Genomic DNA, 114266 nt, shown 5'->3' with positions numbered 1-114266 from the left:
AGAAAGAAGCCGTGATCGGCAGATGCGCGCCTTGGAACGCAAGGCACGCAAACTTGGATTGCAGCTGGTTAAAGCGGCTTAAATTTTAAGAGCAAAAACAATGAGTTATTTTTTGTTTGATAAGAGCTGGCTTGCCTGCGATGGCGGCCTCTGGGCTGACCATGCGGTGTGGTTGGAATGAGTACATATCCATTTCTGCGGTAACGGCTACTTAGGGTTTCGCCCTTACGGCGAGTCACTTTTGGAAGAGCGCCAAAAGTAACCCAAAACGCTTCGCCCCACCACTCGGCACCTCGCTTAAGCTCGGTGTGCCAGAACGAAGGCTTGAATCCGTGGGCCGCCGCAATGGGCCATCCTTGGCCCAGTGCGGCTAACCCGGCGTCCTGCCGGGTTACCCACGGACTCAAGCCTGCGTTCGGCCAGCGTGGTTGATGGGGCGCCTGAGATCAAAATCAAAAACAGATCAAAAGCCAGAGCAACCGCTGCTCAGCCGAGCTCGGGCATCGGGCGGAAAGTTGTGTAGATACCTATGCCCATCGCAGGCAAGCCAGCTCCCACCTTGAACGGTTAACGCGGTCAAAATGTGAGAGCTGGCTTGCCTGCGATGGGGCCAGGTCAGTCAACGCAAATCAAACAGCCAGCAACCGCTCACGCAACTTGCCAATCTCATCGCGCATCTGCGCCGCCGCTTCAAACTCCAAGTCCCGCGCCAACTGGTACATCTTCTCTTCCAATTGCCGAATGCGCTTGGTGATTTCACTCGGCGAGCGCAGTTCGTTCTCGTACTTGGCGCTTTCCTCGGCAGCCTTGGCCATGCCCTTGCGCTTCTTGCTGCGCGAGCCCGGTACCACGGCGCCTTCCATGATGTCGGCAACGTCCTTGAACACACCCTTGGGCGTGATGCCATGTTCCAGGTTAAAGGCAATCTGTTTGTCGCGGCGGCGCTCGGTCTCGCCAATCGCCCGCTCCATGGAGCCGGTAATGCGGTCCGCGTAGAGAATCGCCCGCCCATTGAGGTTACGTGCCGCGCGGCCGATGGTCTGGATCAGCGAGCGTTCGGAACGCAGGAAACCCTCCTTGTCCGCATCGAGGATCGCCACCAGCGACACTTCCGGCATGTCCAGACCTTCACGCAGCAGGTTGATCCCCACCAGCACATCAAAGGTGCCCAGGCGAAGGTCGCGGATGATCTCCACGCGCTCTACCGTATCGATGTCCGAGTGCAGGTAGCGCACGCGCACGCCGTGGTCGGCGAGATAGTCAGTCAGGTCTTCAGACATGCGCTTGGTCAGCGTGGTGACCAGCACCCGCTCTTCCAGGGCCACGCGTTTGCCGATCTCCGAGAGCAAGTCATCGACCTGGGTCAACGCGGGCCGGATTTCGATTTGCGGGTCGACGAGACCCGTCGGGCGCACCAACTGCTCAACCACACGGCCCGCATGCTCGGCTTCGTAATTACCCGGCGTGGCCGAGACAAAAATCGTCTGCGGGCTGATGCTTTCAAACTCGTCAAAACGCATTGGCCGGTTGTCCAGCGCCGACGGCAGACGGAAACCGTATTCCACCAACGTCTCTTTACGCGAGCGGTCACCTTTGTACATCGCGCCGACCTGCGGCACGCTGACGTGGGACTCGTCGATCACCAACAGCGCGTCGTCCGGCAAGTAATCAAATAGTGTAGGCGGCGCCTGCCCGGAATCACGACCCGAGAGATAGCGCGAGTAGTTTTCGATACCGTTGCAGTAGCCCAGCTCCAGGATCATCTCCAGGTCGAAGCGGGTGCGCTGCTCCAGGCGCTGGGCTTCCACCAGTTTGTTGTTGGACCGCAGGTACTCCAGGCGCTCGGCCAACTCGGTCTTGATGCCCTCGATGGCGCCCATGAGGGTTTCGCGCGGGGTCACGTAGTGGCTTTTCGGATAGAACGTGAAGCGCGGCAGCTTGCGGATTACCTCGCCGGTCAACGGGTCGAAGGCCGACAGGCTCTCGACTTCATCGTCAAACAGTTCGATGCGGATCGCTTCCAGATCGGATTCCGCCGGGTAAATATCGATGACATCGCCGCGCACGCGGAAGGTCGCGCGGGCAAAGTCCATGTCATTGCGGGTGTATTGCAGGCTCGTCAGGCGGCGCAGCAACTCGCGCTGGTCGAGTTTGTCGCCGCGATCAACGTGCAGCACCATTTTCAAATAGGTTTCCGGGCTGCCCAGGCCGTAGATGCACGACACCGTGGTGACGATGATAGCGTCCTTGCGCTCGAGCAGCGCCTTGGTCGCCGACAGCCGCATCTGCTCGATGTGGTCGTTGATCGACGCGTCCTTCTCGATAAAGGTATCGGAGGACGGCACATAGGCTTCGGGCTGGTAGTAGTCGTAGTAGGAAACGAAGTATTCCACCGCGTTATTCGGGAAGAACGCCTTGAACTCGCCATACAACTGCGCGGCCAGGGTCTTGTTGGGCGCCAGCACCAGCGTGGGCCGGTTGATCTGCGCGATCACGTTGGCGATGCTGAAGGTCTTGCCCGAACCGGTCACCCCGAGCAGCGTCTGATGGGCCAGGCCGGCTTCGATGCCCTCGACCATCTGGCGAATGGCTTCTGGCTGATCGCCAGCGGGTTCAAAGCGGGTGACGAGTTGGAAATCCGACATAAGTACCTCGTGTAGTCACCCCAGACTGTAAACCCGTCGAGGACGAAATAGACCACAACCCGCGAAGATTCAGAGCGGACGGTAGGAAAAAACCATGATAGCCATAGAAGTGGTGGCGAATGTGTCGGGTTTCAAGGCAATACTCCTACGCGAGCTTTCCGATCACGGTTGCAATAAGACTAACGGCCAGCAAATAAACCTAAAAACTTGGCCGAAAAGCCGTTTCGGCTGTCGCCCTCAGCCGTGATGGCCTCTATACTAGCTCCCCGTTTGTGCACCGCTCTAGTGCATTCGGCTGGAGCGCGACACGTCCCTCCCTTCCCCCATAGAGCTGCCGCAAAATGAGCCTGTTCTCCGCTGTCGAAATGGCACCACGCGATCCTATCCTGGGCCTCAACGAAGCATTCAACGCCGATACACGAACCACCAAGGTCAACCTTGGCGTGGGCGTTTACTGCAACGAAGAGGGGAAGATTCCACTCTTGCGTGCCGTTGCCGAAGCGGAAGCCATTCGCGTGGCGCAACACGCAGCCCGAGGCTACCTGCCGATCGACGGCATCGCGGCGTATGACAAGGCCGTGCAAACGCTGCTGTTCGGTGCTGAGTCGCCACTGCTGGCCGCGAGTCGCGTCGTGACCGTCCAGGCCGTTGGCGGAACCGGCGCCCTGAAAATCGGTGCCGACTTCCTCAAGCAACTGCTGCCAGACGCCGTTGTCGCCATCAGCGACCCAAGCTGGGAAAACCACCGCGCCCTGTTCGAAACCGCGGGTTTCCCGGTGCAGAACTACCGCTACTACGACGCCGCCACCCACGACGTAAACCGTGCAGGCCTGCTCGAAGACCTCAACGCCCTGCCGCCACAGTCCATCGTGGTGCTGCACGCCTGCTGCCACAACCCGACCGGCGTCGACCTGAGCCCGGCCGACTGGCAGAATGTGCTGGATGTGGTCAAGGCCAAGAACCTGGTGCCGTTCCTCGACATGGCCTACCAGGGCTTTGGCGACGGCATCCACGAAGACGCCGCTGCCGTACGTCTTTTCGCTGAGTCGGGCCTGACCTTCTTTGTGTCCAGTTCGTTCTCCAAGTCGTTCTCGCTGTACGGCGAACGTGTGGGCGCGCTGTCCATCGTTAGCGACTCCAAGGAAGAAAGCGCGCGCATCCTGTCCCAGGTCAAGCGTGTGATCCGCACCAACTACTCCAACCCGCCGACCCACGGCGCGGCAATTGTTGCAGCGGTGTTGAACAACCCTGAGCTGCGCGCCCAATGGGAAGCCGAACTGGCTGAAATGCGCCTGCGCATCCGTGGCATGCGCGAGCAGATGGTCGCCGAACTGGCCAAGGCTGCTCCGGGCAAGGACTTCAGCTTTGTCGGCCGCCAGCGCGGGATGTTCTCCTACTCAGGCCTGACCGTTGAGCAAGTCACCCGCTTGCGCACCGAGTTTGGGATCTATGCACTGGATACCGGGCGTATCTGTGTGGCGGCGCTGAACCAGTCGAACATTGATGCGGTCACAAAGGCGATTGTTCAGGTTCTCTAACTTGGCGGCGCCGCCAGAAGGGAAGCCACGGCTTCCCTTTTTAATGCCTGTCAGAAAATGCCCTGCTCCCCTAGACTGAACCCTGATTGCCCCTTCGCTGTGAGAGCCTTATGAGAAACGATGACCTGGACCTGCGTGCCGACCGCGACGAGCTGGACCACTTCACCCCACGCGCGCCGCAAGCCAAGCGCCAGAAGAGCTTGGTGTTGCAGGTAGCGCTCGGCGTGTTCCTCGGAGGCTTGGCACTGTGGCTGGTGCAATTGGGTGCCACCGCGTTAATGGCAAAGCTGGCGATGGGCACCCTGCAATTCGGCGGCTGATAGAGATCAAAATGTGGCTGGCTTGCCTGCGATGCCAGCACCTCGGCGTATCAGGCAAAACGGGTTGATGCTATCGCAGGCAAGCCATATACAACATTCGATCTACTGGGTTACCAGAGCGCGTTCCTCCAGCAACTTCACAAAACTGTTCAAACTCTGCGAGACAGTGCCCCGCCGCCAGATCAGCCAAGTGTGCAATATCCGGAAATTTTCCGTCAGCGGCCACACACTCACCGCCGCAAACCCCGGCATGCTTTCCAGCATGCTGCGCGGCATCAGTGCCACCCCGGCCCCGGCGCTGACGCAGGCAAGCATGCCGTGATAGGACTCGATCTCGAAGATCTTGCCCGGTACCGCGCCGTCCTGTGAGAACCAGCGCTCAAAGTGATGCCGGTACGAGCAGTTCGAGCGAAAGGTGTAGATGTTCTCGCCGTTCACCTCTTGCCCTCGTGTGATCGGCGCGTGATGCAGCGGCGCAATCACCACCATCTCTTCTTCAAATACCGCTACGCCCTCAAGGGTGCTGTGCAGCACCGGGCCATCAACAAACGCCGCCGTCAGTCGACCCGACAGCACGCCTTCAATCATCGTGCCCGATGGCCCAGTGCTCAAGTCCAACTCGACCTTGGTGTGTTTCTGGTTGTAGGCCGCCAGCAATGCGGGTATGCGCACCGCCGCGGTGCTTTCCAGCGAGCCCAGGGCAAACGCGCCCTGGGGCTCCTCCCCCGCCACCGTCGCGCGGGCTTCCTGCACCAGGTCGAGGATGCGCCGCGCATAGCCGAGGAAATTCCACCCGGCCGGCGACAGGCGCAGGCGGCTTTTCTCTCGGATAAACAGTTCCACGCCCAGATCCTGCTCCAGTTGCTTGATGCGCGTGGTCAGGTTCGACGGCACCCGATGAATCAACTGCGCGGCGGCGCTGATGCTGCCCTGCTCGGCAACGGCCTTGAAGATTTCCAGCTGCACCAAATCCACGTCATTCTCCAATCGTGAACGTATTGCTTAATATTATTCAGTTTCCAGAAAAGAGATAGCCCCTTAGGCTGAACTCAACGTATTCATTCAGCAGGACGGCGCCATGAACGCAACCACCCATGCCCTCTCGATTAACCCGGTCAACGGCGAAACCGTCGCCAGCTATCCCTACGAAACCCATCAGCAACTGGACGCCGCCCTCGATCGCGCCACCCGCGCGTTCCGCACCTGGCGCCGCCAGCCAGTGAGCCAGCGCGCCGAGTTGCTGCTGAACCTGGCCAGCGCCCTGCGTGACCAAGCCGAAGAAATGGCCCAGACCATCATCCTGGAAATGGGCAAACCCATCGCCCAAGCCCGTGCCGAAATCGAAAAATGCGCGCAACTCAGCGAATGGTACGCCGCCCACGGTCCGGCCATGCTCGCCCCGGAACCGACCCTGGTGGACAACGGCAGCGCCCAGATCGAATACCGCCCGCTCGGCCCTATCCTGGCGGTAATGCCGTGGAACTTCCCAGTATGGCAAGTGCTGCGCGGCGCCGTGCCGACCATGCTTGCCGGCAACACCTACGTGCTCAAACACGCACCGAACGTGATGGGCAGTGCCTATCTGATCCAACAAACGTTTAAAAAGGCTGGCTTCGCCGAAGGGCTGTTCGAAGTGATCAACGTGGCCAACGAAGGCGTGACCAAAGCCATCGCCGACCCACGCATCGCCGCCGTTACCCTGACCGGCAGCGTGCGTGCCGGCATCGCCATTGGCTCCCAGGCCGGCGCTGCACTGAAAAAATGCGTGCTGGAACTCGGCGGCTCCGACCCGTTCATCGTACTCAACGACGCCGACCTCGACGCCGCCGTGCAAGCCGCCCTGATCGGCCGCTTCCAGAACAGCGGCCAAGTCTGCGCCGCCGCCAAGCGCCTGATCATCGAGGCCGGTGTGGTGGACGCCTTCACCGCCAAATTCCTCGAAGCCAGCCGCGCCCTGATAATGGGCGACCCGACTTGCGCCGCCACCTACATCGGCCCGATGGCGCGCTTCGACCTGCGCGACGAACTGCACGACCAGGTCCAGGCCACCCTGGAAGAAGGCGCAACCCTATTGCTGGGCGGCAACAAAGTACCCGGCGCCGGCAACTTCTACGCACCGACCGTACTGGCAAACGTCACCGACCAGATGACCTCATTCAAGCAGGAACTGTTCGGCCCCGTGGCCTCGATCATCACCGCCCGCGACGCCGACCACGCCGTGGCCCTGGCGAATGATAGCGAGTTCGGCCTCACCGCCAGCATCTTCACCACCGACCCGGCGAAGGCACGCGATATCGCCAACCAGTTGGAAACCGGCGGGATCTTCGTCAACGCCTTCAGCGTTTCCGACCCTCGGGTGGCGTTTGGCGGCGTGAAAAAAAGTGGGTTCGGCCGCGAGTTGTCGCACTTCGGCGTACGCGAATTCTGCAACGCGCAAACGGTGTGGCTGGATCGCAAATAAGTCGAGCATTACCTGTGGTGCGGGCGCTCGCTCCCGTGGGGCTGCGCAGTAGAGCTAAAGCGGCCTCAACACCGAATATGCCTGCGTACGCACTGCACCAGCCCGTCCAGTGCCTGGGACTTCACCGGCGCCAGCACGCACACCGTGTGCTCGCGCTGGCCCTCTGTCACGGTCAGGGTGTAATGCACCTGGCCTGGCTTGCCGGGCTCCGGGACGGTGCTCTGCGGCAACTGAAAAAAGTCTGAAGCCGCGATCAGTTGCCGCAACTCCTGCTGATCCTGCTCAGGCAGCGCGTCCAGCTTCACCGTACGGGGCTGGGCCAAACCGGGGAAAAATGCCGGTCCGCCGTTTTCCTTGATCGAAATCTGCATGGTTGCTCCTCACGTCAAACCGAAATGCCGACCGCTTTCCAACCTTCCTTGACCGCCTTCTGCTCATCCTTGTTCGCGCCGTAGAGTCGACCGGCACTATCGTAGGTGATGCGCGCAAAGCGCAGAAACCCCGAGTTGGGCCGCAGCCGCGCATCGCGCAACGCGTCATACCAGATACGCCCGGCGTGCTCCCAGGCGAACCCGCCCAACTTCGTCGCCACTTGGTAGAACGCATGGTTGGGGATGCCGGAATTGATATGCACCCCTCCATTGTCCTCGTAGGTCTGGACAAAATCATCCATGTGCCCAGGCTGAGGGTCCTTGCCCAGCAGTTCGTCGTCAAACGCGGTGCCGGGGGCTTTCATCGAACGCAGGGCGGTGCCTTTGATCTTTGGCGTAAACAGCCCCTTGCCGATCAGCCAGTCGGCGTCTTGCGCCGATTGCTGCAGTGCATATTGCTTGATCAGTGAGCCGAACACGTCCGACAGCGACTCGTTCAACGCGCCGGACTGGTTGAAGTACATCAGCTTGGCCTCATCCTCGGTGACGCCATGGGCCAGCTCATGGCCAATCACGTCGAGCGCCACTGTGAAGCGATTGAACAACTGCTCATCGCCATCGCCAAACACCATCTGGGAAGAGTTCCAGAACGCATTGTTGTAGTTCTGGCCAAAATGAACGGTCGCATCCAATGCCATGCCGGCATCATCGATGGAGTTGCGGTCGAAGACCTGCTCGAAAAAATCAAAGGTGGCGCCCAAGCCGTCATAGGCCTCGTCCACCGCCGCATCACCGCTGGCGGGCTGCCCTTCGCCACGGACCAGCGTTCCCGGCAGGCTGTCGGTGCCCTCGGCGCTGTAGATCGAGCGCCGCTTGCCTGCGGCCATGGCCAGTGCCATGTGAGCGGGCCCTTTGGCGGGCACCGCGACCATGCGCAACGAACGGAACGTGCTGTCTTTAGCGCGGGTGCGCAACGCGATTTCCCGCTGCGCTTTATCACCGTTGCGGGCGATCTGGTCGAGCATGTAGGGCGGGATCAGGCAGAAAATCGGATTGCGATGCTGCTGGCGAACACACATTGGCTGGCTCCATTTGGCATGTGACAACGTCCGGGTATCGATTCAGGATAGCTCCATGGGGTTAACGCGTGTCATCAATTGTCATTAACCTATGTTGCAGTCGTGCTTATCCAAGGAGGACTGACCGATGCCCGCACGCAAAACCAAAATCGACCTTTCGTACCGCCCACGGCTCGCCGACCTGCGCCCGCTGCTCGCGCCCAGCCCCACTCTGCTTGAGGCCAAGGCGGCGACGCCACGCGTCACTGCGGCCAAGGACTTCAAGGACCGGAGCGGCTACGCCGAGGATTTTCTCGGCAGCTTCGTGGTGCCCTGGCCCACCGTTGAGGGCGCGATTGCGGATGATGTACAGACGCTGAAAGAGGGCGGCGACCGCCTGGACTACACGCACTTCTCGGTGACGATGTCACGCTCAAGGCGCCTCGCGCTGTACGTGGGCGCCAATATCGACGGGGGGCTGCATGTGGACGTTGCCCGCAGAAACGACATTTGGGCCTACGATGGCCGCCTGCCCATCGACGCGCAGGTGGGCGAAGACCTCTACGCCAGCAATGGCCTTGATCGCGGCCACCTGGTACGCCGACAGGACCCCAATTGGGGCGACGAGGCGAAAATCGCCAACGTCGACACATTCCACTTCACCAACTGCTCGCCGCAGATGAGTGGGTTCAACCAGAAGACCTGGCTGGAACTCGAAGACTATATTCTCGATAACACACAACGTTGGAAAGCCCGCGCCACCGTGTTTACCGGGCCGGTGTTTGCCGACGACGACCGTGTGTACCGGGGCGTTAAAATCCCCAAGGCCTTCTGGAAAGTCGTCGCCTACCTCGGCGACGACGGCAAGCCTTGCGCGAGCGCCTACATGATTGACCAGAGCCGCGAGTTGGGCCGGCTCGAGCTGGTGTTCGGCCAGCTCAGGACCTACCAACGCAGTGTGATCCAGATAGAACGGCTGACCGGCATCCGTTTTGCCAACCTTGCCGACTACGACGGCTTCAGCAACGAAGAACGCGCCACCGGCACGCGGATTGAAGCGTTGATACAAGGTCCGGAAGACATTCGTCTCTGACCGACGCTTCAAATGCACCACGTGTGGGAGCACAGGTATCTACACATTTTTGATGTGATAACGCGTAGCAGAGTGCTCGCTCAAGATGTGGAGATACTTATGGCTATCGCAGCAGCTCGACAAGCCAGCTCCCACATTTTGATCTGTGGTGATTGGCCGAATCAGTCGAGCTTCGGCCTTCACGCTGAACAACCGCGCCAGTCCACCCAGACGGTTCAAGGTGCGAGCGATCATTGCGCATTGATGTAATGAAAATGCGCCCGGGTCTTCTCAACGGCCGCACGCACTTTGTCGGCCCCCGCCAGAGCTACCACCATCTTCATGCCCCGCGTCTTTGGAGCTCCCGCTGACGCGCCTGATCGACTACCATACCGCGCCGGTTCCCAAACGGGACTAATAGGGAATCCGAAGCGCGCTACACCCGCGCCAATCGGAACTGCCCCCGCAACTGTAGGTGCTGAGCCTGCTCCTTAATGCCACTGGATCACGTCCGGGAAGGCTGGAGCGTGGCGACGACGCATCAGTCAGGAGACCTGCCGGCTTAAGCTCAATCACTAACCGGCGGGGTGTCCGGGAGGACACGCTTGCCTGTCTCCACCACAGTGCTCAAGGGTGTGTTTCCGAACCGTACCTCCCCAGTTCGACGTACGGTTCACTCGGAGATTGCCCCATGCTGCCACGCGTTACCGCCCTGCTCGCCGGCGTCAGCTTCTGTGCCCTGGCCCAAGCCGCACCCACCCACTACCCACTGACCGTGGAAAACTGCGGCAGCCGCCTGACCTTCCAACAGGCTCCCGCGCGCAGCGTGACGATTGGCCAGGCGGCTACCGAGATGCTTTACGCGCTGGGCGTGGGCGATAAAGTGGTTGGCACTTCGTTGTGGTTCAACAGCGTATTGCCGCAGTTCAAGGCGCAAAACGACAGCATCGAGCGCCTGGCCAACAACGAGCCGAGCTTCGAAGCGGTGATCGCCAAGCGCCCGCAACTGGTGGCCGCCGAGCTGGAATGGGTGGTCGGGCCACAAGGCGTGGTCGGCACCCGCGAGCAATTCCATGAGCTGAAGATCCCCACCTACCTGCTGCCCTCCGACTGCGAAGGCAAAGACAACCTGGTGGGCGCCGATGGCACGCGGCTGGAGCCTTTCCGCATCGCGACGATCTACAAAAGCATCAGCCAGTTGGCGCAAATTTTCGACGTACAGGATCGCGGCGAACAATTGAACGACGAACTCAAGGCGCGCCTGGCCAAGTCGGTCGCCACCGTGCAAAGCAAAGGCCTCAAGCACGCCAGCGCGTTGGTGTGGTTCTCCAGTTCCGAGATGGCCAGCGAGCCGTACGTGGCCGGCCACAAAGGCATTCCCGAATTCATGCTGCAAACCCTCGGCCTTTCCAACGTGGTGCAGTCCGATGAAGAATGGCCCGCCGTCGGCTGGGAAACCATCGCCAAGGCCAACCCGACCTTTTTGATCATCGCACGCATGGACCGGCGCCGTTACCCGGCTGACGACCATGAAAAGAAACTGGCCTTTTTGCGCAGCGACCCGGTCACGCGCAACATGGACGCGGTGAAAAACAACCGCATCATCATCATCGATGCCATGGCGCTGCAGGCCAGCATTCGTACGTTCGACGGCCTTGAACAACTGGCGGCCGCCATCGACGGCTACGACCTGCACAAATGACTGCCAGCCTGATCCGGACCCTACTGGCCCTGGCCTTGCTACTGATCGCCGTGCTCGCCGGCGTGGCCATCGGTGAAACCGCCATCTCGCCGCACGTCGTGCTCCAGGTACTCGCCAATAAACTGTGGGCGGCCGGCTATGCGCTGGACCCGATCGATGAGGGCGTGGTGTGGAACTACCGCCTCACACGTGCCCTGGTAGCCGCCGCGTGCGGTGCGGGACTGGCGACGTGCGGGGTGATTCTGCAGTCGTTATTGCGTAACCCGTTGGCCGATCCGTACCTGCTGGGCATCAGCGCCGGCGCCTCGACTGGCGCGGTGCTGGTGGCGCTGATGGGCGTGGGTGGCGGGCTGATCTCGTTGTCGGCCGGTGCGTTTGTCGGCGCGGTGGCGGCGTTTGCCTTGGTGATTCTGCTGGCGCGCGCCAGCGGTTCGTCGAGCGGCACCGGCCAGATCATCCTCGCCGGCATTGCCGGATCGCAGCTGTTCAATGCGCTTACCGCGTTCCTGATCACCAAGTCGGCCAGCTCCGAACAGGCGCGCGGCATCATGTTCTGGCTGTTGGGCAACCTCAGCGGCGTGCGCTGGCCGTCGGTGTGGCTGGCGGTGCCGGTGGCGGTTGTGGGCTTGGCCGTGTGCCTGTGGCATCGTCGGGCGCTGGATGCGTTCACCTTTGGCAGTGACTCGGCGGCGTCCCTTGGTATCCCCGTGCGCCGCGTGCAATTTGTGTTGGTGGGCTGCGCGGCACTGGTGACGGCCGTGATGGTGTCGATTGTCGGCGCCATCGGCTTTGTCGGGCTGGTGATCCCCCACGCCGTGCGTCTGTTGCTCGGCACCGGGCACTCACGCTTGCTGCCGGCCAGCGCACTCGGCGGCGCGCTGTTTTTGATTGCAGCGGATGTGCTGTCGCGCACGCTGATCAAGGGCCAGGTGATTCCGGTCGGCGTGGTCACGGCGCTGGTCGGTGCGCCGGTGTTCGCGCTGATCCTCATTGGCCGGAGGAACGCGCGATGACGGTTTTAAGCTGCACGGGGTTGGGCTTCAAGGTGCGTGAGGCTGAGTTATTACGCGATATTAACCTGGACGTGCAGTTGGGTGAAACCTTGGGAATTGTCGGGCCAAACGGTTCCGGTAAATCCACCTTGCTCAAACTGCTGGCAGGCTTGCGCGCGCCGGCATCTGGCGCAGTGTTGTTGGGCGGCCAGCCTTTGGGTGACCTGTCTCGCCGCGCCATCGCGCAGCAACTGGCCGTGGTGGAGCAACAGGCTGACACGGACGATGCCATCCGCGTGTTCGACGCCGTGGCGCTGGGCCGTACGCCGTGGTTGTCGGCGCTGAGCCCGTGGTCCAGCGAAGACGATGCCATCGTGAACCAGGCCTTGCATGACGTCGACGCCACTCACCTGAGCAAACGCGCTTGGCGCAGCCTCTCGGGCGGTGAACGCCAACGCGTGCACATCGCCCGCGCATTGGCGCAACGGCCACAGATATTGCTACTGGATGAGCCGACCAATCATTTGGATATCCAGCATCAGCTGGCGATCTTGAAGGGTGTGCAAGGGCTGCCGGTGACCACATTGATTGCGCTGCATGACCTGAATCAAGCGCTGACCTGTGATCGGCTGGCGGTACTGGATCGTGGACGGCTGGTGGCGCTGGGCGAGCCGATGGAAGTGCTGACGCCGCAGCGCTTGCAGGAGACGTTTGGGGTGCAGGCGCACTACCTGACAGACCCGTTTGATGGCGCGCAGATACTGCGGTTGCGCCCGAACTGAGTAACGCCGGTTACGACAACACCAGAAATCCAATGCTGGCTTCGGCTCTACAGCACAGGAATACAGCCGTGACCGCCTGAATCCGTCGGTTTTCGCTCATACAACCTCAATCTGCGTAATGCCCACCACCTGCGCCTGCTCCAGAATTTCCTCCGGCGTCGCATCCGCAGGGGGCAGGATCAAGCCATTCTCGGCATCGCCAAAATGCAATTGCAGCAAGTGCAACGCCGCCTCATGCACCGGCAATTCGGGCTGCTTGAATTCGAACACATGGGTGCGCAATTCTTCGTTGAAGCGGTAGTTGAGCGTGTATTGGCGCATCGTGGAGTCCTCATGATGAGAGAAGAGCAGCTGATTAACCTGACTCTTTGATCAAGTTTTTAGTTCAATGGATCAGCCTTTCAACGGCCTCAAATCACAGGTACCACTCACTGGCGCAACTCACAGACTGCACTGCCCTTCATCCCCGACGCATGCACGCTCACGTGGCGTACGGTAAACCCTGGTTTCTCGACAAGCTTCTTCTCTTCCCAGACGCCGCCGTTTTCGACTTGATAACCGACAGTGCCATCTGCTTGCCAGGTCAGCCGTAGGGTGTACACGCCGTTATGGTCGGGAGCTCGATGGAAGAAGGTATCGATGATTGGCTTTGCCTTGTTGAAAGTGCGCAGCTGGAATAGCCGCACGTCGCTGTCGGCGGGCGTATAGCTGGACAGGAACAGCGTATCGTCTTGCGCAGCATCCTCGGCGGCCGCAAGAATGACCGAAGGCACCCACTTTGCGCCACGGTCCTGGGTGTCGGTGGCGACCTTGCAGGTCAACTGGCCTTTGCCCGTGACGTCTTGGCGCAAGGCCGTCTCGTAATAGCCGTAGGGCACGTCGAAGCGCAGTGTCTTCTCGGTGACTTGCTCACAGCCGGCCAGCAAATAAAGCGCCGATAACCCGATGAGTCCTTGAAGAACCTTCACGTGCTTTCCTTGGCTTGAATGGGGGAGCGAAAGGTTATCCGGACGAAGGCAGATTGAGTACTCCCCCGCCCATTCTTTGACTGATCCACTGGCGGCTATAGGCAAGTACACCCTGCGCCATCACCAACGGAAAATGGATAAAACCATGGGCCGACTCCGGTAACAGATGCGCCTCAGCCCCGGGCCACTGCTCAGCAATCAACAAGGTGTCATCTTTCAACGGGTCTAACTCCCCGACAAACATCAACGCTGGCGGCAACCCGCCGAAGTCGCCATACAGCGGTGACAACGGCGCCTGCCGACGCTCGCCCTCACTCAACCCTGGCGTCAACATGCGCAGCGCTTCGACCATGCCAGGCCCGTCCAGCAGCAAGGTTTCGGGCCCCGCCGCGCGCACGCTGGGGGTGCCGGTCAAATCGTAAACGCCGTAGTACAACACCGCCCCGCTTACCCGTTTGAGCAAATCAGGCCACTGTTTCAACGCTAGCAGTGTCGCCGCCGCCAGATGCCCGCCCGCCGATTCGCCGACGACGAACACCGGCAACTCGGCAAACTCATCCGTGGTCAGCAACCAACGCGCGGCCGCGAGGCAGTCGTCCATCAGCCCTTCGACCGGCGTGTCGACCGCCAGCCGATAATCCACCGACACCACCGCCACGTCGCACGCGTTGACCATGCCCAGATTGAGGTCGTCGTCCATCTGCGCATTGCCAATCACCCAGCCACCACCGTGGATATCCAGTACCACGCCTTTGGGTTTGCCGCTCGGCCGCAGGATGCGCACAGGCACTGAGTCGACCACCTTGCACTCCGCATCCGGCCCTTTCCTGACCTTTTGGCTGACGCGCAACAGCGCCTGAATCAGACGCGGTGTAACCCGATTGCGGATTTTAAAGCGCGGCATCCACGCGAGCTTTTGATTGAAGCGGCGCATCTCGGCCAGTTCAGGTTCACTGGCGGGCCAGAGCTTGTGGGTCATCAGCGGTTATTCCGCAGGATCGAGAAATTCAACGCCGCCGCGACACACAGCCACGCCAGGTAGGGGAACAGGATCAAGCCGGTGATCAGGTCCAGGCGCACGGCGAGCACTACCATCGCGGCCACGGTGACCCACAGCAACGCGATAATCACCATGCTGGCGAAAATCCGATGGGCGCCGAAGAACACCGGGGTCCACAGCGTGTTAAGCGCAATCTGCGCCGCCCACAACGCCAGCACGATTTCGCTGCCCGGGATCAGGCTCAAGCGGTAGCCGGCCCAGGCCAGCAGCAGATAGATAATCGTCCAGGCCACGGGAAACAGCCAGTTTGGCGGGGTGAAGCTGGGCTTTACGAGGGATTCGTACCAGGCGCCTGGTTTGAAAATGATGCCGGTGCTGGCAGCCGCCGCGCAGGCCAGCAGGAAAATAAAAAAGGTCATCGTCTGTCCTTGCTGTCGTCAGTGTTAGTGATGGGAAGGCTTTCTGCGTGCATCCTTCAATGACTCAAATGCCCGCGCAAAAATTCCATCACGCGTTGCAATTGGCGTAAACAGAGGCCTCTTCTTCACGTCATCAAAATTCGCTAAGGTGGCACAACACCTCATGAGACCTCGCCCCTTGGCCCACTCCTGTGCTGATCATCCCGGCAGCCCCTGGTCGGTATTCCTGATCTTCCTGCGCCTGGGCCTCACCTCGTTCGGCGGCCCGATTGCGCACCTGGGTTATTTTCGCGAGGAGTTCGTCACACGGCGACGCTGGCTGAGCGAGCGCAGTTACGCGGAATTGGTTGCGTTGTGCCAATTCCTTCCTGGCCCGGCCAGCAGCCAGGTCGGCATCGCGCTGGGCCTGTCCCGCGCCGGTTACGCTGGCGCCGCTGCTGCCTGGGCCGGGTTTACACTGCCGTCAGCCATCGCGCTGATTCTGTTCGCCCTGGGCCTTTCCCACTATGGCAGCGCCCTCCCCGACGGCGCGCTGCATGGCCTCAAAGTCGTCGCCGTGGCCGTGGTCGCCCAAGCCGTCTGGGGCATGGCGCGCGCCCTGTGCCAAGGCCTGGCGCGTGTGATGCTGATGCTGATTGCGGCGTGTATGGTGCTGCTGGAACCGTCCGCCTGGGCCCAGGTCGGGGTGATTTGCGCCGCAGGCGTGGCCGGTCTGCTGCTGTTCAAACATGAGCCGAGCGCCGAGCCTGACACGCTGCCGGTCGCCATCAGCCGCCGCGCGGGTGCCCTGTGGCTGGGGCTGTTCCTCGTGTTGCTGGCGGGCCTGCCGATGCTGGCCGGCTGGCTGCCCAATCCCACGCTGGCCTTGGTAGATGCCTTTTACCGCACCGGCTCGCTGGTGTTCGGCGGCGGCCATGTGGTGCTGCCGTTGCTGCAAGCCGAAGTGGTGCCACCGCACTGGGTGAACAATGACGTATTCCTCGCGGGCTACGGCGCCACGCAAGCCGTGCCCGGCCCGCTGTTCACCTTTGCCGCGTTCCTTGGCGCCTCGATGAACCATGCCCCGAACGGCTGGATGGGAGGTGTGATCGCCCTGCTGGCGATCTTTGCCCCGTCATTTTTGCTGGTGATGGGTGCACTGCCGTTCTGGGCAACCCTGCGCCGCAGCCCACGCACCCAGGCTGCGCTGGCCGGCGTGAACGCGGCAGTGGTGGGGTTATTGCTGGCGGCGCTGTATCAGCCGGTGTGGACCAGTGCGATCTTCACTGCGCTGGACTTCAGCTTGGCACTGGTCGCGTTGGTGGCGCTGATGTTCTGGAAGCTGCCGCCCTGGTTGGTGGTGGCCGCCAGCGCCGTGCTGGGAGGGTTACTGGGCTGAACCCGGCGCCACAATCTTCAGCCACGGCCAACGCGCTTGATAACGCTTGGCCTTGTGCATGAACAACGCCGGCTCCGCATGCAGCGGGTTGATGCGCAGCACGCCGTGTTCCACGTCATCCAACCCATAGGGCGCGTACACCTCACCCGTCGCGATATCCAAGCCGATGCACGTACCTGCCACCAGGTAACGATCCACGCCCTGCTTGGCCGAGTGCAACTGCGGATAGGGCCGACCAAACCGCTCGCCGTACCAAAGGTGCACCCGCGCCTGGTTCTTCACCTCCACATTCACGCCCAGGTCCTGGAACAGCGCCTCGGCAGAACGAATCACCGCATCTTCCGCCTCGTAGGACACGTCTGTGTCGAAGTAAAAAACGTCGTAGTCTTTCACGCCCTGAGCGGCGGGAAGATTCACTTGATGGTTCCACACTGCCTGGAACAGACAGCCGGCGGTGAGCATGCATTGGTCCACGCCGAGGTCGGGCAGGCGTGCGGTGATTTCGGCGTTGATGGGGTTGGCCATGGCCAGTTGGAGTAGGGTCTCGACCGTCAATGTCATGCTCAATCCTTCGTTGTGAGGCCAGTTCCAGGAGGCAATTCTATAGCGTATTGGATGGCGGTCTGCTCGCCAAAAGCGACAAGACTTACAGCCTCACCGACCCTGGCCGCGCTGCTTACGTGGAACAAGCACCTGGCTTTTGTTACTCACAAGGCTATGAAACCGCCAAAATCGAGGGCATCTCCCCCAACACCGGCCCAATGGGCGCCGCCGTGGATAAATCCTGGATCGTGACGGTGGACATCCGCCAGAAACCCATCGCCGCCTGGGCCAAAATCCCAGCGATAGAAGAACTGGCGCGCAACCCGGAAAACTTCTCCGACGTGCCGAAGACCTGCCACGTGACCGTGGGCCGGGGTGGCCGTCTCTAAGGTTGCCTGGTCGCCGACTTCTCGGGGATCGGGTTTAGTGGCCTGAGTTGGGTATTGAAAGTGCATGAGCTTCATCAGTCAGACATTGCGTCTGAGCTTGATGGTGGCTGTGCGTAGGGCGCCTTCGGGCGCGCCGGCTTTGATATCCACCGGTCTACTAACCTGCGTACAGCTGCCACCTTTTTGTTTAGTCGCGACGAGGTGATGGCCTTAATCTGGATATCGTCATGTCTCAAGCAAAACCTGAGACATCCGCCCTATTCAGCGTCGCCCTGGCTATCCACCAACTGAGCGAACTGGGCGTGTTGCTCACGTCCAAACTCCTTGACCGCGAAGCACCCTACCCCGGCTAATTGTTAGCCCTTCAACTCCCCCGCCCGATTACTCGCCGCGTCGTCGTAGGCCACATACAACGACTCGGCGATTTGGCTCTTGATGGTTTTGGTGGACTCAAGCCCCAACACAAATCCCTCAGCCTTACCGCCGGCGCGGTTGAGTTCTTCATGGGTTGAAGCGCCGGTGATGGCTTCGAGGAGCTTGATGGCGTGAGGGCCTAAGCCTTTGGGAAGGGAGATTTGGTCGATGGACATTGCGGTACCTTTTAAGAATGGGGTCGGTAGCGCGTTAACCACTGCCGGGGGTTGGCATGGTAGACCGGTTGTGAAAGAAAGGGGGCGCTTTCGGCCGAAATAGCCATTGGAACATACCAATTACGGTTTCCCCGCGTTGCCCGGCGAGGGCAGTTTGAAGATAGCCACGGCGCAGTACCACACTTCGTCAACGCCCGAGACACTCGACCGCACAGTCTCGCCTGCGCAAGAGCGCGAGATATACGAACAACAGGTGCAGGGCCGTCTCTGCGGGGTGACGGCCAAGGTGGTCAAGTCGGCGGTGTGCGCCTACACCGTGACGCCGGACCACCATTTCATCATCGACCAGCCCCCCACGTTGCAGCACACCCTGGTGGTGTCGCCGTGTTCGGGGCATGGCTTCAAGCATTCGGCGGCGCTGGGGGAGGCGTTTGCGCAGTGGTGCATCCGGGGGGCGAGCGAGCTGGATTTATCGTCGTTTTCGTTGAGGCGTTTCGAAGGTCAATAACTGCAAAGAATGGGGGCAAAGCTGCCCCCCTAAGCCACGTTATTTCGCGAACGCGTACTCCCCGCCCTGCTCCACCGCTTTGCGATACGCAGGCCGCGCCTGGAATTTTTCCACCCACGCGGCCAGGTTCGGGTAGGCCTGCAATTTGCCTTGGGCGCCGGCGACTTCACCGATAAAGCTCATCTGGATATCCGCGCTGCTCAATTCATCGCCGACCAGGTAAGGCGTCTGCCCCAGTACATCGTTCAAGTAACCCAAATAATTGGCCACCTCCGATTCGATACGCGGGTGCAACGGCGCGCCTGCGTCGCCGAGGCGGCCGACATAGAGGTTGAGCATCAACGGCAGCATGGCCGAGCCTTCGGCGAAATGCAGCCATTGCACGTAGCTGTCGTAGGTGGCGCTGGCGGGATCAGGCTGCAGACGGCCCTGGCCGTGGCGGCGGATCAGGTAGTCAATGATGGCGGCAGATTCGATCAACACCTGGCCACCGTCTTCGATTACCGGAGATTTGCCCAGTGGGTGGATGGCCTTGAGTTCAGGCGGCGCGAGGTTGGTTTTTGGGTCGCGCTGGTAACGCTTGATTTCGTAGGGCAGGCCGAGTTCTTCGAGCAGCCACAGGATGCGTTGCGAGCGTGAGTTGTTGAGGTGGTGGACGATGATCATTGAATGCTCCGCTGGGCGACAGGGGTGTCTTGCAAACAGACTACGCCAGCGCCCAGGAGTGCAGACAATTAAATTTCTACCGATTGTGGAGGCGTTTGGCTGATTTGAACACTACGTGGCCTGATCTGCCAGCGCAGCAAAAAAAGTAGCACGCTACGCTGTCGTATTGGCCTTGAACAATTCGCTCATGAGGTCCGTCGCCGCGCCGTGTCCGAACACATGGGCAGAATCCTGCTGTGTCGGGGACAGTGTTCCCTTGTTTCTGATGCTTTGTCCCGTGTACACCAGCGTACCTTCGAGCACCTCGACCGCACTGTGATAACCCAACCCCACTAAGAAGGCACTTGCACCCGCGGCACGGGCATAGCGCTGTTCTTGCTGCGCTGACATCAAACCTGGCGACTCCCCGCCCTCTGGACGAATCGGGTGACCGCGCAGTGCTCCCACGTACTGGTCTTTCGCTTTGACACCACGCAACATATCCCAGGTTTGAAGTATCTCGGCCGGAGAAGCCGACATGTGCCCGACAAAGGGTTCGGTGGTTTCTTTGATACGAGGCGTACTGATATCGAAGACTGCCCAGCGATTGGCGGGGATACGTTTGGCTGCATCGATATTCAGCAATTCGTCGGCAACCGAGCCCGTATTGTGTACTCCGGCGCGGAAGGGAATGTGTTTTGGTGACTCAAAGGAGCGGACTTTCCGCTCCGCCCTTTTGTCCGGGCCAACAGCAGTAGAACCGCCCGTGTCCCGCATAGCCTGTACGGATGCCGGGGACGGTATCTGCACGCCATGTGCCTCCAACTGATCATTCAGCGCCGTCATCATCTCCACACTTGCATTGGCAGGGGTGGTGTAAAAACCGCCGATATCACCCATCAGTGCAATCACCACAGCCCTGTCCGTAGCACTTACCTCCACGCCAGCCGGCAAAAGCTCAGGCGCGCTGACTCGTTGTAACGCTGCCAGCAAATCGGCGGTTGTTCCCCCCTCCAATAATCTGCCCTCGCCTAATAAATGAGCACCGAGCGTTTTCTGGTGCTCGGGACTGAGATTCGAGACAACCTTATGCAGTAGCTTGGCAGCAGCCCCCAATTCCTTAATCAGGACGTCTGCGGGGTGATAAAGCACACCTCGGGCGGATGCCGTTTGCTTCAATGCCAACGTTTTAGTTTGCGCACGAGTGGTTAACCCGGCCGGATCGGTATGGGTTATTTTTTGATGGGCGTGATCTTTGACCTGTAGTGCATGGCTGAACGTGGCGGCATCATTGGCGGCTTTCTCCAAAGCGCCGTAGTTCATGAAAATTTTGGTGCCCACCTTGTCGAATCCATCTCGACCTCCAAACGCTTCTTGCAGTTTTTCTCGCGCACTCCCCTGCTTCAGCGCATAGGCGATTTCATCCATTGAGTGCCCGCCATCAATATAGATAAATAACAGGGCTTGAATAGCCAGGTAAGTTTCTATGTCATCAGCACTCGCCTGTGCATGGGCATCTTTGCACGCGCGTAAAGCGCCATGCTCGATCAAAATAGAGCCCGAAGGACCATTGACATAGGTCCCTGTACCTTTTCCAAAAAAGTCTTTTAAATAAGAGCCAGGCTTGAATGCATCCGGATGATTGGGATCTTGCATTTCAAGCCTGTCCGGGCAGCGCGTACTGGCGCTGGCTAATAACTGATTTTTGTAATCGCTTTCGTATTTAATATAATGAGGTTCATTAAGCCGCAAGTCCCTGGGCGTGGCGTCAATGTTCCTCATAATCCCAACATTGAAACTGTCTGCCTGCCTGAACAAGTTACCCTCTTTGGCGTTGAGTTCCACGCGCCCTTTACCAGGCGCCTTGATCGGATCAAACACGCCGTCCCAATGCCCCACTGGAAGTTTCGCTTCGGCCTCGGGCTCATTCTTCAGCGCATAACTCATGTAACGATGTTTGTAGATATCGAATATTGCCTGCTGCGCCGACGGTGTCACCTCCAGCGTTTCGAGGGTTTTCTTGGCACGCGTATAGAAGCCTTGCAACTGATCCAAACCGACAATGGCGGTGTCAAAACTTTCATTGCGCCAGGCAGCTTCATACTTTTCGACTAAGGCGGCAGGGATGAGATGTTGTTTAAGATAATCAACTTGGCGAGTGGAGATATCTGAAAATTTCTGGTACTTCTCTGGGCTACTGAAATAATCTTGCAAGGCGTGCTTAGCGTAATAGCTCTCGAACGCCCGCCTGACCGGATCGTTGACCATGGTAAGCCTCATCGCCCCCTCCACACTGTGAGTGCCTTGGTCGTTGACGAGTTTGGAAAGCTCAGCCATGCGGGCCTCCGGGTCCTTGATATGCTGGAGTCCCGCCAGGATTTTTTGGGTTTCCGTTTGAGTGGGGCTCGTAATCCTGAACCGATTCAACCCCAGACTCAACGCGCCATCCTTGATGGATGCCTTGCCCGGCACGACATTGTCTTGAGAGTATTTTTCAACAATTTCACTGTCAATCACAGCATTGTAGACGGCACCATTTCTGACTTGCGCAACATACGCACCATCATCAAGAAAATGAACCGGCTGTTCTTTGCCTCCGTTTTTCATGGTCAACGTAGGCAGTGTGTTGGAGGAAACCTCAATAGCCTTATTCTTGATGTAATCAAAGTTTTTGACAAATTCCGTCTTTCTCAGGCCATTATCCTCAACCCGCTGCCCCATAGGCGTCTGCTGCACGGGTGCAGTGCCAGTTTCAATTACCATTATTTATCTCTCATAAAAAAGTGGAGTGCGGGTGAGTATTCAATTGAGTGTGTTATTGATTGATACCATCAGACGGTAAAACCCATCCAATGCTCCCTGCATTTTTTCAGGCGATACAATGCAATCTACCGCTAACAACGCTTTGATTTCGTAGCCCGCTCGTCCCTTGCCAAAGACCGCCTGCCCCGTCACGACCCAGGGCAATGCGTGTTGCAGTAGAACAAGTAACTTCTGTGCATGAACATCAACATTGAAGTGACTGTTCAACCGACTCCACATCCACACCCTGTCATTTTCAACAGTAAAAATAATCGGACTGATCGTTTTGAAGTTAATCTCAATAGACGAATGAAGATCGAAAGCGCCAATGTGCTCCTTGGAAATTCCGATAGTTAGCAGAGTCGCACGCAAAGTACTCGAGATATCAAAGTTCATACCTGTAATCCCGTGAGATCGAAGGGCGTTGTTGTTGGCCGTGTTCCTTGGGGACCTGGATGCTGGCGTCACTTATCGGGTGCGCCAGGGTTCGGACAATAAGTGGTCAGTCGCGACGAAAGGGTTCCGCTCGCCAGCCTCGGCACTTACGCCAATCGAAACCGTGCAGTGTTGTCACTCAGTGCCTGGCTGCCCTTGCTCAGCGTGTCGGCCGCCTGGTTCACCGCGCGCGCGCCGTCGAGCAGGCGCCCGGCGGCCTGGTCGACCTGCTGGATATTGCCGCTCACTTCATCCGCCGTCGTGGCCTGTTCCTCCACTGCCGTGGCGATTTGCGCCAAGGTGTCGGTAACGTTCTGCACCGCGCCGGCGATCTCGCCCAATCGAACGCCAAGCCCGGTGACCGATTGCGCATCCGTCAGTGCTTGTTCGCAGGCGGCGCCCATCAGGGTAACTGCCTGACTGACCGTCGCGCGCAGGCTGTCCACAGTGTCGGCGATCTGTGCGGTCGAGGCCTGTGTGCGTTGTGACAGACTGCGCACTTCATCAGCGACCACGGCAAACCCCCGGCCCTGCTCGCCGGCGCGGGCGGCTTCGATGGCGGCGTTGAGTGCCAGCAGATTGGTCTGTTCGGCGATGCCCCGAATGGTATCGACCACCGATTGAATCTGCTGGCCCTGCTGGTTGACTTGCTCCAGCGCATTGGCGGTGTCAGTCAGGCGTTGATTGAGCTGCTGGATGCTGGCCGTGGTGCGCTGGCTGTCGCGACTACTGTCCTCGGCAATGCGCCGGGTTTGTTGGGCGCTGCTCGAGGCTTGTTCGCAACTGCGGGCAACGCCCATGGAGGTGGCGGCCAATTGGGTAGCAGCGGCGGCAATCTGGCTGATCTGGTGTTGCTGGTCTTCGACCTCGTTGAGGGTACTGCCCGATTGCGAGTTGAGGGTCTGTACCGCTGAGCCAAGCTGCTGGGTTTCGTGATTGACACCTAACAGACTGGTGCGCAATTGCACCACTGCGACGTTCAAGGCAGCGCTGATCGCGGCGAGCTCGTCGCGCCCCTCAACGGCCACTTCCACACACAGATTGCCGTCTCGCAAGGATTCGGCCAAGGTGGTGATACCGCTGGCGCTGCGCCGGATCGAGGCTTGCAGGCAAATGAACAGATACAACGCTGCCAACGCCAGCAGGCTGAACGTCGCCGCCAACGGGACAAATTGCTGCATGGAACGCGTGTGGTAATAGCTCAAGCGCGCATCCAGCGACGTCAGCGACTGGTTACGCAGTGCGGCCAAACCGTCGAGCATGCCGTCGACACTGGTTTCGAAGGCCGCCGTATCGAGCTTGATGGTGCCGCCGAACACGCCCTCGTCGAGCACTTTGAGTTCGTTGTCCAGCCGTTGCAGGCTGTTGTCGTACTGCGTGGTCCAGGGACCTAGCCCCACGTATTGCTTGGCTCTAAGGGGGGCAGCGGCCTTAACCAACTGGTCCCGTGCATCGCCAATGCGGCTGCGCAGGTCACGCATCTGCAAACGGCTTTGCAGGGTGAACTGCCCCGAGGCGATGGATGACTGACCCACACTGGCCATGCGGCCGATCCGCTCAATCAGGTCAGGCGTTTGCTGGGTGGAAATCTGCATCAACAGGTAGGTTTCCAACCACGGGTCCAGGATCAAGCCGGTATCCTGGGTGATCTGCTCGCGCAGGGTTTGCATCGCGGTCAGGGCCAAGGTGAAGCGGTCGTAGCCGTCCGGCCACCAGCCCACGGTGCGCAGGGATTGGGAATCCATGCCCTTGACTGTGGCCTGTAACGCTTCGAAGCGGGCCAGGATATCGGCGCTGGCGTTCTGGGACTTTAGTGAATCGCCCAACGCTTGCAGGCTTTGCAGGATCACTGGGAAATTCGCATCCACCTTGTCCATCGCCGCCTTCGCCGCCGGCGTCGGAGCGTGCAGTATATCTGCCGCTTTCCACCGCGCGGCCAGGTTGCGCTGGGCCGTCAATTGGTCATCCAACGCGTCCAAGGCGATTAATTGCCGAACGCCGGACTGCTCGCTCGATATCACGGTTAATTTGTCGCGATAGTCCGAGCCAATCGTCCATAGGCTACCCGCCAGGGGCAGCATGAACAGCAAGAACAGGATCTGGAACTTGCGCGCAAAGCCGAAACGACCCAGCAGGCGGATACCCGGTGATAAAAGGCTGTGCATGTCCGACCACTCTCCAAAAACGACCCACGCGGTGCACCGCTGGGTGAAGCCTTGAAATGACTAACGGCAAAATGCCATGTCATTGATTGAGAAGCCACAAGCAAAAAATGGGCCTATGAAGGAACGCCCCGAAATAGGCGGGCTCGCACCAAATAAACAACGAGAAACGCACGAAAATGGGGCAGAAACACTCACCCCCAGAGCGCCCCTGTAACTAATGGCGCAAACACCCGGCACAACCCCCATCCCTGTGGGGGCTGGAGAATTTGAATGAACGTGTGTCAAGCCAGTAGCGCGGCAATCCACCTGGCCTGCTGGGAAATCTCCTGCCGCGTCTCTTCAGGCACCGCCTGCCGCGCGCGCTCCAGGCTGGCCAGAGTCTTTTGCTTTTGATGCAACATGCGCTGCCACTTGGCCAGGAACGCAGGACTGCGCGCCTGCATCTGCAGCGGGCCGAAGTACAGCTGTTCGGCGCTATAAGCCACCGGCCCAGCGCGCTCGGCGACGATGATTTCGTAGTAGAAGCGGTTCTCCCACAGCAGCTCTTCACTGAGAATGGAATAACCGTTATCCATCAGCCATTGGCGCACGGGTTGCTCGCCGCCGTTGGGTTGCAGGATCAGCCGTTCCTGGCCACTCAAGTAAGACTTGCCGTTTTCGAGAATGTCGCGAATCGTCTCGCCACCCATGCCGCAAACGCTGATCGCGGTGATGCCGTCACGGGGTTCGATGGCGGCCAAGCCATCGGCCAGGCGCACCGTAATCTGCTGCTCCAGGCCATTGGAGCGTACGGTGCGCTGCGCCGCATGGAATGGCGTAGCAGCCACCTCCCCCGCTACCGCCGCCACGATCAAACCACGGCGCATCAAGGCCACCGGCAAATAGCCGTGGTCGGAGCCAATATCCGCCAGGCGCGCGCCAGTCGGTACGTTCGCCCCCACGCGCTCCAGGCGCATGGATAAAGTGTGTTCGTTCAACGGCCCTGCTCCCCCGAAAAACGGTCCCGGCTGTTGGTCAGGTGCAGCACCATGGCGGCGCGTGAGGCGTCAGGGTCCTGGCGTTTGATCGCGTTGAAGATCGCCTCGTGCTCCAGGTTCGCCAGTTGCCCCAATTGGGCAAAGTCGGCGCCGCCACGCTCGTCACCCTTGAGCTGGGTGCGCGGAATCATCGCGCTCCCCAGGTGCAGCATGATCTCGGTAAAAAACGTGTTGCCGGTGGCCTCGGCGATCAGTTGGTGAAAGCGTTTGTCTTCTTCCACACAAGTGTCGTTGTTGGCCAGGGACGCCTGGTAATCGTCGAGCGCCTGGCGCATGTGGGCCAGTTGAACGTCGGTTCGACGCACCGCTGCCAGCGCTACGGCCTGTACCTCCAGGCCCAGACGCAACTCGAGCATATTGCGCACGCTGGCCACCGTGTCCACATGCAGGCGCAAACCCTGCTGGGCGTGCAGCGCCAATACAAAGGTGCCGATGCCGTGACGGGTTTCCACCAGGCCAGACGCCTGCAGTTTCGAGAGCGCTTCGCGCACGACGGTTCGGCTCACGCCATGCTCAAGCACGATGGTGGATTCCGATGGCAATTTCTCACCGGGCTTCAACTGGCCAAGCAGGATGCGCTGGGTCAGCGCATCGACCACGCCTTGGGCAAGGTTGGTGGAGCGTCTGCGCAGGGGGGTTCCACTTTCAATGGGCATTGCTACAAGTCCACGGGGCTGAGCTGGAGGGAGCTTAACACCCCGCCCGGCGACGGGCCCGGCTTGATTAAAAAAACCATCAACTTGTATGACAACTAACCATACCGCTCACGTTTTTCACTCGAACCATTGCGACTCTCCCAAACAATCAGACCATTCAAAACCTGCATAAAACCAAGTAAAACCTATAACAAAAACCAAAAAACCTGATCTACACAGGGCGTTATAAGCACAAAAACACGCACCATTGCATTGCGATCTCACGAAACCTACTTGTATGATGTCTATCAACAAAACACGCAAACCCGCATAAAAATAATCAGGGGGAGTTTTGAATTGTGAACAATTCAAGCCATGCATCTGCCGCACCAGAAAGCGATTCGGTCCTCGCACGCGCCGTGAGCAAAGTGAAGGGCCATGTGCTCCCACTGTTCGTGATCATGTTCATCCTCAACTACATCGACCGGGTCAATATCGGCTTTGTGCGCACGCACATGGAGCATGACCTGGGCATTGGCGCCGCCGCCTATGGATTCGGCGCCGGACTGTTCTTCATCGGCTACGCCCTGTTCGAAGTGCCCTCCAATATGCTGCTGCAGAAGGTCGGGGCGCGAATCTGGCTGACCCGCATCATGTTCACCTGGGGCATCGTCGCGACGATGATGGCGTTCATCCAGAACGAAACCCACTTCTACATCCTGCGCTTCCTGCTGGGCGTGGCCGAAGCCGGCTTCTTCCCTGGGGTGATCTACTACTTCACCCGCTGGCTGCCCGGCGTGGAGCGTGGTAAAGCCATCGCGATTTTCCTCAGCGGCTCGGCGGTCGCCTCACTGATTTCCGGTCCTCTCTCAGGCGCACTGTTGCAGATCGAAGGGTTTGGCTTCCACGGCTGGCAGTGGATGTTTGCCATTGAAGGCCTGGCCTCGGTGGCGCTGGGGTTCTTTGTGTGGTTCTGGCTGGACTCCAAACCCCACGACGCCAAATGGATGACCCGCGAAGAACAAGACGCATTGGTCAATGCCATCGACCAGGAACAGCTCGAACGTGAAGCCCTCACCACCGTCAAACCGACCCTCGGCACGTTGCTGAAAGACCGCCAGATCCTGCTGTTTTGCGCGCTGTATTTCTGCATCCAACTGACGATCTACGCGGCGACATTCTGGCTGCCGAGCATCATCAAAAAGATGGGCGACTTGAGTGATATACAGGTCGGCCTCTTCAACTCGATTCCATGGCTGATCTCGATCATCGCCATGTACACCTTCGCCTCGCTGTCGGGCAAGTTCAAGTTCCAGCAGGCCTGGGTGGCGGCGGCGCTGTTGATTGCCGCCGCAGGCATGTTCATGTCCACCATCGGCGGGCCGATCTTTGCCTTTGTGGCGATCTGCTTTGCGGCCATCGGCTTCAAGTCGGCGTCGTCGCTGTTCTGGCCGATTCCCCAGGGTTACCTGGATGCGCGCATTGCCGCCGCGGTGATCGCGCTGATCAACTCGATCGGTAACCTGGGCGGTTTCGTTGCACCGACCACCTTTGGCTTTCTGGAACAGACCACCGGTTCGATCCAGGGCGGCCTCTATGGCCTGGCCGGCACCTCGGTGCTCGCTGCGATCCTGGTATTTTTTGCCAAGACGTCGCCCTCCGCCGTGCTGGCGCCAACTGTGCCTACGGGCGCCGCCCTCAGCAAACCTCTTTGAGCCCATTTAGGAACTTGCCATGAACACTCCCGTCGTTACCCACTTCCAGGTCATCCCCGTCGCCGGCCACGACAGCATGCTGCTCAACCTCAGCGGCGCCCATGGGCCTTACTTCACGCGCAATATCGTCATTCTCAAAGACAGCGCCGGCAATACCGGCGTGGGCGAAGTACCCGGTGGCGAGCGCATCCGCGAGACCCTGGAAGACGCCCGCAGCCTGGTGATCGGCCAGCCCATTGGTCAGTACCAGCGCGTGCTCAACCAGATGCGCAGCACCTTTGCTTGCCGCGACGCGGCCGGGCGCGGCCTGCAGACGTTTGACCTGCGCATTACGATCCACGCCGTCACCGCCATGGAAGCCGCCCTGCTCGACCTGCTGGGTCAATTCCTCGACGTCCCGGTGGCCGCCTTGCTCGGCGAAGGGCAGCAGCGCGATGCCGTGAAGATGCTCGGTTACCTGTTCTACGTCGGCGACCGCAGCGCTACCAACCTCGCTTACCGCGACGAGGCCGACAGCGACGATGAATGGTTCCGCCTGCGCCACGAAAAAGCCCTGACGGCCGACGCCGTGGTGCGCCTCGCTGAGGCTGCCAAAGCCAAATACGGCTTCAACGACTTCAAGCTCAAAGGCGGCGTGCTCAGTGGCGATGCCGAAATCGAAGCCGTCACGGCCTTGGCCGAACGTTTCCCGGATGCCCGCATCACCCTAGACCCGAATGGCGCCTGGTCATTGAAAGAAGCCATCCGCCTGTGCCGAGACCAGCACCACGTACTGGCCTATGCCGAAGACCCCTGCGGTGCCGAAAACGGCTACTCAGGCCGCGAAGTCATGGCCGAATTCCGCCGCGCCACGGGGCTGAAAACCGCCACTAACATGATCGCCACCGACTGGCGCGAAATGGGCCACGCCATCCAGCTGCAATCCGTCGATATTCCTCTTGCCGACCCACACTTCTGGACGATGCAGGGCTCGGTGCGCGTCGCACAGATGTGCCATGAATGGGGCCTGACTTGGGGCTCGCACTCCAACAACCACTTCGATATTTCCCTGGCGATGTTCACCCAGGTAGCCGCCGCCGCGCCGGGCGACATTACCGCCATCGACACCCATTGGATCTGGCAGGACGGTCAACGCCTGACCAAGGCGCCACTGAAAATCGAAGGCGGCTACGTGAAAGTGCCGAGCAAGCCAGGCCTGGGTGTAGAGATCGATATGAACGCCGTGGCCAAGGCCCATGAAGTGTACAAAGGCATGGGCCTCGGGGCGCGGGATGACAGCGTGGCGATGCAATTCCTGATTCCGGGATGGCGCTTCAACAACAAGCAGCCGTGCCTGGTGCGGTAAGGCCAAAAACACGCAAATAAATATGGGAGCTGGCTTGCCTGCTCCCAGACTCGAACTGCTTCGTGCTGAAGTGCGCGTTTTCGTATTAAGGTTTTCGGACGACTGCCGGTGTTTTTTGGATCGCAATCGGCTGCACAGTCAGCTCAACCCCTAACGCCATCATCAGCTTCTGGATCGTCTCATAGCGCGTTTTTGATCCGCCTTTCAGCGTTTTGTAAAGACTCTCGCGATTAACCCCCGCCGCCTCGGCCACCTTGTTCACGCCCTGGGCTTTGGTGACCTCCGCAAGTGCCTTCATCAGTACCTGTGGGTCTTGAGACCTCATGCTTTGCGCCAGATACGCACTGATGGTGTCCGGGCTGTCGAGGAAGCGCGAAGCTTCATAGACGCGGGTACCGGACGTATCAAGATCGAGGATCGGCATATCCTCGGGTTTGAATTTCGATTCGCTCATTTCATCTACCTCTCAGGGCATCAAGAATCTCTTTCGCCCGCTTGATTCCTCTCTTCTGGTCGGTTTTATCGCTTCCCCACAGCATCAGGTAAGCGGTGATACCCGTACGCACGAAATAAATCCTGTAACCGGGCCCGACAAACACACGCATTTCACTCAAGCCGTCGCCTACCGATTCACAATCTCCAAAATTGTTTTCTCCAGCTCGGTCCAGGCGGGTCAGCACCGCCGCTTTCCCCCAAATATCCCTCATACCGTCGAGCCATGTATCAAACTCCGGCGTCCTGCCGACTAAATTGGTCACAGCATCACTTGTAGCCTACTGGCTACTTCTTGCCGATACCAGTGGAATTTTGTTTCCGGTGAGCTCCGGAAGAAAAATCCTAGTCCAGCACCTGCACAAACATCCGGTGGATACTATGAGCGCACATTTCCTCTGCGTTTAAAGCACCCGATCAAACAACGGCGCCACGTCATACCGCTGCTTCAACATCTGCGCATCCACCAGGAATTCCGGCGTGGCCTGGGCCTCGCTGACAATCGTTGGCGAGATCGGCAGCACTTTGATCGCATCGCGCTTGAACCACACTTTGGCGATTTCCGGCGCCGATTGGTTGGCCTTGCACCACGCCTCGGCGTACTCATCGACGTGCATGCTGCTCCACGCCCGAGCACGGGTGAGGCGCGCAATGAAGTCTGCGATGATCGCGCTTTTTTGCGCCAGGGCCGGCTCGTACGCCACGATGCAGGTCGGCGCGTTCATCAGGCCCATGGCGTTGCGGATCAAGGTGCTGCCCTCTTTTTCCTGCAGCGACACATAGCGTTCCCAGGTACCGAAGGCCATCATCACGCACGCTTCGGCAGCTTCCAGTTCGGACGCACGAAGTGGCAGGTATACCCATTCGGTATCCGCTCCAGATAATCCTGATGCTCAAGCTCCGCCTCCCAAAATGGCCCCGCCGGCTCAATTTCAGTTACCACACGCCCCGGCCATAACTTAGAAGCATCAACGTCTGCTGCTGTATCTTCGGCAATGCCCCTCTGCGCTTCGCTGAGGTAATAAATTGCCGAACGATAGCTGGGCCCAAGGTCATTCCCCTGCCGATTAGGCGTGCTCGGGTCATGTATCTGGAAAAAGAACTCGAGAATCTTCCGATACGTAATCACAGCCGGGTCAAAAACGATCTCAATCGCTTCGGCATGGTTACCGTGGTTGCGATAAGTAGCATTCGGCACATCGCCGCCGGTGTAGCCGACGCGCGTATGTAGCACGCCGGGATAGCGTCGGAGCAGGTCTTGCATGCCCCAGAAGCAGCCGCCGGCGAGGATGGCGGTTTCGGTTTGGTTGGTCATGGTCTGCCCCTTAAGCTCAATGGATACAGGGGTAGTTATGGGGTTGTGTTGGCCAATACCAAGGTTGAGCGGCAGATTATCCCGGTTTTAAAACCACTGCTCTCGAAGGTCACGCACTATTGGCAGGCCCAGCGGCTTCACATACTTCTCACTGAGATCAGTGTCGGGTGGATCGGTACGACGCATCTCTCACGTGCGTCACCCACTCATCAAGATCTACAGGGCTAGTCATAGGCTTCCAGGCAAGGCCCCTGCCGTAGCTCACGCGCATCCCGCGCAGGCCAAATGCGGCCATCTGTCGCATCCCGCCAACCTCCCCTCCTGCCCTCCCCCCTCCCGCCGATAACCTTATTAACCGCATGCCAATACCCTGCGCCCCCTCCCGATTGAGCCCCCACCATGAACCCACTCGCCCTTCTCAAAAAAGCCCGGCCCGACCGTCAAGGCACCACCACGCTCACCTGCACCGCCAACGAACTGGAGCCGTCTTTAGCCACCCTGCGCATCAGCCCGACGCTTATCACCGGCTTCATCTCCCCGCATCTGGACATCGACCAAATAGCCGCCAAGCTCAAGCGGCGCTTTCCCCAAAGCACCATCAGCCTGTGCACCACTGCCGGCGAGTTGTGCAACGCAGCCAAGACGCTTTACTGCGCCACTGGCGAACGCTGGGACCGGATTGTGCTGCAGTTGTTCGACGACAGCGTGATCGCTGCCGCCGAGGTGGTGATGGTGCCGTTGGAGTGTGAGGACATTCGCAGTGGCGGCAAGCGCCTGGGGATGCAGGAGCGGATTGCCAAGCTGGTAAGCAATATCAAAGGGGTGCAGGTGCATACGCAGATCGATCATCGCGATACGTTGGCCTATGTCGTGTTTGACGGGTTGTCGGCGTCGGAGTCGTTTTTCATGGAGGCGCTGTATGAGTCCGGGCGTTTTCCGTGTTTATTCGTGGGCGGGTCGGCCGGGGGCAAGTCGGACTTCCAGAAGACGCTGATTCACGACGGCCAGCGCAGTTATCAGAACCATGCGCAGATTGTGTTCCTGAAGACGGCAGCCCAAGTGCGCTTTGGCGTGTTCAAGAGCCAGAATTTCAAGCCGGCGGATTTGACCTTCAGTGTGCTGACCGCGTCGGTAGAGGACCGCACGATTGACCAGGTGATCGACAGCAGCGGCAACATCAAGAGCATGGTGCAAGCGCTGTGCGATGCGTTCAACTGCACGCCCCAGGCGCTGGAATCGAAGCTGGCGGACTACTCGTTTGCCATCCGCGTGGGCAGTGAGTTGTTCGTGCGCTCCATCGCGCGTATCGACTATGAGCAGCAGATCGTGCAGCTGTTTTGCGACGTGGCACCCGGTGAAGAGTTGGTGATGGTGCGGCGTACGCCGTTGCGTGAGGCAACGCGTTTGGACTACGAGCAATTTTTGCGCGGCAAGGGTGGCCAGCCGGTGGCGGGTATTCTAAATGACTGCATTTTGCGCCGGCTGAACAACGGCGCCGAACTGGGCAGCATGGCCGGCACGTTTGGGGATGTGCCGCTGGCGGGGTTTTCGACCTTTGGTGAAATCCTGGGGCTGAACCTGAACCAGACGCTGACCGCGATTTTCTTCTTTCGGGTGGCCAAAGGCGTCAGTTTCAATGACGAGTACGTCGACAATTTCATCGCCCATTATGGCGAGTTCAAGGCGTTTTTCCTGCGCCGGCAGGTGAAGAAACTGGCGGGCTTGAACCATGTGGTGGTCAAGCAAATTAACGCGTTCAAGAACAAAGACTTCACCGACACCCTGAATACCCGTGGGCTGGACCGCAATATCCTGCCGGTGTTCGAAGGCCTGGCAGACTTGGGCCAAGTGTTGGCGCAAGCCGAGCGGCAGCAGGAGGACATTGCTTCGCAGCTCAAGCATTACTCGGGTGAGTTGCATGCGTCGATGGATGATCTGGTGGGCACCATTGACCGGCAGAACAGCGTGTCTGCCCAGGCTGGAGCGACGGTGGAGGGGCTGTCGAGCCAGGCAGATGTCGCAGTGGAAGGTGCACGCACCCTGGCGGGTTCAAGTTTGCGTATCCAGTCGATTGTGCAAGTGATCCAGCAAATCGCCGGGCAGACCAACCTGCTGGCGCTCAACGCCGCCATCGAGGCGGCGCGCGCGGGCGACCTCGGCCGGGGCTTTGCAGTGGTGGCGGACGAAGTGCGCAAACTGGCAGAGATCACGCGTAAGAATGCGGCGGAGATTGGTGTGGATATCGACCTGCTGTCGAGCGAGATCCAGCGTGTTGCCCAGCAGATTGAGGACCAGTCCACCGGGGTGGGCGCGCTGCGCGAAATGCTCGACGCACTGGAGGCGTCAAGCCGTGCGACTGAGGGGACAGCGCAACGCACGAAGACCCTTGCGGATACGTTGACGGGGCTTACGCACGCGTAGGCCTTAAGCGGAAGGCGCGGGGGTCTGAGTCGGCTGGGCTGCAATGCGCATCAGCAAAATGCGCTTGCAGTGGCTGGTGGACAGTGGCGCTTCAGGGTTTGAAGTTTTTCATCAGTTTGAACAGATGGCCGGGCCAGATCCAACGTGTTGTTGGCTGCTCGCGGGTGTCTGCCAGGGCGTCGAGCAAGGTGTTGTTGGGCGCTTCGCCAGCAGGAATATTCAAGGGCGAGCGCTGTTGCACTTGATCGCTTAGAGGATCAGTGGGCTTGTACAGCCTACCGGTGGACTTATCCATCAAATAGCCAGCGGTCTTGCCGTGTTCGGTGAGGTGCCAGACACCATTCACGGTTTCGGTAAGTGCCTTGAAGGGCGCGAGCCTTATGTTCTTGTCCGTGGTTTGAACGACATGGTCCTCGCGCTTGGCTCTTTTGAAGGTGGCGAACTCGCTGCCCAGTGGAGGTTGATCAGCGCCTTCACTGGAGAATTTTTTTACCATCCGCTCCAGGAAGGGTATGCCCCCAATATTGGAGAACGTTCCCTGGCTCGGACTCAGGATGTATCGTAAAAAGCCCTGGTCGAGACGGGTGCTGTTGATCGCCGAGCCCTCCAGGATTCTTGACGCGTTTGCGGCGTCCTCTGGCTTGTAGTCGAACGTCACCTGGAACCCGTCCCAGTCATAGCGAACGTTGCTCCCCCCAAGTTGAAGGCCGTCACTGTAATGACGGTAGGTGCCGAGTTCTATGGCCACTCGATCTACGAAATACAGGTCCGCACCTTCCGCTTTTGCATAGGCGTACATATCCGAGATCAAGGCACGGTCATCACGGTTGAGGAAATCGGCGTGGTTTTGAGTGCCGTTGTAGACAGTGGCCGGTGGCTTGGCAACGGGGGGTTCATTGCCGTTGTACAAGCGCGAAATCATGAGGTCGCGGCCGTTAACGGAAGCTGGGGCCGACTGGGTGGCGACCTTGGGCGCCGTTGATGCCAGCGCTTCCCACGCTGCACGTCGTTCATTGACGGTGAAGGAGCCACCGTCATCCCCGACAATCAGGCTGAGCTGATTGCGCGCGAGTTCTTTAAACGGGTTGCTGTCCGTACCGTTGACGAAACCAGTGGCGTGCCGCGCCCGTGCCAGGAGCTCCGGGTTTTCGGTGCTGGGGGTTTCCGTATCGTGCTGGGCTTTATTGGCGAGGTAATGGTCACCCGTAATCGAATGGAGTGGGTTGGCGCTCATCTGGCCGGCCCGGGTTTCAGCCCGTGTTGCGGCTTCGCTCAGCTGACGAGCCAGGATTGAGACGGTGCTGCTAGTAACGTCACGGATCGTAGCTGACGCCACAGCCGTCTGATCGTTAGCGTGTGGAACCGTAGACAACGGAACGGCACTGACGGAACTACTTGTTGTCATGCGCCCGTAGGATGCGGATGCCTGAGGTTGAACAGTGATCATGGATGTTCTCCCAGCCCAGGAGCAAACCGAAGCTACCCGGCATTAGATATACGTTGGTTATCTATTTAAAAATAAACTCGAAGCAACTTAATCCCCAGCAGCTTCCACTGAGTTAGTACCTGTATTTAAATACCACTGAGTCTGCACCCGCAGGCCGAGTATAGCGGGGCGTCCCCCCGTATACATCATGATAGATTCTGACACGCGAGCCATTACCGAACGACTGAACATTGAAGTCCGACAGTGTTCCGGAAGAGTTTGGAAGAATTTTCCTGCAGTCCTCTTGAGAACTGAAGGGGCGCGAGTAGCACAACTTCACATCCTCCATGATACTTTCAGGATAGTAAGTCGTATTCCATTGCACTTCCACTAACTGTTTGGGGTCAACGAGAGTCCCCGGTGGAAAATCAGAGCTCACAATACTGAAACTTGCGAACCCTACACCGGGACTGGTATCGGAATTAGATAACACGAGCACGGGGCCGGGCGCCTCAGACTTAGGAATAGACCTTTCCTGCGCCTGCACGACTTCGTTAATGAAAATCACCAAAGCAGCAACCAATGCGAGCAGATATTTGCTTGGGCCTGAACTACGAACAAACACAATCAAGCTTTTCATAATTATCACCATAGAGTCAGGAGTTAACACGTAAGGTTCAAATCAATCCAACTGTAAGATTCACACCCGCACCATTGCACGATTAATTAACCGAATAAAGCCACCCACTTCCTAAAATAACGAAGGACAACGCCGTCATACTTAAAAGTAGGAATACGTCAGCAACTTCCTAATCCCGCCTCACCTCTATTAAAACTCCTTGTTTCAAGGCATGATGCGGCCCTCACATCAAGGACGATAAAAACTGTGAAAACCACCCTCACCGCACTGCTGCTGATTATCCTGGCAGCGCCTGTATTCGCCGAAACCACACCTATCGGCTTCAAAAACGTCACCGTCCCTGATACGCAGCGCCCATTGCAAATGGTCGTCTGGTACCCCACCGCCGCCGCCACTACACCCGAGCTGATCCGTGACGACGCAGTGTTCTTCGGCGCCCTCGCGGTGCCCGACGCGCCTGCGCAAAGCGGCGAACACCCGCTGGTGGTGCTCTCCCATGGTTACGGCGGTAACTGGGGCAACCAGGTGTGGCTGGCCAGCGCCTTGGCCCATCAGGGTTACATCGTGGCGGCGGTCAACCATCCCGGCACCACCAGCAAGGACCGCAGCCCGCAGGCTGCCGCACAGTTATGGCAACGGACCAAAGACCTGAGCCGGGCCATCGATGCGGTGATCGCTCAGCCTAAGCAGTTCGGCGCGGTGGCGAAAAACCGGATCGCCGTGGTGGGTCACTCTATTGGGGGATGGACTGCCATGGAAATTGCCGGTGCACGCTTCGACCCGGACCTCTTCGCCCGCGACTGCAATGCACACCCGAAGTTGGGCGGCTGCATCGGCTACCAGCAGATCAAACCGGCCGAGACACCGGCTGCGAAGGCCCAACTGGCCGCGACCCTGCGCGACCCACGCGTCGGCGCCGTGGTGACATTGGACCTGGGCCTGTCGCGCGGCTTCACCGACGCCAGCCTGGCCGCACTGCCGGTGCCGGCACTGGTAATTGCGGGGGGCGTGCCAACGGAGGATATGGACCCCAACCTGGAGTCCACCGATATGGTCAAGCGGTTGCCTGAAGCATCAACACACTACGTAGAGATCGCAGACGCCACTCACTTCAGCTTTATGTCGACCTGCAAGCCGGGCGGTATGGCGTTGATCGAAGAGGACTCGCCAGGCGATGGCATGATTTGCCGCGATGGTGAAGGGGCCCGACCCAGAGTAGAGATCCAACAACAGGTGGTAGGACTGATTACTACGTTTCTGCGGCAATCGTTCAGCAAATAATTAAAATTCGAACCCTTACTCACCCACGGAGTGCAACATGCAAGAGAGCAAAGAGTTGAGAGGGTTAGGAGGCTGGCTCGTGCTCGTTGGAATAGGCCTGTTTATATCGGTTATCCGCCTGAGCTATAACGTTCTCGCCGTGTATTACCCCATCTTCGCAAATGGCACTTTTACTGCTGTGACCACGCAGGGATCGTCCTTGTATAACCCGCTATGGGCGCCGATTCTGATTTCAGAAACAGTCGTCAACGTACTACTGGCTGCTACCTATGCTTATTTGGTCTACCTGTTCCTCAGGAAGCATTACGTGTTCCCCAAGGTTTATATCGCCACGGTCGTTTTTTCGGTGATTTTCATTCCGCTCGATGCCTGGATCTGCTCGTTTGTCCTGGTGAATCAGCCGCTGTTCGATGGCAACACACTAAAAGAAATGGTCCGGGCATTGTTTGGCTTGTTTATCTGGGTGCCTTACATGCTGGTATCCAAGCGGGTACAGGCAACGTTTGTAGAGCATAAGCCTGAGAGCGCTGACACTCGCACCGTCGTCAACCTTTAACAGAGCACGCTGCCCCTTGCTCCCTGCAATGGCGAGTCATGCGGCGCAAAGGGTTATGGATACACCTAAAGACGCCCCGTTCGCCTATCAAGCGGTGTACCGCTACCTCGTCGAGTTGATTGAGGCAAGCCCTTCGCAAGGCGACCACAAGTTGCCGTCGCTGCGCCAGTTGGCGCAGCGCCTCGGCGTATCGGTGTCGACCACCAAGTACGCCTACGCGCTCCTTGAGGATGAAGGACGGGTATACGCCAGGCCCAAGTTCGGTTACTTCACCCGTCTGCAGCCGACGGCTGTCTCAACTGAGCGCGCACCCAGCCTGCTCGATCAGGTCTTTGCCAATGCCCGCCAGCCGGGCATGCTGGCCCTGAGCAGCGACGCACCGGCCATGCTGATGTCGCTGGAAAACCCACTGCTGATGATTGAGCGGGAGATTGCCCGCCAATACCCGCGCTCACTGACACCGTTGTACCTGCCCTTTGGCGAACCGGAGCTGCGCGCTGCATTGGCCGAGCGCTACACCTGCTCCACTGACAACTACTGGCAGGCCGATCAGGTCTATGTCGGCGCGGACCTGCATAGCGTGCTGGCGTTGTCGCTGAACGCCCTGGGCTTGGCGGGCACAGTGGCGTTGGTGGAGTCTCCGTGCTCGTGGGCGATCCTGCGCCAGCTTAAAGCCGCGAACATCCGCGTAATCGAACTGCACCTTGACGCCGACGGGCGCTTCGACCTGCCTGCGCTTAATCAACTGCTCAAGCACGCGCCCATTCGCCTGGCGGTGCTGTCATCCACCGTGAACATTCCCCACGGCAGCCGCATGCCGGCTGAGGATAAACAGCAGATCTGCCAATGGCTGGCGCAGCGGGATATCTGGTTGTTCGAAAACGACACCTACGGCGAGTTGTATTTCGCGCCCCGGCCGGCCCGCTATCGCGACGTTGCCGACCCGCAGAAACTGCTGGTGTTTTCGACCTTAGACAAGGTGATCGGCTCGGAGGCACCCTACGGCTATGTGCTGTGCCGTGGGTGTGGGGCGCAGTTGCAGCAGGCGTTCCTGGCGCGGGCATTTCGTCTGTCGCCGATCCGCCAGAAGGCGATTGCCAAGCTATTCACTTCCAAGCGCATCGACCCGCATCTGCACACGCTGCGGGCCTTGTTGCAGGACTGTATGACCCGGCTGAAAGGCCTGCTGGACGAACACGGCAAGGGTGCCTTTGAAGTGCAGATCCCGCAGGGTGGCGCGTGTTTTTGGCTGGAAGCCACGCGTCTGGTCGACATGCAGAGCGTGTTCGATTGCCTGCTGGCGGAACGCATCGTCATCGCCCCCGGCGAACTGTTCAGCCAGCAAGGTGCCTGGAAACAGCATGTGCGCCTGAGCTTTACCCTCGATTGGAGCAAAGACATCGCCCAGGCCGTGGAGCAACTGGCCCGGGCAATTCGTCAAAGTCCGTAGCAGTGCCGCGCCTCAGGGAAACGACCGTGACGCACGTCTTCGGCAAACCGTTCGCAGGCATCGCGGATCACCGCGCCCACGTCCGCGTATTGTTTGACGAAACGCGGCATCTGCTCGCCGCCCAGGCCCAGCACATCCTCAGTCACCAGCACCTGGCCGTCGCAGGCCGGTGAAGCGCCGATGCCGATGGTGGGCATTGCCGAGTCGAGGGTGATCTGCCGGGCCACGCCCTCTGCCACCCCTTCGAGCAACAGGCTGAACGCACCCGCCTGCAGATTGGCCCGTGCATCCTTGGCAATTCGCGCGCCGGTTTCGGCGGTGAGCCCCTGAGCCTTGAAGCCGCCCATCACGTTGACGAACTGCGGCATCAGCCCCACATGCGCCATCACCGGAACACCGCGCGCCACCAGAAACTCGACGGTGCCGGCTAACGCCTGGTTGGCTTCCAGCTTGACGGCGTCGCAGCCGGTGCGCGCCAGCACCTGGGCGCAATTGCGGAAGGCCTGTTCATTGGATTCCTGATAACTGCCAAACGGCATGTCGGCAATCACACAGGCCAAGCGCGTGCTATCGACCACGGCCCGGGTGTGGCCGATGATTTCTTCAAGTTGCATGCTCAAGGTCGAGGGGCGGCCGTACCCGACCATGGCCGTGGAATCACCGACCAGGATGAAATCGACCAAAGGATCGATCAGCTTGGCGATGGCGCTGGAGTAAGCCGTCAGGGAGACGATTTTCTGCTGGCCCTTCATGGCGACCAGTTGCGGGACGGTCATGCGTTTGGTGCGGGTGTGGATGCTCATCAGTGTCGTCCGTTGTGCGCTGGAGGACCCGATTATTGGCAAAAGGGAGGGCGATTCAATACACAGATTGGCGCTAAAAAGCGACTCAGGGAATGGCGTCGGTTTTTAAGCTGGTATCATCCCGAGCCTGTACAGCCTGGGTAGAAAGACATGAACCGCCAGAAAAAACTCAAGCAGCTCTTCAAGGCCAAGGCCAAAAAGGCCAGCGCCAAATTGGCGCCGAAGAAAAAAGATACGTACGTCAGCAAGGCAGACCGGGAAAAGCTGGCGGCTGAAGCGGTTCAAGCGTTGGAGCAAGATTGAAAAACCTGCTATTCATCTGCAGCCGCAACAAATGGCGCAGCCCGACGGCAGAAGTGATTTGGCGCCGTCGCCCCGGCTTCAATGTGCGCTCGGCAGGCACCAGCCCAAACGCACGCAAAACCGTCGGCCCGGCGGACATCCAGTGGGCCGACGTGATCTTCGTCATGGAGCGCAAACACCAGCAGCGCCTACAGGCCGACTACGCCCGTCTGCTGGAGCATAAGCCGTTGCACTGCCTGGATATTCCCGACGATTTTCGCTACATGGACCTGGAACTAGTGAGTCTGCTGGAAGATGTGGTGGAGCCTTACCTCGCGACATGACAAGGAAGATCAATGAACGACAGTTACCAGCAAATCATCACTTGGCGCCGACTGACTGATACCGCGGCAGTGCGGTATGTGTGCTTTATGAACCTTAAAACAGCCCTGTACACGGTGCAGAGTACGGATTTCTTTCGCCTGCCCATGACGACCGCCAACCAAGCTTTCTTTGATAAACAACTGATACAACTGCTGATTGAGATGTCACCCAGTGAACGTAGCCAATCGTACGCAAGCCTGATAGAAGCAATGGACGCTCACGATGAGTTGTTCGGAGCGCCTGAAGACAACTGCGATGCCTTCAAGTCTTAGCAACTGCTCAACGCCACCTGCTAACGCTCACCTACGAAGAAAAGCGGCCGCAACCGCACCCCACGCTGTTGCCGATTAACGCCACCACCGACCATACCCAGCCATACAGGCTGCCCAAGACGATGCCGCTGGAAGTAACAGCCGTAGGCCAGGCGCGAACCGTAGCCGAGCAGCAGGCCGCCGATCCCTTTGCGAGAGTGTTGGGTCCAGGCGAAAAAATATGTCGGCATTACCTCCGCCTTCGCAGCCTCGCTGGGGCTCGACAGCTCCCACATTTGAGCTTTATCGCTGCTGAAATTGCGCTCGTAGCCAAGGCCGGAATTCAACCAACACCGCCGATCCCTGTGGGAGCTGTCGAGCTTTAGCGAGGCTGCGAAAGCGGTGGGTCAGGTGCTGAAAATGCTGGCAGTGCCGCCGCCTTGGCAACCTCGCTAGGGCTCGACAGCTCCCACATTTGATCTTCGTCGCTGCTGAAATTGCGCTCGTAGCCAAGGCCGGAATTCAACCAACACCGCCGATCCCTGTGGGAGCTGTCGAGCTTTAGCGAGGCTGCGATAGCGGTGGGTCAGGTGCTGAAAATGCTGGCAGTGCCGCCGCCTTGGCAACCTCGCTAGGGCTCGACAGCTCCCACATTTGAGCTTTATCGCTGCTGAAATTGCGCTCGTAGCCAAGGCCGGAATTCAGCTAACACAGCAAATCCCCTATGGGAGCTGTCGAGCTTTAGCGAGGCTGCGATAGCGGTGGGTCAGGTGCTGAAAATGCTGGCAGTACCGCCGCCTTCGCAGCCTCGCTGGGGCTCGACAGCTCCCACATTTGATCTTCGTCGCTGCTGAAATTGCGCTCGTAGCCAAGGCCGGAATCCAACCAACACAGCAGATTCCCTGTGGGAGCTGTCGAGCTTTAGCGAGGCTGCGATAGCGGTGGGTCAGGTGGTGAAAATGCTGGCAATACCGCCGCCTTCGCAGCCTCGCCGGGGCTCGACAGCTCCCACATTTGATCTTTATCGCTGCTGAAATTGCGCTCGTAGCCAAGACCGGAATCCAACCAACACAGCAGCTCCCACACTTGATCTTTATCACTGCTGGAATTGCGCCCGCCGCCACAACCGAAATTCAGCTAACACAGCAAATCCCCTATGGGAGCTGTCGAGCTTTAGCGAGGCTGCGATAGCGGTGGGTCAGGTGCTGAAAATGCTGGCAGTACCGCCGCCTTCGCAGCCTCGCTGGGGCTCGACAGCTCCCACATTTGATCTTTGTCACTGCTGAAATTGCGCTCGTAGCCAAGACCGGAATTCAACCAACACAGCAAATCCCCTGTGGGAGCTGTCGAGCTTTAGCGAGGCTACGAAAGCGGTGGGTCAGGCGATGAAAATGCTGGCAGTGCCGCCGCCTTCGCAGCCTCGCTGGGGCTCGACAGCTCCCACATTTGAGCTTTATCGCTGCTGAAATTGCGCCTGCAGCCAAGACCAAAATCCAATCAACACAGCAGCTCCGACACTTGATCTTTATCACTGCTGGAATTGCGCCCGCCGCCACAACCGAAATTCAGCTAACACAGCAAATCCCCTGTGGGAGCTGTCGAGCTTTAGCAAGGCTGCGATAGCGGTGGGTCAGGCGATGGAGATGTTTGCAGTACCGCCGCCTTCGCAGCCTCGCTGGGGCTCGACAGCTCCCACATTTGATCTTTATCGCTGCTGAAATTGCGCCCGCAGCCAAGACCGGAATTCAGCCAACACAGCAAATCCCCTGTGGGAGCTGTCGAGCTTTAGCGAGGCTACGAAAGCGGTGGGTCAGGCGATGAAAATGCTGGCAGTGCCGCCGCCTTCGCAGCCTCGCAGGGGCTCGACAGCTCCCACATTTGAGCTTTATCGCTGCTGAAATTGCGTCCGCTGCCAAGACCGGAATCCAACCAACACAGCAAATCTCCTGTGGGAGCTGTCGAGCTTTAGCGAGGCTGCGAAAGCGGTGGATCAGGTGATGAAAATGCTGGCATTACCGCCGCCTTCGCAGCCTCGCCAGGGCTCGACAGCTCCCACCTTTGGTCTCTGTTGCGGTTGGGTGCTGCGCCCGCCGTGCCAGAGGCGTCGGTCAACCCCGCCCCACCGACCCCGACACCGGAAGATTCCCCAGCAACTTGAGGCCGGTGCTCTTCACAAAGCTGTCGTAGTCCATCGGCTTCTGGAGGCGCGTCTTAGCGTTGGGTAGCACATACGCCCAGGCTCGCTTGCTTGAGGCGTCGTACACCAATTTAAACAGCCGCGTCGGCACCCAGACGTGGTTGTCGCCGATGGTGCCGTGGCCCGGGTCGAACAGCGGACCGGTGAATACATACACATCACCGCCAGCACGCTTGGCAAACTTACGCACGTCGGCCTCGACCTTGCTCCAGATCTTGCGGTTGTTGGTGGGGTCTTGCGGCACCATGTTCGACAGTGCGAAGGATTGGGCCATCGCGTGGGCATCCGGTGCGTCGGCGGCCGGGGCCTGGTGGCCGCGGTCCACAGCCGGGTGCTGGCTGCGGTAGTCACTCAACTCAGCACGCCCAGCCTTGGGGATGCGTGGGTCGGGGTAGAACTGGTTGGTACGCTCCTCGCCTTTCGCCTCTTTCAACTGCGCCGCATTCAGGCGTTCGACCACCACCAGCGGCGTCTTGCTGGTTTGCGAGTACAGCACTGCAAACGTGTCGGAACACAGCGCCAGAGGTGTCATTGACGCAGGGATGGTGGCGGTTTTGATCGGCGTATTGGCAGGGAAAAGATCAGCGCAACCCTCAAATGAAGCGCGTTGCTCGGTGGGGGTGTAGGGGTTTGCCAGGTTGCGGGCTTCTACTGCGGTAGAGAGCAAAACAAGGGCAGACAGCCCGACTGCAATGTTGCGTAGGTACATGCTTTAGATCTTATGCTGAGGGTAAAACGGACGACAGGTTCCGACGCTCGGAACCTACAGGCGCACGACCACAGACAATCGTGCGGGATGTATGGACCCTCCTAAATCAGTTTGGTGCCGCGCGTTCGCCCCGTTCCGCCGTCAGGGGCAGCACCACCACAAATTCGCTGCCCTTGCCATGCCCATCACTCTTGCCCGAGACCGTGCCGCCGTGGGCTTCGACCAGTTCGCGCACGACGGTCAAGCCAATGCCCAGGCCGGCGCTGTTGAAACCGATGGCGTGGGCGTCTTGCACATAAGGATCAAAAATGAACGGCAGGGCCTTGGCGGTCACGCCGATGCCATTATCGGAAATGCAGATCCTCAGTTGCTCGGCCTCCACGGTGACCACCATCGAGATTCTGCCACCGGCCTGGGTGTACTTGGCCGCGTTGCCCAGCAAGTTGTGCAGGATCTGCGCGAGCCGCACGGGGTCACCGCTCATGATCAGGCTAGCGTCGGGAAACGCCACGTCGAACTGCTGATTTCGCGCGATCATCACCGGGCTGCACGCGTCGACCGCGGCATTCAAGATGCGCAGCATGTCCACCTCGCGACACTGGATGCGCAGCTTACCGGTGCTGGCGCGTGAGACATCCAGCAGGTCGTCGACCAGTTGTGAAGTATGCTGGACCTGGCCTTCGATCAACTCACGCATGCGCGGCAGTTGGTCGCTGGGCAGCCTGACCATGCGCTCGGCAATCAGGCTGATAGGCGTCAGCGGGTTACGCAGTTCATGGGCGACCATCGCCAGGATGCTTTTCTGCTGGCCCAGTGCAAGCTCGACCGTGGCCTGAAGGTCCTGGGCGCTGAGCGCGGCGATCACCAATTGCGCATTCGCCTCGCGCAGCTCCTGGAACAGCAGCAGCTCCTCGACCTGAGGCGCCGCGATTGCGTCGGATTGCGTCAGGAGTATTGCCAGTACCAGTTGCTGATTGGCTTCGATCAGTTGCTCGACGTGCTGGGCGTCTTCCAGACGATTATTCGCGTCACTCAGTTGATCCTGCAGCGCAGCCAATACCGCACGGGCTTCAACGATTTTGCGGCCGAGCAGGAAGAGTTCGTGGGCAGCATTGGCTACCTTACGTTCCCCCTCTCCAGCGCGGTCACTCATGAGTCAGCTCAAACATTGTCACGCCCTGTATGCCGGGTCTTCGGGCACCCGCCGAGCAGCCCCTCCTGATCGGGAAGCATCTCGCCGATCTGCAGGCCATCGTCAGTGATGTGGTATTGGCGCAACTCATCGCAGTGGGCACTGGCACGCACTTTGACCACGGCCATGATGCGCAACAGGCGGCTACGGACTTCAATGTAGCGCTGCACGATGATCGCATCGGTCAGGAACGCCGTGCCGTAGGGGCTGAAGCGCAGGTCGGTGTAGCGGTCTTCCAGTTCCGAAGTCATCAACACGCTGACGCCGACGCGGGTCAACGCCGTGACCATGCGCGACAACGACTCACGAAAGTCCGCACGGAAGGTCGGCGCCAAGGCCAACTCGAAGCCCGACAACGAATCGATAACCACCCGCGTGGCGTTCATGCGCCTGATTTCACCGAGCAACTGCTGGACGATTTCGTCAATCGACAGGTCCGGCGCCCGGCTGTCCACCAGACTGACTTTGCCACAGTTGATCAGGTCGATCAGTGTGGCGTTTTGCGAGCGGTTGGGCCGTTGCTCGAACACCGCAATAACACCGGTTTCGCCATTGCGCGCACCCTCGGCCAGAAACGTCGCCGCCAGAATGCTTTTGCCCGACCCCGAAGGCCCCGCAACCAACAGTGAGTAGCCCCGGGGCAGGCCGCCTCCGAGCATCTCGTCAAGACGTGGCACGCCCATTTTGAGGCGTTGGATAGGCAGCGCCATCGGTGTCCCGACCGGGTCGATAGCAGCGGGCGCGAAGACCTTGATGCCGGAGGTGGCGATACGGAAGGTGTGCAGCCCCGGCAAGGTCGGTTGGCCGCGCATCTTCATGATTTCCATCTTGCGCACCATCGAATTGCGCTCGACGCTCTGACGCAACCAGATCAGCCCATCGGCCACGGTGAAGATCGGGTTGGTGTCGGTTTCGGTGAAATATTCGCCAATCAGGAAGGTGGTCGCCTGCCAGGTCGTCATCAACATGCCCAACTGCTGAACGAACTGCGGGAGGTTGTTGTTGGGGTTGGTCTGAGTCTGGCTGGCCAGCACCACCGAACGGAAGGAATCGACAAACACCAGCGACGGCGAATGTGCCTCCACTTCGCTGACAATGCGCCGCAGCACTTCATCCAGATTACCGGCCAGGGTGTCATCGGCCAGGTTGATATAGCGGATCGACTGGTTGATCACATCATTGTCGAAAAAGTCGAACTGCTGCTGATAACGCAGCATCTTCAGCGGCGGCTCGCCCAGCACGGTAAAAAACAGCGCGGGGCGTTCAGGGGTCGCGAGGGCAAACATCATTTGATGCGCCAGCGTGGTCTTGCCGCAGCCAGGTGGGCCGGCGATCAGGTTGAACGAAAATTCCGGCAATCCTCCGCCCAGCACCTCGTCCAGCCCTGGCACACCGGTAGCCAGGCGGTTGATAGTTACTTTGGAGCTCATGGCGAATTTTCCTGCAAAGGGGTGTCGCTCAAAGAAGGTTCCCACACGTTGCGCAGTAACTGGGCGGTCAGCGAGGGCCCGATCAGCGAGGTCAGCAACGTGTAAAAGGTGATCAGCAGCACCTCACCGAAAAACAGCGCATCGGCTTCGCTTTGCTCGATCAATACAGTTTTGAGGCCGATCAGGTCCGGCGTGACCTGTACACGTTCGTACGTGCCGGCCAGCCGAGTGTGCTTCGAGGCGCTGAGGAGCAGGCTGCGGCGCAAGAGCGCCACAACCCCTTGCTGCCCGATGATGGGCGTGAGTGCTGCGTCCATGTCCTGCAATATCGAAATGATCGCCTCGGCGATGCCTGCGATATTAGCGGTGGGACCAACACGGTACGCCAGAGACGCTACGATCTGGCGGCTCTCTTCGCTTAGCGTGGACATGACAGGCTAATATCTGATGAATTGAGGTCCCAGCCTCCACCCTATGCCGGTCGACCGTAGTTTTAATGAGCCATGGCCTCTATATGGGTCCGTCGCCCTGGCTTAAAACCATGATCACGTGCCGCCCACGCGATCACCAGCGCCACGCCGATCAATACCAGCCCCCCACCAGACTGCCGTTTGCCAGCGCCTGCTCGACAATAAATGTGTAGGTCTGAAACAACACCGCCCCATGCGTGTGGCCAGGGTCAAGCCGCCCAGTACATCGTCAGAGCAACTGTAGCCCGCCTCCCCCGCATATTCCTGCGCCTTGCCGTCCACTTGGAATAGCCACGTGATGCGGCGACCATTGCTCGGCAGTTCGTACTGGATGCACTCATTGTTGGGCATAGGTGGTGGGAATGCTGATGCGCAGCAGCGCCCGACGGCACGGATTGGGCACCCATTGCAATGGTCTGCTGGTCCCGGACATCGATTTAGGCGATTGTCCTCACCATTAGCGAGGCGTCCGATGGGTAAGCAATGACTTCCGCTTTCTGCCGAATTCAAACGGCCAATACCGGCCATTTGGTGACCAGAAAAATCGAAGATGAGCCACGAAGACCTGCGGTGACTAAGCCCGATCTATTCGCCCGGAGTAGCAACCCTGCTTGGCATTGTGAACGTGTATGTAACTAACCTCTGGATTGGCAAACATCCGGGTAACGACAGGTTCTATTGCTATTCCATCAGCGACGTCGGCGTCGAGCATCATCCCATCATCAGTGAAAGCGCGAAGTGATAGCAGGCGGATTCGCATAGACTCGGGTACCAGCTGTCAAATTGAGATCATTTTTTGGGAAGTACCACGCGCTGTGACTTTCGGGCTCACCGGGATCAATCTCCGGCAGATCATCACGACGCACCCACTCCCCCAGATCGAACGCCTGATAAAGCTGGAAGCAGGCTGCATGAGCGTCCTTTTCGGCAAAGAAGTGAATCAGGGGCCGTCCACACGGCCCCCCCAAACCCATTCAGCGATAAACCGGATAACGCCGGCACAGTGCGACAACCTGTTCGCGCACGTGGTGGCCGACCTTGTCACTGTCGCCATATTCCAGGGCGTCGAGTACGTCGCACAACCACCCTGCCACTTGCTCGCAGGCCTCGACACCGAAGCCCCGCGTCGTCACCGCCGGGCTGCCGATGCGCAAGCCGGAGGTCACGAAGGGTGAGCGTGGGTCATTCGGCACCGAGTTTTTATTCGCGGTGATGTAGGCGCTGCTCAATGCCGCATCGGCGTCCTTGCCGGTGTAGGGCTTGTCGGACAGGTCGATCAGCATCATGTGGTTGTCGGTTCCGCCCGAGACGATCTTGTAGCCGCGCTTTTGCAGCACCGCCGCCATGGCGCGGGCGTTGATCACCACTTGGGTCTGGTAGACGCGGAACTCGGGCGTCAGCGCTTCCTTGAACGCCACGGCCTTGGCTGCAATCTGGTGCATAAGCGGGCCGCCCTGCACGCCGGGAAACACTGCCGAATCGAGTTTCTTGTAGAAGGCTTCGTCCTGGCCCTTCGACAGAATCAAACCGCCCCGTGGGCCGCGCAGGGTTTTGTGCGTGGTGCTGGTGACCACATGCGCATGGGGCAGCGGGTCCGGGTATTCGCCGGCGGCGACCAGCCCGGCGACGTGGGCCATGTCGACCCAGAATATGGCGCCGACCTTGTCGGCGATGGTGCGCATGCGTGCCCAGTCCTTGTAGCGCGAGTACGCCGAGAAGCCGCCGATCAACATTTTCGGGCGCGTCTGCAGGGCAATTCGTTCCATCTCGTCGTAGTCGAGAAAACCGGTTTTCGGGTCCAGCCCGTTGGGCACGATCTTGTAATGCCGGCCCGAAAAGTTCGCCGGGTTACCGTGGGTCAGGTGGCCGCCCTGGGCCAGGTTCATGCCCATCACCGTGTCACCGGGGTTGATCAACGCGAGGAACACCGCCGCGTTGGCCTGCGCACCCGCGTGAGGCTGCACGTTGGCGTAGTCGCAGTTGAACAGGGTCTTGACCCGCTCAATCGCCAGCCGCTCGGCCACATCAACGTATTCACAACCACTGTAGTAGCGCTTGCCGGGATAGCCCTCGGCGTACTTGTTGGTGAGTACCGTGCTCTGGGTCTGCATGACCAGCGGGCTGGCGTAGTTCTCCGACGCGATCAGCTCAATGTGGTCTTCCTGGCGATGCGCTTCGTTATGAATCGCCTCACGCAGTTCAGGGTCGAAGGCATCCAGGGTGAGCGTTGAGTCGTACATGGTGGGAGCGTCCTTGGTTAACAAATTCAAACAGCGGGCGACAGCAGGCGAATGACACGTGCGGCGATCTCGTCGATCTGTGTGTCATCGCAGATCAGTGCGGGCAACAGGCGCACGGTGGTGCCACGGGTGACGGTGATCAGCAGGCGTTGTTCTTCACGGGCGCGGTCGACCAGCTCGCCGCACGGGCGGTTGAGTTCGACGCCGACCATCAAGCCGATACCACGAATGGCCACCACCTCGGGATGGTTGCCCAGCGCCAGCTTGAGCGCGGCCAGCAGGCGTCGGCCGCTGGCGGCGGCGCGTTGTGGCAGGTGCTCACGCTGCATGATGTCCAGCACCGTGCACCCCACGCGGCAGGCCAGCGGGTTACCGCCAAACGTGGACGCATGGTGACCGGGGGAAAACAGCTCGGCGGCCTTGCCCCGCGCCAGGCATGCGCCTATCGGGTAGCCGTTGCCAAGTGCCTTGGCCAGGGTGATGACATCCGGCTCGATGCCCGCGTGTTGAAAGCCAAACCAGGCGCCGGTGCGGCCCATGCCGGTTTGCACTTCATCAATCATCATCAGCCAGTCGTGTTCATCGCACAGGGCGCGCAACCCTTGCAGGTAGCCCGCGAACGCCGCATGCACCCCACCCTCGCCCTGCACCGGTTCGACCAGCACTGCAACGATGTTGGGTGACCGCGCCGCGACCGCCCGAATCGCCTCGATGTCGTTGTACGGCACGCGCACAAAGCCGGGCATCAACGGTTCGAAACCGACGTGCACCGCCGGGTTGCCGGTGGCCGCCAGCGTGGCGAGGGTGCGCCCGTGGAAGCTGTTGTCCATCACCAGCACCTGCGGCTGGGCCACGCCTCGGGCATGGGCGTGCAACCGCGCCAGTTTCAGCGCGGCTTCATTGGCCTCGGCGCCGGAGTTGCAGAAAAACGCGCGCTCCATGCCGGACAACAGGCACAACCGCTCGCCCAGTTGCTCCTGCCACGGGATGCGAAACATGTTGGTGGTGTGCAGCAACTGCGTGGACTGCTCGGCGATGGCGGCGGCAATTTCCGGGTTGGCGTGCCCCAGGCTCGTCACGGCCACGCCGGCGATGGCATCCAGGTATTCAACGCCGTCGGTGTCCCACAGGCGGGCGCCCAGGCCTCGGCTGAACGAAACCGGCTGACGGGACGAGGTGTGCATCAGGTAAGCGGGTGCAGCGGACATTGCAGGCCTCCTATAAAGATCAATCAACGTTAAGGGGCGAGCGCCGGCAACTCGTCGTCGTTGCGCGGTCTGGCGTCGGCCGTGGGCCAGTAATAGGCATCGGGCATGGCGCGGGCACCGAAGATGGCTTGGCCGACGCGTACCACGGTTGCACCCTCTTCAATGGCAATTTCAAAGTCGCCCGACATGCCCATCGATAACTCCTGCAGCGACACGCCCTCGGGCACCTGTGCGAGCAAGCGGTCGCGCAATTCACGCAAGCGCACGAAGCAGGGGCGTACCCGCACCACGTCGGCGCAAAACAGCGCCAGGGTCATCAGCCCGCGAACCCGCAGCGCCGGGAATGCCGGCAGCGCCGCGATGAACGCCGCCACATCCTCGGGAGCCAGGCCGTACTTGCTGGCTTCACCCGAGGTGTTGACCTGCACGAACACATCCATCTGCCGACCTTCGAGCTGCAGCCGATGGTTCAGCACTTCGGCCACGCGCAGGCTGTCGAGCGCCTGGAATTCGCTGGCAAAACGCGCAACCTGCTTGGCCTTGTTGGTTTGCAGGTGGCCGATGACTGACCATTGCAGGTCGTGCAGGTCGCTCATGGCTTGCGCCTTGCGCTGGGCCTCCTGCACCTTGTTTTCGCCGAGCAGGCGGCAACCGGCGGCATAGGCCAGGCGCAGATGGGCTTCGTCGAAGGTCTTGCTGACCGGCAGCAACCGCACGGTGGCCGGGTCACGCCCGACACGGTGGCAAGCATCGATGATGCGTTGCTGCACAGCGGCAAGGTTGCGACGAAAGTCCTCGACGCTGACCGCCTGCGGATAGCGACCATGGTCGGCGTGGAGCGTGGTGAGGTGTTCGGCTTGCCCAGTCATCAGCGGGTCGCTCCCTTGGTGGTCACCGCAGTGGTTTTTTCACGACGTGGCAGTTGCCCATTGAGTACCGCATACGCCGCGAGGCCGATGAGCAAGCCCCAGAACGCGCCGCCAATGCCAAGCAAGGTGATGTTGGCGGCGCACGCCAGAAAGGTGATCAGCGAGGCTTCACGGGATTTGACGTCCGCCATGGCATTGGCCAGGCTGCCGCCGATGGTGCCGAGCAGCGCCAGCCCGGCCAGGGTGGTAATGAACGTCGCCGGAAAGGCCATGAACACCGCCGCCAGGGTTACGCCAAAAATCCCCACCAGGATGTAGAACCCCCCTGCCGCAACCCCGGCGATCCAGCGTTTGGAAGGGTCTTCGGACGCTTCCTTGCCGGTGCAGATCGCCGCCGTGATTGCCGCGATATTGAACGCATGGGAGCCGAACGGCGCCATCAGCAGCGAACCCAGCCCGGTCACGCTGAGAATCGGGTTGGCGCTGGTCTTGAAGCCGTCATTGCGCAGCACCAGCATGCCCGGCATGTACTGCCCTGTGAGGGTGATCAGAAACAGCGGCAACGCCACGCTCAGCAACGCATTGAGCGAGAACTCGGGCCGCGTGAATACCGGTGTGGCGAACGCCAGCGCCAGTCCGGAAAAATCCACTCGCCCCTGCATCAGCAAAAAGCCCAGCCCCAGCACCAGAATGCCGACCACCGCGTAGCGTGCGCTCAAGCGTTTGAACACGATGTAGGCGCCGATCAGCAGCCCCACCAGCAGCGGGTCGACCGTCATGCTCGCGAATGCACCGATGCCGAACTGCAAGAGAATGCCGCCCAGCAGGCCCGCCGCAACGCCAGGCGGGATCAGGCGCACAGCCCTTTCAAAATAGCCGGATACACCCAGCAGCACGAACGCCGCCGCTGAAATCAAATACGCACCAATCGCCTCGGCGTAGGGCGTGGTCGCCAGGGCAACGATCAAGAACGCCGCCGCCGGGGTCGACCAGGCGGTGATGATCGGCTCGCGGCTCACCCAACTGAGGAACAACCCGGTCACACCGACGCCAATCGACACCGACCAGACCCACGACGCCGTCAGCTCAGGGCTGAGGCCGGCAACCTTGGCGGCCTGGAACACCAGAATAAAGGTGCCGCCGTAATTGACGATCACCGAAATCAGCCCGGCAACCACCGGGTGCAGCACATCCCGCAGACGCAGGGACGACTGGGATTGAGTAGAGGGCATAAGTCTTGGCTCCTTGCTGGACAATGGATCAGGCCGTGGCCAGGCGGTCATTTATAGCCGTTGAATGGTGGGGTTTGCCCCTACGCTTGCGCGCAGCAGACCAGACCACTTTTTCGCGCAGGGGCGGTTACCCATGTGCGCGTGCGAAGTCAGCCATAAAGTCAGTCAGCGCCTCGACTGCGGTTAACGAGACGGCGTTGTAGAGGCTGGCGCGCAGGCCGCCGACACTGGCGTGGCCTTTCAAGCCGTTAAGGCCGGCGTCTTCGGCGCGGCGCAGGAAGGTCTTCTCCAGCGTCGAATCCGCCAGCACGAACGGCACGTTGTTGATCGAGCGGTACGCCGGCTGCACCCGATTGCGGTAGAAACCGCCGCTCTCGTCAATGACGCGATAGAGCCGGCGTGCCTTGGTCTGGTTACGCTCATGCAAGGCCGGCAGACCGCCGTTGTGCTTGATCCACTTGAGCGTCAGGCCGGTGAGGTACCAGGGAAACGTCGCCGGGGTATTGAGCATCGACTGCGCATCGCTGATGTGGGCGTAGTTGAGAATGTCCGGAGTGAAGGCATGGGAGCGTTCCAGTAATGCGGGGTCGACGATGACCACCGTCAACCCGGCCACCCCCATGTTTTTCTGGGCGGCGGCATACACCAGGTCATGCCGGGCGACGTCCATCGGCTTGGACAAAAGGCTTGAACAGGCATCACACACCAGCGGCGCGGCGCTGTTGGGCGGGGCGATGAATTGCACGCCGTGGACCGTCTCATTCTCGGTGTAATGCAGGTAGGCAGCGTCAGGATTGAGGTGCCAGCTCGCTGCGTCAGGCACGCGGTCGAAGCCGGTTGCGCGGGCACTGGCCGCGATTCGCACATCGCAATAACGCCGCGCCGCTTCAATCGCCTTACCCGACCAGAGGCCGGTGTGCAGGTAGTCCGCCGTGCCTTTGTCGCCCAACAGGTTCATCGGCACCTGGGCGAACTGCAGCGAGGCGCCGCCTTGCAAAAACAGCACTTTGTACGCGTCCGGCACGCCGAGAATGTCACGCAGATCTTGCTCCGCCTGGCGGGCCACGTCCATGAACACGCGGGAGCGATGGCTGATCTCCATCACCGACATACCGGTGCCGGCAAAATCAAAAAATTCTTCGTGTGCCTGGGTGAGCACTTCCAGCGGCACCGCCGTGGGGCCGGCGCTGAAGTTGTGGGATCTGGCCATCGTCGCGTAACTCCTGTTCAAGAACACTCGCATCGTGCGGGCTCGCCACGCGCCGGGGCCGGGCTGGCGAGGGCTGGATTCTACGGATAGACTGGCCTGCCATTACAGGCCAATTCCAAAGGACTGAGCAGACCGCATGGCAAAAACCTTTGAGCTCGAAACCCTGAAAATGCGCCTCAACGACGTGGAGTTTCAGCTGCTGGACTTGCACCAGCGCATCCAGCGGGCGTTGCGCGCACTGATCCTCGACGGCGCCCTCGGCCCCGGCCTGAAACTGCCTGCCACACGGGTGTTGGCAAAGTCGCTGGGGTGCGCCCGCGACACCGTCGAGAACGCCTACGTGCAGTTGCATCGGGACGGGTTTATCGTGCGCCGCGAGGGTGCCGGCAGTTACGTCTGCGACACGGTCGGCGTCGAATTGCGCGGCGCCACACGCCGGCGCATCAAGGCCCAGGAAGTGCGCAGCAACGCCGCCGCACCCGGCGCCGAGCTGAGCCAGCGCGGGCGGATGATCTTCGAAACGGGCGGCGTCAGCGACCAGCAAGTCATCAAGGCCTTCGCCACCGGTTTGCCGGAAACCCGCAGTTTCCCCACGGATGTCTGGGAACGTCTGCAACGCCAGGTGATGAAGGACTATCGCGCCAACGTGCTCTTGCACGGCGACCCTCAAGGCGCCGAGCCGCTGCGCAAGGCGATTGCCACCTACCTGAACCTAGAGCGCGGGGCCAAGTGTTCGCCCGATCAGGTGCTGGTGCTGAGCAGCACGCGCCAGGCCTTGTACCTCTGCGCGCAGTTGCTGGTGGATGCCGGCAACCCGATCTTGCTCGAAAACCCTGGCTATTACGGCGCACGCAAAGCCTTCGAGATCGCTGAAGCCAAGGTGCTGCCCATCGATGTCGATGAACGCGGCATCCGCACCGACCTGCTGTACGCCGACCGCAGCGGCGCCAACTGCGTGTACGTCACACCGTCGCACCAATACCCCACCGGCGTGACGCTGCCGCTGGAACGGCGCCTTGAGTTGATCAACTGGGCGGCAGAAAAAGGCAAGTGGCTGATCGAGGACGACTACGACAGCGAGTTCCATTACGACGGACAACCCACCGCCTGCGTGCAGGGGCTGGACAAGTATCAGCGCACGCTCTATATCGGCACGTTCAGCAAGACGCTCTACCCCGGCTTGCGCATGGGCTACATGGTGCTGCCCCACGAACTGGTCAAGCCCTTTGCCTACGCGCGCAGCATGATGGACGGGCATACGCCGCAAGTGCTGCAACTGACCCTGGCGCGGTTTATGGAAGACGGTCATTACAACGCCCACGTGCGGGCCATGCGCAAGCTGTATGCCGGGCGACGCTCGATCATGCATGACGCCATTGGCAAGTACCTGGGCGAGGTCGTCACCGCCCAGTTGCCACCGGGCGGCTTGCAGATTCCGTGTCTGCTGAAAGCGGGCTGGAGCGAAGAAAAAACCATTCGCCAGGCGGCCACCGCCGGCGTGCAATTGTCCGGACTCAGCAAGCTGTACGCAGGCGAACCGCAGCAATACGGCTGGCTGCTGGGCTACTCGTCGTTGACCGCGTATGAAATCGAAGCCGCCATGCTGCGCCTGGCCAATGCGCTGAAAATCTAGAGGCAGCCGCTCAGTAAGGCAGCTTGAAACGCTTGGTCAGTTCGCCGATGCCTTCGCGAATCGAGCGCTCGGTGCGACTGTCGAGGGCGCCGCTGCGCACGCCGCCGAGCATGGCGAGGATCATGTCGCCGATCTCGCGAAATTCGTCCACGCCCATGCCTCGCGACGTGCAGGCCGCGCTGCCGATGCGAATGCCGGAGGTGACACTGGGTTTGACCTCGTCGCCCGGCACGATATTTTTGTTCACGGTAATCCCGATCGCTTCCAGCGCCTGTTCGGCGACATTGCCGACCAGGCCCCACGGCCGCAGGTCAATCACGCCAAGGTGACAGTCGGTGCCGCCCGAGACCACCGACAACCCGCCTTCGGCCAAGCGCCCGCACAAGGCCTGGGCGTTCGCAATCACCGCATGCGCGTAGGTGCTGAACGCCGGTTGCAAGGCTTCGCCGAGCGCCACGGCCTTGGCCGCCAGTGTGTGCATCAGCGGCGCGCCTTGCAGGCCGGGAAACACCGCCGCATTGATTTTCTGCGCAATGCCCGGCTCGTTGCACAGGATCATCCCGCCGCGCGGCCCGCGCAGTGTGGTGTGGGTGCTGATGGTGGTGACGTGGGCGAACGGCACCGGCGACGGGTACGCACCGCCCGCTACCAGTCCGGCGACGTGGGCAATGTCGGCCATCAGGAATGCCCCGACTTCGTCGGCAATTGCGCGAAAGCGCGCGAAGTCCAGCGCCCGTGAATAGGCCGAAGCGCCGACGATGATCAATCGCGGGCGTTCCTGGCGGGCCATCTGCTCGACCTGGTCCATGTCGACCCGATGGGTCAGCGGATCCACGCCATAACTGAGGGCCTGAAACCAGCGCCCGGACATATTGAACGCCGCGCCGTGGGACAGGTGCCCGCCGGACTTGAGGTCCAGGCCGAGGATCTTGTCGCCCGGTGCCAGCAGCGCCAGAAACACCGCCTGATTGGCCTGGCTGCCCGAGTGGGGTTGCAGGTTGGCGTAGGCACAGTTGAACAACCGCCGGGCGCGCTCGTTGGCCAGCTCTTCTATCGCGTCGACGTTGCAGCAGCCGGCGTAATAACGGCGCCCCGGATACCCTTCGGCATGCTTGTTGGTGAGCACCGAGCCCTGGGCTTCAAGCACTGCACGGCTGACAAAATTCTCGGCAGCAATCAGCTCGATTGACTGCATCTGGCGCTGGCGCTCGGCGTCGATGGCACGCCACACATCCCCGTCCGCCTGGGCCAGTGCGACGCCACTGAGCACCGGCAGCGCGTGCCCGTCTCGATAAGCGAAATGCGGCATGGTCACTCCCTGTGAAAACGTCGATTGGCAAACGGCGTCTACCCTAGCGGCCCACGGCCCGCGCCGGTATACCAGTTTGCGCCAGCGTTGCAGACCACTGCGCGGCGCTGCGCCACGGCGCTAGGCCAGTAACGCTGCAAAGTGGTCTGGTGAACCTTTGAACATTGGACTATCCCGCAAGACCAACGCCTCACTAAGCTCTGCGCCGGTTTTGTCACCCCCCATTCCCCAGGTTCTGCCATGACGTCTTTTCGTATCGGACTGCTGCCGCAGGTCGCAGCCGCGCACTTTGTCAGTCATCTGCACATCATGGTGCTGGCGGCGTTGTTTCCCCTCCTCCCGGCTTTTTTCGACGTCGATTACGTGCAGTTGGGCCTGGCCCTGAGCCTGTTCAACATCGTCACCGCGCTGGTGCAGGCGCCGATGGGGTTTGCCGTGGACCGCTTCGGCGCACGCCGCCTGCTGTTAGCCGCGCTGGCAGTGGGCAGTGGCAGTTTCCTGTTGATTGCACTCGTGCCCAGCTACCTTTGCTTGCTGATCGGCATGGCGCTGGCCGGCGTCGCCAACGCGGTTTACCACCCGGCCGACTATGCCCTGCTGTCCCGCCATATTGACCCTGCCCACATTGGCAAAGCGTTCTCCGTGCACACCTTCGCCGGCTTCCTCGGCGCCGCCGTGGCCCCGGTGTTTTTGTTGAGCATCGCCGTGGCGAGCACGCCGGCCATGGCGTTTGCCGCCGCCGCAGGCGTAGGGTTTGTCGCGCTGGCGGTGTTGTCGATACCTGGCGCGGCACGGGCCCAAGTCAATTATGTGTCGCCAGCGGCCGACCCGGCTCCCTTCGACACGCGTCGGCGCTCGTTGCTTTCGCCCTTGGTGCTGAGCCTGACGTTGTTGTTCGTGCTGCTGAACCTGAGCACCGGCGCAATTGAAAAATTCTCGGTCGCGGCCCTTACGCAAGGCCAGGGCGTGGCCTTGACCTGGGCCAACTCGGCACTCACCGCGTTCCTGTTTGCCAGCGCCTTTGGCGTGCTGGCAGGCGGTGCACTGGCCGACCGCACCCGCCGCCATGGCGTGGTGGCCGCCAGCGCGTTTGCCCTGGCCAGCGGGTTGATACTGTTGGTCGCCACGGCGCACTTGAGCGAGCTGGCACTGCTGCTGGTACTCGGTGTAGCGGGTTTCCTGACCGGGGTGATCGCGCCGTCCCGCGACATGCTGGTGCGCGCAGCGTCGCCGAAAGGCGCCGAAGGCAAGACCTTCGGCATTGTCTCCACCGGCTTCAATATCGGCGGCACCCTCGGCCCGGTCGGGTTCGCCTGGCTACTCGACCAAGGCCACCCCAACTCGATTTTCTGGGCCAGTGCTGCCTTTATGGGCCTGACGGTCGCGCTGACCCTGATGCAGGAACGGCACTTGGCAAAAGCTCGGAAAATGCCCGCACCACACCCGCAACTCAGCTGACCTGGAGCAATATCCCCGGCGTTTTTTTGCCGCAGACTTGAAGGGCAACGTCCCGCATTTATTACGCGGCAACCCCCTTGTGGGCCCCGTCATGTTTGCACAGGACTGCGCGGTTAACCCGAACACCAATAGTTGTTTTCCTTGGAGTTAAAACATGGACCGTTTGAATTGTGGTACCGATGACGTGGTAAAAAACATGCTCGCCAAGTTGTCCGGGCTCTGGAAAACTCGCGCTGCCGTGAACAATCCGCAACCGGATTACTGGGGCCTGGCCTTTGACCCCAAGAAGCAGGATTTCAGCCTGTCGCTGCTGCCGTTCCGTCATCACCAGGCCTGGCTCGAAGCGCCCCAGGACCTGCAATCCAAGTGCCTGTCCTACGCGTGGGGCATCTACAACCTCAAGACGATCTACATCGAATGCGACGTGGTGGTGCCCGCCTGCGAGGACATCATCAAGACCCCGCCACACAGCCACAATCGCGCCCTGCTGCAGGACGTGATGTCCCAGGCACTGCTGGACGAAGCCCTGCACACGCGTATGTCGATCATGGCCTGCAACTACATCTACGATATGCGCAAACTGACCCCGCTGGATTTCAGCGCGTTCAACCTAGTGACCTGGCGCGAAGCCCTGCTGGCCAACTGCACGGCCGAATGGGAGCGCCGCCTGACCCGTTTTGGTGTGGCGTGCGCGAGTGAAACGCTGATCACCGATTACCTCAAGACCATGGCCGAAGACATCAGCATCCAGGCGGTGTGCCACGAGGTCACACGCACCCACGCCATCGATGAATGGAGCCATTCCAGCGTGTTCAGTTTTGTCGCCTCCAACATCGTTCATGGCCTGAGTCGCACCGAGCGCGAGTACCTGCGCTCAATCATCCTGCGCACCGTGCAGATGTTCGCCAACAACGAAATGGGCGCATGGGCCAAGGTGTTCTCGATACTGCAGATGCCGCATGCCAGCGAGATCCTGCATGACGTGGGCGACAACAACGAAATCAGCGTATACACCGACTCGCTCCAGGCCCTGATCGACCGTGTCGGCCTGACGGGCAAAGGCCTGAGCAGCGCCGAACACGCCATCGAAACTTTGAGCGAGAAGGCCCGCGCATGAACGCCATGACCCCACTGCAGGCCCGTTGCGAACGCGTGACCATTGAAACCGCTGCGATCAACGTCTTCAGCCTGCGCGCCGTGGGCGCCCACGCCGAGTTCCTCGACCGCCTGGAACCCGGCAAGCACGTGGCGCTGCGCTTTCCGGACGCTACGGGCACGCCGCAGCAACGGCTGTATTCGATCACTCGCAGGCAAGGCCCCGACGGGTTCGAGATTGCGGTCAAGCGCGAAGGCCATGGCGGGGTCTCGGACCAGTTGCACGCTACCTTGCAGGAGGGTTCGCAGGTCGCGGTGGAGTTTGTGGCCGGGGACATCAGCCTGGCGTCGATCATCGGCTGCAAGCACGTCGGCATGCTCGCTGGCGGCATCGGCATCACCTTGCCAATCGCCTTGCTGCGCGGCCTGCTGGAACGCGCACGACGCGGCCTGGCGGTGCCCGAGGTAAGCCTGCTGTTGTGTGTGCCGACGGTGGCCGACATTCCCTTCCTGCATGAGTTGCTGGACCTGGAACTGAACACCCGCTGGTTTTCGCTGCAGGTCTTCATTACCCGCGAAGCTGCACGCAGCAACGGCCATTTCAGGGCCGGCCGCCCCACCGCCGCCGACCTGAACCTGCTGGGTAACCCGGACACGTTGGTGATCTGCGGCAGTCAACGTTTTGCCCAAGGCTTGCGCGACCAAACGCTGGCGCTGTTTCCGGACAGCCAATTGCTGATCGAATCCTTCTCCCCGCCGGTCAGGGCCGCGCAGGCACAACCTGCGACCAGCGATGCGCTGCGCCTGCACATCAGCCACACCGACGAGTTGCTGGAACTGCCCGCCGGCAAGAGCCTGCTGGAGATGCTCGAATCCAGCGGCATTGCAGTGCGCAGCCTGTGCCGCGCCGGGATCTGCGGCCACTGTCGGATCAAATTGTCCGAGGGCGAATACACCCTCGAGCCCGACTTTTGCCTGACCGATAAGGACAAGGGAGAAGGCTTTGCGTTGGCCTGCTGCACCTTCCCGCAATCGGGGACGATCAAGGTCGACCTCAACCCCACTGCATAAACCGTCACGCCCTTATTTCAACCGCTGAGTGTTTCCATGAAAACTGCTATTGCACTGCGCCACATTCATTTTGAAGACGTGGGCACCCTGGATGTGGTGCTGGCCGATGAAGGCTACACCCTGATTTACCTCGACCCCACCGTGGACACCATCTATAGGGAGCAGTTGCTGCAGGCCGACTTGCTGATTGTGCTCGGCGGCCCGATTGGCGCGTATGACGAGGACCTGTACCCGTTTCTGCACGACGAACTGGAGCTGGTGCGCCAGCGCGTGGCGTCCGGCAAACCGTTGTTGGGCATTTGCCTGGGCGCACAGCTGATCGCCCGCGCCATGCACGCCAAGGTCTACCCGTTGGGCGTCAAGGAGATCGGTTTTTCCGCGTTGACCTTGACTCCGGCCGGCCAGGACTCACCGCTCGCCGCGCTGATGGACACGCCCGTGTTGCACTGGCACGGCGACCAGTTCGATGTGCCCGACGGTGCCGTATTGCTGGCCAGCACACCAGTGGGCGCCCACCAGGCGTTTGCCGTGGGCCGCACGATTCTGGGCCTGCAGTTTCATCTCGAAGCCAACACCACCCACATCGAACAGTGGCTGGTTGGCCACGCCAGCGAACTCGCCCACGCCGGCATCGACCTCGTCGCACTGCGCGCCACGGCCGCTGGCCTGGGCGATCGCCTGACCCGTGCTGCTGGCAACGTGATGCGCGCCTGGCTAAACAACCTGGGCCCCCGTTAACCCACTGACGGCGGGCAACCGCCGCGGTTTAAAACCACCTGAAAAAACCGTCAAGGATGAGGAGTCAATCATGATCGTCGTGTTATTCGAATTGCAGGCACTGCCGGGCCAGGGCGAGACCTATGTGGACCTGGTCAATAAGCTGACCCCGTTGCTGGAACCCATGGACGGGTTTATCTCCGTCGAGTGTTTTCAGAGCACGCTGAACCCCAAGAAGGTGATGTCGGTGACCACCTGGCGCGATGAAGAAGCCGTGGTGCAGTGGCGCAACGTCACCGCGCACCTGTCTGCACAACGTGCCGGGCGCGACAAGATCTTCGACGATTACCGCGTTCGCGTGACTTCGGTCATTCGTGATTACGGCCTGCGGGATCGTGAGCAAGCGCCGTATAACGTCGTTGTTGATGGAGCACACGCCACGGCGTAACGCCACGATGGTCGTTCCCACGCGGAGCTTGGGAACGATCATGGGTTGGGCGCTGGAGGGCTGTCGCCGAGAGAGCGCTGCCGTAAGCATCACAACAAATGTTTGCGCCGCTGCTTCCTGTATGACAGGCATTGGAGCACTAAACCGCGGAGAACCCTGCCACCTTCAACCCATCTGCTCGAACCGCCGCCGCTTTAGGAACAACCCCACCCCCACTGCAACGGCAAAGATCGACAGCAACCCCAGGTCAAATCCAAGCAAGCGGATGTGGCTCGCCGCAACGCAGCCGACCGCCCCCATCGCCACCAGCAGTACCCCTAACCACTTGCGAAGCGGGTACGACTTAAGAAACCGATCGAGCAGAAAGAACAGCACCAGCGCAGCGACCAGTTGGGTAATGTCAGACATGGGTTTCTCCCGTCAGGTCTTGATGATCAGTGTCGAGGCGGTACGTTGCGGGCCGATACCGCCGTTCACCTGCGCCTCGATGCTCACCAGTATGTCGCCTGCATGATAGGTGGGCAGGGTTTCATTCACGTACATGCGCACACCGGCGCCGACGGGGGCCCCCACGTAGGGGGAGGCAACGTAAGAGGTGACGCCCGCGAAGGACGAGGCCGCCAAGTTGGCGATTCTGGTGCGCTGGGCGTTGAGCACATCGCCCTGCTGCCGAGTCAGCGGCTTGGAGATGCCGATCATCATCAGGCACGGCAGGTTCTCGGCCAGCATCTTGTCGTACACCTCGACGACCTTGCGGTTGACCTCGTAGTGCGCTCTTCGCCTCACCAAAATGCAGCTCGCGCAGCCGCCCGCGTTCGCTGTCGGTGAGGGTGATCTGCGAGACGTTGAACACGATCCCGTGATTGCCCATGTATTGGAAAGTCCCTTCGAACTTCATCGCACGCATCCTTTCAAGCCAAACGCGGGGGTTGTCTAGAAGGCGGGCGCTGGATTCAAATCATTTCACCTGGCTGGCAAGGTGCACAGCGCGGCGTAAGGTGCTGACGGTCATAATGATTGTCGAATTCACTGCTTTCGACGAAAACGAAGCCATGGCGGGTGTAAAACGGTTCGAGGCACTTTCTTTGAGGGGCCAATCATTTCGTAAAGTATCCTCCATGCTTGGCGGGAGCCCGATATAACTATCGGGCACTCGCTGTAATTTCATTTAACAATGATGCCTTCACAGAATCCTCGAAAACTTTGCTTCGACTACCCTCTAAATTTGGCAACCTGCATTGAAAATATAGGGGTTCGCGTCTTGCTTCACCCCGCTAGAAATAAAATGCAATAACCCCCGCATTCTCGCGCTGCCAATCCACGACTTATCTTTCGCCCTCCTATCAATGGATGCAGGCCGCTAGGCTTCCCCTATCAGGACGATAATCGATGCGCTTGATTCACTGGCACGACCGCGAGCGTTTAGGAATAACCTTCAAACAAATCGAGTCGCCTTTTTTTGCGGCATCCGACGTGAGAAGCGCATTTGAGGGACGGTCATTCTCAACCATCAGCGGGCTTGATGTTCTTACGTTCGGTAGAGCCTGGGGCCAGCAAGAGATCCTGGACGACCTCAAAAACGTCCTACAGGAAATCGAGGCGCTGCATCAGCGGGCGTTCCTCAAGGATGGGCATTTACGATCACCTGAGTTTTTCAGTGAACGCAAACGCCTGCTCGCCCAGCTCGATACCCACCTGACATCCTTTGCGCGTAAAGGCACAGGCCTGCCTGATCATCCGAACCTGAAATCTGCATTAGGCATTCAAGTCGAAGCCTCGTGCATCGCTGGACGCAGGCAGGGACACCTGGGCAGATCCCAGGGTATGCCACCCACATTAAAGGGATATCCAGAGCCGCTAAAGCCATGAAGTATGGCGGCTGGATCGGCATGGCTGTAGGCGCGGGAGCGTCCGCTCTGAAGGTTCAGAATGTCTGTTCGGCTGGTAATAAGGGGGCATGCGAGAAGGTCAAATACACTGAAACAGGCAGTTATATCGGCACGGTTGCCGGAGGCGCCGCAGCGGGAGCGTTTTTAACAGGCTCCGTGGTCAGCGCCTTATGCGTTGCGCTAGGCGTGCCGACTGTGGGAGCCGCGACCTTGGCATGCGGCATTGTGGTGGTGGGAGCCGGATCTTTTGCTGGGGGAACTGTTGTGGGCACCGCAAGTGAGAAATTTGGCGAAGTCATTTATGAGAAGACCAAATGACCGCTACCGAAACCCTTTTTGGATACCTGTCTGGCGGCGTTGTGCTGGGTATTATTGCTTGGATAGGGTTCGCACTGCATATGGCTTATACCCAGATGGATTTAATGCTGAATCACTTGACTAAATGCCCCGCGGTTCTGGCTAGAGCCCCGCTCAAAGATGGCGGCCCCTGGGGCAAACTGCTGCTCGTGGGTGGGCTTTCTGGGATCGTCACCTTTCCAAACGGTCTTCTCAAAAGAGGTCAGTTAAACGCGGAAGATTTGAGAACCTTCCCAGCACCACTTAAGCGAAAGCTGGCAATCCTGCAGTGGAGTGTCATAGGGCTTTTGAGCTTTGCTCTTCTGCTGTGGACCGTTGGCAAAGTAGTGGGTTGGCACGGCTAAAGTCCGGGTTGTGTAGTGATCTAATTTCCCCGGACACCCCGACAGGTGGAAAATGCACCTATTGAGGAGTTCTCCATGACCGGCAAACGCAAAGTATTCGACGACAGCTTCAAGCTGGAAGTTGTAAAGATGATCAAGGACCAAGGCCTGAGTGTTTCACAGGTTTGTCGTGATCTTGATATTGGTGATACGGCCGTTCGACGCCGGGTACAACAGTATGAGGCCGAGAAGTTGGGGCAAGCCGGGATCGGCAAGCCACTGACCTCTGAGCAACAGCGTATTCGCCAGTTGGAGCAAGAAAACCGTCAGCTCAAGATGGATAACGATGTATTAAAAAAAGCCACCGCCTTCTTTGCCCGCGAGCTGAAGTAACGTACCGCTTGGTTCGGCAGCTGCAACAGAAGGCTTATTCGGTGGCGTATGTGTGCCGTTTGTTGGGGGTTAGTCGATCCGCCTTCTACGAGGCCAACAAGCGCGCTGAGGCTCCTGCATCGATCTGCCCCGTTGCTCTGCAACTCAAGGCGTCGTTTGCTGAAAGTGGCGGCGTTATGGCAGTCGCCCATTGCGTAAAGCGTTAAGCGCAAAGGGTATGGAAGTAGGCATTTACAAGATTCGCCGCATGATGCGCGTCAACGGCCTGCGTTCGGCCTGGAAGCGTAAATTTGTGCACACCACCGACAGCAAACATGACCTGCCGATTGCTGAAAATGTATTGAACCGCCAATTTGAACCCGAGGCGGCGAACAAGGCCTGGGTAGCAGACATTACCTACATCCGAACCCGTAGTGGCTGGTTGTATCTGGCTGTGGTGCTGGACTTGTTCTCACGCAAGGTAGTGGGCTGGTCAATGGCGCCGAACATGCCCGCTGAACTGGTGTGCAGTGCAATGCAGCTGGCGGTTGCTCAACGTCAACCGCCACCCGGCTTGATCGCCCACTCGGATCGCGGCAGCCAGTACGCGAGTGCGAGCTACAGAGCGCTACTGGCCAGAAGTGACATGCAGCAAAGCATGAGCCGTAAAGGTAACTGCTGGGATAACGCAGTGATGGAGCGCTTCTTCCTGAGCTTGAAAATGGAGCGGGTATGGCGACGTGATTACGCCAACCATGCCGAGGCGATACGCGACATCACTGAGTACATCGTTGGGTTTTACAACAACGAACGGCTGCACTCGAAACTGGGATATCTGCCACCGACCGTTTACGAACGGGCAATGGCGTCAAAATCACCTATCGAGGTGTCCGGAATTAGGAAGAAATAGGGGTCAGAAGAAATAGGGGTCAGACCACCATTCTCAAGACCACCATTCTCATTTTTTTAAAGAGCAATGTTGCTGACCTTTGTAAAAACGTAGTCTGACCCCGATTTCTCCCACCACCCAATGCTCCGAACGAGCGAGTATGGGCATCAAACAACATCTCGTGACCTTGGCTGGGGTAGGCAACCAGCCAAAATGCACGGCTGGCACAGAGCTTCATGTGGGAGACCTGGATCCGCCTGAACAGCCCGCCGATCAGCAGACCTTCTTCACTCCAGTCGAACTGGAAAGCCTCGCCCAACGCGAACGTCAACGGCACAAAGGCTCGCAAGGATTTTCCTTGCTCGCCGCGCCACGCGCGGATAAAGGCGGTCAGCTGGCTGTAACCGCCGTCGTAGCCCTCGGCTTTGATCTGCTCGAAGAGAGCCTTTGCGGTTCTGCGGTTGTGTTTTGCCCGAAGCGAATCGGCTTTGAGTGCCTGCTCCAGCGTTTCGTGGAAAGGACTGAGCTTGTTGAAAGCGGCTTGCCGCTGGTACACCGGCTGTTTGGCTTCGGGGGCTCTGATCCACTTTCGGATGGTGTTTCTGGATAGCCCGGTACGCTTGGCTATTTGGTGCAGCGAGAGCTTGTCGCGGAAGTACATCCGCCGAATTTTTCCCATCATTTCCATGCTGATCACCTGGTATTCTCCTGCTCGGAAAGTGAGCAGAAGCAATTGAACACCTGGGTCAGTTTTCAGTCGGCAGAACAGCCTTTAATGGGTCAGTTTTCGGTCAGCGGCAACACAGTATCCTTTTCCACTTTCATTTTAATCTTGCATGGGCAGCGTACGGGTCCTGTGCGACCGTACCAATTATATAATTAGAAAAACGCTCAATCATTTTATTCAATTCAACATCAAACTTTAATGGCAGTAAATCCAAGATATCGTCCAACTCACAACAGTCCATAATAATTCCACACAGCTCTGAAGAAATGCCTTTTTCACCCAGCACCCTTACAGTTCTAGGCGAAAACAATAAACGTTCAGCTTCGGCAAGTGTCATGACTTTATCACTAATCGACTTCAACAACCCGATAGATGTGGCAGCTAAAAATCGAGCAGCCTCCTCTGGCTCATATAGCTCTACGACTAAAACTGGATTTTCCATCAATAATTACTCCAACCTGGCTTAAGTTTCACATTAAAAACTTTCCCACTTTCACTTTGAAAGTAATGAATCGACACTTTATTTCCGACCGCATCATAACCGTCCTTGTAAATCTTAGTCCATTTTCCTGCTTCTACCTGCCGAAGATCGCTTAGCAGTTCGCTATTGTTTACCGCATTTTTGGTTGTTGATCCCGCCCGCTCCCTAAAACCTGCGGGAAACTCAGGTGCTTTACGAATGGAATCGTATACGTTCTGAACACCTCGATTCTTCCCGACATCACCAACGATGCCCGTTTTGATCCCAGCTCCAGCAGCTCCAGTTTTACCCGCTGTTGAGGAAAAAAGATCCATCCCCGGGTTTAAAGCGTCCATAACAGACGCAGCGGCATTTCCAACAATATCACCACTCTTAACCCGGATGCTTTCGGCAATATTTATATTGATAGCTTCCTGATTCCTGTCCATCGCTGTCAGGAGTGCTATGGCGCGCCCAGTTACATTGTCTACACCAGACTTTCTCAGCTCCTCCACTAAAGCCCAGTTTGAGGGAGTTTCATTTTTAAGCCGTTCATAAACTTGCTCGCACATCGTCGGATTATCACGACATAAACTTGGAAAGCCTTTATTCCTAGTTGCATCCAAGTCATTGTAATAATCGCGAACTTTTTGACAGGCATCTTCAGTCGCGCACGTATTAAGCTTCCGTTCTTTCTCAACAAGTTCCTCATGAAAAAGATAATTAAATGTAGTGGCCTTTTGAGCGATCACTGAACCAGTGTTGAGGTCTCCCCCGACAGCAGCAGCTCCCACCAGACCAGTGAGCTGGGAAAAAACCAACTGCAGCTGTTCATTTTTACCAGCCGCACCGGCCATGACGTCAATCAAGGCCTCGTTCAATCCCGCAGCAGCTGCACCAGTTTTGAAGTCACTCCCCGTCAGCTCTGCCAATAGGCCACCCATGATGGCGTGGGCAGCAATTTTCTGGACACTTCCGTTTGGAAAGGTGATTTGGTCCCCAACCCAATTGAAGCCGGTGGCCATGGCCATGTTGCCGGCCTCGCCCAGCAGCGCTGCGTTGAAATTGCTACTGAAACTGCCACCACCAATCGCAGTGGATACACCACTGCTGATAACTGCTCGCGTTACTGTACGAGTCGCCGCATCAGTCGCATTGCTCCAACGGAAGATATCTTTGGAAGGGTTAGCTGCGCTTACAGCAGCACCATCGGTGGGTTGAATACCCTGTGTGGCGGACCCTGCACCATCGGCTGCCGTAAACCATTTATCGTCGGCGTAATCAAGAAACCCAGCAGTAAACCCTGCAATCGCAGCGTTCTTCAGGCTACCCGCGCTGAACGTATCTTTAATCGCCAGACCAAGATTGCCCTTGTTATCAATGGTGCTTGTGACTGCAGTAGTGCTCAAGCTGGCCGCGACGGCCAAGTTAGTTCCACTCAACCCAAGACCCGCAGGGCCAAGTATGAAAGACATCAGAATTGCGATGGCAATCTTGGCGCCGGCTCCCAGCCCGGACGATTCATACTTGAAGCTGTCGTGAATTTCTTTTACTTGGCGCCAATCGATATCGCCCCGAGCTTCCGCCTGCTTCATCCAAGCAAGGTTCGGATCAGCTTGAACCATCGCGTCGATGGTTTGGCTAACGCTCTGTTGATCGACCTGTTCAAGAAATAGGGGTCAGACCTCCATTCTCAAGACCACCATTCTCATTTTTTTAAAGAGCAATGTTGCTGACCTTTGTAAAAACGTGGTCTGACCCCGATTTCTCCGATACGAGACTTTTACAGATAAATCAACATCAGCACGACAATACCAATGTGATACTACCTCAAGAACATATCGATATCGTCTAGAGCATCCGCAATTTGCCCTGAGATGATGTTGTCATCTAGATGTTCACGAAGAGCAATGAGTACTTTTTCTTTATCAAGCTGGCGGTGAATCCTTGCTATATGTCCAAGACAAGTTGCTGCAAGCCCTCTAACATCAGGGCTTTCGTTGCTGAGGAATTCTAAGCATTTATTCTGTGCCCATCTCCAATCAGAATCATTTAAAGCAACGGAGACAAGTGCCTCACAAATGCTCTTAACATCCCTCGAAGCAAAAGCTTTTTCTAAAGTTAGCTTATTATAAGATTGGAAATCTTGATAGTTCATTATCGCTTCCCACCAGTAAGAATATTACCTTTACGATCAGCCATACCTGCCTGTTGCAGGGCTTTTTGCATGTCTGGATGCAAATCACTCCAAGAGCGGACATGGCCGTGATAAGTCGTATCTAGCGTTTTGTCAAAAACAACAAAATCTTTAGAATCGTAGTCAATTCCGACTCGGCGAGGGGATGTCGGTTTAACTTGAATCGAAAAATCTAGCGCTTCTTGACCATTAACCGGAGCACGACTCTTAACTGCATTATCGACTTTCCCGTGGTAGGGAGCAGCTTCATAGTCCAATCGGCGCATGGCGCCTGCACTTTCACCGGCAGCTCCTGTCGCTTTTGGACCACTTCCACTTGCCGACCCCACACCCGCCGACGGCTTCGGAGCACCACCACCTCCGAGCGCAGCGTAGGCCGCCATGTTGATACCATCCCCTATCGTTTTTTTCAATGCGGCTTCTAGCCACTCACACTTGCCCCCGCAATTGTCGATGATCTCTGCATAAAATTCGGCAGACTGTTCGTAGGCACCACCGACCATAACGTCGTGGGCCTTGAGCTTCGTGTAAGCGTTTCTGTCGGTTTCAATCTGCTCGCGCATCTTGGCTAGGTGACGCTCAAAACTATAAACATACACCGCACAGCGAAACGGTTGTCGCTGTTACCTACCAACCTCCAGCGCCCCTCCTCTCCAAAGATGAGCAGCAAATGTTGGAGGAAAGCTCCGTAATGCTCCGGGACATGAGTGTTGTCTCATGGGCCACCAAATCATTGGAAGCCAGCGCGGTCGGTAAAGACTTTACCATCAGCCAGGCTGCTGCCTACGCGAAGAGCCTTGACGTCAAACATGCCTTTGCGACGTTGGAGGGGTCGATGTCGCCGCAGTGCGTCATCGCTAATGTGGCGGCTTGTGTCATTCGGTTTTGCAATACCCATGACGACTACTACAAATGGGCCTGGGAAGTGATGTCCAAGGTCGAAGCCATGAAGCCTTCTGAAGGCACGCACCCCGGCTCCAAAATCCCGTGGCATCCCGCTACTCGCCTGATAATTTCACTGCATCACGACCGGCGATCCGACTCACCGCGAGCAGATAGCGCAGAGCGCCTGCTCAACCTCGTCTTGCATCCGCTCGACATCGTGAGCGAATTGGCTCTAGATGCCCTTTTCATGGACAGAGACGAACATCTTCGTTGGTGTGTAGGCTGCTTATCAGTGAATCTCTCCGTCATGCACGAAGGAAAACTCCACAAGCATCAGTGGGACTATTCATCCGATCACAAAGCCCGGCATGGACATCTAGCCAGTGCGATCAAGACGTTTAATAAGCAGACTCTCAGCCCTATGCCCGCGCTACCACTGGCGTGGACCCAAACAGATGCGAAACGACGCGGGCGTGATCCTGAAGATCTCTGGCAACAGCCAAGCATTTTTTTTGAACCTAAAACCGCATCGACTCTACTATCGAAAATGCCGGTTGAGGCGTGGATGACATCGAGCGTGTACCGCCCACTGTTAGAGCCGCTGATATTCGAGTTAGTGACCTGGACCTCTGAAAGGATTACGCCACCGTGGCAGACCGACCACAGAAGGCGCGACAGGGATTCAGACCTGTTTGAATGGAATCGCGCACTCGGAGATTTGCTCGCAAGGACCGCGCCCTTCTTCGCGCTAGATCAGGCACGCGACAAGTTACTCAAGCCGTTCATGAGGAACGACGACAATTCGTTAGCAATCATCGCACGCTTCGCGGACATGGCCGTCCGTAGGCATATCTGTGACAACAAGCAGATACCGGAAAACGCTATTTCACTACTTGATGACTGCGTATCTCGCGTGATAAACGACAAAATCTTTGATCCTGGAAGCTGGCAACCAGGTCAGGTAAATGGCCATGGAATGCCAGAATTGATCAACGCACTTTTATTCGTAAATGTTGAAAAAAACGCGCCCGGTGCGTGTCGATTTGCCAATGGCGACTGGTCTCAAATTGCGACAGTGATGCCGATCATAGACCGGTTGGTCCGGCACGTCGGATGGTCGAGCTACTTGATGGGAAGGTATCTCGAATTGTGTATTCGGGCCGGTGCCGCATTCCCGGTTTCCTATTTCGGCCAACAAGCAACAGCGGCGCTCCGCTGCATCGACAACGCAGAAGAAAGATGGATCGGAACCTCACTCCCCGCTCGGCTGGCCGGGGTTATACAGCGTCAGGCCGATTGGAATTTTCCTTTAAAACAGGACGATGCCCAAGCTCTATTGAACGCGCTTGACGTCCTTATAGACCAAGGTGACAGACGTGCGGCTGCTCTGGAGCAAACTGAAGCGTTCAAGGGTGTGCAGGCATGAGTTGCGCTAGGCGGTACTTCAAGGCTTTGCGCTCCCTCCCCCCGCTGTGGCAAAGGTTGCAGAGTCTTGGATGGTTCCAAGCTTGCGTTCCTGTCTTTTGGAGCGACTGTCAGCTACAAGGACCAGAAGCCTTCACCAAAGAAAACTAACACAGGCGCCTGGGCGCGTAGTCAGATATACGACTGCGATCACACACCCAGCACCAACAATCGGGAGTACTAACGGATACGCAGCCAGAGCCTTGGCAATTGCCCCCGTGATGGTTGGTGGAGAATTGCATTCCACTTGACCACCCGCTTGCATTGCCACTGACCACCCATTTGCATTCGACTTGACCAGTTATCTGCATCGGATCTGACCAGCTCACTGGGTGCGCCTTCACCGGCGTAAACAGACCCCTAGCTCAGGGTGGTGACAGGCAGAAATCGGCCGATTCTGCTGAAAAAGTCGGCCATAGTTTCCGCGGCAGAAAAGTAAGCGCTTGAGATTGAAATCTTTACTTTGTGCAGAGGATTTCGGGCTCAGATTTCGCGTAGCTGCGCGCAAAAAATGCATTTTGAGCAGTCAGTACGCGGGCAGTCTGGAAGTACCGACTTTTTCAACACAATCGGCCAATAGCTGCCTGTCGTAATCGACCCAATGCTATCGTTCTCGGTGGGCAGCTCAAGACCAGCAATAGCCAATCGGAGCGAAACATTCTGGCATACGCGTGGGGCCAGCAGTCCCGCGCTTATATTAGCCTGCTAGGCTCAAAACACCTTTATGCATGTAATCCCGGTTGTTTGCTGACTAACACTAGATCCCGCATCAGGCCACTCACGACTGCTGTGCCTATGTTTTTCAGACATGCTCTTCCACGCGCTCAACCCTTTGCTTTTCTTCGCGCCATTGCATCGCGTCCGCGCAACAGAAGGCGTGTCGCCCGTTGATTTCTAGCGCAGAGGTGAAGAAGAACTGCCCCACGGTTAGCTCACCGACCGCATAAATCTGCCGTGCCGAGCCCGTCCGGCCCTGAATGCGGTAGGTATCCGGGTCGACGCAGATGCCACCCATATGATGACAGGTGGCCGTGCCGTTCTTGATCAGCGAGCCCAGCAAGGTTGACTCAATGAGGTTCGCATCTCGAGGAAAGCCAGTTGCGTATATCACCCGATCATAGACATGCTCCCAGCCAGCCCCGCGAATGCTCAGCCCCGGTACATCAACCGGCTCGGGCGCGGCGAACGCACCGGGGACGAACTCCAGCTGGCCTCTTCGCAGGTAACCGAGGATCTTGCGTGCATTTTCCGCCGGGATGGAGACGCGGTAGGCCATGAAGAAGCTGAAATACTCTCTCATGAACCTGGCTTGTGCAGTGTCGTCCAGTGCCTGCCAAAGGTGTTCGATGAAACCGTTGGTTGCATAGAGGATGGCCTGCCAGATACGCGGAGCTTGCGAGACATTGATCTCGTTCTCGATGAAGCTAATGACGTCGGCCGGCGGTGCTGGCAGAGGGATCACCGCACTCGTCGAGGCCGGGTCGTGGGCGGCCAGTTCCTTGTGAAACAGTGCGACCAGATCACTGATCTGCAACGGCCCGTTTTGCGCGACCAGCGCGCGAACACCCTCGAGGGTCAGGTGCTTGAGCTCGACGCGCTCCTGGGTTCCGCGAACCACGGGGAAGTAGCCGCTACGCGAATGCATGCGAATCAACTCACGATGCCCGCCTTCAATCAGCGCGATCACCGTGTCGATGGCGCTCAACCGCGCACCGATTACGGCCACCCGCTCGTCCGGGGAAATTGTCTTCAGCAGGCGCGCAACCGGATAGGGTGTCGCCAGGACGCGCTCGTCATGCTTGTCAGAATCAATTTTTTTGGCCAACGGCCCGCAGAACAGCAAGACCTTGTGCGTGACGAAACTCAGCCCGCATCGCGTCCGCACGGTCTCCATCCCGTCAATCAGATCGATAGCGCAGACCTCGGCATTCATCAGCACCAATTGGCAGCCGAGCGAGGCGCCACGCAATACGATCTTCTTGATCTGGTTCTGCAGGTAAACGCCGAACAAGGCCCTCGGAGCAAAGCTCTCCGGGGTCGGACGAAACTCGGGAAAGGCATGCTGCCACGCCCCGGGATGGTCCTCCAACCAGCGCTGGAAATGACCAGGGAGATGCGGATAGGGCGTAATGAAACCTGTTTTGGTATTGAGGATGTTGCTCTGCAGATCAGCCTGATAAGCCGCGCCGCGCCCGAAGTCTTCGCGTTTTTCGAAGAGGTAAATGGTCCCGGCCGGTGCGGTGCGTGCAGCGACGCGATCCAGGTGACGCTGCAGGAATGCGATAGCCGTCGCGCCGCAGCCTACGATTGCAAAGGCATTTTTCATCAAGGTATTTCCTTATATTAAACGGTTTCCCTTACGTGTGTTTCGGCCCGGCAGCAGACGTGACTTAGCCAGCCACTCCCAGTACCAGAGGAACGTAGAGCAGCTCGCGGTTAGCCGATTCATGACACTTCAGCGGCGCCAAACCTAGCCCCTGCCAGACCGGTATCACGAAATGGCAGACAGGAACTCTCTCAAGCGCGCGGCCCCGGACCTGACCTGCTCGGCATCGCCGGAGTACGACAATCTCGCATGACCCGGTGCACCAAAAAAGCTGCCGGGAATCAGCGCGACGCCGTATTCCTCCAGCAGCAAGGCGCAAAATGCCTCGTCATCGGCGATCAATCTGCCATGCAGGGATTTGCCCAGGGTCTGGCTGATATCCATGAACAGATAAAACGCCCCCGATGGTGGGCAGAACCTAAGGTGTGGCGCACCCTGCAAGTCAGCAAGCAATGCCTGGCGCTGGCTGTACAAGCGGTCTCTTGCTGCGTAGGAGAATGCCTGGTCACCGCTGAAGGCCACCGCTGCCGCAGCCGCCGGGATCGGTGGGATATTCGAGATCGAGTTAGAATTGAGCGTGGTGACCGCCGCGGCAATCCGCTCAGTGGCCGCCAACAGCCCGACCCGCCAACCCGGCATCCCATAGAGCTTGGATACGCTATCGATCTTGATGATACGGTCACTCAGGTCCGGTGCGACCGAAAGCAGACTGGGGCAGCTATCCATGTCGTAGACGAATCGCTGATATACGTCATCCGAAATGATCCAGATATCCTGTTTACGCAGCACCTCTGCCAACGCAGCGAGTTCCTCGGCGGAATACACGGCGCCGGTAGGGTTGCCCGGCGAGTTCAGCATGACCACCCGCACCTTGTCGGACAAGGCATCTTCAAGGGCTTGCGCCGTCATCTTGAAATCGGTTTGCGCCGAGCAGGTGACGTTGACCACGCCCGCTCCGACTAGATCGGCAATGTCGAAATAGGTCGGCCAGCAAGGGGTAGACACGAGGATCTCGTCGCCGGGGCGGATGATCGCGCGTAGCACACTGAACAACAGGTGCTTGGCGCCGAGGCCAGCCACCAGATTCTGCTCGCGATAGTAGGTGAACCCCTGTTCGTGCAGATAACCCAGATACGCCGCCAGCAGCGCTTCATCTCCGCGGCTCGATCCATACCCCCCGGAGTGTTCGCAGGCAGCCTTGACGGCCGCCTCGACGATATGCGGCGCCGGAAGAAAACCCGGCACACCGACACCGAGATCGATCACTGGATGCAGCGTTTCCCTTACCTTCTGAACGACACCCAGGATCGGGCAAAATCTTGCAAATTCGATATCTGGCGAAAGAGTAGGCATAAAAGTCTCCCCGTTACGCTGAGTCAGGCTGCGCGTTCGGTCACGCGGCCTCGGGCCATGAGCGCGGCCATGTGGGTTGCGGTCGCAGTGATGATGTCGAGGTTGCCGGCGCTTGGATCGAGAAAATCCCCTGCTCCTTCAACGCGTACCATGGTGAACAAACGTCCCTCGCTGTAATGTAGATCGACGATCACCTGATACCCAGGCACAGCAGACTGCACCTGGGTCACGGCACGTTCCACTTCACGGCGGGTGGAGGCCAGATCAGCCGTCTCGATCAGCGCCGAAACCGCGGTCTGCATAAAGACATTCGGCTTGGCCGGATTGATGTTGAGGATCGCCTTGACGTCCTTGCAACCGGTGAAATGGCTCAGCGCATTCTCGGTGGTAGTGATGTAGTTGCTTAGGTTTCGCCGAGTAGCCGGGCCGGCGCTTTCGGCGCTGATCGATGACACCACCTCGATGTAGCGCACGCCTGGATTAGCCCGGGCGATCGCGGCCGCAAGCGGGATGGAAGCCTGACCACCACAGGTGATCATGTTGATATTGCTCGCCTCGGTCAGCTCGACGCCGTTGAGGGATGGCACGCACAACGAGCCCAGAGAGGCCGGGGTCAGGTTGATGATCGCTTTCCCGGCCTCGATAAGGCGCGGTGCGTGGGCTTCATGGTCGGCCGCCGAGGTGGCATCGAACACCAGATCAAATTCGTTTATCCGGGCAAACAGGCCGTCGATGCCGTCCGCGGTGGTGGTGACCCCGCGCTCACGGGCAAACGCAAGGCCGGAGGAGTGCAGGGAGCGACCGGCAACCAGCGTGCAATTCAGATCAGGATGGGCAAGCACCTTACACAAAATGTCGCAGCCGATATTGCCACTGCCGATGATGGCGGTTTTCAAAGTCATTTTTTTAGCTCCAGAATCAGGCGACGAAGGGTTGAGAAAGGCGGCTGGCGACCGAGATGATTAGATCTTCCTGGCCGGCAACGGCGTTGCATCGCGCAAGCTCTTCATAGATTTTTCGCGGCTCGACGCGAAATTCCGCCGCCGCGCGCGCGACGTGCTTCTCGAACCCGCTGCAAACGCCGTAGAGGCCGCTGATCAGATTGGCAGTCTTCACCACCGTGGGAGTCCTGACCGGAGCGAAATCCTCAAGGCTCTCGACAGCGCGGCAAAGGTCAAAGACCTTCACTCCGGTCTCGAACTTGTAGCGCTCAAGCACCGCGCACAGCACTTCCAGCTGAGTATTGCCTGCACCCGCGCCGAATCCGCGCATGCAGCCGTCAATGATGGTCGCCCCGGCCTGGGCGGCAGCCAGCGAGTTGGCTACCGCCAAGCCAAGATTGTTGTGGCCATGGAAGCCCACGGGAATAGCAAGCTCCCTGACAAGCAGGCCGATTTTTTCGCGGGTGCTGTCCGGGTCAAAGTGCCCCGCCGAATCCATCAGAACCAGGGCATTGGCGCCATAGCCCTGCTGCTTCAATGCTTCTTCAAGCAGCGTTTCGGGGCTGGCCATGTGGGTCATCATCAGCACACCCTGGACATACGCGCCCTTGGACCGCGCATGTTCGATGTAGCTCTCAGTCAGGCTGGCCTCGGTACAATGGGACGCGATGCGCAGCACGTCGACGCCGATCTGCAGTGCGGTATCAATGTCGCTCAGCCTGGCAAACCCGGGAATCATGTGGATGCCGAGTCTGGAGTGCGTCAGGTTGGCTCGCGCCGTTTCGAGCATCTCGCTGTCTTTGTAGCGCGCAAGTCCGAGTTGCAGGGAGGACGCACCCAGACCATTTCCGTGGCCGACTTCTACAACGCTGAGGCCGCAGCCATCGACAGCGCGGCAGTAGGAGGCAATATCCTCCAGGCTCAGGGTATGGGAGACAGCATGGTTTCCGTCGCGCAACGTTGGGTCGTGAATAGCAATACTCATAAAGATCAAATCCTTGTCATTCAAGTTTTTTGCATCAATTACTGTTCAGGCTGAGGGTTTTCCTGCAGCAGCCGTTTGGGCAGGAACGCTGGCGAAATATGGATGATCGACATCCGCACCACGTGATTGAGCATCACGAAGGCAGGATCGAGCTTGAGTAGCAAAGCCGCTGCGGTCATCACCTCAACACCGCCAGGAACCCACGACATGAATAGCGAAAGGAACGGCTTGCCTGTCAGCTTGCTGAACGCGAAGGCAACCAGAAGTGTCGTGCAGAACGTCAGGGCGGTGACCATCAGACCGGCGCGGATGTAGCGCACGAAATCCTTGAGCGTGATGTCCTTGAGGCGAATGCCGATCAGGCCGCCTAGCAGGATCAGCGCAACGACCGCCAGCGGATCAGGAACATGCAGATGGACTTGAGGAAAACCGACGTTGACCGTGGCGCTGCAAATCAGCCCGGTCAACATGTAAGGCGCAGGAACATCGAAGCGCTCCAGCAGATAACCGGCGACCACAGCCGCGATCGCCGGAGGGATCACGCCAAGGTAATTATCAAACGAGCCCAGCACCGGCGCCGCGCTTTCGGCGTGCCCACCGGCAATGATCGTCACCACCAGCAACAGCGCGAGCAAACGGACAATGTGCACGAACGCGATGCGCCCGGAGGCCGGGCCATCCTCTCCCGAGACCGTCATCACCGCCGCCATTGCGCCAGGAATGGACCCGAGCAGGCTTTCTATATGCCCCCACCGCTCCATGCGCCGTAGCCAGTTGTAGCCGACGAAAATCTGTGTAGTCATGCAGATGAGCAGACCGACCAGAATGCTGAAATCCGTCAGCTCATGCATCATCGAGGCGGTGACGATGGAGCCGACACTGATCCCGAGCAGCAACTGCACGGTGGCCACGAACGGATACGGCATGCGCATGCGAACGCCCATTTTACTGAGCGCCGTGACCAGACAGATCGCGCCGATCAGTTCACCAAGCGGAAGCCCGGTCATGTAACCGAGAAATGCGCCCAGGGCCGCCACGGGAATCGGGATAAGGCTTTCGAACACAGTCTTCATTGGATATCCACTTTTCTGCAGGCGTGACGATTCCGTCCAGCTCAGGAAGGTCAGCTCAATTAATGTCGAAGGAGTCTGGCGTAAGGTCTATATCGCGGCGGCGATTTCGCTGCCCGACCAGTCGCAACTCTCGTGGAACCAGGCTTCGACCTGATGCAGCTTATTGCGCAACTCGGCCTCATCCTGGCCTGCCACAATGGCGTTGAGGATTTCCGAGTTGGTGAATTCCATACCGCCATAAGAGGTCATCTTCCTGGCGGAAATTCGGTACTCCAGGACACCGTCGAGAGGGCAGGTTTGCGGGACGTCGCGCAGCAGACCGACCCGCGGCGGGATGCTGATATGCCCAACCATCCGCAGCGGCGCGGCCATTGGCTCAGGGCGGTAGAACGGATCATGCAGCGCGCGCAGGAAGCTCATCCGCGGATCAAGGCCCCAGGCGTGGGTCAGCTCCTGATTGAAGAACACCCCACCCAACCGCGAGGCGATTTCGCAAAGGACGATCTCGTCATGTCCATCCACGAATAGTTCGAGATGAAACAGCATGGTCGGGTCGGATTGCAGCACATCTTCGACTAGCGAACGCGCATAGCGAACCAGCCTGTCGCGCATCGGGTTGTCGGCGTCGAGCATGTGCAGGTCATGTGATTTGCCGCCGAGGAAATCCAGCGCCGAAGTCATAACCCGAACCGGTGAAACCAGGATCGGACGGCCATCGATGTACAGGCCATTGACGATGTAATGGCTCCCACGTACATAGCTTTCGATCATTAGGTTGTGGAACGTGCTTGAAGTGCGCCCGGCCAGCCACTCCCGCAACTGCTGCGCGTCGTCAAGCACCTCCACGCCGTTCGAGCCGCGGCCATCGCGAGGTTTGATGACCACCGGGAAACCGAAGCGCTCGCTGAAGTGAACCGCTTCCGTGGCATTGCTGATCGATGCCATTTCGGCGATGGCAAACCCGCAGTCCCTGGCACGTTGCTTCATCAGGAACTTGTCTCGGTAAAACGAAGCGCGATCCTCGGCATCCAGCGTAATCCCGAGCCGATCATTGATGCGCGCCACCCGCAGTACATCGATCTCGGCCAGCGCCACACACAAAGGCGCATGGAGCTCCCGTGCAAGCTCATAAACATCGATCTCGACCAGCGCGCTGTCGTTAAAGTTGTCGAAGAGCTGGAAGCGGACGGTATGGCCCAGATGCGCCGCAATCTCTTCATATCGCGAGGCACAGCTCAACAGCATGCCTCCCTTGCCAAGAGCGGCAGACCAGCTCGCGGCAGAGTGCTGGAGAAGAATTTTCGGCGGGCAAAAAACAATGAGCTGCATACGGCTTTCCTTGCAATCGTCCATAGTTTGTAAATCTCCAACTTCAGGCACATCAAATCCACGCCTGATCCGAAACGTCAGTATCTTGATCAAAACCTGAAGTACGGGCCAATACCGATTCCGTCATTATTGATACTTTCCCAAGCGCTGTTCGGGTCGTTGTCTATCAGCCCAGGTATTGGCCGCACTCACGCATCACCGCAGCCTTGCGCTGCAGGTATTGGCAGAAGACTTCCTGGGCGGCGGACTTGACCACCGCGATGCTCATGACATCAACGAACTCCTCGACCGCTGCAACCGCATGGGCGAAGTGATTACTTTCAGTGCCGCCGGTGTGCACGGTGACCCAGGCAACCGTGGCCCGTACCTGCGCGGGCGGCACGCCCATGTCGCGCTCGAACCATTGCTTGAACAGCGGATGAATGACCTCCACTTCACCGTGGGTGTAGACCTCGTGAACCAGGGTGACCAGCAGCCCCTGTAACAGGTCTCGGTCACGCAGGCGTCGCGCGTCCGTCCAGTCTTTGAAGGCCTGCGCAGACGGCATGCAGCTGTCTTTCAGCAGCCACTGATCGTCACCGCAGATCGGCGTTGCCATGTTGTAAAAAAGCTCGGAATGCAGCGTATTGCTCAGTGCGCCGAGGTCCTCGTCGGTGATCCGTTGCAGGCTGCCGCAGACCCGGTAGAGCCGTTGCGCCGCTTCGCCCCACTGCTCGGAGCGCGCCAGCAGCGTGATGCGGTTGGCCAGGCCGGACACACTGGCGGCCGAGTTGTTGGTTTTCGACCAACTGCCAAAGAACTTGCGCAACTGCGGCACAGCATGGCGACGCGAGGTAAGCGTCTGGAACGTACGTTCGATGTCCAGCAGTTCCGATTCCTGACTGCGAAACGCATCCACCAACGCTTGCTTCAGAACCCCGGCCGGCATCAGTTCCAGCACCGGGTCTATCACGGTCAACAGCTGGCTTTGCAGCGTCAGCAGGTTACTCACGGTCATCTATCTTTTTCCTTGTTGGATGATGATTTCAGGCACATTCAAGGGCGCGGGAGCGCCGAGGATGGCAACGGGGAATACTTCCAGCCACTCCGCACGATCAGCAGCGGCAGCAACTGGAAAACCGCGATCAACGCGATACAGCCAGGCCAGCCCCATCGCTCCCACAGCACGCCAGGCACAAACGCGCCGAAGCTGCCGCCCACGTAGTAGCAGGTTAGATATACGCCCACGGCGCCGGCCTTGTTTTGCCGGGCATGGGCGGTGATAAAGGAGTTGGCCGCAGACTGGGCGAGGAACACGCCGGTGCAACTGAGCGCCAGACCGACAACGATCAGCCACAACGATGACCACAGGGTCAGCACCGAGCCGCTGACGCCCAGCCATGCCGCAACCCTCACCAATTCACTACGAGGCAGGTTCTTGCTCATGCGCCCGGCGATCGGCACCACCACCAGTGCCAGCAGGAACACCGCATAAATTGAACCGAGCGCAGCGCTGCCCAGCGCAAACGGCGCCCGACTCAGGTGTAAGCCGACATATGTAAACATCGCGACTTGGGCGAACAGCACGCAGAACCCCACGGCATAGGTGGTCAGCAATGGTCTGCTTAGCAATTCGCTGCGCATTGCCTCGCGATCGGTAGGCGTTTGTACGGGTGACCGAAGGTTACGCGGCAACAGCAGGAAAACCCCCAAACCTATGATCAGATTCAAAGTGGCCAGCACTGTCAGCGCTAGGCGCCAGTCATCGCACTCGGCCACTAGGCCAGACAAAAAGCGTCCGCTAAAGCCGCCCAGAACCGTACCGGCGATATACAGGCTGGTCATTTCCGTAACGGCCCCGCCGCTCCAGCGCACGCCGATGTAGGCAACGCTGGTGGCAAACACCACCGGAATCAACATGCCTTGCACCGCTCGCCATAGCAGCAGCTCGCTGAAACTGCCCGAGCAGGCCACCATCACCGCAGGCAGTGGCAGCCATATCGCGGCCACGGCGATGACCCGGTGCTGCTCGCCCCACGCTGTCAACCGGCCGACAAAGGGGGCGGTGATTGCCACGGCCAGGGTGGTGACGGTAATGCTCCAGCTCGCTTGCAGGGTGGAAATGTGAAACGTCGCGGCCAACTCGGAGAGCAGCCCTTGAGTGGCATAAAGGTTGATAAAAGCGGCGCACCCAGCCAGAAACAAGGCAACTCGAGGACAACTCACGCGACGATTCCTAAGATTACGTGTGATGATTTCTTACAATTTTATAATGTAGGCTGTCGAAAGGATCCAATACCTATTTCTGACCAATTGATACCTCAAGGATGACGATGATTTACCTCCGCCGCCTGCGCTACTTCCTGATCCTCAGCGACGAGTTGCACTTTGGCCGTGCCGCGGCACGTCTGCACATTGCCCAGCCGCCACTGACGCGGCAGATTTCGGCACTGGAGGCGGAACTGGGCTTTCGCCTGTTTGATCGCAGTACCCGCAACGTCACGCTCACCTCGGAGGGCAGGCACTTTCTACCCTACGCCCGGGCGGTGCTGGAGCAAGTCGATCTGACGGCAAGCATTACCAGCAAGCTGGCGGCGGGTTCCGCTGGTCATCTGGCGGTGGGGTACGCCAGTTCGATTGCGCTGTCGGACATCTTCAGCCAGACCATTCAGGCCTTCGGCTCGGCATATCCGGATGTGCAACTGACCGTGGAAGAAGGTGCGTCCAGCACCCAATGGTCGCAACTTATCGAGGGCCGTCTGGATATTGGCATGAGTCGTATGCAGCCGCCCGCCGAAGATGTTGAGATTCAAGCCATCTGCCTGGACAACGAGCAGTTGATCGCAGCCATTGCCAGTGACAGCCCGCTCGCCCAGCAAGAACAGGTGACACTCACTGAGCTGAGCGCCTACCCATTGATCGCCTTCCCGACCGACTACGGTTCCGGACTGAACGAGATTATCGAGGCGCTATATCGGCGCCACGCACTGAGACCCCTACCCGCGCCGAAGGGAAAGCAGATCACCTCGATCATCGCCTTGGTCGCCGCAGGCCGTGGCGTCGCCTTGGTGCCTCAGTGCACCCAGACCCTGGTCAAGCACGGCGTGACCTACCGGCCCTTGGCCGAACCCGGGGCCACGGCCCCCTTGCTGGTATTGACGCGCAAACTCGAGCGCAGCCCGCTGGTCAAGGCATTTGTCGAAATCATCGAGCAGATCCTACGAGCGAGGTGAATAATTTGAGGGGCTGGATGGGCGGAGTGACAAACAATCACTACCACTGGAGATATGCGCTCACCGGACAAAATTGCCATCTGTAAGATTTAGAAATAAATGCGGCAGCCTTCACTGTGGCCGAGAGCTTGGGAGGCAGTCCTCAACTCGAAGGGTTCAGAGCGTAATCTCTGAGATCTCAGATGATAACTGGCCGACTGCTGCCCTCGTGAGGGGCGCAGACCGCCCAGAGTGTGTAAAAACAGTTCGCCAAAACTTGAATCGCCCCGAGTTTCGTACACACCCGACGGCCGCTTCTGGCCGAGGCTGCGGATTCCACGACATTTGGACACCCAGTCCACGATCATTTGGACACTCGTTCCACGCTCACTTGGACACCTGATCCACGCCCATTTGGACAGGCAGTCGGAGCGCAGCGACGCAGGTTTGCATTGTTATTCTGAAGTCCCTGTTGCCGTCAATTTCGTTGCGCGTCTGCGCATCGATTCGCCCTTTAGTTCGATTCGATAAGCGTTGTGCACCAGCCGGTCGAGGATCGCATCGCCCAAGGTCGGGTCGCCGATCAGCGCATGCCATTTGTCCACCGGCATCTGGCTGGTGAGCAGCGTCGAGCGGTTGCCGTAACGGTCGTCCAGCAGTTCCAACATGTCGCGCCTTTGCGCAGCGGTAAACGGCGCTAGGCCCCAGTCGTCCAAGATCAGCAGGTCGGTCTTGGCATAACCCGCCATCAGTTTCGCGAAGCGGCCGTCTCCGTGGGCCAGGCCCAGCTCTTCCATCAAGCGCGGCAAGCGCAGGTAGCGCACGCTGTAGCCGTCCCGGCAGGCCTTGTGGGCCAGCGCGCAGGCGAGCCAGGTTTTGCCTACACCGGTCGGGCCGCCGATGATCAGATTCAAGCCATCGCGCAGCCACTGGCCGCTTCCCAGTTGCAGGATCATGGACTTGTCCAGGCCACGCGGGCTGCGGTAATCGATGTCTTCCAGGCAAGCGTTGTGGCGCAGTCGTGCCAGTTTCAGGCGGCTGCTCAGACGCGTGTTTTCACGTTCAGTCAGCTCGCGGTCGACCATCAGACCGAGGCGTTCGTCGAAGCTGAGATCGTTGATGTCAGACGTTGCATCTTGTTCGCCAAGCGCCTTGATCATGCCGTGCAGGCGCAGGGTTTGCAGCTTGTCGAGTGTCGGGTTGGGTAGCATTTTGGTGATCCTTTTTCAGGTCAGTGGTAGTAGCCGGGGCCACGCAGGTTGATGTGTTCGTCGGGCAGCAGCGGCAGGTTTTGCTGGGCCAGCGGCAGGCGTTCAAGGCCTTGGCGCAAGATCGATTCCAGGCTTTTGTAACTGCATGCACCCAGTGCCAGCGCATGCTGGCACGCGGCTTCCAGCCGCTCTTCGCTGTACTGTTTGCCCAAGCGCAGGATCCCCAGGCAGGCGCGGAAACCGTGCTGCGGATGGATTCGGCGTTCGAGGATATGAGCGATGACACCAGCGGTGTTCGGCCCGGTCTGCTCAGCCCAGTGGATCAGTCGCTGCGGCGTCCATTCGGCATGTTCGCGGTGACTTTTGGGCATGTGCTCGGTTTGGGTGGTGTGGCGGCCTTTGTGCGGCGAGCGCAGATGGCTGGCCACCCGCTGGTTGGCGTGGAAGCACTCGACGGTCTTAGCGGTTAGCCGCGCTTCGAGTTGGTGCTTCACCAGCTGGTACGGCACCGAGTAGTAATGGCCGTCGACCTCGACGTGGTAGTCGATGTGGACGCGTACTTTTTTCCATTCGGCGTAGACGTACGGATGCTCCGGTAACGGTTGCAGCGCCGGTTGGTCAAGGGTCTCGAAGGCTGACCGGCGTGAGCCGGGCAGCTTCTTGAAGGGCTTTTGATTGAGGCGTTCGAGCAGCAGGCTGATTGCCGTGTTGAGTTCTCCGAGCGAGAAGAACTGGCGGTTGCGCAGCACTGCCAGGATCCAGCGCTCGACCACTTGCACACCCACTTCAACCTTGGCTTTGTCCTTGGGTTTACGCGAACGCGCGGGCAGTACGGCTACGCCGTAATGCTCGGCGAGATCGCGGTAACTGGGGTTGATGTCCGGCTCGTAGCGATGCGCCTTGGTGACGCCACTGCGCAGATTATCGGGCACCAGGATCTGCGATGTGCCGCCGAAAAAAGCAAAACAGCGGGCGTGCGAGCCCAGCCAGTCGGGCAGTTTCTGCGACCAAGTGGCTTCGGCAAAGGTGTAGCTGGACGCGCCTAGGACGGCGACGAAGATCTGGGCCTGACGGATTTCACCGGTCTGTCGGTCGATGATGGGCGCGGTCTGTCCGGAGTAATCGACGAACAGCTTTTCGCCGGCACGGTGCTCCTGGCGCATGACAACATCGACCTTGGCGGCCCAGAGGCGGTAGTGCTCGCAGAACCAGCTGTATTGGAAGCCTTGCGGGTGAGCGAGTCGGTACTCTTGCCAAAGCAGGGCCAGAGTTACGCCGGGGCGGCGCAACTCGGCATGCGCCCAAGCCCAGTCAGGCATCGGACGTTGATCGCTGGGAACTGTTGGTGCTGGAGGGAACAGGCATCGCTCCAGTTCGGAGTCCGATAACAATGTCGGCCAACTCAGCCCGCAAGCGTTAAAGCGGTGCAAGTAGTTGCCCGCACTGCCGCTACTGATGCGCAGGCTGGCGGCGATCTTGCGCACGGACAGGCCGGCGTCGAACTTTAGGCGTAGTACCTCTCGGATTTTACGCATGGATAAGATTTGCATCATTGGTTGCATCCAGTTTGTTGATCACGATGTTCAACACCGGTGTCACTGCACCCAATGCAGCCAAAGGCTCCAGGTCTCGATAGAGCTGGAGCATCCCACGCTGAAACTCTCGAGCCGTCAACATATCGGGCGTGATGGGAGAAATAGCCACTTGAGAACCCAGCAAGGCCATCTCTAGCACGATGGAGCGAGCGCCCTGGGTATCGATCAAAATCAGATCAAAGTCTTGCGCAAAGGCCGGCATTAAATTCTTGAGACGAAGGCGTCCGTCAGCAGCGTGCAGTAACAAATTACTCAATAAATTGAAGGGATCATTTGACTTGATCAGCGACAGATTGGGGATGCAGGTTTGAGAAATGATTTGATCAGGCCGAGTCTCATTACTCGTGATCAACTGATAGGTACCGCCAGGTGCCTCATGCGACAGGTTGTAAAACGAGGACAGTGACGGCTGATTATCAAGGTCAATGAGCAGGGTCCGAACACCTGCATCGGCGCAGAACGCACCTAAATTGGCGCCGACCGTGGTTTTACCCGGCCCGCCTTTGGTTGAAACGACTGCAGCGACTTTCATGGGGCTTCCCTCTGAATCGTAGGATTAGAGACGGCTTCATGCTGGTCACGCTGTGCGCTTTGATCACCTCGGAGAAATCCAAGGCAAAAAAAAGCCTGCATCTCTGCAGGCTTTCTCTATCTGGCTCCACGACCTGGACTCGAACCAGGGACCCAATGATTAACAGTCATTTGCTCTACCAACTGAGCTATCGCGGAATGCGCCGTATGTTACTGATTGAAAAGGAGAAGTCAAGCTTTCTATGGCACTTGCTGAGATTAAAACGGATGGCCGGTTGAGTCTGCGTGCTCGCTGGCCATCTCCAGCCAGGCCAGGGCGGCGGGTGGTAAGTGGGCGCTGGCTCGCCAGGCCAAGGCGATGTGCCAGTCGGTGTGTGGTTCGTCCAAGGGGATCAGGGCGATGCCCGCGTGTTGATGTTTGTGCGCCAGCATGCGCGGCAGGAAAGCCACGCCCAAACCGGCGGCGACCAGGTCGACGATGAAGTCGATCTGGCCGCTGCGCGCCGTCACCTTGGGGGTGACGCCTTTGCGTTCGCACGCGGCGAGAATTTTGGCGTTCAGGGCGAAGCCGGCTTCAAACAGGATGAAGGGTGAATCCGCCAAGTCGGTGAAGTCGATGCGTTTGCGCAGGGCCAATGGGTGGCTGATGGGCAACACCGCGATCAGTGGTTCATTGCGCACGGGTTGGTAATCGAAGCCTTCATCCACCGGCAGCAGCAGCGCCGCCAGGTCGACCTCCCCCGCTTCCAGGCACTCGCGCAGTTTTTTGCTGCCGTATTCGGTGAGTTCGATGTCGATGTCCGGATAGCGACTGCGGTAGGTGGCAAACATCGTCGCGAACAACACGCCGCAGCCCACAGGCGGCAAGCCGATGCGTAGCACGCCACGCTTGAGGCCGCGCAGGTCGTTGATCTCCGCCACCAGGTCGTTGTGCTCGGCGAGCAGCACCAAGGCGCGGCGGTAGGCAATTTCGCCGGCGGCGGTGAGTTCGTTGCGGTGGCCGAGACGGTTGAGCAACGGCGTGCCCAGCTCGTCTTCGAGGGTCTTGACCGCCTTGCTCACGGTGGATTGAGTCAGGGACACCACCTCGGCAGCCTGGGAAAAGCCACCTTGGCGCACCACTTCGACAAAGGTACGCAGTGTTCTCAGGTTCATCGGTATTCCTTTGGCGACTGGCTAGCAGTGATAAAAGTTGTTTTTATCATGCCAGATATTTGCCTATCCTGATCCGCCCTGGCTTGTGGAGACACTGTTCATGATCATCTCGTCTGCCTCCGACTACCGCGCAGCCGCCAAGCGCAAGCTGCCGCGCTTCCTGTTCGACTACATTGACGGCGGCGCCTACGCCGAACACACGATGCGCGCGAACAGTTCGGACCTGGCCGAGATCAGCCTGCGCCAGCGCGTCCTGCGCAATGTGGATAACCTGAGCCTGAAGACCACGGTGTTCGGCCAGACACTGGACATGCCGGTGATCCTCAGCCCGGTGGGCCTGACCGGCATGTATGCGCGACGCGGCGAAGTGCAGGCCGCCAAGGCAGCGGAGAACAAAGGCATCCCGTTCTGCCTGTCGACGGTATCGGTGTGCCCAATTGAAGAGGTGGCGTCGCAAAGTGCGCGGGCGATCTGGTTCCAACTGTATGTGCTCAAGGACCGTGGCTTCATGCGCAACGCACTGGAACGAGCGCAGGCGGCCGGCATCACGACACTGGTATTCACTGTGGATATGCCCACGCCCGGCGCGCGCTACCGCGATGCCCACTCGGGCATGTCCGGGCCCTTCGCAGCACAGCGACGCATGTTGCAAGCTGTCACCAAGCCGCAATGGGCCTTTGATGTGGGGTTGATGGGCCGCCCGCACGACCTTGGCAATATCTCCAAGTACCTAGGCAAACCCACCCACTTGGAAGATTACATCGGCTGGCTGGCCAACAACTTCGACCCGTCGATCAGCTGGAAAGACCTGGAGTGGATCCGCGAATTCTGGAAGGGCCCGATGATCATCAAGGGCATCCTCGACCCACAGGATGCCAAGGACGCGGTGAGTTTCGGCGCCGATGGCATCGTGGTTTCCAACCATGGTGGCCGTCAATTGGATGGCGTGCTGTCCACCGCTAAAGCCTTGCCACCGATTGCCGATGCGGTGGGCGACGACCTTACGGTGCTGGTCGACTCCGGCATCCGTTCCGGGCTGGACGTGGTGCGCATGCTCGCCCTGGGTGCCAAAGCCTGCCTGCTGGGTCGCGCCAGTGCCTACGCGCTGGCCGCCGATGGCCAGCACGGGGTGGAAAACCTGCTGGACATCTTCGCCAAGGAAATGCGCGTGGCCATGACCCTCACGGGGGTGACGTCGATTGACCAGATTGACCAAACCACCTTGGTTCGCCAACACCTTTAAAACGGGTACCCATCGGCCAAATAACCGGCGTCATTATTCAACGACTGTTTCTGCCGATAGGAATAGTCGTTGTTTTATAAGAACATTTAATAATGTTAAACCATTTGGCACGAATATCGCTCTAACCTCTCCAAGCAGGTTAAGCGATGACAAGACGTGCGGTGGTTCCCTGGGGTTATAACCCAGTAAAAAGCGGTCTAGACTGTAACCAATGTTTTACGGAACTGAAGGAACAGTTAGACGCTTGGCGCTCGCCACTCTCATCGAGCCTGTAAGACAGCTAAGAGCTTAGAGGCCGATTGCTCATGAAAACACCTACCCAGACCAACGCAATTGACTTCGACAGTGCCAAATTGCAGCGCCTGGGGTTTGGTCAGCCATCCCTCGTCCCACACCGTCCCACCACTATCAGCCAACTTCGCCAGCAACTGGGCCTGCAACTGCAAACCAGCCTGGAGCCGGAGCGCATCCTCGGTGTTTTCTTCCGAGAGATCCAACGCCTGGTGCCTCTGGACGCCCTGCAATACCGCCATCAAGCCAGCGACCTGCGCCTGGAGTTCGGCCATCGCGGTCACCATACGGTGAGCTATAGCCTGAGCCATGAAGGCGAGCACCTCGGTGAATTAATCTTTCGCCGCAACCAGCGCCTGGTGGAAGAAGAACTGGGCCAGCTCGAATCCCTGCTGGCCACCCTGCTCTACCCGATGCGCAACGCTCTGCTCTACCGTGCCGCCACCCGCAGCGCACTGCGCGACCCGTTGACCGACACCGGCAACCGCATTGCCATGGACCAGACCTTGCAGCGGGAAATCGACATGGCGCGCCGGCACCTGAACCCGCTGTCCTTGCTGATGCTCGACATCGACCACTTCAAGGTCATCAACGATACCCACGGCCACACCGCCGGCGATACCGTGCTGCGCGCCGTCGCCGCAGCGATAAAGAGTCAATTGCGCAACGTGGACATGGTGTTTCGATTTGGCGGGGAAGAGTTTCTGATCCTGCTGTCCAACACCGGCCGAGACGCGGCGGCAATGGTCGGCGAACGCCTGCGCCAAGCGGCACAGACCCAGGATTACCGGGTGGATGGAGAGCGGATCGAATTGACGGTGAGCCTCGGTTGTTCGACCTTGCTGGCGGCAGAATCTGCCGAAAGCCTGCTGCGCCGAGCTGACAGCGCGTTGTACGTGGCCAAGCGCGAAGGCCGCAACCGCTTGGCGATGGCGGGGTAAGCCCTAACCGTTAAAGTTGAATGACATAACTGTGGCGAGGGAGCTTGCTCCCTCGCCACATTACCTACTGCATCAGGCTTCGCTGGCGACCCGCGCCTGGCGCTCACGCACCAAGGCTGGCGCCTTCTCTTTCTCCAGGCGCATGCAACTTTCCAAGAAGAGATACATGTAGTCGTAGCTCTTGCACACGGCTTGGCGCAGCTCTACCTGCAATTGCTGGGTCGGGTTCATGCCGGCCAGGGTGCAGATGATTTCCAGCGCTTCCCACGGGTGGGCGTCATCGTACTGGGCGTGCATCTTCAGCCACTTCATCGCGCGCTTGCGCTCTTCCTCTGGGAACGCCGCTGCGTAGACGCCGGTAGAACACACCACCGCAGACCATTCCCCCGTTGCCCCCTCGATTGCGTAGTTGGTCGCGGCAATCGCCACGATCAGCGAATCGGCAGAGCTAGTGTGCCAGCACCAATGGCTCAGTGCGTGCAGCTCCGGCGGCACATTCTGGGCCTGCAAGTCTTCCAGGCTCACGCCGTGAGCACGGGCCCAATGCATCCAATAGTCGGCATGGTTGAGTTCCACGCGAATATTGCGCATCAGCCAGCGGCGCGCCATGTCCTCCCCCGGATGGCGGGCAAATTTGGTCTTGGTGAGGTTCTGTGCCATGTACAAGGCAAACTGTTCCACCACAGGCCAGCCACCGATCAGGTAGTGGCGCATGGTCTTGGCGCTGAGCGTGTTATCGCGCATGCGCTGGTACAGTTCGTGTTCGACAACGCGACGCTTGCTCTCGCTACAGTCCTGGATCAGTTTTTGTGCCCAGGCGGGATAACTCGAGGCTTCCATAAGCGGGCCGGTTCTGTTGAATGTGTCGATCACTGTTTAAGGCTCCTTTTTAAGTGTGATTGTACAGACCAGCGAATGTTTCAGCGGAATGTGCCAGGCGCCTTGAATAACAGGGGCTGCGGCCGCACAGGTCGACACTGCAAGCTATCAAAGGTAAACAATTGCGGTCGTTCAATCAGGTAGCCCTGAGCGTAATCAACACCAATGTCGAGTAGTGCCTGTTCGATTTGCGGTGTCTCGACAAATTCTGCAATTGTGCGCTTACCCATGACATGGCCGATGTGATTGATCACTTCGACCATTGCACGGTTAATCGGGTCGTCCAGCATATCCTTTACGAAACTTCCATCGATCTTCAGGAAGTCTACAGGTAAATGTTTGAGATAAGCGAATGAGGACATTCCGGCACAAAAGTCATCCAGCGAGAACTGACAACCTAAGGCTTTGAGTTCATTAATAAAGCGGATTGCACTGCCCAGATTAGCGATTGCACTGGTTTCGGTAATTTCAAAACAGATCATGCTGGGCGGAATATTGTAAGTATGAAATTTCTCACGTAAAAATCCGAGGAACTCATCATCACCAATAGTTATACCTGACAGATTGATCGCACACACGGCCATAGGGCGGTTCGGACGCTCCTGCAGGCAACGGGCGATGATCTTGAACACATTCTCCACCACCCAACGGTCCAGGGACGTCATCAGACCGTAACGCTCGGCCGCCGGGATAAAGCTGTCAGGCAAGATGATGCGGCCGGCCTCATCATGCAGGCGCAGCAGGATTTCGATATGCCCATTGCCCGCATCGGTCTGTCCCAGGGGCGAGATTTCCTGGGCGTAGAGGCAAAACCGATTCTCTTCCAAGGCCATGTGCAGGCGCTGCACCCAGGCCATCTCGCCAAAACGCAGGGACAATTCCGAATCATCGGCGTGGTACACCTGCACACGGTTGCGACCTTTCTCCTTGGCCATGTAGCACGCCATGTCGGCGGCGCGCAGCGAGGTTTCCAGGGTGGTCGGGGTTTGCCCAAGGTGCACCAGGCCGACGCTGACAGTGGTCATGAACGGCCGGCCCTTCCACACAAAATGCAGGTTCTGCACAGTATGGCGCAGGCTCTCGGCGATTTTTTCGGCCACGACCGCCGGGCAGTTTTCCAGCAAAATGCCGAACTCATCCCCCCCCAGGCGCGCCAGGGTGTCGCCCTCGCGCAGGTCGGACTGCAGCAACGCGCAAATATGTCGCAACAGTTCATCACCTGCCGCATGACCACAGGTGTCGTTGACCAGCTTGAACTGGTCCAGGTCAAGAAACATCAATGCATGCCGCCCGCCGTCCTGCTGCCCTGCTGGGTGCAGCACCTGTTCCAGGCGGAATTCGAATTCGCGGCGGTTGGCAAGGCCAGTCAGGGCGTCATGGGTTGCCTGCCAGGACAGGTTGGCGATGTATTGGCGCTCTTGGGTCATGTCATGCAACACCAGCACCGCCCCCGTGACCTTGCCGTAGCTGCGGATCGGCGCCCCCACCAGGGTTACCGAGACCGTGCTGCCATCCAGCCGCTGGATGGTCTTTGAATGCTCGCTGCCGCCGCTGAGCTGGCCCTTGACGATATGTTCGATCAAGGTAAACCCGTCGGGCTCGGCATCGTCATCCAACAAGTTGAACAGCGCTGCCAGCGGCAGGCCCTGAGCCTGGGCCGAATGCCAGTGGGTCAGCGCCTCGGCTGCCGGGTTCATATAGGTAATGGCGCCGTCGACGTCGGTGGTGATCACTCCATCGCCAATCGACTCCAACGTGATCTGCGCTCGCTCCTTCTCCTGCTGCAGGGCGTTGGCGAAAGCGTGACGCTGGGCCAGCAACTTATGCGTGCGCAACAGCGCCAGCACAATCAGGACAAGGGCCGTGGCCAGGTTGGTGATCAGCAGCAGCCGCAGGATCATCCGCGAGCCTTCGCCCAATGCATCGCTGAAGGCCTTGGCAGCTGGCGTTACGCCTTCATTGATCGCGATGATATGCGCCTTCCATTGCCGCACATCGTTGGCGTTGACTTGGTCGCGGAGGATTGCGCCGTGCATCTCCTGGGCCAAGCCATCGAGTTGCACCAGGTAGCCATCGCCCACAGTCCACAACTCGATGGCTTTTTCCAGGTAGCTGAAGTGACGAAAATTGAGGTACAGCCAGATCAGGCTCGAGACGTCATCCGGGTGGTTGCCTCCCTTGAGAATGCCCAGCCGCGCAGCCGTAAGATCAGGCGTAGGACGATCGAGGGCGATGCGCAGCTCATGCCCGCCCTGGGGCACGGCTATGGCCTGCTGGTATCTGAGGTACGTGGCTTGGTCACGACTGTCAGCGTAGACCGTGAGGTAGTAGATGGCGTCTTTCTGGCCCTTCGACCACAGGCTCTCGCCGGCCACATAGCCGCGCACAGCTGAAAGCATGAAAAGACTGACACTGCCCAACAATGCCTGAAACAGCACCACGGCGATGAAAGGCCACACAATGCCCAATAGCCTTGGCGTTCCGAGAGTACGCTTTTGCTTCATGAAGTCCCTTGCACATGCACTGCTGGATACGCACGCGAAAAACCGCTTCCGATAGCTCAGCTTAGGCTGAATCAACGTACTTGCTGTAAGTGTCCGTAGAGTTTGGCGTACAAGCCGCCATCGGCAATCAATTGCTGATGATCACCGTCCTCAGCAATGTGACCGCCGTCGAACACTAATACTCGGTCGGCTTGCTTAACCGCCGACAGGCGGTGGGCGATGATCAGTGTAGTACGCCCACTGAGAAACCGCGCCAGCGCCTGGTGCAGGCTGTACTCGGTAGCGGCGTCCAGGGCGGAAGTTGCTTCGTCGAGGATCACCACTTTCGGCTCGGCCAACACCATGCGCGCAATCGCCAGGCGTTGACGCTGCCCGCCGGAAAACCTCACTCCGGAGCGCCCCACCACACTGTCCAAGCCCATCGGCAATGCCTTGACGGTAGCATCTAACTGGGCGATTTCCAGTGCCTGCCAGCAGGCCTGGTCGCTGCGCTCGCGACCCATGGTCAGGTTGGCGCGCACGGTATCGTTGAACAGCGCGGGATGTTGCAGCACCACGGCGACGTTTTCGCGGATGGTTTCCAGCCCGATTTCCTGCTGAGTGGCACCACCAAAGCGGATAGTTCCAGCCTGTGGCGTATACAGCCCGAGCAGCAGTTGTACCAAGGTACTTTTACCGCCGCCGCTGGCGCCGACGATTGCCACTTTCTCGCCCGGCGCAATGACCAGGTTCAACTGATCGAGCACCAGGTCTTCGCCGTAGCCGAAGTCCAGGCCGCGCACTTCAATGCCGACGGTCTCACGCCCGATAAACGGGTCCTCACCCCCCGCATACTGCGGTTCGTCGGCACGTGCCAGCAGTTCGTTGATCCGCGTCAGCGCACCGCCCGCCGCGTAATAGGCATATTGCAAGTTCAACAGTTGCTCCACCGGCCCGATCATGAACCACAAGTAACTGAACACCGCGAGCATCTGGCCAATGGAGAGGTCGGAAAACAACACGGTGAGCATGGCGGCCGCACGGAAAATATCGATACCAAACTGGAACAGCAAACCACTGGCGCGGCTGGAAGCGTCGGTTTTCCACTGTGAATGAATGGCAAAGTCACGCACTTCCCGGGCACGCTGGCCCAGGCGCCCGAGGAAAAAGCCCTGGCGGTTGCCGGCGCGCACTTCCTGGATAGCGTCGAGGGTCTCGGTCAAGGCCTGGGTGAAGCGCGAGGTACTGTCGTTTTCCAGCTTCTTCAAGTGTTTGACGCGTTTGCCCAACTGCACCGTGGCGTAGATCACCAGCGGGTTGAACAACAAGATCAGCAGCGCCAATTGCCAATGCATCCACACCAGGATCGCCGAAGTGCCTACCAGCGTGAGCATGGCCACCAGAAAGCGGCTGAGGGTTTCGCCGACGAATCTATCCAGGGTATCCAGGTCGGTGACCAAGTGCGTGGTGACCGTGCCACTGCCCAGGCTTTCGTACTCGCCCAGGGAAATACGCTTGAGCCGCTCGATCAGGCGCACCCGGATGCGGTACACGATGTCCTTCGCCAGCCGCGCAAACAGCCGCGCCTGCACTACGTTGAACACCAGGGCGCCGCAGCGCAGAAACAGGGTCACCAGCAGCATGAGGCCGATATACCCGGCCGCTTTCTGCCAACCCAGCGGGAGGGCGTGGTTCATCACTTTGAGGGCAGCATCGCCATGGCCCAGCAGCACTTCGTCCACCAACAACGGCAGTAGCAAGGGGATCGGTACACTGCACAGGGTTGCCAGCACGGCGACGCCATTGGCGATCCACAGGGATTTCTTGTGACGCAGGGCCAGGCGGCGAATTTCCGCCCAGGTCAGTCGGTCCACACGTTTGCCGGCATCTTGGTCTGGCTGATCATGCACAGGTCGCTCGCTCCAGCCACCGGCCCAACAACGGCGACAGCTCGGACAAAGGCTGGTAACCGTTGGTCAGCAGGGCCAACTGGCCATTACGCTCGGCCAACAGCGTCGGGAAGCCGGCGATACCCAAGTCCTGCACCCAAGTGAAGTCGGCAGCCGTGGCAGCATGCTGCTCGGCACGGTCAAAAGCACCGGCGAACTCGATACGCGGAATGCCCGCCTGCTCGGCCAGCTCCACCAGCACGCTGGCAAGGGTCACATCGCGGCCCTCGACATAAAAAGCACGCTGGATCAGCCCCAGCAGTTTCCACGCGCAATCCGGCGCCAAGCTGCGGGCAGTAACGATAGCGCGGCACGCGGGCTCCGTATCGTACACAAAACCGTCAGGCAATGCGCCTTCGCGTTTGAACGGCTGGCCGGTGGCGTCGGTGACGGCCTGCCAGTGCTCCAGGATGTAGCGGCGGGTCGTCGGCTCCAACGCCGCGCCACTGCCAGTGCGCAGGCCGCCCACCACCAGGTGCAGTTCCACACCGGCCGACTGGGCCTGCTTCACCAACGCCTCGGCCACCGGGGCAAAGCCCCAGCACCAGGAACACATCGGGTCCATTATATAGAGCAGGCGCGCAGACATGGCTCAAGCCTCGGAAGGTGATTGCTTATAGTTGAAGCCAATCGGGTGCGGCATGTTGCGGGCCTTGGCCAGCTCGATCTGCTTTTGCCGGTCAATCGCGCTGCGACGGGTCTTCTCGGGCAGCGTATCCCAACAATGCGGGCAGCTGATGCCAGCCACGTAGTGCTCGGATGCACGGTCTTCCACACTCACGGGTGTGCGGCAGGCATGACATTGATCGTAGTCGCCTTCGCTCAAGTCGTGGCGCACGGTCACACGATTGTCGAACACAAAGCAGTCACCCTGCCATTTGGTTTCTGCCTGCGGCACCTCTTCGAGGTACTTCAGGATGCCGCCCTTGAGGTGGTAGACCTCGTCGAAGCCTTCGCTGAGCATATAGCTGGAGGCTTTTTCGCAACGAATGCCGCCGGTGCAGAACATGGCGACTTTCTTGTGCTTGGCGGGGTCGAAGTTGGCTTTGATGTAGTCGGGAAATTCACGAAAACTGGTGGTTTTCGGGTCGATCGCGCCTTCAAAGGTACCAATGGACACTTCGTAGTCGTTACGGGTGTCGATCAGCAGCACTTCCGGATCGCTGATCAGCGCGTTCCAGTCCTGCGGGTCGACGTAAGTACCGACCTTTTTGTTCGGGTCTACGCCTTCGACGCCCAGGGTCACGATCTCCTTCTTGAGTTTGACCTTGGTGCGGTAGAACGGCTGATCGTCGCAGTAGGATTCTTTGTGATCGATGTCGACCATGCGCGGGTCTTTTTTCAGCCAGGCCATCAGGCCATCAATGCCTTCGCGGCTGCCGGAAACGGTGCCGTTGATGCCTTCTTCGGCGATCAGCAAGGTGCCTTTGATGCCGTTGTCGACCATCGCCTCCAGCAATGGCTCGCGCAGGGCGACGTAATCTTCGAGGGTGACGAACTTATACAGTGCCGCCACGACAATCGGTTGAGTCACGGGTGTTCTCTCCAGGTGGCTACCCTCGTAAAGGGTGAACCGGATAGGGGCAGTTGCGAGTTTTCAGCTGCAAGCTACAAGTAAAGGCAAAAGCAAAAGCAAAAAAACGCGCCGACTATGCGGCGCGTTGAGGATTCTAACAAGAAGGAGCTATATGCGGTATGCGAGCTTCAATCTTGCAGCTTGCAGCTAAAAACTTGCCGCAGCTTCACTCTCCTCCTGCGCAGGTCGGCGAGGCCGGAGCTGCGTCGATTTTCGCCCATTCTTCAGGCGTGTAGGTATGCAACGCGAGCGCATGAAACTCGCCCATCAGGTCACCCAGGGTGGCGTAGACCTTCTGGTGGCGCTTGACGCGGTTGAGCCCTTCGAACTGCGGGCTGACCAGCACGGCCTTGAAGTGGGTCTGCAGCCCACGGCTGTGCATATGGCTTTCATCCTGCACGCTCAAATAGTCCTGGCCCAGCTCGACGAGCGCCACTTGGATACGCTGTTGCATGGTCATTGCCGGCTCCACTTACTTCTTGGCAGGGGCGGCAGGTTTCTTCGCCGGTGCCAGTTGGTTGGTCATGTCTTCCAACAGCTTGTTCACCACCGGCACGGCGCTTTCCAGCTTGGCCTGGGTCATTTGGGCCGATTGCTGGGTCAGTTGCGGCATTTTTTCCAGCACTTTCTTACCCAGTGGCGACTGGTAGAAGGCAACCAGGTCCTTGAGTTCGGATTCGCTGAAGTTGGTGGTGTAGAGCTTGACCATGTCCGGTTTCAGCTTCGGCCAGCCGATAGCCTGGTCCAGGGCAGCGTTGGCCTTGGCCTGGTAGCTGTCCAATATGGACTGCTTGGCGGCAGGCGCCTTGGTTTGTTCGAAACGCTGGGCGAACATTTGCTGCACTTGCATGTACACCGGGGTACCCAGCTTGTCAGCGTGGGCCAGGGTAAGGAAGGCTTCGGCACTGGCGTTGTGGCTGGCGGTATCGGCAAAAACCTGGCCGCTGGCGCAAACCAGAGCAACCGCGGTACAGATGGCACGAAGACGAGTCATCGAGTTTCCTTTTCTAGCAGGCGAGGTAGGACCCCAAGGGTGCTCATTCTGCGCCTAAAAAACGCCATGGCTCAACCCCACCCCTTGTCGGGCCTGGATTTGCGGGCAATGAATCCGATGAACAACCTTTTATGGAACCCGCTGGGTCGATCAGGGCCTAAACTGCGCAAACGAACCAGAAGGAGTGTGCCCGATGAGCCGTATCGAAACCGACAGCCTGGGAGAAGTCCAAGTCCCGGATGACGCTTACTGGGGCGCTCAGACCCAACGTTCGCTGGTGAATTTTGCCATTGGCGAGCAACGCATGCCCCTGGCGGTACTGCACGCCCTGGCCCTGATCAAAAAGGCCGCGGCACGGGTCAACGATCGAAATGGCGACCTGCCTGCCGACATCGCCCGCCTGATCGAACAGGCCGCCGACGAAGTACTGGCCGGCCAGCATGACGACCAGTTCCCCCTCGTGGTCTGGCAAACCGGCAGCGGCACCCAAAGCAACATGAACGCCAACGAAGTGATCGCCGGCCGCGCCAATGAACTGGCTGGCAACAAGCGCGGCGGCAAGAGCCCGGTGCACCCCAACGATCACGTCAACCGCTCCCAGAGTTCCAATGACTGCTTCCCCACCGCCATGAGCATCGCAGCGGTACAAGCGATACATGAGCGATTATTGCCGTCGATCGCCACGCTTTCCGGTGGTTTGGCCGAACTGGCCGCACGGCATATGAAACTGGTGAAGACCGGGCGCACCCATATGATGGATGCCACGCCGATCACTTTTGGCCAGGAACTCTCGGCATTTATCGCCCAGCTCGATTACGCCGAACGCGCCGTGCGCAGTGCCCTGCCCGCCGTGTGCGAGCTGGCCCAGGGCGGCACTGCCGTGGGCACGGGGCTGAATGCGCCGCATGGTTTTGGCGAAGCGATTGCCGCCGAGCTGGCGGCGCTGTCGGGCTTGCCGTTTGTGACCGCGCCAAACAAATTCGCCGCCCTCTCCGGCCATGAGCCGTTGGTAACCCTGCACGGCGCACTGAAAACCCTGGCCGTGGCCTTGATGAAAATCGCCAACGACCTGCGCCTGCTGGGCTCCGGCCCGCGCGCCGGGTTGGCCGAGGTGAAGTTGCCGGCCAACGAACCGGGCAGTTCGATTATGCCGGGCAAGGTCAACCCCACCCAATGCGAAGCGCTGTCGATGCTGGCCTGCCAGGTCTTGGGCAATGACGTGACCATCGGCATGGCCGCGAGCCAAGGGCACTTGCAGTTAAACGTGTACAAGCCGGTGATCATCCACAACCTGCTGGAGTCGATCCGCCTGCTGGCCGACGGCTGCAACAACTTCCAGGCGCATTGCATTGTCGGTCTCGAGCCCGACGCCGAGCAGATGGGCGCGCACTTGGAGCGTGGGCTGATGCTGGTGACTGCGCTTAATCCGCATATCGGCTACGACAAGTCGGCAGAAATCGCCAAGAAGGCCTACACCGAAGGCCTCACCCTACGGGAAGCTGCACTTGAGCTGGGCTATCTGACGGATGCCGAATTTGATCAGTGGGTTCGCCCGCAAGACATGCTCGGCGCCTAGCAAGCCATGCGCACCCGCCGGGCCTTGAGCCCGGCGAGTAACGACGGCGCCAGCGCAACAGTCGCCGAGCCCAACACCACCACCAACGCCCCGGCATACCCCAGGGCGTTAATCTCTTCGGCCTGCACATACTCAGGCCACAACCACGCCGCCAGGGCGACTGCTACAAAGGTCACCAACGGTGTGAGCGCAAGCGTCGCACTGACCCGCGAGGCTTCCCAATGCGCGAGCGCTTCAGCAAAGGCGCCGTAGGCCACCAGGGTGTTCATGCAGCACGCCAGCAGCAACCAGCCTTGCAGCGGGCTCAGGCCCAACGCCTCCAGCGGGTGCGCCCAAGGCGTGAGTAGCGCGGCGCAGGACAGGTAGATCACCATCATCACTTGCAGCGAATTCCACACTGTGAGCAATTGCTTCTGACCCAGGGCGTAGAACACCCAGATCGACGTAGCGAGCAGAACGGTCAGCACCCCGGCGGTGTAGGTGCCAAGTGACGTCAACAGCTCCAACAGACGTTGGTTGAAGAACAGGCCAAAACCGACCATCAGCACCAACAACCCCAGCACTTGCCCGCGGCTGAAACGCTCCTTGAACACAAACACGCTGGCGACCATCAAGAAGATCGGTCCCATCTGCACCACTAACTGCGCAGTGCCGGGGCTGAGCATTTTCAAACCTACCAAGTACAGCACGTAATTGCCCACCAGGCCGCACACGGCCATCCCCACCAGCCAGCCACCCTTGGGGCCCAGCACCATGCGGCTGGGCAAGCGCCGGGTGAGCGCCAGGTAGACGAACAGGCAACCGCCGGCCACCGTCAGGCGAAACCAGGTGACGGTGATAGGGTCCATCACCTGCAACACCTGCTTGAGTTTGATCGGCAGAATGCCCCAGAGCAGCGCGGTCATCAGGGTCAGTAAAAAACCATAGACCCAGCGGCCGGAAGAGATGTGCATGAATGCCCCAGGAGCCAGAGGAAGTGGTGCAGCATTCTAGGGGTAAGTGAAAGGATTGGGCTACGACGCCGTTCAAATGTGGGATCTGGCAAGCCAGCGCCCACATTCGAGCCGGTTTTTTCAGTGGGGTTTAGCGGACGACTTCGAACAGGCCGGTGGCGCCCATGCCGCCGCCGACGCACATCGTGACAATGCCGTAGCGCAAATTGCGCCGCTGCAGTTCACGCACCAAATGCCCTACCTGCCGCGATCCGGTCATGCCGAACGGGTGCCCGATGGAAATCGAACCACCGTTGACGTTGTACTTCGCGTTATCAATGCCCAGGCGATTACGCGCATACAGGCACTGCGACGCAAACGCTTCGTTCAGCTCCCACAGGTCGATATCCGCCACTTGCAAGCCCTTGGCCTTGAGCAGCTTGGGCACCGAGAACACCGGGCCGATGCCCATCTCGTCCGGCTCGCAGCCAGCCACCGTAAACCCACGGAAAAAGGCCTTGGGCTTGAGGCCCAACGCCAAGGCTTTTTCAAGGCTCATCACCAGGGTCATCGAAGCCCCGTCGGACAATTGCGACGAGTTACCCGCCGTCACCGAACCGTCCTCGGCAAATACCGGCTTCAACCCTTGCAGGCTGGCCAAAGTGGTGTCCGGACGGTTGCAATCATCACGATCAACCACGCCATCGAGCACCTGCACTTCACCGGTGTTCTTGTCCTCGACCTTGTACTTGACGGCCATGGGCACGATTTCATCGTTGAACACGCCGTCAGCCTGAGCCTGGGCGGTACGCTGCTGGCTTTGCAGGGCGTACAGGTCCTGCTCTTCGCGGCTGACAGTGTAGCGACGAGCGACGATTTCAGCGGTCTGGCCCATGGGGAAGTAAATACCCGGCACCTGCTCTTTGAGCAGGGGGTTGATCAGGTTGTCGGTGTTGACGCTTTTCATGGTCAGGCTGATGGACTCGACACCACCGGCGACGATGATGTCGCTGCAACCCGAAGCAATCTGGTTGGCCGCAATCGCTATCGCCTGCAAGCCCGACGAGCAGAAACGATTGAGGGTCATCCCCGCCGTACCGGTGCCCAGTTGCGACAGCACCGCCACATTGCGCCCGATGTTGTAGCCCTGGGCACCCTCGTTGGAACCAGCGCCAACGATGCAATCTTCCACCGTCGCCGGGTCGACGCCGTTGCGGCTGAGCAGCGCATTGACGCAATGGGCCGCCATGTCATCCGGGCGAGTCTGGTTGAACTTGCCGCGAAAGGATTTGGCCAGGCCGGTTCGCACGCTGTCGACGATCACTACTTCACGCATGGGCTACCTCGATCTTGTGGTGGTTGGGAGATGGATTGAGAATAGATCCAGCTCCCATCAACCGCGACGATCATTCACCCTATGGATAGGCCTACTTCTTCTTGCCTTTCTTGCCGTGCTTGTCGGATTGTTCGAATGCCTCCTCCAGCGCCCGGTTGATCGTGCGCAATACCTTGACCCGGGCCCAGCGCTTGTCATTGGCTTCGACCAACGTCCAGGGCGAGACTTCAGTGCTGGTACGGTCGACCATATCGCCGACGGCGGCGCGATAGTCGTCCCATTTGTCGCGGTTGCGCCAATCGTCCTCGGTGATCTTGAAGCGCTTGAAGGGGATCTCCTCGCGAGCCTGGAAACGCTCCAACTGGGTCTGCTTGTCGATGGCCAGCCAGAACTTCACCACGATCACGCCGGCATCGCGCAGTTGCTCTTCGAAGTCATTGATCTCGCCATAGGCGCGCATCCAGTCCGCCGTGGTGCAAAAGCCCTCGATGCGCTCCACGAGTACACGGCCGTACCACGAACGATCAAAGACGGTGAACTTGCCCCGCGCCGGGATTTTCTGCCAGAACCGCCACAAGTACGGCTGGGCGCGTTCGTCTTCGGTGGGCGCGGCAACCGGCACGATATGGTATTGGCGCGGGTCCAGTGCGGCGGCGACACGACGGATCGCCCCGCCCTTGCCCGCCGCATCGTTGCCTTCAAATACCGTGACCAGGGCGTGCTTGCGCATGCGTTTGTCTCGCATCAGGCCGGAGAGGCGCGCCTGCTCAGTAATCAGTTGCTCTTCGTAATCGTCCTTGTCCAGCCGCAGCGTCATGTCGAGGCTATTAAGCAGGCTCATCTGGTCCACCGCCGAGGGTAACGGCGCCGGGTTCATACCACTGGCCTTGCCCTTGGGCAGCTTCAAGGCGTTTTGCAGGCCTTCGAGCAGGATCTTGCCCACGGTCAGCCCACGGTAATGCGCTTCAACGCCTTCGATGACATGCCACGGTGCATAGTCGCGGCTGGTGCGGCGCAGCACACGTTCGCCGAAATGCACGAATTTGTCGTACGTCTCGGACTGCTGCCAATCCAGCGGGCTGATGCGCCAGCTGTGCAGCGGGTCATCGGCCAAGGCCTTGAGCCGCGCCTTCATTTGCTTTTTGGACAGGTGGAACCAGAACTTGAAGATCAGCGCACCTTCATCGCAGAGCATCTTCTCCAGACGCTCGGCGCCGGCGATAGCCTGGTCCAGACGTGCATCCTTGATCTGCCCATGCACGCGGCTTTGCAGCATCTGGCTGTACCAATTGCCGAAAAACACGCCCATGCGGCCTTTGGCTGGCAGTTGACGCCAGTAGCGCCAGGCAGGCGGGCGCGCCAGTTCTTCGTCGGTCTGCTGGTCGAAGGTGCGCACTTCGATCAAGCGCGGGTCCATCCATTCATTGAGCAGTTTGACGGTCTCGCCTTTACCGGCGCCTTCGATGCCATTGATCAGAATGATGACCGGAAAGCGCTTCTGCTGTTGCAGCTCGTACTGCGCTTCCAGCAGGGCTTCACGCAGTGCCGGCACTTCGGCGTCGTAAGTGTCTTTGTCGATGGCGTGGCCGATTTCAGCGGATTCGAACATGGGCAGCTCCGTTTCAAAATGGATCAAGACTAGCGGATTGGGCAGCAGCGCGCGGGAGGAAATTCCATACGCGCTTGCCGTAGGTCAATTCAAAGCTTGTTGATCAGCTAGAATGGCCACCTTGCCTTTGCCTGCTTTTTTATGAGCCGTCCATGACCCCCATCACCCACGCCCAGCTCGACTGGGATGATCAAGGTCGCCCGCACTCGCGGGCGTTTGACGATGTGTACTTTTCCGACAAGTCGGGCCTTGAAGAAACCCGCTATGTATTCCTCGAACAGAACCGTTTGCAGGAACGCTTCGCGGCCCTCCCGGCGGGTGGGCGGCTGGTGATTGGTGAAACCGGCTTCGGCACCGGGTTGAATTTCCTGTGTGCCTGGCAACTGTTCGAACAGCACGCGATTGCCGGCGCGCACCTGCATTTTGTCAGCGCGGAGAAGTATCCGCTGAGCCACGCCGACCTGCAACGCGCCCTCGCCCTCTGGCCCGAACTGCAGCCCTTCGCCGAGCAACTGCTGGCGCAGTACATCGCTGTCCATCAAGGCTTCCAGCGGCTGGTGCTGGATAACGGCCGCGTGACCCTGACCCTGTTGATCGGCGATGCCCTGGAACAATTGCCACAACTGGATGCGCAGATCGACGCGTGGTTTCTCGACGGCTTCGCCCCGGCGAAAAACCCGGACATGTGGACCGCCGAGCTGTTTGCCGAACTGGCGCGCCTGGCGGCACCCGGCTCAACCATCAGTACCTTTACCAGCACCGGCTGGGTGCGACGGTTGATCAACGCGGCCGGGTTCAAGATGAAGCGCACGCCAGGCATCGGCCACAAGTGGGAGATCCTGCGCGGCGAGTACCTTGGCTGGCCCCATGACACGCCGCGCCCAACGTCAGCCAAACCCTGGTTCGCCCGCCCGCCTGCCCTCGACGGTGAACGCCATGCCATGGTCATCGGCGGCGGCCTGGCCGGTTGCGCCACCGCCGCCAGCCTCGCGGCGCGAGGCTGGCGCGTCAGCCTGCTGGAGCGCCACGCGGCGTTGGCGCAGGAAGCGTCGGGCAACCCCCAAGGCGTGCTGTATCTCAAACTGTCCGCACATGGCACGGCCTTGTCGCAGCTGATCCTCAGCGGTTTCGGCCACACCCGACGGCTGTTGGAGCACTTGCAGCGTGGTGTCGACTGGGACGGCTGCGGCGTGCTGCAACTAGCGTTTGATGCCAAGGAAGGCCAGCGCCAGGTGCAACTCGCCGACGCGTTCGCCCCGGATCTGCTGCACCTGCTGGACCGCGATCAGGCCCAACAACGCGCCGGGATCAGCCTGGCCCAGGGCGGCCTGTTTTTCCCCGAAGGCGGTTGGGTGCACCCGCCGGCGCTGTGCCAGTGGCAGGCGGCACATCCGTTGATTGAGGTCCTCACACACAACGAGGCCGCTGAGCTGCACCGGGTCGATGGCCAGTGGCAAGCCCGCAACGGCGATTGCGTACTGGCGAGCGCCTCGGTGGTGGTGCTGGCGGGCGCTGCTGAAATCAAGCGGTTCGCGTTCAGCGCCGACTTGCCGCTCAAGCGGATTCGTGGGCAGATCAGCCGCCTGGCGCAAACCTCGGCCAGTGAGGCGCTGGGCACGGTGGTGTGCGCCGAAGGCTATGTCGCCCCCGCCCGGCTGGGTGAACACACGCTTGGCGCCAGCTTCGACTTCACCAACGACGACCTCACGGCCACCGCTGCCGAACATGCTGGCAACCTGGAAATGCTGCGCGAGATTTCCACAGACCTGCTGCAGCGCCTGGGCGGAGAACAACTGGCCCCGGAACAGCTGGAGGGGCGTGCCGCATTCCGCTGCACCAGCCCTGATTACCTGCCGATTGTCGGACCGCTGGCGGATCGTACGGCGTTTCAAAGCGTGTATGCCGTGCTCGGCAAAGACGCCCGGCAAGTCCCGGATACGCCGTGCCCGTGGCTACCGGGGGTGTACATCAATAGCGGCCACGGTTCACGCGGGCTGATCACGGCGCCACTGTGCGGCGAACTGATCGCTGCCTGGCTGAGTGACGAACCGCTGCCCGTACCGGCCAATGTGGCCGAAGCTTGCCACCCCAACCGATTTGCCTTGCGGGCATTGATTCGAGGCAAAACAAAGACACCGTAATCAGCGCAAACGAGGGCATTAACGCCAGTGCGCCTATTTGCCTTATAACTTATCGGTCTAAAACTCTACGGATAGCACTGGGTCAGTTTCTGGGTACGCGCCCTCAGCGGCGTATTGAGTATTGACCCCTCCCCAACGGAAAAACCGGTAAGGAATTTATGTGCGGATTAGCTGGAGAATTACGTTTCGATGCCCAACCTGCCGACTTGGCGGCCATTGAGCGCATCACCCATCACTTGGCCCCACGTGGCCCGGATGCCTGGGGCTTCCATGCCCAAGGGCCGATTGCCCTGGGCCACAGACGCCTGAAGATCATGGACCTGTCGGACGGCTCGGCCCAACCCATGGTCGATTCACACCTCGGCCTTAGCCTGGCCTTCAACGGTGCGATCTATAACTTCCCGGAATTGCGCAAAGAGCTGGAAGCCTTGGGCTACGCCTTCTATTCCGGGGGCGACACCGAAGTGCTGCTCAAGGGCTACCACGCCTGGGGCGAAGCGCTGCTGCCCAAGCTCAACGGCATGTTTGCCTTCGCCATCTGGGAGCGCGATGCCCAGCGTTTGTTTATCGCACGTGACCGTCTCGGCGTAAAACCGTTGTACCTGTCGCGCACCGGCCAGCGCTTGCGCTTTGCCTCGGCATTGCCTGCGCTGCTCAAGGGCGGCGATATCAACCCGATCCTTGATCCGGTGGCGCTCAACCACTACTTGAACTTCCACGCTGTGGTGCCTGCACCGCGTACCCTGCTGGCAGGCATTGAAAAACTGCCACCGGCGAGCTGGATGCGTGTCGAAGCCAACGGCAAGACCGAGCAGAAAACCTGGTGGACCCTGCCCTACGGTCCGCATGAGGACGAGAAAAACCTCAGCCTGGAAGACTGGACTGATCGCTTGCTCGACAGCACCCGCGAAGCCGTGGCCATCCGCCAACGTGCCGCCGTGGATGTCGGCGTGCTGCTGTCCGGCGGTGTCGATTCGAGCATGCTCGTCGGCCTGCTGCGCGAAGTCGGCGTGCAAGACCTGTCGACCTTCTCCATCGGTTTTGAAGACGCGGGCGGCGAGGCTGGCAACGAGTTCCAGTACTCCGACCTGATCGCCAAGCACTACGGCACCCGTCACCACCAATTGCGCATTGCTGAAAGCGAGATCATCGAGCAACTGCCGGCGGCATTTCGCGCCATGAGCGAGCCAATGGTCAGCCATGACTGCATCGCTTTCTACCTGCTGTCGCGGGAAGTGGCCAAGCATTGCAAGGTGGTGCAGAGCGGCCAGGGCGCCGACGAGCTGTTCGCCGGTTACCACTGGTACCCGCAGGTGGATGGCGCCAGCGATCCTTATGCGGCGTATCGCGATGCGTTTTTCGACCGCAGCTACGAAGATTACGCCGCCACCGTCGCGCCGAAATGGCTGACGGCCAACGACGCTGCCGGTGACTTTGTACGCGAGCATTTCGCCATGCCAGGCGCCGATGCCGCCGTGGACAAGGCACTGCGTCTGGACAGCACAGTGATGCTGGTGGACGACCCGGTCAAACGCGTCGATAACATGACCATGGCCTGGGGCCTGGAGGCGCGTACGCCGTTTCTGGACTACCGTCTGGTGGAGCTGTCGGCCCGTGTACCTGGCAAGTTCAAGTTGCCTGATGGCGGCAAGCAGGTCCTCAAAGAAGCCGCGCGCCGTGTCATCCCAAGCGAAGTCATTGACCGCAAGAAGGGCTACTTTCCAGTGCCGGGCCTCAAGCATTTGCAAGGCGATACCCTGAACTGGGTCCGTGAACTGCTGCTGGACCCCAGCCAGGATCGCGGCCTGTTCAACCCGGCCATGCTCGACCGCCTGCTCACCGACCCGCAGGGCCAACTGACGCCGTTGCGCGGCTCCAAGCTGTGGCAACTGGCGGCGCTGAACCTGTGGCTCAGCGAACAAGGAATCTGATTGATGAAACCTCTTGCAGCGGCTTACAGCCAACGCTTGCTGAAGGGCCAGGCGCCAACCTACGAGCGCCTGCAAGCCCGCCTGGCTGAAGACGGAAGCCCCTTGGCCGCCGAACCGATTGCCGTGCATTGCGGTTGGGGTCGGCTGTTGATCGGCCATACCTTTCCGGACCCTGCCAGCCTCGCCCTGGAGTTGCTCAATGAGCAGGCTGGCGAGCGAGACATCGCCCTGTATGTGGCGGCCCCCCAGCAAATTCTGGGGATCGATCCTCAGCAGTTGTTTCTTGATCCATCCGACACGTTGCGCCTTTGGTTCAGCGACTATCGCCCAGCGACTCGAGTGTTTCGTGGCTTCCGTATTCGCCGCGTGCAGAGCGAGGCGGATTGGCTGGCGGTGAACCGGCTCTATCAAGGGCGCGGCATGTTGCCTGTCGACACCGAACGCCTCACGCCGCGCCATCAAGGTGGCCCGGTGTATTGGCTGGCAGAGGATGAAGACAGCGGCGCGGTGATCGGCAGCGTGATGGGCCTCAATCACCAAAAAGCCTTTCACGACCCGGAAAACGGTTGCAGCCTGTGGTGCCTGGCGGTTGACCCGCAATGCACGCGCCCCGGTGTGGGTGAGGTGCTGGTGCGCCATCTGGTGGAACACTTCATGAGCCGTGGCTTGAGCTATCTGGATTTGTCGGTGCTGCACGATAATCGCCAAGCCAAGAACCTTTACGCCAAGCTCGGTTTTCGCGCGCTGACCACCTTTGCGATCAAGCGTAAAAATGGCATCAACCAGCCTTTGTTTCTCGGCCCCGGCCCGCAGGCGGGGTTCAACCCTTATGCACGAATCATCGTGGAAGAGGCCCACCGCCGAGGTATCGATGTGCAGGTGGATGACGCTGATGCGGGCATGTTCACCTTGAGTCATGGCAGCCGCCGTGTGCGCTGCCGTGAATCCCTGAGCGACCTGACCACCGCCGTCAGCATGACGCTGTGTCAGGATAAAAGCCTGACGCATAAAACCCTGAAAGCCGCAGGGCTGAACGTGCCGTCGCAACAACTCGCGGGCAGCGCCGATGACAACCTGGAGTTCCTCGAGGAACACCAGCGCGTCGTGGTCAAGCCGCTGGATGGCGAGCAAGGCCATGGTGTAGCGGTGGATTTGCAAAGCATCGAAGACGTGCAGCAGGCGATTGAAGCGGCGCGGCAGTTTGACAGTCGGGTATTGTTGGAAAGCTTTCACGAAGGCCTGGATCTGCGCATCCTGGTGATTGGTTTCGAAGTTGTCGCCGCTGCAATCCGACGCCCAGCCGAAGTGACTGGCGACGGTCAGCATTCCATCGGCGCCTTGATAGAAGCCCAGAGCCGCCGCCGCCAGGCCGCCACCGACGGTGAAAGCAAAATCCCGGTCGACGCCGAAACCGAGCGCACCTTGACAGCCGCCGGCTACGACTACAGCAGCATACTGCCTCGCGGCCAGACCCTGGCCGTGCGCCGTACCGCCAATCTGCACACGGGGGGTTGCCTGGAAGACGTCACCGCGATCCTGCACCCCACGCTGGTGGACGCCGCCGTGCGCGCTGCGCGCGCCCTGGATATTCCCATGGTCGGCCTGGACCTGATGGTGCCTGCCGCCGATCAACCCGAGTACGTGTTTATCGAAGCCAACGAACGCGCCGGCCTGGCCAATCATGAACCGCAACCCACTGCTGAAAAATTTGTCGATTTGTTGTTTCCGTATAGTGGGTAGCGGCAAGCGGCAAGCTTTTAGCTTCAAGCTTCAAGCGAACTCAACAGCCTTACACCACACCGAACTTGCAGCTTGCAGCTAATAGCTTGCAACTAAAGGACCCCTTTATGCCCCAAACCATCCCCGAACCGGATCTCGCTTACCTGCAAAAAGTGCTGCTGGAAATGCTCGCCATCCCCAGCCCCACCGGGTTTACCGACACCATCGTGCGCTACGTCGCCGAGCGCCTGGAAGAACTGGGCATTCCGTTTGAAATGACGCGGCGCGGCACTATTCGCGCCACCCTCAAGGGCCAGAAGAACAGCCCAGACCGTGCGGTGTCCGCACACTTGGACACCATCGGCGCCGCCGTACGCGCGATCAAGGACAACGGCCGCCTGAGCCTGGCGCCGGTGGGCTGCTGGTCGAGCCGATTTGCCGAAGGCAGCCGCGTCAGCCTGTTTACCGATAACGGTGTGATCCGTGGCAGCGTGCTGCCGTTGATGGCCTCCGGGCACGCGTTCAACACCGCCGTGGACGAAATGCCGGTGAGCTGGGACCACGTGGAGCTGCGCCTGGACGCCTACTGCGCGACCCGCGCCGATTGCGATTCCCTGGGGGTCGGCATCGGTGACTACGTGGCCTTCGACCCGCTGCCCGAATTTACCGAAAGTGGGCACATCAGCGCCCGACACCTTGACGACAAGGCTGGCGTCGCTGCCCTGCTCGCCGCGCTCAAGGCGATTGTCGACAGCGGCGAGCCGTTGCTGATCGACTGCCACCCACTCTTCACTATTACCGAGGAGACCGGCAGCGGCGCAGCGGCCGCCCTGCCCTGGGATGTCAGTGAGTTCGTCGGCATCGATATCGCCCCCGTCGCCCCCGGCCAGCATTCCAGTGAACATGCGGTGAGCGTGGCGATGCAGGATTCGGGTGGGCCGTATGACTATCACCTCTCGCGGCATTTGCTGCGCCTGGCGTCTGACAACGAGTTGCCGGTGCGCCGCGACCTGTTCCGCTACTACTTCAGCGATGCGCACTCGGCCGTGACCGCAGGCCATGATATCCGCACCGCGTTGCTGGCGTTTGGCTGCGACGCGACTCACGGCTACGAACGCACCCATATCGATAGCCTCGCGGCGCTGAGCCGCCTGCTGGGCGCGTATATTCTCAGCCCGCCCGTATTCGCCAGCGACGCACAACCGGCCCAGGGTTCACTGGATCGGTTCAGTCATCAGATTGAACACGATGCACAAATGGAGAGCGACACGCGGGTGCCATCGGTGGAGAGCCTGGTGGGCAACAAGCCCTGAGACTGGCAACTCCGGTCCCGGCGCAGTAGCATCGCCGGGATCCATCACCCGAGGCTTGTATGCTGATTCCCTACGACGCTCTTGAAGTCGACACCCTGACCCGCCTCATCGAAGACTTCGTCACCCGTGACGGCACCGACAATGGCGACGACACGCCCCTGGAGACCCGCGTATTGCGCGTGCGCCAGGCGCTGACCAAGGGCCAGGCGCTGATCGTGTTCGACCCCGAGAGCGAGCAATGCCAGTTGATGCTCAAGCACGACGTGCCCAAGCATCTATTCGACTGAAAATGCGCTAAGGGTTGGGGGCCGCGTGCAGCTCAGCGGCTTGGCGTTCGAGGATTTTCTGGTACACCTCCGCGCGATGAACATGCACCCCGGCCGGCGCTGCAACACCGAACTTCACATGGTTACCGTTCAACTCGAGGATGTGCACGGCGATGTCATCGCCAATGGAGATGACTTCGCCTACGGCGCGGCTTAAGACCAGCATGGCGGTTGTCCTTTTAGAATGACAGGACCTCGACCATGCGCGCTGGCTGTGGGGCCATCAATGCCTTGCGGTGAAATCAGGCACTCCCTACATACGCAGGTAACTTACCTGACAGACTGCCACCTGATCAGCCTTTAACCGCCTGCGCTTTGGCACGCATCTTGTCGGCCATGGTGGTCATCTCGTCATAGAGCAACTGCGGGTTCTTCTGCTTCAACGCCCACGCCATCCGCCCTTGCTCATGGGGCAGGATCATGAACTCGCCTGCTGCGACGCGCTGATAAATGTAATCGGCAATGTCTGCCGCCGAAATCGGCGAGCTCTCAAGCAGTTTGCCCACTTGGGCCTTCATCGCCGGGGTCGGCCCACGGAACGAGTCGAGCAGGTTGGTCTGGAAGAACGACGGGCAGACCACGTGCACGCCGACTTCCTGCTGCTTTAGCTCCACCAGCAGACTTTCCGACAGCGCCACCACGCCGGCCTTGGCCACGTTGTAGTTGCTCATGGCCGGGCCCTGCATCAATGCCGCCATAGACGCGATGTTGATGATGCGGCCCTTGCTCTTTTCCAGCAGGGGCAGGAACGCCTTGCAGCCCTTGACCACGCCCATCAGGTTGATTGCTATTTGCCAGTCCCAGTCTTCCAGGGACAGTTCGGCGAAGAACCCACCCGAAGCCACGCCTGCATTGTTGACGATCACATCGATGCCACCCAGTTTCACCTCGCAAGCCTGGGCAAATGCGGTGAGCTGGCTGTAATCGCGCACGTCGCAGCGCTGCACAAAACCGTCGCCGCCCGCCTCGCGCACGCGCTTGAGGGTTTCCTGCAAGCCCGGCTCGCTGACGTCAGACAAGGCCAATTGCCAACCTTCGCGGGCCCAGCGCAGAGCGATTTCGCGACCCAGGCCAGACCCGGCGCCAGTGATCATCATGCGATTTTGCATAGGAGGTAGCCTTGTGGTTCACGGAAGAAGTGACCGGCAGTGTAGCGAAGGTTTTTCCCACACCCACCCACCATCAGAGTGATGAATGCCCTTGGCAAACCGGCGACTGGGTCGGATGTTTGCCTATTGCCTAAGTTCAATATTTTTCAACTAGCAAAGCGGATTTGCGAACGCATTAAAAGAAATAAGCGAGTGCACGAAATGCTTTAAAAAATACTGAATTTTTCGCGAGGGGCAATAGTCGGAGTTATTAAGGCGTCCGTAAGTTAGCTGTCGGGCCTATCGTTAAATAACCGGTCTTTGCAGAAAGACAATAAGGAAAAACCATGAGCCTCATTCTGATCATTATCCTGATCCTCCTGCTGGTCGGTGGTCTGCCAGTGTTCCCTCACTCGCGTAACTGGGGTTACGGCCCGTCGGGTATCCTCGGGGTGGTATTGGTTGTGCTGCTGGTGTTGATGTTGCTTGGCCGGATATAAAGTCCTGGTAGCAAAAAAACAGCAAAAAAACAGCAAAAAAAGAGGCCTTGAAAAAGGCCTCTTTTTTATTGCCGGTTAATTAGTCCGGCTTGCCGTCAGCCACACCGGCGGTGTTATCCAACAGGCTCTTGGTCGCCGTCTGTAGGAACGACTCAAGTTTCTGCCTCAATGCCCCCTCGTCCGGCGATTCAGGAATCACTTTACCGGTCGGGTGGGCGCCCAGCTCATATTCCCAGAGCTTGGGTGGCATTTCCTTCGGCAACACCAGAATGCGATCGCCGGTAACCAGCGCCACTGTCTGATCGCTGCCCGACGGTTTGATCACGCCGAAGCCTTTATCGCCTTCCGGCAGGTTCAGCAGGTCGCGCCCCCAGCACTGGTGCAAGGTTTCGCCACCCAGGCGGCCCATGATGGTCGGCACGATGTCGATCTGGGTGCCCACGGTGTGGTCACGCTCGCCGAACTTCTCCTGTATGCCCGGTGCGATCATCAGCATCGGCACGTTAAAGCGACCCAGGTCCATTTCGGTGATCTGCTGTTCGTTGCCAAAGCCGTGGTCGCCGACAATCACGAACAAGGTTTCCTTGAAATACGGCTCCTTACGCGCCTTTTCAAAGAACTGGCCCAACGCCCAGTCGGAGTAGCGCATCGCCGTCAAATGCTCGTCAAGGCTGCCACGACCCGTGACCTTCTCGACCGGCAATGGCGTCGGCAAGGCATACGGCGTGTGGTTGGACAAGGTTTGCAGCAAGGCATAGAACGGCTTGCCGCCTTCGCGAGCTTTCAGCTCTTCCAGGCCACGGTTGAACATGTCCTGATCGGACACGCCCCAGGTCGGGTCGGAGAACACCGGGTCGACGAAGTCGTTGCGACCAATGAAGTGGGTCATGCCCTGGTTGCTGAAGAAGCCCGATTGGTTATCCCAGGCGAAGTCACCGTTGTAGACATACACGTCGTCAAACTTGCGCGCGCTGAGCAACTGGGGCAGGCCCGACAGCTTGTGGCTGCCTTCCGGGGTCTGCATCAGGTATTCGAACGCCGGCAGGTTGGGGAAACACGCCATGGTGGCAAACATCCCCTGGTGAGTGTGAGTGCCGTTGGAGAAGAAGCGGTCGAACAACAGGCCTTCCTTGGACAGTTTGTCGAAGTACGGCGTGATGGTACCCGGACGACCCAGGGCGCCGACCGAGTGACCGGCGAAGCTTTCCATCAGGATCACGACGACGTTCTTGATCGGCAGGGTTTTCTCTGCCGGTGGGGTGAACTCGCGGCGCACGGCGGCGGTGTCGGTATCCACCAGTTTTTCCGTCGGCAGCACCAGCATGTCGCGCACAGTCTGGGTCGCCAACGGCTGTTCCAGCGTCGCCTTCCAAGTGTTGTCACGATGCTCGGAGAACCGTGCCTTGGCCGCGCCGACCAGCGACAACGTGCCATTCAGGCCCAGTTGGTTAGCGAAGTTCGAGTCGGTGGTGTAGACGTCACCCCAACGCAGTGGCGCGCCTTGGCGCAGAGTGCCACGCGCGGCGATGACAGCGACCAACAGGCAGACCACGAACACCGCAATACGCGTGTACCACGGCGCTACTTGGCGAGTGCCGATGCTGCCACCGCTGAACGGCCCGCGTGGGCGCGTTGCACGGTCGGCGCCTTTGAAGGCGATGCTCAGGATCAGCGTGCCCACGGCCCAGGCCAGCAGGTAACGCACCACCGGAAAACCGTACCAGAGCATGCTCATCACGGTTTTCGGGTCTTCCTTCACGTACTGGAACACCAGGCCGTTGAGGCGCTGGTGGAACTCGCGATAGAAGTCCATTTCCATCAGGCCCAGGAACAGGGCGATGCTGGACGCCACGGTCAGCCAGAAACGGAAGAACCCGCGAGCAGCCATCGCCCGTACGCTGAACAACGCCAGCAGCAATGGGATGATCAGGTAAACCACCAGGCGCAGGTCCAGGCGCAGGCCGTTGGCGAACGCTTCAAGGAAGGTCGAGGCCGGCGTGTCGAGGATCATCTCGCGGTTGTACACCAGCAGCGCCAGGCGCAGCAGGGAGAACATCACCATCATGACCAGTGCGCAGAGCAGCGTGTATGCCAGATGGGATTTGACGGTGGGTTGCAGCAGGCGACTTGAAGCTCGCTGATGATTCAGGGCGTCCGGGTTTGCCATGTCGTTTGAGGACCCATTGGAAGTTTAAGTTGCGAAATATTGCTGCGGCATCCTGCCCACGCCCAAGCGTGTAGGAACGGGGGGTAAGCGCGTTGGCGCAAATGGTGCCCGATGAATGCCATCAACGCTATTGATTACTGAGGAAAAACACTTCTTTGTAGGGCTTTCGCCAGCCGGCGACAGAGCCGTCCTACAAGGAAATAGAACGAAGGGAATTGTCCGGAAGGCTGTGTGAAAATTCTGTGTAGCGAATATTTCGACACAAAGAAATATGGGAGGGGGATTGCCCCCCTCCCACATTGACTACGGCCACTCAATGTTGAGTGGGCAGTTTTACAGTCATATCCGCACGTTGCCACGCGGCCCGGCGATTGCCCAAATGATCAAGCCCAGCACCGGCAACAACAGGATCAGCAAAATCCACAGCACCTTGGCGCCCGTGCTGGCACCGCTTTTGAACACATTGATGATCGCCCAGATATCCAGCGCCAGGATGATCAGCCCGATCAGGCCATTGAAAGTCGAACCCATGGTGTCGCTCCTAAGTGAGGGCATGCACTTGTAGGATAGTCAGCACTGGCCGGGGTTCCGTTCTATTTCAGACGTGCACAGCGATCTTCAGCGCTTCCAGGGACGGTTCGCCCTTGATACCGACTTCGGCGCACAACGCCAGCACGCGCGGCAGGTCGTTGCCGTAGACCAGCACGGCCTGGAT

At 59.3% G+C, this 114266-nt stretch carries 100 protein-coding genes, 1 tRNA gene, 11 pseudogenes and 1 riboswitch (1 of these 113 only partly in view); of the genes and pseudogenes, 40 read left to right on the top strand and 72 right to left on the bottom strand.

The features are described from left to right. Positions 1-629: 629 nt before the first annotated feature. Positions 630-2645: an excinuclease ABC subunit UvrB gene (gene uvrB / locus AACY36_RS10715; RefSeq protein ID WP_065880879.1), complete on the bottom strand. Its 2016-nt coding sequence runs from the start codon at positions 2643-2645 to the stop codon at positions 630-632. Between the two features lie 341 nt (positions 2646-2986). Between uvrB and AACY36_RS10710 the strand changes: the two genes are divergently transcribed. Beyond that, positions 2987-4183, top strand: coding sequence for an amino acid aminotransferase (locus AACY36_RS10710; protein WP_339416357.1), 1197 nt, complete (start codon positions 2987-2989; stop codon positions 4181-4183). Between the two features lie 110 nt (positions 4184-4293). Beyond that, on the top strand, positions 4294-4503 hold the full coding sequence (locus AACY36_RS10705; RefSeq protein ID WP_038442076.1) for a hypothetical protein: 210 nt from the start codon (positions 4294-4296) through the stop codon (positions 4501-4503). 102 nt (positions 4504-4605) lie between these two features. On the opposite strand, the gene ptrR is transcribed toward AACY36_RS10705, so the two are convergent. Beyond that, complete coding sequence (gene ptrR, locus AACY36_RS10700) at positions 4606-5478, bottom strand: putrescine utilization regulator PtrR (protein WP_339416359.1); 873 nt, start codon at positions 5476-5478, stop codon at positions 4606-4608. Between the two features lie 103 nt (positions 5479-5581). Here ptrR and AACY36_RS10695 point away from each other — a divergent pair, with 103 nt between their 5' ends. Then, positions 5582-6964: an aldehyde dehydrogenase family protein gene (locus tag AACY36_RS10695; RefSeq protein ID WP_339416361.1), complete on the top strand. Its 1383-nt coding sequence runs from the start codon at positions 5582-5584 to the stop codon at positions 6962-6964. A 65-nt stretch (positions 6965-7029) separates the two neighbouring features. On the opposite strand, the gene AACY36_RS10690 is transcribed toward AACY36_RS10695, so the two are convergent. Together AACY36_RS10690 and AACY36_RS10685 are read right to left on the bottom strand one after the other, a co-directional pair. Continuing rightward, positions 7030-7335, bottom strand: a complete 306-nt coding sequence (locus tag AACY36_RS10690) for a protealysin inhibitor emfourin (protein ID WP_339416362.1) — start codon at positions 7333-7335, stop codon at positions 7030-7032. 14 nt (positions 7336-7349) lie between these two features. After that, entirely contained in the window at positions 7350-8414 is a 1065-nt protein-coding gene (locus AACY36_RS10685) for a M4 family metallopeptidase (RefSeq protein WP_339416363.1), read from the bottom strand. Positions 8415-8541: 127 nt separating this feature from the next. On the opposite strand from AACY36_RS10685, the gene AACY36_RS10680 reads away from it, so the two are divergent. The 4 genes from AACY36_RS10680 (at position 8542) to AACY36_RS10665 (ending at position 12941) form a co-directional block, all read left to right on the top strand. Further along, a complete protein-coding gene (locus AACY36_RS10680) occupies positions 8542-9486 on the top strand; it encodes a DNA/RNA non-specific endonuclease (protein WP_339416364.1) in 945 nt (314 codons plus the stop codon). A gap of 360 nt (positions 9487-9846) precedes the next feature. Continuing rightward, positions 9847-10041: riboswitch (cobalamin riboswitch) on the top strand. Between the two features lie 115 nt (positions 10042-10156). Then, positions 10157-11167 carry an ABC transporter substrate-binding protein gene (locus AACY36_RS10675; protein ID WP_339416365.1) on the top strand — a complete coding sequence of 337 codons (1011 nt, stop codon included), beginning with the start codon at positions 10157-10159 and terminating at the stop codon, positions 11165-11167. Positions 11168-11175: 8 nt separating this feature from the next. After that, a complete protein-coding gene (locus AACY36_RS10670) occupies positions 11176-12180 on the top strand; it encodes a FecCD family ABC transporter permease (RefSeq protein ID WP_339416751.1) in 1005 nt (334 codons plus the stop codon). Then, on the top strand, positions 12177-12941 hold the full coding sequence (locus tag AACY36_RS10665) for an ABC transporter ATP-binding protein (protein WP_339497055.1): 765 nt from the start codon (positions 12177-12179) through the stop codon (positions 12939-12941). The genes AACY36_RS10670 and AACY36_RS10665 overlap by 4 nt, the downstream gene beginning before the upstream one ends. A 96-nt stretch (positions 12942-13037) precedes the next feature. Here AACY36_RS10665 and AACY36_RS10660 read toward each other — a convergent pair whose 3' ends face one another. The 4 genes from AACY36_RS10660 to tspO form a co-directional block, all read right to left on the bottom strand. Then, a complete protein-coding gene (locus AACY36_RS10660) occupies positions 13038-13262 on the bottom strand; it encodes a hypothetical protein (protein WP_065874145.1) in 225 nt (74 codons plus the stop codon). Positions 13263-13369: 107 nt separating this feature from the next. Next, positions 13370-13909, bottom strand: a complete 540-nt coding sequence (locus AACY36_RS10655; protein ID WP_339416368.1) for a hypothetical protein — start codon at positions 13907-13909, stop codon at positions 13370-13372. A gap of 34 nt (positions 13910-13943) precedes the next feature. Further along, positions 13944-14888 (bottom strand): alpha/beta hydrolase fold domain-containing protein, encoded by a 945-nt coding sequence (locus tag AACY36_RS10650; protein ID WP_339439490.1) that lies wholly within the window; start codon positions 14886-14888, stop codon positions 13944-13946. Next, the gene (gene tspO / locus AACY36_RS10645; protein ID WP_339416370.1) at positions 14888-15328 is read right to left on the bottom strand and encodes a tryptophan-rich sensory protein TspO; all 441 of its coding nucleotides are present in this window, start codon (positions 15326-15328) and stop codon (positions 14888-14890) included. The genes AACY36_RS10650 and tspO overlap by 1 nt, the downstream gene beginning before the upstream one ends. Before the next feature lie 163 nt (positions 15329-15491). Between tspO and chrA the strand changes: the two genes are divergently transcribed. Continuing rightward, positions 15492-16706: a chromate efflux transporter gene (gene chrA, locus AACY36_RS10640; protein WP_339497054.1), complete on the top strand. Its 1215-nt coding sequence runs from the start codon at positions 15492-15494 to the stop codon at positions 16704-16706. Here chrA and AACY36_RS10635 read toward each other — a convergent pair. Further along, positions 16695-17267, bottom strand: coding sequence for a nucleotidyltransferase family protein (locus tag AACY36_RS10635; protein WP_339416372.1), 573 nt, complete (start codon positions 17265-17267; stop codon positions 16695-16697). The two genes, chrA and AACY36_RS10635, sit on opposite strands and share 12 nt — an antisense overlap. On the opposite strand from AACY36_RS10635, the gene AACY36_RS10630 reads away from it, so the two are divergent. After that, on the top strand, positions 17261-17638 hold the full coding sequence (locus AACY36_RS10630; RefSeq protein ID WP_339497053.1) for a hypothetical protein: 378 nt from the start codon (positions 17261-17263) through the stop codon (positions 17636-17638). The two genes, AACY36_RS10635 and AACY36_RS10630, sit on opposite strands and share 7 nt — an antisense overlap. A 266-nt stretch (positions 17639-17904) precedes the next feature. Further along, positions 17905-17991: pseudogene (locus AACY36_RS10625) on the top strand (DUF6124 family protein); the annotation flags it as partial. Between the two features lie 3 nt (positions 17992-17994). Here AACY36_RS10625 and AACY36_RS10620 read toward each other — a convergent pair. Beyond that, entirely contained in the window at positions 17995-18228 is a 234-nt protein-coding gene (locus AACY36_RS10620) for a hypothetical protein (RefSeq protein WP_339416375.1), read from the bottom strand. A gap of 118 nt (positions 18229-18346) precedes the next feature. Here AACY36_RS10620 and AACY36_RS10615 point away from each other — a divergent pair. Next, positions 18347-18736 (top strand): annotated as a pseudogene (locus tag AACY36_RS10615) (FAD-dependent oxidoreductase); the annotation flags it as partial. Positions 18737-18775: 39 nt separating this feature from the next. On the opposite strand, the gene AACY36_RS10610 reads toward AACY36_RS10615, so the two are convergent. The 6 genes from AACY36_RS10610 to AACY36_RS10585 form a co-directional block, all read right to left on the bottom strand. After that, positions 18776-19402 (bottom strand): glutathione S-transferase family protein, encoded by a 627-nt coding sequence (locus AACY36_RS10610; protein WP_339497052.1) that lies wholly within the window; start codon positions 19400-19402, stop codon positions 18776-18778. A gap of 153 nt (positions 19403-19555) precedes the next feature. After that, positions 19556-22144 carry a hypothetical protein gene (locus AACY36_RS10605; RefSeq protein WP_339416378.1) on the bottom strand — a complete coding sequence of 863 codons (2589 nt, stop codon included), beginning with the start codon at positions 22142-22144 and terminating at the stop codon, positions 19556-19558. A 39-nt stretch (positions 22145-22183) separates the two neighbouring features. Further along, positions 22184-22579 carry an InvB/SpaK family type III secretion system chaperone gene (locus AACY36_RS10600; RefSeq protein WP_339416380.1) on the bottom strand — a complete coding sequence of 132 codons (396 nt, stop codon included), beginning with the start codon at positions 22577-22579 and terminating at the stop codon, positions 22184-22186. Positions 22580-22725: 146 nt separating this feature from the next. Beyond that, the gene (locus AACY36_RS10595; protein ID WP_339416382.1) at positions 22726-24783 is read right to left on the bottom strand and encodes a methyl-accepting chemotaxis protein; all 2058 of its coding nucleotides are present in this window, start codon (positions 24781-24783) and stop codon (positions 22726-22728) included. Between the two features lie 281 nt (positions 24784-25064). Then, positions 25065-25760 carry a tRNA (adenine(22)-N(1))-methyltransferase gene (locus tag AACY36_RS10590; protein ID WP_339416384.1) on the bottom strand — a complete coding sequence of 232 codons (696 nt, stop codon included), beginning with the start codon at positions 25758-25760 and terminating at the stop codon, positions 25065-25067. Further along, a complete protein-coding gene (locus AACY36_RS10585; RefSeq protein ID WP_339416385.1) occupies positions 25757-26476 on the bottom strand; it encodes a FadR/GntR family transcriptional regulator in 720 nt (239 codons plus the stop codon). The genes AACY36_RS10590 and AACY36_RS10585 overlap by 4 nt, the downstream gene beginning before the upstream one ends. A 338-nt stretch (positions 26477-26814) precedes the next feature. Here AACY36_RS10585 and AACY36_RS10580 point away from each other — a divergent pair, with 338 nt between their 5' ends. Together AACY36_RS10580 and gudD are read left to right on the top strand one after the other, a co-directional pair. Continuing rightward, entirely contained in the window at positions 26815-28170 is a 1356-nt protein-coding gene (locus AACY36_RS10580; RefSeq protein ID WP_339427449.1) for an MFS transporter, read from the top strand. A 19-nt stretch (positions 28171-28189) separates the two neighbouring features. Further along, a complete protein-coding gene (gudD, locus tag AACY36_RS10575) occupies positions 28190-29515 on the top strand; it encodes a glucarate dehydratase (protein WP_339427448.1) in 1326 nt (441 codons plus the stop codon). An 85-nt stretch (positions 29516-29600) separates the two neighbouring features. Here gudD and AACY36_RS10570 read toward each other — a convergent pair whose 3' ends face one another. The 4 genes and pseudogenes from AACY36_RS10570 to msrA form a co-directional block, all read right to left on the bottom strand. After that, the gene (locus AACY36_RS10570) at positions 29601-29969 is read right to left on the bottom strand and encodes an addiction module antidote protein (protein ID WP_339416392.1); all 369 of its coding nucleotides are present in this window, start codon (positions 29967-29969) and stop codon (positions 29601-29603) included. A 1-nt stretch (position 29970) separates the two neighbouring features. Further along, on the bottom strand, positions 29971-30273 hold the full coding sequence (locus tag AACY36_RS10565) for a type II toxin-antitoxin system RelE/ParE family toxin (RefSeq protein ID WP_339427447.1): 303 nt from the start codon (positions 30271-30273) through the stop codon (positions 29971-29973). A 138-nt stretch (positions 30274-30411) separates the two neighbouring features. Continuing rightward, a pseudogene (locus AACY36_RS10560) lies at positions 30412-30810 on the bottom strand (ABC transporter substrate-binding protein); the annotation flags it as partial. Between the two features lie 5 nt (positions 30811-30815). Further along, positions 30816-31322 (bottom strand): peptide-methionine (S)-S-oxide reductase MsrA, encoded by a 507-nt coding sequence (msrA, locus tag AACY36_RS10555; RefSeq protein ID WP_339416393.1) that lies wholly within the window; start codon positions 31320-31322, stop codon positions 30816-30818. A 399-nt stretch (positions 31323-31721) separates the two neighbouring features. Between msrA and AACY36_RS10550 the strand changes: the two genes are divergently transcribed. Further along, complete coding sequence (locus AACY36_RS10550) at positions 31722-33743, top strand: FIST N-terminal domain-containing protein (RefSeq protein ID WP_339427446.1); 2022 nt, start codon at positions 31722-31724, stop codon at positions 33741-33743. 91 nt (positions 33744-33834) lie between these two features. Here AACY36_RS10550 and AACY36_RS10545 read toward each other — a convergent pair whose 3' ends face one another. Continuing rightward, positions 33835-35190, bottom strand: a complete 1356-nt coding sequence (locus AACY36_RS10545) for a hypothetical protein (RefSeq protein ID WP_339416396.1) — start codon at positions 35188-35190, stop codon at positions 33835-33837. A gap of 112 nt (positions 35191-35302) precedes the next feature. Then, positions 35303-35809, bottom strand: a complete 507-nt coding sequence (locus tag AACY36_RS10540) for a hypothetical protein (RefSeq protein ID WP_339416398.1) — start codon at positions 35807-35809, stop codon at positions 35303-35305. A 246-nt stretch (positions 35810-36055) separates the two neighbouring features. On the opposite strand from AACY36_RS10540, the gene AACY36_RS10535 reads away from it, so the two are divergent. Genes AACY36_RS10535 through AACY36_RS10525 form a run of 3 tightly spaced genes read left to right on the top strand, consistent with a single transcriptional unit; the run spans position 36056 to position 39096 of the window. Continuing rightward, positions 36056-37090, top strand: coding sequence for an alpha/beta hydrolase family protein (locus AACY36_RS10535; protein ID WP_339416399.1), 1035 nt, complete (start codon positions 36056-36058; stop codon positions 37088-37090). Between the two features lie 37 nt (positions 37091-37127). Further along, positions 37128-37646, top strand: coding sequence for a DUF2569 domain-containing protein (locus AACY36_RS10530; protein ID WP_339416401.1), 519 nt, complete (start codon positions 37128-37130; stop codon positions 37644-37646). A 55-nt stretch (positions 37647-37701) separates the two neighbouring features. Continuing rightward, complete coding sequence (locus AACY36_RS10525) at positions 37702-39096, top strand: aminotransferase-like domain-containing protein (RefSeq protein WP_339416403.1); 1395 nt, start codon at positions 37702-37704, stop codon at positions 39094-39096. Here AACY36_RS10525 and panB read toward each other — a convergent pair. Continuing rightward, complete coding sequence (gene panB, locus AACY36_RS10520; RefSeq protein ID WP_339416405.1) at positions 39084-39899, bottom strand: 3-methyl-2-oxobutanoate hydroxymethyltransferase; 816 nt, start codon at positions 39897-39899, stop codon at positions 39084-39086. The two genes, AACY36_RS10525 and panB, sit on opposite strands and share 13 nt — an antisense overlap. Before the next feature lie 150 nt (positions 39900-40049). Here panB and AACY36_RS10515 point away from each other — a divergent pair, with 150 nt between their 5' ends. From AACY36_RS10515 to AACY36_RS10505, 3 genes are read left to right on the top strand one after another with little or no spacing between them, the layout of a single operon-like run. Continuing rightward, the gene (locus AACY36_RS10515; RefSeq protein ID WP_339416407.1) at positions 40050-40202 is read left to right on the top strand and encodes a DUF2986 domain-containing protein; all 153 of its coding nucleotides are present in this window, start codon (positions 40050-40052) and stop codon (positions 40200-40202) included. After that, positions 40199-40525 (top strand): low molecular weight protein tyrosine phosphatase family protein, encoded by a 327-nt coding sequence (locus AACY36_RS10510; protein ID WP_339416408.1) that lies wholly within the window; start codon positions 40199-40201, stop codon positions 40523-40525. Before AACY36_RS10515 ends, AACY36_RS10510 begins: the two co-directional genes overlap by 4 nt. A 12-nt stretch (positions 40526-40537) precedes the next feature. Next, a complete protein-coding gene (locus AACY36_RS10505; RefSeq protein WP_339416409.1) occupies positions 40538-40837 on the top strand; it encodes a hypothetical protein in 300 nt (99 codons plus the stop codon). 20 nt (positions 40838-40857) lie between these two features. On the opposite strand, the pseudogene AACY36_RS10500 reads toward AACY36_RS10505, so the two are convergent. From AACY36_RS10500 to serC, 12 genes and pseudogenes are all read right to left on the bottom strand, one after another. Further along, positions 40858-41022, bottom strand: a pseudogene (locus tag AACY36_RS10500) (YeeE/YedE thiosulfate transporter family protein); the annotation flags it as partial. A 1902-nt stretch (positions 41023-42924) separates the two neighbouring features. Then, positions 42925-43722, bottom strand: coding sequence for a DNA/RNA non-specific endonuclease (locus AACY36_RS10495; protein WP_339416410.1), 798 nt, complete (start codon positions 43720-43722; stop codon positions 42925-42927). A gap of 106 nt (positions 43723-43828) precedes the next feature. After that, positions 43829-44875, bottom strand: coding sequence for a sensor histidine kinase (locus AACY36_RS10490; protein WP_339497051.1), 1047 nt, complete (start codon positions 44873-44875; stop codon positions 43829-43831). 8 nt (positions 44876-44883) lie between these two features. Further along, the gene (locus tag AACY36_RS10485) at positions 44884-46344 is read right to left on the bottom strand and encodes an ATPase domain-containing protein (RefSeq protein WP_339416412.1); all 1461 of its coding nucleotides are present in this window, start codon (positions 46342-46344) and stop codon (positions 44884-44886) included. After that, entirely contained in the window at positions 46341-46775 is a 435-nt protein-coding gene (locus AACY36_RS10480) for a hypothetical protein (RefSeq protein ID WP_339497050.1), read from the bottom strand. Before AACY36_RS10480 ends, AACY36_RS10485 begins: the two co-directional genes overlap by 4 nt. 166 nt (positions 46776-46941) lie before the next feature. Further along, positions 46942-47165 (bottom strand): annotated as a pseudogene (locus AACY36_RS10475) (LysR family transcriptional regulator); the annotation flags it as partial. A gap of 223 nt (positions 47166-47388) precedes the next feature. Further along, a complete protein-coding gene (locus tag AACY36_RS10470; RefSeq protein ID WP_339437685.1) occupies positions 47389-47574 on the bottom strand; it encodes a DUF1203 domain-containing protein in 186 nt (61 codons plus the stop codon). Between the two features lie 214 nt (positions 47575-47788). Beyond that, positions 47789-49054 (bottom strand): serine hydroxymethyltransferase, encoded by a 1266-nt coding sequence (gene glyA, locus AACY36_RS10465; protein WP_339497049.1) that lies wholly within the window; start codon positions 49052-49054, stop codon positions 47789-47791. A 26-nt stretch (positions 49055-49080) separates the two neighbouring features. Next, entirely contained in the window at positions 49081-50262 is a 1182-nt protein-coding gene (locus AACY36_RS10460) for an aspartate aminotransferase family protein (RefSeq protein WP_339427442.1), read from the bottom strand. Between the two features lie 29 nt (positions 50263-50291). After that, positions 50292-51131, bottom strand: a complete 840-nt coding sequence (locus tag AACY36_RS10455; RefSeq protein ID WP_065874177.1) for a YggS family pyridoxal phosphate-dependent enzyme — start codon at positions 51129-51131, stop codon at positions 50292-50294. Then, a complete protein-coding gene (locus tag AACY36_RS10450) occupies positions 51131-52363 on the bottom strand; it encodes a benzoate/H(+) symporter BenE family transporter (protein ID WP_339437683.1) in 1233 nt (410 codons plus the stop codon). Before AACY36_RS10450 ends, AACY36_RS10455 begins: the two co-directional genes overlap by 1 nt. A gap of 127 nt (positions 52364-52490) precedes the next feature. Then, positions 52491-53573 (bottom strand): 3-phosphoserine/phosphohydroxythreonine transaminase, encoded by a 1083-nt coding sequence (serC, locus tag AACY36_RS10445; RefSeq protein ID WP_339416422.1) that lies wholly within the window; start codon positions 53571-53573, stop codon positions 52491-52493. A 136-nt stretch (positions 53574-53709) separates the two neighbouring features. On the opposite strand from serC, the gene pdxR reads away from it, so the two are divergent. Continuing rightward, on the top strand, positions 53710-55206 hold the full coding sequence (pdxR, locus tag AACY36_RS10440; protein ID WP_339416424.1) for a MocR-like pyridoxine biosynthesis transcription factor PdxR: 1497 nt from the start codon (positions 53710-53712) through the stop codon (positions 55204-55206). Positions 55207-55216: 10 nt separating this feature from the next. Here the strand turns inward: pdxR and AACY36_RS10435 are convergent, their stop codons facing one another. Beyond that, positions 55217-56515: a serine hydroxymethyltransferase gene (locus AACY36_RS10435; protein ID WP_339416426.1), complete on the bottom strand. Its 1299-nt coding sequence runs from the start codon at positions 56513-56515 to the stop codon at positions 55217-55219. Between the two features lie 240 nt (positions 56516-56755). Between AACY36_RS10435 and AACY36_RS10430 the strand changes: the two genes are divergently transcribed. The 5 genes from AACY36_RS10430 (at position 56756) to AACY36_RS10410 (ending at position 61304) form a co-directional block, all read left to right on the top strand. Continuing rightward, positions 56756-57973, top strand: a complete 1218-nt coding sequence (locus AACY36_RS10430; RefSeq protein ID WP_339497047.1) for an MFS transporter — start codon at positions 56756-56758, stop codon at positions 57971-57973. 154 nt (positions 57974-58127) lie between these two features. Next, positions 58128-59090, top strand: a complete 963-nt coding sequence (locus AACY36_RS10425; protein ID WP_339497046.1) for an AurF N-oxygenase family protein — start codon at positions 58128-58130, stop codon at positions 59088-59090. Beyond that, positions 59087-60139: a 2Fe-2S iron-sulfur cluster-binding protein gene (locus AACY36_RS10420; RefSeq protein ID WP_339437680.1), complete on the top strand. Its 1053-nt coding sequence runs from the start codon at positions 59087-59089 to the stop codon at positions 60137-60139. The genes AACY36_RS10425 and AACY36_RS10420 overlap by 4 nt, the downstream gene beginning before the upstream one ends. Positions 60140-60175: 36 nt before the next feature. After that, positions 60176-60877: a glutamine amidotransferase gene (locus tag AACY36_RS10415; protein ID WP_339497044.1), complete on the top strand. Its 702-nt coding sequence runs from the start codon at positions 60176-60178 to the stop codon at positions 60875-60877. Positions 60878-60947: 70 nt separating this feature from the next. Further along, positions 60948-61304, top strand: coding sequence for an antibiotic biosynthesis monooxygenase family protein (locus tag AACY36_RS10410; protein ID WP_065880860.1), 357 nt, complete (start codon positions 60948-60950; stop codon positions 61302-61304). Positions 61305-61469: 165 nt separating this feature from the next. Here AACY36_RS10410 and AACY36_RS10405 read toward each other — a convergent pair whose 3' ends face one another. From AACY36_RS10405 to AACY36_RS10395, 3 genes and pseudogenes are all read right to left on the bottom strand, one after another. After that, positions 61470-61712 carry a hypothetical protein gene (locus AACY36_RS10405; RefSeq protein WP_339416434.1) on the bottom strand — a complete coding sequence of 81 codons (243 nt, stop codon included), beginning with the start codon at positions 61710-61712 and terminating at the stop codon, positions 61470-61472. Positions 61713-61724: 12 nt separating this feature from the next. Beyond that, positions 61725-62202 (bottom strand): annotated as a pseudogene (locus AACY36_RS10400) (hypothetical protein). Between the two features lie 55 nt (positions 62203-62257). After that, positions 62258-62394 (bottom strand): annotated as a pseudogene (locus AACY36_RS10395) (GNAT family N-acetyltransferase); the annotation flags it as partial. Positions 62395-62867: 473 nt separating this feature from the next. Between AACY36_RS10395 and AACY36_RS28275 the strand changes: the two are divergent. The 3 genes and pseudogenes from AACY36_RS28275 to AACY36_RS10375 form a co-directional block, all read left to right on the top strand. After that, positions 62868-63511: pseudogene (locus tag AACY36_RS28275) on the top strand (hypothetical protein); the annotation flags it as partial. Further along, positions 63508-63894 (top strand): hypothetical protein, encoded by a 387-nt coding sequence (locus tag AACY36_RS10380; protein ID WP_339416436.1) that lies wholly within the window; start codon positions 63508-63510, stop codon positions 63892-63894. The pseudogene AACY36_RS28275 and the gene AACY36_RS10380, both read left to right, overlap by 4 nt. A 75-nt stretch (positions 63895-63969) precedes the next feature. Further along, positions 63970-65155: pseudogene (locus AACY36_RS10375) on the top strand (IS3 family transposase). A 97-nt stretch (positions 65156-65252) separates the two neighbouring features. On the opposite strand, the pseudogene istA (AACY36_RS10370) reads toward AACY36_RS10375, so the two are convergent. The 5 genes and pseudogenes from istA (AACY36_RS10370) to AACY36_RS10350 all read right to left on the bottom strand — a co-directional run. Beyond that, positions 65253-65822, bottom strand: a pseudogene (gene istA, locus AACY36_RS10370) (IS21 family transposase); the annotation flags it as partial. Positions 65823-65955: 133 nt separating this feature from the next. Then, on the bottom strand, positions 65956-66303 hold the full coding sequence (locus AACY36_RS10365; protein WP_220075126.1) for a DUF3969 family protein: 348 nt from the start codon (positions 66301-66303) through the stop codon (positions 65956-65958). Continuing rightward, positions 66303-67946 carry a DUF637 domain-containing protein gene (locus AACY36_RS10360; RefSeq protein WP_339416439.1) on the bottom strand — a complete coding sequence of 548 codons (1644 nt, stop codon included), beginning with the start codon at positions 67944-67946 and terminating at the stop codon, positions 66303-66305. Before AACY36_RS10360 ends, AACY36_RS10365 begins: the two co-directional genes overlap by 1 nt. Positions 67947-68146: 200 nt before the next feature. Then, entirely contained in the window at positions 68147-68479 is a 333-nt protein-coding gene (locus AACY36_RS10355) for a hypothetical protein (protein WP_339416440.1), read from the bottom strand. Further along, positions 68479-69081, bottom strand: a complete 603-nt coding sequence (locus tag AACY36_RS10350; RefSeq protein WP_339416441.1) for a hypothetical protein — start codon at positions 69079-69081, stop codon at positions 68479-68481. Before AACY36_RS10350 ends, AACY36_RS10355 begins: the two co-directional genes overlap by 1 nt. A gap of 107 nt (positions 69082-69188) precedes the next feature. Between AACY36_RS10350 and AACY36_RS10345 the strand changes: the two genes are divergently transcribed. Continuing rightward, the gene (locus AACY36_RS10345; protein ID WP_339416443.1) at positions 69189-70829 is read left to right on the top strand and encodes a hypothetical protein; all 1641 of its coding nucleotides are present in this window, start codon (positions 69189-69191) and stop codon (positions 70827-70829) included. 840 nt (positions 70830-71669) lie between these two features. On the opposite strand, the gene AACY36_RS10340 is transcribed toward AACY36_RS10345, so the two are convergent. The 8 genes from AACY36_RS10340 to AACY36_RS10305 form a co-directional block, all read right to left on the bottom strand. After that, positions 71670-73193: an FAD/NAD(P)-binding protein gene (locus AACY36_RS10340; protein ID WP_339416445.1), complete on the bottom strand. Its 1524-nt coding sequence runs from the start codon at positions 73191-73193 to the stop codon at positions 71670-71672. A 165-nt stretch (positions 73194-73358) separates the two neighbouring features. After that, positions 73359-74546: an aminotransferase class I/II-fold pyridoxal phosphate-dependent enzyme gene (locus tag AACY36_RS10335; protein WP_339416447.1), complete on the bottom strand. Its 1188-nt coding sequence runs from the start codon at positions 74544-74546 to the stop codon at positions 73359-73361. A 23-nt stretch (positions 74547-74569) separates the two neighbouring features. After that, a complete protein-coding gene (locus AACY36_RS10330; protein ID WP_339416449.1) occupies positions 74570-75448 on the bottom strand; it encodes an acetaldehyde dehydrogenase (acetylating) in 879 nt (292 codons plus the stop codon). Positions 75449-75464: 16 nt separating this feature from the next. After that, complete coding sequence (gene dmpG, locus AACY36_RS10325; protein WP_339416451.1) at positions 75465-76472, bottom strand: 4-hydroxy-2-oxovalerate aldolase; 1008 nt, start codon at positions 76470-76472, stop codon at positions 75465-75467. A gap of 38 nt (positions 76473-76510) precedes the next feature. Further along, complete coding sequence (locus tag AACY36_RS10320) at positions 76511-77545, bottom strand: AbrB family transcriptional regulator (protein WP_339416453.1); 1035 nt, start codon at positions 77543-77545, stop codon at positions 76511-76513. 87 nt (positions 77546-77632) lie between these two features. Further along, positions 77633-78874: an ATP-grasp domain-containing protein gene (locus AACY36_RS10315; protein ID WP_339416455.1), complete on the bottom strand. Its 1242-nt coding sequence runs from the start codon at positions 78872-78874 to the stop codon at positions 77633-77635. Between the two features lie 166 nt (positions 78875-79040). Beyond that, a complete protein-coding gene (locus tag AACY36_RS10310; RefSeq protein ID WP_339416752.1) occupies positions 79041-79865 on the bottom strand; it encodes a hypothetical protein in 825 nt (274 codons plus the stop codon). Positions 79866-79909: 44 nt separating this feature from the next. Further along, positions 79910-81079: an MFS transporter gene (locus AACY36_RS10305; protein ID WP_339416457.1), complete on the bottom strand. Its 1170-nt coding sequence runs from the start codon at positions 81077-81079 to the stop codon at positions 79910-79912. A 107-nt stretch (positions 81080-81186) separates the two neighbouring features. Between AACY36_RS10305 and AACY36_RS10300 the strand changes: the two genes are divergently transcribed. Continuing rightward, positions 81187-82086 carry a LysR family transcriptional regulator gene (locus AACY36_RS10300; protein WP_339416458.1) on the top strand — a complete coding sequence of 300 codons (900 nt, stop codon included), beginning with the start codon at positions 81187-81189 and terminating at the stop codon, positions 82084-82086. 434 nt (positions 82087-82520) lie between these two features. On the opposite strand, the gene istB is transcribed toward AACY36_RS10300, so the two are convergent. From istB to AACY36_RS10275, 5 genes and pseudogenes are all read right to left on the bottom strand, one after another. Further along, positions 82521-83276 (bottom strand): IS21-like element ISPre4 family helper ATPase IstB, encoded by a 756-nt coding sequence (gene istB, locus AACY36_RS10295; RefSeq protein WP_339497039.1) that lies wholly within the window; start codon positions 83274-83276, stop codon positions 82521-82523. A 20-nt stretch (positions 83277-83296) separates the two neighbouring features. Beyond that, complete coding sequence (istA, locus tag AACY36_RS10290; RefSeq protein WP_339497057.1) at positions 83297-84826, bottom strand: IS21 family transposase; 1530 nt, start codon at positions 84824-84826, stop codon at positions 83297-83299. After that, a pseudogene (locus AACY36_RS10285) lies at positions 84810-85403 on the bottom strand (ParA family protein); the annotation flags it as partial. The pseudogene AACY36_RS10285 and the gene istA (AACY36_RS10290), both read right to left, overlap by 17 nt. Positions 85404-85524: 121 nt before the next feature. Continuing rightward, positions 85525-85600: transfer RNA gene (locus AACY36_RS10280), tRNA-Asn, on the bottom strand. A gap of 60 nt (positions 85601-85660) precedes the next feature. After that, positions 85661-86557, bottom strand: coding sequence for a LysR family transcriptional regulator (locus AACY36_RS10275; RefSeq protein ID WP_339416464.1), 897 nt, complete (start codon positions 86555-86557; stop codon positions 85661-85663). 100 nt (positions 86558-86657) lie between these two features. Here AACY36_RS10275 and lldD point away from each other — a divergent pair, with 100 nt between their 5' ends. Both lldD and AACY36_RS10265 read left to right on the top strand, forming a co-directional pair. Beyond that, entirely contained in the window at positions 86658-87800 is a 1143-nt protein-coding gene (gene lldD / locus AACY36_RS10270; RefSeq protein ID WP_339427434.1) for an FMN-dependent L-lactate dehydrogenase LldD, read from the top strand. 305 nt (positions 87801-88105) lie between these two features. After that, complete coding sequence (locus tag AACY36_RS10265; protein WP_339416466.1) at positions 88106-89032, top strand: GGDEF domain-containing protein; 927 nt, start codon at positions 88106-88108, stop codon at positions 89030-89032. A 72-nt stretch (positions 89033-89104) separates the two neighbouring features. Here AACY36_RS10265 and AACY36_RS10260 read toward each other — a convergent pair whose 3' ends face one another. The 7 genes from AACY36_RS10260 to AACY36_RS10230 all read right to left on the bottom strand — a co-directional run bounded on the left by AACY36_RS10260 (position 89105) and on the right by AACY36_RS10230 (position 96913). After that, positions 89105-89872, bottom strand: a complete 768-nt coding sequence (locus tag AACY36_RS10260) for a TenA family transcriptional regulator (protein ID WP_370467864.1) — start codon at positions 89870-89872, stop codon at positions 89105-89107. Between the two features lie 80 nt (positions 89873-89952). Next, positions 89953-92415: an EAL domain-containing protein gene (locus tag AACY36_RS10255; RefSeq protein WP_339497038.1), complete on the bottom strand. Its 2463-nt coding sequence runs from the start codon at positions 92413-92415 to the stop codon at positions 89953-89955. A gap of 71 nt (positions 92416-92486) precedes the next feature. Beyond that, a complete protein-coding gene (locus tag AACY36_RS10250; protein ID WP_339427432.1) occupies positions 92487-94304 on the bottom strand; it encodes an ABC transporter ATP-binding protein in 1818 nt (605 codons plus the stop codon). Next, positions 94297-94899 (bottom strand): DsbA family protein, encoded by a 603-nt coding sequence (locus AACY36_RS10245; protein ID WP_339416755.1) that lies wholly within the window; start codon positions 94897-94899, stop codon positions 94297-94299. Before AACY36_RS10245 ends, AACY36_RS10250 begins: the two co-directional genes overlap by 8 nt. A 36-nt stretch (positions 94900-94935) precedes the next feature. Beyond that, positions 94936-95877 (bottom strand): oxygen-dependent tRNA uridine(34) hydroxylase TrhO, encoded by a 942-nt coding sequence (gene trhO / locus AACY36_RS10240; RefSeq protein ID WP_339416471.1) that lies wholly within the window; start codon positions 95875-95877, stop codon positions 94936-94938. Between the two features lie 208 nt (positions 95878-96085). Continuing rightward, the gene (locus AACY36_RS10235; protein ID WP_339427431.1) at positions 96086-96379 is read right to left on the bottom strand and encodes a BolA family protein; all 294 of its coding nucleotides are present in this window, start codon (positions 96377-96379) and stop codon (positions 96086-96088) included. A gap of 12 nt (positions 96380-96391) precedes the next feature. Further along, positions 96392-96913, bottom strand: coding sequence for a DUF2059 domain-containing protein (locus AACY36_RS10230; RefSeq protein WP_339416474.1), 522 nt, complete (start codon positions 96911-96913; stop codon positions 96392-96394). Between the two features lie 193 nt (positions 96914-97106). Between AACY36_RS10230 and AACY36_RS10225 the strand changes: the two genes are divergently transcribed. Further along, complete coding sequence (locus AACY36_RS10225) at positions 97107-98489, top strand: class II fumarate hydratase (protein WP_339497037.1); 1383 nt, start codon at positions 97107-97109, stop codon at positions 98487-98489. Here the strand turns inward: AACY36_RS10225 and AACY36_RS10220 are convergent. The 3 genes from AACY36_RS10220 to pap all read right to left on the bottom strand — a co-directional run bounded on the left by AACY36_RS10220 (position 98486) and on the right by pap (position 102366). Continuing rightward, a complete protein-coding gene (locus AACY36_RS10220; RefSeq protein ID WP_339436274.1) occupies positions 98486-99442 on the bottom strand; it encodes a DMT family transporter in 957 nt (318 codons plus the stop codon). The genes AACY36_RS10225 and AACY36_RS10220 overlap by 4 nt on opposite strands. 130 nt (positions 99443-99572) lie before the next feature. Continuing rightward, positions 99573-100757 (bottom strand): thiolase family protein, encoded by a 1185-nt coding sequence (locus AACY36_RS10215; RefSeq protein WP_339436275.1) that lies wholly within the window; start codon positions 100755-100757, stop codon positions 99573-99575. Positions 100758-100848: 91 nt separating this feature from the next. Further along, the gene (pap, locus tag AACY36_RS10210; RefSeq protein ID WP_339436276.1) at positions 100849-102366 is read right to left on the bottom strand and encodes a polyphosphate:AMP phosphotransferase; all 1518 of its coding nucleotides are present in this window, start codon (positions 102364-102366) and stop codon (positions 100849-100851) included. A gap of 152 nt (positions 102367-102518) precedes the next feature. Here pap and mnmC point away from each other — a divergent pair, with 152 nt between their 5' ends. From mnmC to AACY36_RS10185, 5 genes are all read left to right on the top strand, one after another. Beyond that, positions 102519-104507, top strand: coding sequence for a bifunctional tRNA (5-methylaminomethyl-2-thiouridine)(34)-methyltransferase MnmD/FAD-dependent 5-carboxymethylaminomethyl-2-thiouridine(34) oxidoreductase MnmC (mnmC, locus tag AACY36_RS10205; RefSeq protein WP_339497036.1), 1989 nt, complete (start codon positions 102519-102521; stop codon positions 104505-104507). A gap of 158 nt (positions 104508-104665) precedes the next feature. After that, entirely contained in the window at positions 104666-106438 is a 1773-nt protein-coding gene (locus AACY36_RS10200) for an N-acetylglutaminylglutamine amidotransferase (protein WP_339497035.1), read from the top strand. A gap of 3 nt (positions 106439-106441) precedes the next feature. Continuing rightward, on the top strand, positions 106442-108178 hold the full coding sequence (ngg, locus tag AACY36_RS10195; protein WP_339416482.1) for an N-acetylglutaminylglutamine synthetase: 1737 nt from the start codon (positions 106442-106444) through the stop codon (positions 108176-108178). Between the two features lie 107 nt (positions 108179-108285). Further along, entirely contained in the window at positions 108286-109470 is a 1185-nt protein-coding gene (locus tag AACY36_RS10190) for an osmoprotectant NAGGN system M42 family peptidase (protein ID WP_339416483.1), read from the top strand. 59 nt (positions 109471-109529) lie between these two features. Next, on the top strand, positions 109530-109757 hold the full coding sequence (locus tag AACY36_RS10185; protein WP_003192759.1) for a YheU family protein: 228 nt from the start codon (positions 109530-109532) through the stop codon (positions 109755-109757). A 7-nt stretch (positions 109758-109764) separates the two neighbouring features. On the opposite strand, the gene csrA is transcribed toward AACY36_RS10185, so the two are convergent. Both csrA and AACY36_RS10175 read right to left on the bottom strand, forming a co-directional pair. After that, positions 109765-109962, bottom strand: coding sequence for a carbon storage regulator CsrA (gene csrA, locus AACY36_RS10180; RefSeq protein ID WP_339497034.1), 198 nt, complete (start codon positions 109960-109962; stop codon positions 109765-109767). Positions 109963-110089: 127 nt separating this feature from the next. Beyond that, complete coding sequence (locus AACY36_RS10175; RefSeq protein ID WP_314561452.1) at positions 110090-110905, bottom strand: SDR family oxidoreductase; 816 nt, start codon at positions 110903-110905, stop codon at positions 110090-110092. 326 nt (positions 110906-111231) lie between these two features. Between AACY36_RS10175 and AACY36_RS10170 the strand changes: the two genes are divergently transcribed. After that, positions 111232-111384: a DUF3309 family protein gene (locus tag AACY36_RS10170; protein WP_065873322.1), complete on the top strand. Its 153-nt coding sequence runs from the start codon at positions 111232-111234 to the stop codon at positions 111382-111384. Between the two features lie 79 nt (positions 111385-111463). On the opposite strand, the gene AACY36_RS10165 is transcribed toward AACY36_RS10170, so the two are convergent. From AACY36_RS10165 to AACY36_RS10155, 3 genes are all read right to left on the bottom strand, one after another. Next, on the bottom strand, positions 111464-113551 hold the full coding sequence (locus AACY36_RS10165; protein WP_339427428.1) for an LTA synthase family protein: 2088 nt from the start codon (positions 113549-113551) through the stop codon (positions 111464-111466). Between the two features lie 339 nt (positions 113552-113890). Continuing rightward, the gene (locus AACY36_RS10160) at positions 113891-114082 is read right to left on the bottom strand and encodes a PLDc N-terminal domain-containing protein (protein WP_003172956.1); all 192 of its coding nucleotides are present in this window, start codon (positions 114080-114082) and stop codon (positions 113891-113893) included. A gap of 67 nt (positions 114083-114149) precedes the next feature. Then, positions 114150-114266, bottom strand: partial view of a hypothetical protein gene (locus AACY36_RS10155; protein ID WP_314561447.1) — the 3' portion only. Its footprint extends 414 nt past the window's final position; the window shows 117 of its 531 coding nt (coding positions 415-531); its start codon lies off the right edge, out of view; the stop codon is at positions 114150-114152.

It is taken from the genome of Pseudomonas sp. EA_15y_Pfl1_P101 (assembly GCF_963970835.1).
GTDB lineage: Bacteria > Pseudomonadota > Gammaproteobacteria > Pseudomonadales > Pseudomonadaceae > Aquipseudomonas > Aquipseudomonas tritici.
Note: the sequence above shows the minus strand (reverse complement) of the source record. Positions and strands in the feature narration are given on the sequence as shown.

Excerpts from the sequence above, each read along its gene's own strand:
- AACY36_RS10415 (WP_339497044.1), top strand. The coding sequence starts at position 60,176 with ATGAAAACTGCTATTGCACTGCGCCACATTCATTTTGAAGACGTGGGC.
- AACY36_RS10230 (WP_339416474.1), bottom strand. The coding sequence starts at position 96,913 with ATGACTCGTCTTCGTGCCATCTGTACCGCGGTTGCTCTGGTTTGCGCC.
- pdxR (WP_339416424.1), top strand. The coding sequence starts at position 53,710 with ATGGCAAAAACCTTTGAGCTCGAAACCCTGAAAATGCGCCTCAACGAC.
- istA (WP_339497057.1), bottom strand. The coding sequence starts at position 84,826 with ATGCAAATCTTATCCATGCGTAAAATCCGAGAGGTACTACGCCTAAAG.
- AACY36_RS10410 (WP_065880860.1), top strand. The coding sequence starts at position 60,948 with ATGATCGTCGTGTTATTCGAATTGCAGGCACTGCCGGGCCAGGGCGAG.
- AACY36_RS10215 (WP_339436275.1), bottom strand. The coding sequence starts at position 100,757 with ATGCGTGAAGTAGTGATCGTCGACAGCGTGCGAACCGGCCTGGCCAAA.
- istB (WP_339497039.1), bottom strand. The coding sequence starts at position 83,276 with ATGCTACCCAACCCGACACTCGACAAGCTGCAAACCCTGCGCCTGCAC.
- AACY36_RS10485 (WP_339416412.1), bottom strand. The coding sequence starts at position 46,344 with ATGAGCTCCAAAGTAACTATCAACCGCCTGGCTACCGGTGTGCCAGGG.
- AACY36_RS10460 (WP_339427442.1), bottom strand. The coding sequence starts at position 50,262 with ATGTCCGCTGCACCCGCTTACCTGATGCACACCTCGTCCCGTCAGCCG.
- AACY36_RS10620 (WP_339416375.1), bottom strand. The coding sequence starts at position 18,228 with ATGTCCATCGACCAAATCTCCCTTCCCAAAGGCTTAGGCCCTCACGCC.
- AACY36_RS10245 (WP_339416755.1), bottom strand. The coding sequence starts at position 94,899 with ATGTGTTCCTGGTGCTGGGGCTTTGCCCCGGTGGCCGAGGCGTTGGTG.
- AACY36_RS10315 (WP_339416455.1), bottom strand. The coding sequence starts at position 78,874 with ATGCAGCTCATTGTTTTTTGCCCGCCGAAAATTCTTCTCCAGCACTCT.
- AACY36_RS10355 (WP_339416440.1), bottom strand. The coding sequence starts at position 68,479 with ATGAACTATCAAGATTTCCAATCTTATAATAAGCTAACTTTAGAAAAA.
- AACY36_RS10260 (WP_370467864.1), bottom strand. The coding sequence starts at position 89,872 with ATGGAAGCCTCGAGTTATCCCGCCTGGGCACAAAAACTGATCCAGGAC.
- AACY36_RS10320 (WP_339416453.1), bottom strand. The coding sequence starts at position 77,545 with ATGAAGACTGTGTTCGAAAGCCTTATCCCGATTCCCGTGGCGGCCCTG.
- AACY36_RS10610 (WP_339497052.1), bottom strand. The coding sequence starts at position 19,402 with ATGATCATCGTCCACCACCTCAACAACTCACGCTCGCAACGCATCCTG.
- AACY36_RS10350 (WP_339416441.1), bottom strand. The coding sequence starts at position 69,081 with ATGCGCGAGCAGATTGAAACCGACAGAAACGCTTACACGAAGCTCAAG.
- AACY36_RS10340 (WP_339416445.1), bottom strand. The coding sequence starts at position 73,193 with ATGAAAAATGCCTTTGCAATCGTAGGCTGCGGCGCGACGGCTATCGCA.
- AACY36_RS10600 (WP_339416380.1), bottom strand. The coding sequence starts at position 22,579 with ATGAACTTTGATATCTCGAGTACTTTGCGTGCGACTCTGCTAACTATC.
- ngg (WP_339416482.1), top strand. The coding sequence starts at position 106,442 with ATGAAACCTCTTGCAGCGGCTTACAGCCAACGCTTGCTGAAGGGCCAG.
- AACY36_RS10165 (WP_339427428.1), bottom strand. The coding sequence starts at position 113,551 with ATGGCAAACCCGGACGCCCTGAATCATCAGCGAGCTTCAAGTCGCCTG.
- AACY36_RS10200 (WP_339497035.1), top strand. The coding sequence starts at position 104,666 with ATGTGCGGATTAGCTGGAGAATTACGTTTCGATGCCCAACCTGCCGAC.
- AACY36_RS10175 (WP_314561452.1), bottom strand. The coding sequence starts at position 110,905 with ATGCAAAATCGCATGATGATCACTGGCGCCGGGTCTGGCCTGGGTCGC.
- AACY36_RS10585 (WP_339416385.1), bottom strand. The coding sequence starts at position 26,476 with ATGCCCATTGAAAGTGGAACCCCCCTGCGCAGACGCTCCACCAACCTT.
- AACY36_RS10190 (WP_339416483.1), top strand. The coding sequence starts at position 108,286 with ATGCCCCAAACCATCCCCGAACCGGATCTCGCTTACCTGCAAAAAGTG.
- AACY36_RS10360 (WP_339416439.1), bottom strand. The coding sequence starts at position 67,946 with ATGGTTCAAGCTGATCCGAACCTTGCTTGGATGAAGCAGGCGGAAGCT.
- AACY36_RS10235 (WP_339427431.1), bottom strand. The coding sequence starts at position 96,379 with ATGACCATGCAACAGCGTATCCAAGTGGCGCTCGTCGAGCTGGGCCAG.
- glyA (WP_339497049.1), bottom strand. The coding sequence starts at position 49,054 with ATGTACGACTCAACGCTCACCCTGGATGCCTTCGACCCTGAACTGCGT.
- AACY36_RS10330 (WP_339416449.1), bottom strand. The coding sequence starts at position 75,448 with ATGACTTTGAAAACCGCCATCATCGGCAGTGGCAATATCGGCTGCGAC.
- AACY36_RS10255 (WP_339497038.1), bottom strand. The coding sequence starts at position 92,415 with ATGAAGCAAAAGCGTACTCTCGGAACGCCAAGGCTATTGGGCATTGTG.
- AACY36_RS10675 (WP_339416365.1), top strand. The coding sequence starts at position 10,157 with ATGCTGCCACGCGTTACCGCCCTGCTCGCCGGCGTCAGCTTCTGTGCC.
- AACY36_RS10540 (WP_339416398.1), bottom strand. The coding sequence starts at position 35,809 with ATGAAAAGCTTGATTGTGTTTGTTCGTAGTTCAGGCCCAAGCAAATAT.
- AACY36_RS10430 (WP_339497047.1), top strand. The coding sequence starts at position 56,756 with ATGACGTCTTTTCGTATCGGACTGCTGCCGCAGGTCGCAGCCGCGCAC.
- AACY36_RS10650 (WP_339439490.1), bottom strand. The coding sequence starts at position 14,888 with ATGACCCACAAGCTCTGGCCCGCCAGTGAACCTGAACTGGCCGAGATG.
- AACY36_RS10595 (WP_339416382.1), bottom strand. The coding sequence starts at position 24,783 with ATGCACAGCCTTTTATCACCGGGTATCCGCCTGCTGGGTCGTTTCGGC.
- AACY36_RS10550 (WP_339427446.1), top strand. The coding sequence starts at position 31,722 with ATGAACCCACTCGCCCTTCTCAAAAAAGCCCGGCCCGACCGTCAAGGC.
- dmpG (WP_339416451.1), bottom strand. The coding sequence starts at position 76,472 with ATGAGTATTGCTATTCACGACCCAACGTTGCGCGACGGAAACCATGCT.
- tspO (WP_339416370.1), bottom strand. The coding sequence starts at position 15,328 with ATGACCTTTTTTATTTTCCTGCTGGCCTGCGCGGCGGCTGCCAGCACC.
- serC (WP_339416422.1), bottom strand. The coding sequence starts at position 53,573 with ATGGCCAGATCCCACAACTTCAGCGCCGGCCCCACGGCGGTGCCGCTG.
- AACY36_RS10710 (WP_339416357.1), top strand. The coding sequence starts at position 2,987 with ATGAGCCTGTTCTCCGCTGTCGAAATGGCACCACGCGATCCTATCCTG.
- AACY36_RS10170 (WP_065873322.1), top strand. The coding sequence starts at position 111,232 with ATGAGCCTCATTCTGATCATTATCCTGATCCTCCTGCTGGTCGGTGGT.
- uvrB (WP_065880879.1), bottom strand. The coding sequence starts at position 2,645 with ATGTCGGATTTCCAACTCGTCACCCGCTTTGAACCCGCTGGCGATCAG.
- AACY36_RS10455 (WP_065874177.1), bottom strand. The coding sequence starts at position 51,131 with ATGACTGGGCAAGCCGAACACCTCACCACGCTCCACGCCGACCATGGT.
- AACY36_RS10220 (WP_339436274.1), bottom strand. The coding sequence starts at position 99,442 with ATGCACATCTCTTCCGGCCGCTGGGTCTATGGTTTTTTACTGACCCTG.
- gudD (WP_339427448.1), top strand. The coding sequence starts at position 28,190 with ATGAACACTCCCGTCGTTACCCACTTCCAGGTCATCCCCGTCGCCGGC.
- AACY36_RS10605 (WP_339416378.1), bottom strand. The coding sequence starts at position 22,144 with ATGGTAATTGAAACTGGCACTGCACCCGTGCAGCAGACGCCTATGGGG.
- AACY36_RS10420 (WP_339437680.1), top strand. The coding sequence starts at position 59,087 with ATGAACGCCATGACCCCACTGCAGGCCCGTTGCGAACGCGTGACCATT.
- AACY36_RS10685 (WP_339416363.1), bottom strand. The coding sequence starts at position 8,414 with ATGTGTGTTCGCCAGCAGCATCGCAATCCGATTTTCTGCCTGATCCCG.
- AACY36_RS10660 (WP_065874145.1), bottom strand. The coding sequence starts at position 13,262 with ATGCGCCAATACACGCTCAACTACCGCTTCAACGAAGAATTGCGCACC.
- msrA (WP_339416393.1), bottom strand. The coding sequence starts at position 31,322 with ATGACCAACCAAACCGAAACCGCCATCCTCGCCGGCGGCTGCTTCTGG.
- AACY36_RS10380 (WP_339416436.1), top strand. The coding sequence starts at position 63,508 with ATGACCGCTACCGAAACCCTTTTTGGATACCTGTCTGGCGGCGTTGTG.
- AACY36_RS10335 (WP_339416447.1), bottom strand. The coding sequence starts at position 74,546 with ATGCCTACTCTTTCGCCAGATATCGAATTTGCAAGATTTTGCCCGATC.
- lldD (WP_339427434.1), top strand. The coding sequence starts at position 86,658 with ATGATCATCTCGTCTGCCTCCGACTACCGCGCAGCCGCCAAGCGCAAG.
- AACY36_RS10470 (WP_339437685.1), bottom strand. The coding sequence starts at position 47,574 with ATGCGAATCCGCCTGCTATCACTTCGCGCTTTCACTGATGATGGGATG.
- AACY36_RS10365 (WP_220075126.1), bottom strand. The coding sequence starts at position 66,303 with ATGGAAAATCCAGTTTTAGTCGTAGAGCTATATGAGCCAGAGGAGGCT.
- mnmC (WP_339497036.1), top strand. The coding sequence starts at position 102,519 with ATGACCCCCATCACCCACGCCCAGCTCGACTGGGATGATCAAGGTCGC.
- AACY36_RS10690 (WP_339416362.1), bottom strand. The coding sequence starts at position 7,335 with ATGCAGATTTCGATCAAGGAAAACGGCGGACCGGCATTTTTCCCCGGT.
- AACY36_RS10275 (WP_339416464.1), bottom strand. The coding sequence starts at position 86,557 with ATGAACCTGAGAACACTGCGTACCTTTGTCGAAGTGGTGCGCCAAGGT.
- AACY36_RS10495 (WP_339416410.1), bottom strand. The coding sequence starts at position 43,722 with ATGTACCTACGCAACATTGCAGTCGGGCTGTCTGCCCTTGTTTTGCTC.
- AACY36_RS10630 (WP_339497053.1), top strand. The coding sequence starts at position 17,261 with ATGTCATGCTCAATCCTTCGTTGTGAGGCCAGTTCCAGGAGGCAATTC.
- AACY36_RS10665 (WP_339497055.1), top strand. The coding sequence starts at position 12,177 with ATGACGGTTTTAAGCTGCACGGGGTTGGGCTTCAAGGTGCGTGAGGCT.
- AACY36_RS10300 (WP_339416458.1), top strand. The coding sequence starts at position 81,187 with ATGATTTACCTCCGCCGCCTGCGCTACTTCCTGATCCTCAGCGACGAG.
- panB (WP_339416405.1), bottom strand. The coding sequence starts at position 39,899 with ATGAGCATCCACACCCGCACCAAACGCATGACCGTCCCGCAACTGGTC.
- AACY36_RS10530 (WP_339416401.1), top strand. The coding sequence starts at position 37,128 with ATGCAAGAGAGCAAAGAGTTGAGAGGGTTAGGAGGCTGGCTCGTGCTC.
- AACY36_RS10705 (WP_038442076.1), top strand. The coding sequence starts at position 4,294 with ATGAGAAACGATGACCTGGACCTGCGTGCCGACCGCGACGAGCTGGAC.
- AACY36_RS10225 (WP_339497037.1), top strand. The coding sequence starts at position 97,107 with ATGAGCCGTATCGAAACCGACAGCCTGGGAGAAGTCCAAGTCCCGGAT.
- AACY36_RS10185 (WP_003192759.1), top strand. The coding sequence starts at position 109,530 with ATGCTGATTCCCTACGACGCTCTTGAAGTCGACACCCTGACCCGCCTC.
- AACY36_RS10450 (WP_339437683.1), bottom strand. The coding sequence starts at position 52,363 with ATGCCCTCTACTCAATCCCAGTCGTCCCTGCGTCTGCGGGATGTGCTG.
- pap (WP_339436276.1), bottom strand. The coding sequence starts at position 102,366 with ATGTTCGAATCCGCTGAAATCGGCCACGCCATCGACAAAGACACTTAC.
- AACY36_RS10505 (WP_339416409.1), top strand. The coding sequence starts at position 40,538 with ATGAACGACAGTTACCAGCAAATCATCACTTGGCGCCGACTGACTGAT.
- AACY36_RS10695 (WP_339416361.1), top strand. The coding sequence starts at position 5,582 with ATGAACGCAACCACCCATGCCCTCTCGATTAACCCGGTCAACGGCGAA.
- AACY36_RS10265 (WP_339416466.1), top strand. The coding sequence starts at position 88,106 with ATGAAAACACCTACCCAGACCAACGCAATTGACTTCGACAGTGCCAAA.
- AACY36_RS10490 (WP_339497051.1), bottom strand. The coding sequence starts at position 44,875 with ATGAGTGACCGCGCTGGAGAGGGGGAACGTAAGGTAGCCAATGCTGCC.
- chrA (WP_339497054.1), top strand. The coding sequence starts at position 15,492 with ATGAGACCTCGCCCCTTGGCCCACTCCTGTGCTGATCATCCCGGCAGC.
- csrA (WP_339497034.1), bottom strand. The coding sequence starts at position 109,962 with ATGCTGGTCTTAAGCCGCGCCGTAGGCGAAGTCATCTCCATTGGCGAT.
- AACY36_RS10480 (WP_339497050.1), bottom strand. The coding sequence starts at position 46,775 with ATGTCCACGCTAAGCGAAGAGAGCCGCCAGATCGTAGCGTCTCTGGCG.
- AACY36_RS10345 (WP_339416443.1), top strand. The coding sequence starts at position 69,189 with ATGTTGGAGGAAAGCTCCGTAATGCTCCGGGACATGAGTGTTGTCTCA.
- AACY36_RS10635 (WP_339416372.1), bottom strand. The coding sequence starts at position 17,267 with ATGACATTGACGGTCGAGACCCTACTCCAACTGGCCATGGCCAACCCC.
- AACY36_RS10425 (WP_339497046.1), top strand. The coding sequence starts at position 58,128 with ATGGACCGTTTGAATTGTGGTACCGATGACGTGGTAAAAAACATGCTC.
- AACY36_RS10515 (WP_339416407.1), top strand. The coding sequence starts at position 40,050 with ATGAACCGCCAGAAAAAACTCAAGCAGCTCTTCAAGGCCAAGGCCAAA.
- AACY36_RS10435 (WP_339416426.1), bottom strand. The coding sequence starts at position 56,515 with ATGCCGCATTTCGCTTATCGAGACGGGCACGCGCTGCCGGTGCTCAGT.
- AACY36_RS10545 (WP_339416396.1), bottom strand. The coding sequence starts at position 35,190 with ATGATCACTGTTCAACCTCAGGCATCCGCATCCTACGGGCGCATGACA.
- AACY36_RS10570 (WP_339416392.1), bottom strand. The coding sequence starts at position 29,969 with ATGAGCGAATCGAAATTCAAACCCGAGGATATGCCGATCCTCGATCTT.
- AACY36_RS10525 (WP_339416403.1), top strand. The coding sequence starts at position 37,702 with ATGGATACACCTAAAGACGCCCCGTTCGCCTATCAAGCGGTGTACCGC.
- AACY36_RS10405 (WP_339416434.1), bottom strand. The coding sequence starts at position 61,712 with ATGTCTGACATTACCCAACTGGTCGCTGCGCTGGTGCTGTTCTTTCTG.
- AACY36_RS10160 (WP_003172956.1), bottom strand. The coding sequence starts at position 114,082 with ATGGGTTCGACTTTCAATGGCCTGATCGGGCTGATCATCCTGGCGCTG.
- AACY36_RS10680 (WP_339416364.1), top strand. The coding sequence starts at position 8,542 with ATGCCCGCACGCAAAACCAAAATCGACCTTTCGTACCGCCCACGGCTC.